The sequence below is a fragment of the Nitrincola sp. genome (assembly GCF_048264025.1).
Taxonomy (GTDB): Bacteria; Pseudomonadota; Gammaproteobacteria; order Pseudomonadales; family Balneatricaceae; genus Nitrincola.
This window is the reverse complement of record NZ_JBLXDN010000017.1, coordinates 1-86,015: the sequence shown is the minus strand read 5'-3', so window position 1 is coordinate 86,015 and position 86,015 is coordinate 1. Positions and strand designations below refer to the sequence as shown.

Annotated in this window: 81 protein-coding genes and 1 riboswitch; of the genes, 33 read left to right on the top strand and 48 right to left on the bottom strand. The window is 51.3% G+C overall.

Translation table 11 applies throughout. The features are described from left to right. Window positions 1-398 precede the first annotated feature (398 nt). From ACN0R1_RS13470 to ACN0R1_RS13455, 4 genes are all read left to right on the top strand, one after another. A complete protein-coding gene (locus ACN0R1_RS13470) occupies window positions 399-1,259 on the top strand; it encodes a hypothetical protein (RefSeq protein ID WP_417583691.1) in 861 nt (286 codons plus the stop codon). 17 nt (window positions 1,260-1,276) lie between these two features. Then, entirely contained in the window at window positions 1,277-2,647 is a 1,371-nt protein-coding gene (locus ACN0R1_RS13465) for a uracil-xanthine permease family protein (protein ID WP_417583689.1), read from the top strand. 27 nt (window positions 2,648-2,674) lie between these two features. Beyond that, window positions 2,675-4,036 carry an 8-oxoguanine deaminase gene (locus tag ACN0R1_RS13460; RefSeq protein ID WP_417583687.1) on the top strand — a complete coding sequence of 454 codons (1,362 nt, stop codon included), beginning with the start codon at window positions 2,675-2,677 and terminating at the stop codon, window positions 4,034-4,036. A 122-nt stretch (window positions 4,037-4,158) separates the two neighbouring features. After that, window positions 4,159-4,806, top strand: a complete 648-nt coding sequence (locus ACN0R1_RS13455) for a TetR/AcrR family transcriptional regulator (protein ID WP_417583685.1) — start codon at window positions 4,159-4,161, stop codon at window positions 4,804-4,806. A gap of 23 nt (window positions 4,807-4,829) precedes the next feature. On the opposite strand, the gene ACN0R1_RS13450 is transcribed toward ACN0R1_RS13455, so the two are convergent. From ACN0R1_RS13450 to ACN0R1_RS13415, 8 genes are all read right to left on the bottom strand, one after another. Then, the gene (locus ACN0R1_RS13450) at window positions 4,830-6,020 is read right to left on the bottom strand and encodes a urate hydroxylase PuuD (RefSeq protein ID WP_417583683.1); all 1,191 of its coding nucleotides are present in this window, start codon (window positions 6,018-6,020) and stop codon (window positions 4,830-4,832) included. Between the two features lie 3 nt (window positions 6,021-6,023). Further along, window positions 6,024-7,325, bottom strand: coding sequence for a guanine deaminase (gene guaD, locus ACN0R1_RS13445; protein ID WP_417583681.1), 1,302 nt, complete (start codon window positions 7,323-7,325; stop codon window positions 6,024-6,026). A 3-nt stretch (window positions 7,326-7,328) separates the two neighbouring features. After that, a complete protein-coding gene (uraH, locus tag ACN0R1_RS13440; protein ID WP_417583679.1) occupies window positions 7,329-7,670 on the bottom strand; it encodes a hydroxyisourate hydrolase in 342 nt (113 codons plus the stop codon). Window positions 7,671-7,690: 20 nt separating this feature from the next. Next, a complete protein-coding gene (gene uraD / locus ACN0R1_RS13435; protein ID WP_417583677.1) occupies window positions 7,691-8,197 on the bottom strand; it encodes a 2-oxo-4-hydroxy-4-carboxy-5-ureidoimidazoline decarboxylase in 507 nt (168 codons plus the stop codon). Then, window positions 8,184-9,041: a xanthine dehydrogenase accessory protein XdhC gene (xdhC, locus tag ACN0R1_RS13430; RefSeq protein WP_417583675.1), complete on the bottom strand. Its 858-nt coding sequence runs from the start codon at window positions 9,039-9,041 to the stop codon at window positions 8,184-8,186. Before xdhC ends, uraD begins: the two co-directional genes overlap by 14 nt. After that, window positions 9,041-11,383 carry a xanthine dehydrogenase molybdopterin binding subunit gene (gene xdhB, locus ACN0R1_RS13425; protein WP_417583673.1) on the bottom strand — a complete coding sequence of 781 codons (2,343 nt, stop codon included), beginning with the start codon at window positions 11,381-11,383 and terminating at the stop codon, window positions 9,041-9,043. Before xdhB ends, xdhC begins: the two co-directional genes overlap by 1 nt. After that, window positions 11,367-12,833, bottom strand: coding sequence for a xanthine dehydrogenase small subunit (gene xdhA, locus ACN0R1_RS13420; RefSeq protein ID WP_417583671.1), 1,467 nt, complete (start codon window positions 12,831-12,833; stop codon window positions 11,367-11,369). Before xdhA ends, xdhB begins: the two co-directional genes overlap by 17 nt. 325 nt (window positions 12,834-13,158) lie before the next feature. Further along, complete coding sequence (locus ACN0R1_RS13415) at window positions 13,159-14,451, bottom strand: NCS2 family permease (RefSeq protein ID WP_417583669.1); 1,293 nt, start codon at window positions 14,449-14,451, stop codon at window positions 13,159-13,161. A 263-nt stretch (window positions 14,452-14,714) separates the two neighbouring features. On the opposite strand from ACN0R1_RS13415, the gene gpt reads away from it, so the two are divergent. Next, window positions 14,715-15,224 (top strand): xanthine phosphoribosyltransferase, encoded by a 510-nt coding sequence (gene gpt / locus ACN0R1_RS13410; RefSeq protein WP_417583667.1) that lies wholly within the window; start codon window positions 14,715-14,717, stop codon window positions 15,222-15,224. Window positions 15,225-15,237: 13 nt separating this feature from the next. On the opposite strand, the gene ACN0R1_RS13405 is transcribed toward gpt, so the two are convergent. Further along, window positions 15,238-16,452 (bottom strand): phosphoribosyltransferase family protein, encoded by a 1,215-nt coding sequence (locus tag ACN0R1_RS13405; protein WP_417583665.1) that lies wholly within the window; start codon window positions 16,450-16,452, stop codon window positions 15,238-15,240. A 226-nt stretch (window positions 16,453-16,678) separates the two neighbouring features. Here ACN0R1_RS13405 and ACN0R1_RS13400 point away from each other — a divergent pair, with 226 nt between their 5' ends. Together ACN0R1_RS13400 and ACN0R1_RS13395 are read left to right on the top strand one after the other, a co-directional pair. After that, complete coding sequence (locus tag ACN0R1_RS13400) at window positions 16,679-17,668, top strand: serine/threonine protein kinase (protein ID WP_417583663.1); 990 nt, start codon at window positions 16,679-16,681, stop codon at window positions 17,666-17,668. 16 nt (window positions 17,669-17,684) lie between these two features. Then, on the top strand, window positions 17,685-18,281 hold the full coding sequence (locus tag ACN0R1_RS13395) for an IMPACT family protein (protein ID WP_417583661.1): 597 nt from the start codon (window positions 17,685-17,687) through the stop codon (window positions 18,279-18,281). Here the strand turns inward: ACN0R1_RS13395 and ACN0R1_RS13390 are convergent. Continuing rightward, the gene (locus tag ACN0R1_RS13390) at window positions 18,278-19,558 is read right to left on the bottom strand and encodes a lytic murein transglycosylase (RefSeq protein ID WP_417583659.1); all 1,281 of its coding nucleotides are present in this window, start codon (window positions 19,556-19,558) and stop codon (window positions 18,278-18,280) included. The genes ACN0R1_RS13395 and ACN0R1_RS13390 overlap by 4 nt on opposite strands. Before the next feature lie 321 nt (window positions 19,559-19,879). On the opposite strand from ACN0R1_RS13390, the gene ACN0R1_RS13385 reads away from it, so the two are divergent. Genes ACN0R1_RS13385 through puuE form a run of 4 tightly spaced genes read left to right on the top strand, consistent with a single transcriptional unit; the run spans window position 19,880 to window position 23,225 of the window. Then, window positions 19,880-20,725 (top strand): MurR/RpiR family transcriptional regulator, encoded by an 846-nt coding sequence (locus tag ACN0R1_RS13385; RefSeq protein WP_417583657.1) that lies wholly within the window; start codon window positions 19,880-19,882, stop codon window positions 20,723-20,725. Window positions 20,726-20,755: 30 nt separating this feature from the next. Next, window positions 20,756-21,760 (top strand): allantoicase, encoded by a 1,005-nt coding sequence (gene alc / locus ACN0R1_RS13380; protein ID WP_417583655.1) that lies wholly within the window; start codon window positions 20,756-20,758, stop codon window positions 21,758-21,760. Window positions 21,761-21,762: 2 nt separating this feature from the next. After that, window positions 21,763-22,269 (top strand): ureidoglycolate lyase, encoded by a 507-nt coding sequence (locus tag ACN0R1_RS13375; protein ID WP_417583653.1) that lies wholly within the window; start codon window positions 21,763-21,765, stop codon window positions 22,267-22,269. A 29-nt stretch (window positions 22,270-22,298) separates the two neighbouring features. Further along, window positions 22,299-23,225: an allantoinase PuuE gene (puuE, locus tag ACN0R1_RS13370; RefSeq protein ID WP_417583651.1), complete on the top strand. Its 927-nt coding sequence runs from the start codon at window positions 22,299-22,301 to the stop codon at window positions 23,223-23,225. On the opposite strand, the gene ACN0R1_RS13365 is transcribed toward puuE, so the two are convergent. Then, on the bottom strand, window positions 23,222-24,388 hold the full coding sequence (locus ACN0R1_RS13365; RefSeq protein WP_417583649.1) for a benzoate/H(+) symporter BenE family transporter: 1,167 nt from the start codon (window positions 24,386-24,388) through the stop codon (window positions 23,222-23,224). The genes puuE and ACN0R1_RS13365 overlap by 4 nt on opposite strands. A 118-nt stretch (window positions 24,389-24,506) precedes the next feature. Here ACN0R1_RS13365 and ACN0R1_RS13360 point away from each other — a divergent pair, with 118 nt between their 5' ends. Beyond that, a complete protein-coding gene (locus ACN0R1_RS13360; RefSeq protein ID WP_417583647.1) occupies window positions 24,507-25,058 on the top strand; it encodes a helix-turn-helix domain-containing protein in 552 nt (183 codons plus the stop codon). An 11-nt stretch (window positions 25,059-25,069) separates the two neighbouring features. Here the strand turns inward: ACN0R1_RS13360 and ACN0R1_RS13355 are convergent, their stop codons facing one another. Then, on the bottom strand, window positions 25,070-26,980 hold the full coding sequence (locus ACN0R1_RS13355; protein ID WP_417583645.1) for an alkaline phosphatase family protein: 1,911 nt from the start codon (window positions 26,978-26,980) through the stop codon (window positions 25,070-25,072). A gap of 410 nt (window positions 26,981-27,390) precedes the next feature. Next, window positions 27,391-28,305 (bottom strand): helix-turn-helix domain-containing protein, encoded by a 915-nt coding sequence (locus tag ACN0R1_RS13350; protein WP_417583643.1) that lies wholly within the window; start codon window positions 28,303-28,305, stop codon window positions 27,391-27,393. Between the two features lie 188 nt (window positions 28,306-28,493). On the opposite strand from ACN0R1_RS13350, the gene ACN0R1_RS13345 reads away from it, so the two are divergent. Beyond that, window positions 28,494-29,396, top strand: a complete 903-nt coding sequence (locus ACN0R1_RS13345; RefSeq protein ID WP_417583641.1) for a DMT family transporter — start codon at window positions 28,494-28,496, stop codon at window positions 29,394-29,396. Between the two features lie 27 nt (window positions 29,397-29,423). Here the strand turns inward: ACN0R1_RS13345 and ACN0R1_RS13340 are convergent, their stop codons facing one another. After that, entirely contained in the window at window positions 29,424-30,386 is a 963-nt protein-coding gene (locus tag ACN0R1_RS13340; RefSeq protein WP_417583639.1) for a TDT family transporter, read from the bottom strand. A 146-nt stretch (window positions 30,387-30,532) separates the two neighbouring features. On the opposite strand from ACN0R1_RS13340, the gene ACN0R1_RS13335 reads away from it, so the two are divergent. Then, window positions 30,533-31,420: a LysR substrate-binding domain-containing protein gene (locus tag ACN0R1_RS13335; RefSeq protein WP_417583637.1), complete on the top strand. Its 888-nt coding sequence runs from the start codon at window positions 30,533-30,535 to the stop codon at window positions 31,418-31,420. 92 nt (window positions 31,421-31,512) lie between these two features. Here ACN0R1_RS13335 and ACN0R1_RS13330 read toward each other — a convergent pair whose 3' ends face one another. The 9 genes from ACN0R1_RS13330 to ACN0R1_RS13290 form a co-directional block, all read right to left on the bottom strand. Continuing rightward, complete coding sequence (locus ACN0R1_RS13330; protein ID WP_417583635.1) at window positions 31,513-32,370, bottom strand: urease accessory protein UreD; 858 nt, start codon at window positions 32,368-32,370, stop codon at window positions 31,513-31,515. 15 nt (window positions 32,371-32,385) lie between these two features. Further along, window positions 32,386-33,006, bottom strand: a complete 621-nt coding sequence (gene ureG, locus ACN0R1_RS13325) for an urease accessory protein UreG (protein WP_151058013.1) — start codon at window positions 33,004-33,006, stop codon at window positions 32,386-32,388. 20 nt (window positions 33,007-33,026) lie between these two features. Continuing rightward, a complete protein-coding gene (locus ACN0R1_RS13320) occupies window positions 33,027-33,692 on the bottom strand; it encodes an urease accessory protein UreF (RefSeq protein WP_417583633.1) in 666 nt (221 codons plus the stop codon). Window positions 33,693-33,696: 4 nt separating this feature from the next. Next, window positions 33,697-34,254, bottom strand: a complete 558-nt coding sequence (locus ACN0R1_RS13315) for a HupE/UreJ family protein (protein ID WP_417583631.1) — start codon at window positions 34,252-34,254, stop codon at window positions 33,697-33,699. Window positions 34,255-34,277: 23 nt separating this feature from the next. Further along, window positions 34,278-34,754, bottom strand: coding sequence for an urease accessory protein UreE (ureE, locus tag ACN0R1_RS13310; protein ID WP_417583629.1), 477 nt, complete (start codon window positions 34,752-34,754; stop codon window positions 34,278-34,280). Window positions 34,755-34,783: 29 nt separating this feature from the next. Then, window positions 34,784-36,487, bottom strand: coding sequence for an urease subunit alpha (ureC, locus tag ACN0R1_RS13305; RefSeq protein ID WP_417583627.1), 1,704 nt, complete (start codon window positions 36,485-36,487; stop codon window positions 34,784-34,786). Window positions 36,488-36,505: 18 nt separating this feature from the next. Further along, the gene (locus ACN0R1_RS13300; protein WP_417583625.1) at window positions 36,506-36,811 is read right to left on the bottom strand and encodes an urease subunit beta; all 306 of its coding nucleotides are present in this window, start codon (window positions 36,809-36,811) and stop codon (window positions 36,506-36,508) included. Between the two features lie 10 nt (window positions 36,812-36,821). Beyond that, the gene (ureA, locus tag ACN0R1_RS13295; RefSeq protein WP_151058002.1) at window positions 36,822-37,124 is read right to left on the bottom strand and encodes an urease subunit gamma; all 303 of its coding nucleotides are present in this window, start codon (window positions 37,122-37,124) and stop codon (window positions 36,822-36,824) included. Between the two features lie 210 nt (window positions 37,125-37,334). Then, window positions 37,335-38,252, bottom strand: a complete 918-nt coding sequence (locus ACN0R1_RS13290) for a LysR substrate-binding domain-containing protein (RefSeq protein WP_417583623.1) — start codon at window positions 38,250-38,252, stop codon at window positions 37,335-37,337. Between the two features lie 117 nt (window positions 38,253-38,369). Here ACN0R1_RS13290 and maiA point away from each other — a divergent pair, with 117 nt between their 5' ends. From maiA to ACN0R1_RS13255, 7 genes are read left to right on the top strand one after another with little or no spacing between them, the layout of a single operon-like run. After that, window positions 38,370-39,011, top strand: a complete 642-nt coding sequence (maiA, locus tag ACN0R1_RS13285; protein WP_417583693.1) for a maleylacetoacetate isomerase — start codon at window positions 38,370-38,372, stop codon at window positions 39,009-39,011. Between the two features lie 48 nt (window positions 39,012-39,059). Continuing rightward, entirely contained in the window at window positions 39,060-40,268 is a 1,209-nt protein-coding gene (locus ACN0R1_RS13280; protein ID WP_417583621.1) for a 3-hydroxybenzoate 6-monooxygenase, read from the top strand. A 42-nt stretch (window positions 40,269-40,310) separates the two neighbouring features. Further along, window positions 40,311-41,342 carry a cupin domain-containing protein gene (locus tag ACN0R1_RS13275; protein WP_417583619.1) on the top strand — a complete coding sequence of 344 codons (1,032 nt, stop codon included), beginning with the start codon at window positions 40,311-40,313 and terminating at the stop codon, window positions 41,340-41,342. Window positions 41,343-41,360: 18 nt separating this feature from the next. Beyond that, window positions 41,361-42,062, top strand: coding sequence for a fumarylacetoacetate hydrolase family protein (locus tag ACN0R1_RS13270; RefSeq protein ID WP_417583617.1), 702 nt, complete (start codon window positions 41,361-41,363; stop codon window positions 42,060-42,062). A gap of 44 nt (window positions 42,063-42,106) precedes the next feature. Then, window positions 42,107-43,078, top strand: coding sequence for a TRAP transporter substrate-binding protein (locus tag ACN0R1_RS13265; protein ID WP_417583615.1), 972 nt, complete (start codon window positions 42,107-42,109; stop codon window positions 43,076-43,078). A 42-nt stretch (window positions 43,079-43,120) separates the two neighbouring features. Next, complete coding sequence (locus tag ACN0R1_RS13260) at window positions 43,121-43,618, top strand: TRAP transporter small permease (RefSeq protein ID WP_417583613.1); 498 nt, start codon at window positions 43,121-43,123, stop codon at window positions 43,616-43,618. Then, window positions 43,615-44,889: a TRAP transporter large permease gene (locus ACN0R1_RS13255; protein WP_417583611.1), complete on the top strand. Its 1,275-nt coding sequence runs from the start codon at window positions 43,615-43,617 to the stop codon at window positions 44,887-44,889. Before ACN0R1_RS13260 ends, ACN0R1_RS13255 begins: the two co-directional genes overlap by 4 nt. A gap of 104 nt (window positions 44,890-44,993) precedes the next feature. Here ACN0R1_RS13255 and dinD read toward each other — a convergent pair whose 3' ends face one another. From dinD to ACN0R1_RS13200, 11 genes are all read right to left on the bottom strand, one after another. Beyond that, a complete protein-coding gene (dinD, locus tag ACN0R1_RS13250) occupies window positions 44,994-45,839 on the bottom strand; it encodes a DNA damage-inducible protein D (RefSeq protein ID WP_417583609.1) in 846 nt (281 codons plus the stop codon). 247 nt (window positions 45,840-46,086) lie between these two features. Further along, window positions 46,087-46,674, bottom strand: a complete 588-nt coding sequence (locus tag ACN0R1_RS13245) for a hypothetical protein (protein ID WP_417583607.1) — start codon at window positions 46,672-46,674, stop codon at window positions 46,087-46,089. Continuing rightward, a complete protein-coding gene (locus ACN0R1_RS13240) occupies window positions 46,674-47,687 on the bottom strand; it encodes a hypothetical protein (protein ID WP_417583605.1) in 1,014 nt (337 codons plus the stop codon). The genes ACN0R1_RS13245 and ACN0R1_RS13240 overlap by 1 nt, the downstream gene beginning before the upstream one ends. 284 nt (window positions 47,688-47,971) lie before the next feature. Then, the gene (gene urtE, locus ACN0R1_RS13235) at window positions 47,972-48,673 is read right to left on the bottom strand and encodes an urea ABC transporter ATP-binding subunit UrtE (RefSeq protein ID WP_151057981.1); all 702 of its coding nucleotides are present in this window, start codon (window positions 48,671-48,673) and stop codon (window positions 47,972-47,974) included. 2 nt (window positions 48,674-48,675) lie between these two features. Next, window positions 48,676-49,515, bottom strand: a complete 840-nt coding sequence (urtD, locus tag ACN0R1_RS13230) for an urea ABC transporter ATP-binding protein UrtD (RefSeq protein WP_417583603.1) — start codon at window positions 49,513-49,515, stop codon at window positions 48,676-48,678. Further along, a complete protein-coding gene (urtC, locus tag ACN0R1_RS13225; RefSeq protein ID WP_417583601.1) occupies window positions 49,512-50,594 on the bottom strand; it encodes an urea ABC transporter permease subunit UrtC in 1,083 nt (360 codons plus the stop codon). Before urtC ends, urtD begins: the two co-directional genes overlap by 4 nt. 3 nt (window positions 50,595-50,597) lie before the next feature. Next, window positions 50,598-52,223 (bottom strand): urea ABC transporter permease subunit UrtB, encoded by a 1,626-nt coding sequence (urtB, locus tag ACN0R1_RS13220; RefSeq protein WP_417583599.1) that lies wholly within the window; start codon window positions 52,221-52,223, stop codon window positions 50,598-50,600. Between the two features lie 77 nt (window positions 52,224-52,300). After that, window positions 52,301-53,593, bottom strand: a complete 1,293-nt coding sequence (urtA, locus tag ACN0R1_RS13215) for an urea ABC transporter substrate-binding protein (RefSeq protein WP_417583597.1) — start codon at window positions 53,591-53,593, stop codon at window positions 52,301-52,303. A gap of 203 nt (window positions 53,594-53,796) precedes the next feature. Beyond that, window positions 53,797-54,231 (bottom strand): DUF192 domain-containing protein, encoded by a 435-nt coding sequence (locus ACN0R1_RS13210; protein ID WP_417583595.1) that lies wholly within the window; start codon window positions 54,229-54,231, stop codon window positions 53,797-53,799. Window positions 54,232-54,233: 2 nt separating this feature from the next. Further along, window positions 54,234-55,214: a rhodanese-related sulfurtransferase gene (locus ACN0R1_RS13205; RefSeq protein WP_417583593.1), complete on the bottom strand. Its 981-nt coding sequence runs from the start codon at window positions 55,212-55,214 to the stop codon at window positions 54,234-54,236. A 60-nt stretch (window positions 55,215-55,274) separates the two neighbouring features. After that, window positions 55,275-56,039, bottom strand: a complete 765-nt coding sequence (locus tag ACN0R1_RS13200) for a phosphotransferase (protein ID WP_417583591.1) — start codon at window positions 56,037-56,039, stop codon at window positions 55,275-55,277. Between the two features lie 11 nt (window positions 56,040-56,050). Further along, window positions 56,051-56,140: riboswitch (TPP riboswitch) on the top strand. 45 nt (window positions 56,141-56,185) lie between these two features. Between ACN0R1_RS13200 and thiB the strand changes: the two genes are divergently transcribed. The 3 genes from thiB to ACN0R1_RS13185 are packed head-to-tail and all read left to right on the top strand — an operon-like array spanning window position 56,186 to window position 59,412. Continuing rightward, the gene (thiB, locus tag ACN0R1_RS13195; RefSeq protein WP_417583589.1) at window positions 56,186-57,184 is read left to right on the top strand and encodes a thiamine ABC transporter substrate binding subunit; all 999 of its coding nucleotides are present in this window, start codon (window positions 56,186-56,188) and stop codon (window positions 57,182-57,184) included. After that, window positions 57,114-58,763 carry a thiamine/thiamine pyrophosphate ABC transporter permease ThiP gene (locus ACN0R1_RS13190; RefSeq protein WP_417583587.1) on the top strand — a complete coding sequence of 550 codons (1,650 nt, stop codon included), beginning with the start codon at window positions 57,114-57,116 and terminating at the stop codon, window positions 58,761-58,763. Before thiB ends, ACN0R1_RS13190 begins: the two co-directional genes overlap by 71 nt. Then, window positions 58,756-59,412, top strand: coding sequence for an ATP-binding cassette domain-containing protein (locus ACN0R1_RS13185; RefSeq protein WP_417583585.1), 657 nt, complete (start codon window positions 58,756-58,758; stop codon window positions 59,410-59,412). Before ACN0R1_RS13190 ends, ACN0R1_RS13185 begins: the two co-directional genes overlap by 8 nt. A 25-nt stretch (window positions 59,413-59,437) precedes the next feature. On the opposite strand, the gene ACN0R1_RS13180 is transcribed toward ACN0R1_RS13185, so the two are convergent. The 6 genes from ACN0R1_RS13180 to ACN0R1_RS13155 all read right to left on the bottom strand — a co-directional run bounded on the left by ACN0R1_RS13180 (window position 59,438) and on the right by ACN0R1_RS13155 (window position 65,269). Continuing rightward, on the bottom strand, window positions 59,438-61,138 hold the full coding sequence (locus tag ACN0R1_RS13180; protein WP_417583583.1) for a hypothetical protein: 1,701 nt from the start codon (window positions 61,136-61,138) through the stop codon (window positions 59,438-59,440). 97 nt (window positions 61,139-61,235) lie between these two features. Continuing rightward, window positions 61,236-61,850 (bottom strand): YitT family protein, encoded by a 615-nt coding sequence (locus tag ACN0R1_RS13175; RefSeq protein ID WP_417583581.1) that lies wholly within the window; start codon window positions 61,848-61,850, stop codon window positions 61,236-61,238. A gap of 13 nt (window positions 61,851-61,863) precedes the next feature. Further along, window positions 61,864-63,096, bottom strand: coding sequence for an NAD(P)/FAD-dependent oxidoreductase (locus tag ACN0R1_RS13170; protein ID WP_417583579.1), 1,233 nt, complete (start codon window positions 63,094-63,096; stop codon window positions 61,864-61,866). Window positions 63,097-63,145: 49 nt separating this feature from the next. Continuing rightward, window positions 63,146-63,490, bottom strand: a complete 345-nt coding sequence (locus ACN0R1_RS13165; protein ID WP_417583575.1) for a RidA family protein — start codon at window positions 63,488-63,490, stop codon at window positions 63,146-63,148. Window positions 63,491-63,499: 9 nt separating this feature from the next. Next, a complete protein-coding gene (locus tag ACN0R1_RS13160) occupies window positions 63,500-64,243 on the bottom strand; it encodes a TetR/AcrR family transcriptional regulator (protein ID WP_417583573.1) in 744 nt (247 codons plus the stop codon). A gap of 123 nt (window positions 64,244-64,366) precedes the next feature. Further along, window positions 64,367-65,269: a LysR family transcriptional regulator gene (locus ACN0R1_RS13155; protein WP_417583571.1), complete on the bottom strand. Its 903-nt coding sequence runs from the start codon at window positions 65,267-65,269 to the stop codon at window positions 64,367-64,369. Between the two features lie 186 nt (window positions 65,270-65,455). On the opposite strand from ACN0R1_RS13155, the gene ACN0R1_RS13150 reads away from it, so the two are divergent. The 9 genes from ACN0R1_RS13150 (at window position 65,456) to ACN0R1_RS13110 (ending at window position 75,876) form a co-directional block, all read left to right on the top strand. Beyond that, a complete protein-coding gene (locus ACN0R1_RS13150; protein WP_417583569.1) occupies window positions 65,456-67,060 on the top strand; it encodes an ABC transporter substrate-binding protein in 1,605 nt (534 codons plus the stop codon). 69 nt (window positions 67,061-67,129) lie between these two features. Then, complete coding sequence (locus ACN0R1_RS13145; protein WP_417583567.1) at window positions 67,130-68,071, top strand: ABC transporter permease; 942 nt, start codon at window positions 67,130-67,132, stop codon at window positions 68,069-68,071. Beyond that, entirely contained in the window at window positions 68,071-68,958 is an 888-nt protein-coding gene (locus tag ACN0R1_RS13140; protein ID WP_417583565.1) for an ABC transporter permease, read from the top strand. The genes ACN0R1_RS13145 and ACN0R1_RS13140 overlap by 1 nt, the downstream gene beginning before the upstream one ends. Beyond that, window positions 68,958-70,607: an ABC transporter ATP-binding protein gene (locus ACN0R1_RS13135; protein WP_417583563.1), complete on the top strand. Its 1,650-nt coding sequence runs from the start codon at window positions 68,958-68,960 to the stop codon at window positions 70,605-70,607. The genes ACN0R1_RS13140 and ACN0R1_RS13135 overlap by 1 nt, the downstream gene beginning before the upstream one ends. Before the next feature lie 26 nt (window positions 70,608-70,633). Beyond that, entirely contained in the window at window positions 70,634-72,124 is a 1,491-nt protein-coding gene (locus ACN0R1_RS13130; protein WP_417583561.1) for an amidase, read from the top strand. A 70-nt stretch (window positions 72,125-72,194) separates the two neighbouring features. Then, window positions 72,195-72,980 (top strand): sulfite exporter TauE/SafE family protein, encoded by a 786-nt coding sequence (locus ACN0R1_RS13125; protein WP_417583559.1) that lies wholly within the window; start codon window positions 72,195-72,197, stop codon window positions 72,978-72,980. Between the two features lie 33 nt (window positions 72,981-73,013). Next, on the top strand, window positions 73,014-74,375 hold the full coding sequence (locus tag ACN0R1_RS13120; protein WP_417583557.1) for a D-serine ammonia-lyase: 1,362 nt from the start codon (window positions 73,014-73,016) through the stop codon (window positions 74,373-74,375). A 113-nt stretch (window positions 74,376-74,488) separates the two neighbouring features. Continuing rightward, entirely contained in the window at window positions 74,489-75,094 is a 606-nt protein-coding gene (locus tag ACN0R1_RS13115) for a MarC family protein (RefSeq protein WP_417583555.1), read from the top strand. Between the two features lie 14 nt (window positions 75,095-75,108). Further along, complete coding sequence (locus ACN0R1_RS13110) at window positions 75,109-75,876, top strand: pyrroline-5-carboxylate reductase family protein (RefSeq protein ID WP_417583553.1); 768 nt, start codon at window positions 75,109-75,111, stop codon at window positions 75,874-75,876. A gap of 71 nt (window positions 75,877-75,947) precedes the next feature. Here the strand turns inward: ACN0R1_RS13110 and ACN0R1_RS13105 are convergent, their stop codons facing one another. The 8 genes from ACN0R1_RS13105 to ACN0R1_RS13070 form a co-directional block, all read right to left on the bottom strand. Continuing rightward, a complete protein-coding gene (locus ACN0R1_RS13105; protein WP_417583551.1) occupies window positions 75,948-76,607 on the bottom strand; it encodes an anthranilate synthase component II in 660 nt (219 codons plus the stop codon). Further along, complete coding sequence (locus tag ACN0R1_RS13100) at window positions 76,604-78,004, bottom strand: anthranilate synthase component I family protein (protein ID WP_417583549.1); 1,401 nt, start codon at window positions 78,002-78,004, stop codon at window positions 76,604-76,606. Before ACN0R1_RS13100 ends, ACN0R1_RS13105 begins: the two co-directional genes overlap by 4 nt. Before the next feature lie 9 nt (window positions 78,005-78,013). After that, window positions 78,014-78,259: a Trp family transcriptional regulator gene (locus tag ACN0R1_RS13095; RefSeq protein WP_417583547.1), complete on the bottom strand. Its 246-nt coding sequence runs from the start codon at window positions 78,257-78,259 to the stop codon at window positions 78,014-78,016. Window positions 78,260-78,313: 54 nt separating this feature from the next. After that, window positions 78,314-78,739, bottom strand: coding sequence for a VOC family protein (locus tag ACN0R1_RS13090; protein WP_417583545.1), 426 nt, complete (start codon window positions 78,737-78,739; stop codon window positions 78,314-78,316). Window positions 78,740-78,782: 43 nt separating this feature from the next. After that, a complete protein-coding gene (locus tag ACN0R1_RS13085; protein ID WP_417583543.1) occupies window positions 78,783-79,514 on the bottom strand; it encodes a lytic transglycosylase domain-containing protein in 732 nt (243 codons plus the stop codon). Between the two features lie 52 nt (window positions 79,515-79,566). Further along, complete coding sequence (amt, locus tag ACN0R1_RS13080) at window positions 79,567-82,992, bottom strand: ammonium transporter (protein WP_417583541.1); 3,426 nt, start codon at window positions 82,990-82,992, stop codon at window positions 79,567-79,569. 413 nt (window positions 82,993-83,405) lie between these two features. Then, a complete protein-coding gene (locus tag ACN0R1_RS13075) occupies window positions 83,406-85,100 on the bottom strand; it encodes a DUF4153 domain-containing protein (RefSeq protein ID WP_417583539.1) in 1,695 nt (564 codons plus the stop codon). Window positions 85,101-85,158: 58 nt separating this feature from the next. After that, complete coding sequence (locus tag ACN0R1_RS13070) at window positions 85,159-85,743, bottom strand: hypothetical protein (protein WP_417583537.1); 585 nt, start codon at window positions 85,741-85,743, stop codon at window positions 85,159-85,161. Window positions 85,744-86,015 lie beyond the last annotated feature (272 nt).

Below are 86,015 nucleotides of genomic sequence, written 5' to 3'. Positions count from 1 at the left end.
ATTCAACCAGACGTAATTTTTAAAGAGCAATTGCGACAGAATATAAGCGGGTGTTGCAGTTAATAGTTGAATTCAGGGTTAATAAAGCATCGAGCTGATTAATGTAATGATCTCGGTGCTTTATTTGCACACACTTAGAACAAACCATCCCCATTATGGTGCTAAACACCAAGCATTTTCTCTCCTGAACGCTTTTCATTATCGATTTTGTCAATAATGAATGATGTTTTAATATTCTATTGTATTTCAAATTGTTATTAGGTTTTATCACTCATCTTCACATGCTTTTTACGGGGTTTTTATTAGATCTGCTGTTCGAATTTAGAGTTTGGCATGATTTCTGCTACTGAAAACCTGACTAGGTAGTCAACTTTCATAATGGGCAGAGAGACAATTAAATGAAAAAAGCAAAAAAACTCTTAGCTGTTTCAGTCATGACTTTAACGGCAGGCGTAATAAGTGGGCAAGCACAAGCTTTTAACTGGTCGGATACCTTTATTGGCTATCGCTATGGTTCAGAGTTTACGGAACCTGGAAATACGAATGATATAAGAAAAAATGTGCTGACCTTGGGTCATGCCAGTGGCTACGATTATGGTCAGAATTTCTTTAATCTGGATATGCTGCAATCTGATAAAAAAGATGCTGCTTCAGGTAGTGATAATGGTGCTACAGAGTTCTATCTGACCTACCGTCATCAATTGTATATAAGCAAACTTCTTGATGCAGATTTTAGTTTCGGACCGGTTAAGGATGTAAGTTTAACAGCTGGATTTGATTTAAATACCAAAAATACCGCCTTTGCTCCCAGGAAACGTATGTTTGTTGTCGGGCCAACTTTTAAAATGGATGTTCCCGGTTTTATGGATGTGAGTTTTCTCGCAGCTTATGAGACCAATCACTGTGGGCTATCTGCCTGTGGAGCTCCAGGAAACACCAACGACATAGACTTTGATCCCTATTATTTGATGAGTATTGCCTGGGGGATTCCCTTCGAAATAAAGGGAGCACCTTTACGCTTTCAGGGCTTTGCGAACTTTATTAGCAGTAAGGGTGATAACAACTTCGGTAATGAAACCAAACCCGAGACATTAATTCGACCTGCATTGATGCTGGATGTTGGACGTTATGTGCTGGGCCGTGACAATACACTGCGTGTCGGTGTGGGCTACGAGTACTGGCGTAACAAATTTGGTAATCCTAGTGGCCCTGGCATAGATACAGATGCCTGGACACTTAATGCCCAGTGGCACTTTTAAACTAGAGGATGCTGATGATGAAAAGTGACTTAATCTACCCACTTGACTCACGGCCTGGAGTCAAAGCGTCAACCTTTGCGGCCATACAGCACGTGCTTGCCAGCTTTGTTGGTATTATCACACCCACATTAATTATTGGTGGGGTGCTGGGCCTGGGTGAGCATCTGCCTTACCTCATCAGCATGGCACTGTTTGTCTCTGGTGTTGGCACCTTTATTCAGGCACGTCGTGCCTGGGGAATAGGTGCCGGGATGATTTGTGTTCAAGGCACCAGTTTTGCGTTTTTGAGCGCCATACTGGCGGCTGGATTTATTGCAAAAAGTAAGGGGGGTGGTCCAGAGGATATTTTGGCACTGATTACCGGGGTGTGTTTTTTGGGTGCCTTTATTGAAATATTTATCAGTCAGATTTTGCACAAACTCAAACGCATCCTGACACCACTGGTAACCGGTATTGTCATTACCATTATTGGCATCAGCCTGATTCGTGTGGGTATGACTGACCTTGCCGGCGGTGTTAATGCGCCAGATTTTGGTAGTATTTCTAATCTGGCACTGGGGGGATTTGTTCTCATCACCATCATTCTGCTGAACCGCTCAGCAAATCCCTGGGTGAGACTGTCCTCCATCGTATTGGGTCTGGTGGCCGGATATGTGATAGCCGCCGTTATGGGACAGATCAGCTTTAGTCACCTGTCCAGTGTAAGTTTGTTGACTATCCCTATACCGTTTCAGTACGGTTTTGCATTTGATTTTAGTGCGTTCTTTCCCGTTGCGTTAATCTATCTGGTGACTGCCATCGAAACCAGTGGCGATATTACCGCCAACTGCATTATCTCCAAACAGCCGATTAAGGGTGATGAATATATAAAACGTATTCGTGGCGGGGTGTTGGCTGATGGGATTAACTCAATGATTGCGTCAGTATTTCATACCTTCCCCAATACAACCTTCAGCCAAAACAATGGTGTGATCCAGCTAACCGGCGTGGCCAGTCGCTATATTGGCTACTATGTTGCTGTGATTTTGATGATTCTGGGGCTTTTCCCCATCATTGGAGCCATACTGCAACAGATCCCCAAGCCAGTGTTAGGTGGCGCCACTCTGGTAATGTTTGGTACCGTGGCGGCGGCTGGCGTGAAAATTCTGGCAAATGAAACCCTGGATCGCCGCAATCTGTTGATTATGGCAGCTTCTTTCGGGATAGGGCTGGGTGTTTCCATGACCCCGGATTTATTGGCTGAGATGCCAGACCTGGTACGCAATATTTTCGGATCGGCCGTAACCTCGGGTGGTTTAACAGCCATATTGTTGAGCGTAATTCTGCCTGAAGAAACGTCAACTACTGAAATGGAGGTTGAATCAAAACTAGAGCAGTCTCCGACCTGAAATGGCTATTAGCGTGAGAGTTACTGAATGACCAGAAGCTTGTGGATTAAACAGCCGTTGGCGATGCATACCAACACATGTGCAGACAGTGAAGGCGGACTGGTTATTGATACGGATCAGGGAGTGATCCGGGAGGTAGTGGCTAGGGGGGCGTTGCCAAGTACTCCCTGTGATGCAGTGTTTGATGCCAGGCAACACGTGGTGTTGCCTGGCCTGATTAACACTCATCATCACTTTTATCAGACGCTGACACGTGCATTGCCGGCGGCATTGAATAAGCCCCTGTTTCCCTGGTTACAAACACTGTATCCGATTTGGGCCAGCTTGGATGAAAACATGCTGTTCAGTGCCACGGAACTGGCGTTATCTGAACTGCTGTTATCTGGGTGTACTACTGCGGCTGATCATCACTATGTATTTCCTGACCAATTAACCCAGGCCATTGATATACAGATGGATGCCGCCGAAAGTACCGGTATGAGGGTGACGCTGACACGTGGTTCCATGAGTCTTGGCGCCGCTGACGGAGGTTTGCCACCACAAAGCGTGGTGCAACAGGAAAGCCAAATTCTGGATGATAGTCTGCGATTGATCAAACGCTTTCATGACCCTGCAGTGGGCTCGAAGAGGCAGGTTGCGCTTGCGCCTTGTTCCCCATTTTCGGTAACCAGCGAGTTGATGAGTGAGTCAGCTAAATTGGCTGCAGAGTATACGATTCGTTTGCACACGCATCTTGCGGAAACACTGGATGAAGAGGCTTTTTGTCTGAAGCGATTCGGGATGCGTACTGTGGATTATCTTGAACATGTCGGATGGTTATCCGAACAGACCTGGTTGGCCCACGGTATACATTTCAATCAGGATGAGATTCAGCGTTTAGGAGCCGCTGGAACCGGTATTTGTCACTGTCCTTCCTCTAATATGATGTTGGCGTCCGGTATCTGTCCGGTGCTGGACCTGGAGCAAGCAGGTGCGCCGGTAGGTCTGGGGGTGGATGGTTCAGCATCGAATGATTGCTCCAATCTGATCACCGAAGCTCGACAGGCGATGTACCTTCAGCGCCTTAAGTATGGTGCCGAAGCGGTGTCTCATCTGGATGCTTTGCGCTGGGTGACTCAGGGCTCGGCCAGTTTGCTAGGACGACAGGATTTGGGGGTGCTAACGGAGGGGATGCAGGCTGATTTGGCGTTGTTTCGTCTGGATGAGCTGAGATTTTCTGGTAGTCATGATCCGCTGGCGGCGTTGTTATTATGTGGTGCGCACCGCGCCGATCGAGTGATGGTGGCTGGAAAGTGGCTGGTTGAAGAGGGCCGGCTGATACATAAGGATGAAGCCCGACTGCGTAGAGAACATCAGCAGCAGGCCGAATGCTTGGTAAACAAACTGTAATAGCCGTGTCATCAAGGCTGCTGGGTCCAACATCTATCCTGAGCTGAAGTTCAATATTAGCGTCAGGTGTATTATACTGCTGGCCCTATAGAGACACACCAGCCCTCGCGGAGAGCAGCCTTTTGCTATTCAATATTGAATCCCATCAACATGATAAGCCTGTCGGTAGAATCCGCAAGCAAAATGAAACGCTGATTATCCGTGCAGCTGAGGTGGAGTTCGCCGAGAAAGGGTTTGTTGGCGCCAGTATGAATGCCATTGCGCAACGAGCCGGCTTGCCGAAGGCTAATATCCACTATTATTTTAAAAATAAAATGGGTCTTTATATTGCTGTCTTGAGTAATATCATCGATATCTGGGACTCAAGCTTGAGTGACTTTACTGAAGATGATGATCCCGCTGAGGTTTTGCCTGAGTATATTCGTCAAAAAATTGCTTTTGCTCGAGAGTATAATTTGGCCTCGCGTATCTTTGCGGCTGAAATAATCAGCGGCGCAAATAATATGAAAACCTATTTTAGCGATAACTATCATGTCTGGTTTGAAGGTCGTGTTGCTGTGTTCAGGAAATGGATAGAGCAAGGCAAAATTGATGCCATAACGCCAGAACATTTGTTGTTTATGATCTGGTCCACTACCCAGCACTATGCTGATTTTTCTGTTCAAATTGCTGCCGCATTAAATAAAAAAGAGCCTGATGAACAGGACTATTCGGCTGCAACAGAAACCTTGATTCATGTTATCTTGAAGGGCTGTGGCGTTTTTAAGTAAAACACCACAGCGTCTTCGGAAATTCAGTTTTTTGTCCGTTTGATCCAATCAGCCAATAAGGCTCTTTCTTCCAGGCTCATCTCAGTTTTATTCAAAAAGGGCATGTCGTGTGTCAGAATACTTCTAGCTTCGATTCTGTCTAGTAACCGCATAATATCAGCGCCAGTTTCCAGATAAATGCCGCCTGGTGATACCCTGAATATGTCGTCGGTCGGGCTGCGGCTATGGCAGGTTGCGCAGCGTTCCATAACAATCCCAAAGGCCTGATTATCTGAGAGCTGCTGGTCACCTGCCTCCAGTTGTTGGATAGGCTGTGGGCGTGCTATAAGCACCAGCACTATGAAGGCCAGCACGGCAGTGATCAGGATAGAGGGTTTGACGATTCCCTTGTGGCGCAGGTTGAAAAAGTGCCTGGCCCAGGCACCGATCACTATCAGAGCAGTCAAAATAGCCCAGCTGTGCTCATGGCCGTAAGTCATTGGCGAGTGATTGCTGAGCATTATGAACAGTACCGGGATGGTTGCATAGTTGTTATGGGTGGAGCGACGCTTGGCGTTTAGACCGTAGATGGGATCTGGCGACTCTCCCTTTTCAATAGCTCCAATAAGTGCTTTTTGTGATGGAATGATGGTGGTGAACACATTGGCTGCCATACAGGTGCCAATCAATGCGCCGATGTGGATATAGGCCGCACGGTCTCCAATAAACTGGCCCAGAAACCAGGCGAGGGCCGCAATCACACCCAGCAAAATCAGACCAAATAGCAGTTCCTTATTGACCAGCGGTGTACGACACAGGAGTTCATAAATCGTCAGCCCTATAGCGATGCTCCCCAGTCCCAGACTTATGGCCTGCCAGGGAGCCAGATCGGCTTTGGAAGGATCAATCATGTAACTGGAAGCTCCGACATAGTAAATCAGCGTCAGCAGCAGCATGCCGGTAATCCAGGTGGAATAGGCCTCCCATTTGAACCAGTGCAGGTGCTTGGGCATTTTTTCCGGACTGAGCTGGTATTTAGCGACTTCATAGATGCCACCACCATGGATAGACCATAGATCCCCTTTAATGCCCTTGTCCTTTTTCCACTCTGGTGGTTCTTCCAGCGAGTTATCCAGCCAGATAAAGTAAAAGGATGCCCCTATCCAGGCAATGGCCGTGACAACGTGTAATAGGCGCACTACTAGGTTTAGCCAGTCATATAAATAGGGATCCATGAATTAATGCTCCTGAAGGTAAGCTAAGTTGCCAAGAATATAGGTGGCATGAATTAATCGGTCATCACCGAGGGTAGTTAAGGCGAAGAGCATCTCGGTCAAACTCTCACATTGAGCTGTTCTGAAACTGAGCAATGGGGTTGACTGGGGATCAATCACAATGAAGTCCGCTTCTTTGCCGGGTAGAAAGTTACCGATCAGATGATCCATTGATAAGGCCCGTGCACCGCCCAGGGTGGCCAGGTACAAGGACTGGTGCGGGTGTAAGGAGTGTTGTTGCAACTGTTGAATTTTGTAGGCATCGCCCAGGGTTCGAAACATGGAAAAACTGGTACCCGCTCCGACATCTGTGCCGATAGCGTAGCGAACACCCTGTTTGCTGAGGCGGTTCATCTCAAATAAACCTGAACCTAAAAACAGGTTTGAGGTGGGACAATGCGCCAGTACTGTGCCTGATTGGGCCAGGCGATCACAGGCTGAATCACTCAGGTGGATACCATGAGCATAGACACAGTGGGGACCCAGTAGACCTGCCTGCTCATAGGCATCTAAATAGTCTCGTGCCTTGGGGAACAGCTCGGCAACCCAGGCAAGTTCATCGCGGTTTTCAGCCAGGTGGCTTTGCAGATAGACTCCCGGGTAGGCTTGTAACAACTGACCGGCACTCTGGAGTTGCTCCGGCGTGCTGGTGGGGGCGAAGCGGGGTGTCACGGCATAGGATAAGCGCTGTTTGCCATGCCATTTTTCAATCAATTCAGCGGATTCGGTATAACCTGTATCAACTGTGTCACATAAAGTAGCGGGTGCGTTGCGATCCATCAGGACTTTGCCTGCGATCATGCGTAGGTTCTGAGCCGCTGCGACTTCGAAAAACGCCTCAGCCGATGCCTTATGTACAGTCGCAAACACCATGGCTGTGGTAGTGCCATTGCGCAGCAGTTCATCAATAAACAGTTCGGCAATGGATTTTGCATAGGCCGCGTCAGCAAATTTGCTTTCAGTCGGAAAGGTATAATTGTTCAGCCAGTCGAGCAGTTGTCTGCCATAGGATGCAATCATTTCCGTTTGTGGATAATGGGTATGCAGGTCAATAAAACCTGGCATGAGTATTTTGCCCGAGTAGTCTATGACCTTTAGCGCCGGGTCCAGCGTAGGGATCAGTTCAGCATAAGGTGCGAGTGCCTTGATCTTGCCATCTTCAACTAATAATAGGGCGTCATCGATGAACTCGCTGGCCTGTTCAGCGTGAGTAGCTGGATCTTCCAGGTAGTGCAGAACCGATCCACGAAAAGCATGCAGGGTCATGTATCAGGAACCTCGGTAGGTGGTATAGCCAAAGGGGCTGATCAACAGGGGGATGTGGTAATGATCGCCAGCACCGCTCAAGTTACACTCTATATCGACCTGAGGATAAAAGCTGGGCTGGTCTTGTGAGCTGAAATAATTCTCCAGCATAAAGCGCATACGGTAACGGCCTGCGGCTAAAATGACGTCACTCGCCAGCAGGTCGGCAATTCTGCCGTCTTGATTAGTGACCCCCTGGCTGATTTCAATCCAGTTGCCCTTATCCAGATGGTAAAGACTGATGGGAATGCCCGCGGCTGGCAAGCCTGTGGCAGTATCCAGTACATGGGTTGTTATTTGGCTCATACTTGTCCTGCTTGTCTATATCAATTTTGAAGTAATTTTTGTAAGCGGATCTGAGTGATTTTATTTTGCTCTGAAGCCGCCAGGTGAATTTCTGTTTGCGCATCGTTGTGTAATCGCTCTGTCAGCAGTGCCAGCATCTCCTCAGCTGACTTGCCTGTAGCGCAGACAATAAAAATATAGCCAAAGCGTGCTTCATACTGCTGATTACCTTTAGCCAGTGCGTTGATTGTCGCTTCATTGGCACTATCCACAGAGGATTGTTCGCCTGCTGCCAGCGCTTTGGTATCGGCATATTTGGCTCGCAGAGAACCCACATCGCCAATTTTGGGGTGGCCTTCAAAGGCTTGCAGATAGTCACTTTTTTCGAGTCCCGCCCAGATGCGTGATGCTTCTGCGAGCAGTGCCGCTTCACTGCTGAAAGGCCGCTCCTGTAACATACCCTGAATCCAGGCTTCGCTGACACAGCATTGGCGGAAGCAGGTCGCAGCCACCTGCGGATCGAGTTGATTGAGCTCATTCAGTGTCATGGTGCGTCTCTTGTAATAGCCTATTCAGTTCGGTCAGTTCTGCTCTTGAAAGCCCTTGGTGTATACCCTCGTCGGATAGTTGGCTGCGGTAGTGCTGAATGACACGTGCGGCAATGGAAACTGCGACCTCCATGGGGCGCTTCCCTCCTATACCAATCACTCCGACCGGGCACTCGATACGATTAACGTCTTCGGCGGTGAATCCCGCATGCCTGAGACGATGGCGAAAGCGAGCGGCTTTGGTATCAGAACCTATTAAACCAATAAATCCCTGATGCTGTTGTGTTAAGGCCGCTTCACACAGGTGGTAATCCAGATCATGCGAGTGGGTCATGATCAGCAGAGAGTCGTTGGGCCTCATCTGATTAAACACATCGGTGGGCGCTTCTGGGTGATGATGGATAATATCAGCCGCTAAATCGACTGGAAATTGCGCTGGGCGATTATCAACCCAGTGAAGCCTGAGCGGCAGGTCTTGCAATATTTTGCTCAGGGCATGTCCGACATGACCGGCACCAAACAGCCACAGTGAGTGGCTGACGTGACAAAAGCACTCAAACAGCAGCGTGGCATGGCCGCCGCAACACTGCCCCAGCGCCGCTGCCAGTGGAAATTTCTGCAGGCGTTGAGCGTTTTTTCCTTCAGCCAAGAGTTGGCGCGCGTATTCCAGCGCATGCCACTCCAGATTGCCACCACCAAGGGTATCTATCAGACTGTCTTCAGTCACCAGCATTTTGCTGCCGGGGTTGCGCGGTACGGACCCCTCAGTACTGATGACACTGACCAACACATGCGATTGGCCACTGCGCTGACATTCAGCCAGGGCATCGCTCCAACGGATCATCAGCAGGCCTCCTGTTGTTTTTTTAATGCTTCAATGGCACCCAGCACCCGCTCCGGTGTGGCAGGGGTATCCAGGTCCGGACTGATGCGGTAGTTGCTGAGGCTGCTGATGGCATCGCGCAGCGCTGACCAGACCGAGATCGCCAGCATCAACGGCGGTTCACCCACGGCTTTGGAGTGGTAAAGGGTATCTTCGGCATTGGCTTGATCAAACAGCCTGACATTAAATACTGGCGGGGTGTCACTGATCGCCGGAATTTTATAGGTGGCGGGGGAGTTGCTCAGTAACTGACCGTCTTGATTCCAGACCAATTCCTCGGTGGTCAGCCAGCCCATGCCCTGGATAAAGCCGCCTTCTATCTGGCCAATATCAATACCAGGATTCAGACTCTTGCCGACATCATGAAGGATATCGGCTCGTAGCAGCCGGTATTCACCGGTCAATGTGTCCACCAGCACCTCAGAAACGGAGGCACCGGTAGCGAAGTAGAAGAAGGGGCGGCCTTGGGCTTTTTCCCGGTCATACCATATTTTCGGAGTGCGGTAATAACCGGTAGCCGAGAGGGAGATTCTGGCCAGATAGGCCTGTTGCACCAGCTCGGCAAAAGTCACTGACTGATTATCATCCCACCAGACCTGATTGTCAGAAAAACGTATCTGCGACAGCGGTACAGCCTGTTGTTCGGCCAGAAATTCACTCAGTCGCTGCTTGAGTGTCAGGGCGGCCTGTTCGGCGGCTTTGCCATTCAGATCAGAACCACTGGAGGCGGCGGTGGGTGAGGTATTGGGGACCTTGTCCGTGCGTGTGGCGGTAATGCGTATCTGCTGCAGATCCACCCCCAGCGTACTGGCCACCACCTGGGCTACCTTGGTGTGTAGCCCCTGACCCATTTCCGTGCCACCGTGGTTAAGCTGGATACTGCCATCGGTGTAAATGTGTAGCAAAGCCCCCGCCTGATTCAGGTGCTGCAAGGTAAAGGAGATACCAAACTTAACCGGCGTCAGCGCCAATCCGCGCTTGAGAATCACGCTGCTGTTATTCCACTGGGTAATCGCTTCGCGCCGCGCCCAGTAATCACTGCTCTGTTCCAGCTCGGCCACCAACCGCTGCAGCGTCGCAAACTCCACCTGCTGATGATAAGGGGTCAGATCCCTTTTTTCAGCGTAGAGATTACGCTTGCGGATATCCAACGGGTCACAACTCAGGTGTCGGGCAATATCATCCATGGCACGTTCAATAATCAACATGCCTTGCGGACCGCCGAAACCGCGAAATGCTGTATGCGAGACAGTATCGGTTGCAACCCGGTGACCGCGAATATCGGCATTGGGCAGGAAGTAGGCGTTATCGGCATGAAACATGGCGCGATCGACGATGGCATCAGTCAGATCGGGTGAGTGACCACCGTTTCCGATCACTTCAATATCCGCGGCCAGTAGCCGGCCCTGCTCGTCACAGCCGATATGGTAACGGTTTACAAACGGATGACGCTTACCGGTCATGACCATATCGTCTTTGCGCGGCAGACGCAGTTTGACGGCCTGTCCGGTTTTAGCCGCCATCAGTGCGGCCAGACAGGCCCAGGGCGCCGCTTGGGTTTCCTTGCCGCCAAAGCCACCGCCCATGCGACGCATATCCACAGTGACCTTATGCAAAGGTTGGTTTAATACCTCGGCCACCAGCTTTTGTACCTCACTGGGATGTTGGCTGGAGGTGTAGATCAACATGTCGCCGTCTTCACCCGGCACCGCCAGGCTGACCTGGCCTTCCAGGTATAGATGTTCTTGCCCTCCAACCTGCATCTTGGCGCTCAGTTGGATAGGGGCCTGCGGCAAGACGGTTGCGCAATCACCCAGTTGCATACGGTGGCTGGGCCTTAATAGCTGCTGGTTAGCCAGCGCGGTTTCAGCATCCAGTTGTGGTGTCAGGGCGTCGTAGTCAATCTGAGCCAGCAATACGGCCTGACGGGCGGCTTTTTCACTAATGGCAGCCACCAGTGCGATAGGCTGGCCAGCATAGCGAATGTCGCTCTGGGTCAAAACAGGGTCGCCGGGAAATACCGGGCCAATATCGGTATGGCCGGGCACATCATCCAGTGTCAGTAGCGCAACGACCCCTGGGGCTGTCGCAACAGCGGTCAGGTCGAGTGAGCGGATACGCCCTTTGGCGATCCGGCTGCCGATGACAGCGGCATAGAGGGTGCCCTGGGGTTCGGCGATATCATCCACATAACGTGCGGTTCCCATCACATGCTGCCGGGCACTGTCATGCGGTACGACTGTCCCTGCCCCGCCGGGTGGTTGATCAGTCAGTTTTGGGTGGGTTTCAGCCAGCGTGCGCATGATGACTCACCTCCAGAGATGTCTGGCCCTGATATTCCAGAGCGGCTCGCAGCAATAAATTGCTGGCGCTACGTAAACGGTATTCGGCACTGGCGCGTACATCGGAGAGCGGGGTAAAGTCAGTGGCTAAAGCCGCCTGAGCCGCACGGACTCCTTCAGGAGTGAAGGGCTGGCCAAGCAAGGCGGCTTCTGCCTGATACGCACGTGCCGGTGTGGCCGCCATGCCACCAAAACCCAGTCGAGCAGTAACGATACGGTCCTGATCAAGCTGCAAGTGCATCGCCAGGCACACCGCCGAGATATCATCATCCAGGCGCTTGGATATTTTGTAGATGCGCAAGAAACTGTCTGATTGCAGGCGAGGCAGAATCAACGCTTCAATAAAACCGCCAGGGGGTAAGCGGGTTTGTCGATAACCCGTGAAAAACTCATGGATCGGCATGTCGATCACACCCCCGGCATCCCGAATACGCAACTGAGCGTCCAGCGCCAGCAGTACCGGCGGCATATCACCAATCGGAGAAGCATTGGCAATATTACCGCCCAAGGTTCCCTGGTTGCGTACTTGCAGAGAGCCCAGACGATGTATGAGGCCAGCCAGCGCTGGAAAGATCGCGGCCAATATCGACTCGGCTTCGCTGTAGGTGACCGCCGCGCCAATTACCAAGGCCTCAGGCTGTTCACAGATCTGGCGCATTTCGGCCACGCGACCAGTGTAAATTAATTGTGGCAGACTGCGCAGTTGCTGTGTGGTTTCCAGTGCCAGATCGGTACCTCCCGCGACCAATCGCGCTTGGGGATAGCGCGCTAAGCAATCCAATAATGCGGCACTGCTGCGTGGACTGGCAAAGACGCTGCTTTCACCGTCCTTAAGCGTCACCGAGCTGTCATCAGTTGTTGCCCAATCACTGAGTTGATGGTGAACTTCTTGTTCCTGCTCGTCGAAAGCATCAGTCAGCGGGGCAGACAGTAAGCTTTTGGCGGCATCGATGATGGGGCGGTAACCTGTGCAACGGCACAGATTGCCGCCGAGCGCCTGATGAATCTGCTCGATAGCTGTGGTACTTCGTGGCTCATGCGGTTGATGTGTGAGGGCGAATAGTGACATCACAAACCCCGGCGTACAAAAACCGCATTGTGAGGCATGTTGATCCACCATGGCCTGTTGCACCGGATGCAAGTGTTCAGGCTGGCTACTTAAGCCTTCAACTGTTATCACCTGACAGCCATCCACGGCTCCCAGGTAAGTAATGCAACTGTTGATGGCTCGGTAGCTTAGACCTTCTCCAGCTGGTTCAGCCAAAACCACGGTACAGGCACCGCAATCACCCGATGCACAGCCTTCTTTGGTGCCTCGTTGCACCAGATGTGTGCGAAGATACTCCAGCAGGGTGGTATCTGGTGCACACTCATCCAGTTGGATTTGTGTCTGATTCAGCATAAATTGCATAATAATGCTTCCTAAATGCGCGTTTTCTGGTCTTAATTAACTGATTAACAATGGATTTGTGTGAATCAAATGTTAGTAGTCCTTCCTGACCAAGGAAAAGTCCAAGTGCTTTAATCAACTATAGATCAAATAAAACCTGACTGTACAGTCAAGAAATGCAGGAAGCTTGCCAAGTTTGCTATTTCAGCCATTAAGCGTTCAAGATATTTCGATAAATTGAATTGGATTGTAGGCACTGAAACGAGCGAGAGATGTTTCAGAAGCATTAAAAATAAGTGAGGACATGAAGGCTGCAGTCAGGAGAGTGTGACTGCAGCCGTAGATCTTAAGGGAAGAAAATAAACTTGATCACAAAGAAAGCGGCCAGTGCATAGACGCTGATGCTGACCTGTTTACCCTGGCCGGAGAAGAGCTTGATGGCCGCATAACTGATAAACGCCAGTGCAATACCATGGGCAATGGAGAAGGTCAGCGGCATGGTCAGTGCGGCAATCAGTACCGGGGCGGCTTCAGACACGTCGTCCCAGTCGACTTTAGACAGGCTGCCTGTCATCAGTACAGCTACATACAGCAGCGCACCCGCTGTGGCGTAAGCTGGAATGGAGCCTGCTAGGGGGGCAAAAAATAAGCTCACCAAAAACAGTACGGCAACGACGACGGCGGTCAGACCGGTACGTCCACCGGCGGCAACACCAGCGGCACTTTCAATGTAGCTGGTGGTCGATGATGTACCCAGTGAAGCGCCAACAACAGTGGCGGTTGAGTCAGCCAGCAGGGCTTTTTTGATGCGCGGCAGTTTGCCATCCTTATCCAGTAATTTGCCGCGCTCGCCCACACCGATCAGTGTGCCAGCGGTATCAAACAGATCGACAAACAGGAACGCAAAAATCACACTGATCATACCTACTTCAAAAGCACCGGCAATATCCATGGCTAAAAAAGTCGGCGCAATGGACGGTGGCATGGAGACAAGTCCGCCAAATTCACTGTGCCCTAAAATGATGGCAAGCACCGTGATGCTCAAAATACCGATCATGACGGCACCGGTTACCCTCAGATAAGCCAGGGCTGCTATCACAAAAAAGCCGAGAAGGCCGTAGATGGCAGGGGGGGTCGATAGATCACCGAGAGTCACTAACGTGGCCGGATGCTCAACGACAATGCCGGCGTTCTTTAGGGCGATGATCGCCAGGAACAAACCGATACCTGCGGCAATGCCGAGTTTCAATGAAGAGGGAATGGAGTTAATGATCCATTCACGAATCTTGAAGATGCTGATCAGGACAAATATCACACCAGAAAGGAAGATCGCACCCAGTGCCACTTCCCAGGAATACCCCATGCCGAGTACTACACCATAGGTGAAAAAGGCATTTAAGCCCATTCCTGGTGCAAGAGCGATGGGATAGTTCGCATAAAGCCCCATTATTAAGCAACCTATAGCGGCGGCAAGGCAGGTGGCTACAAAGACGGCTCCCTGATCCATACCGGCCTGCGCCAGCATCGCCGGGTTGACGAATATAATATACGCCATGGTCAAAAAAGTGGTTACGCCACCGATTATCTCGTTTCGAACCGAGGTATTGTGGGCTTCAAGTTGGAAAAGACGTTCAAGCATAAGGGTTACCTTTTCATGTTTAGCCAGCATAATTCATGTCAGAGACAGCGATTGTTCCTGACGTCTGAATAGAGTGTCACGGTACTATCACGAGACTTAGTGGCAAGTCTTGTGCCAAAAAATTGATCAATCGGTCAACTTAATGGTTTCTGTGCTGTTAGTATAATATAAAATAATAAATAATTGATTTGCTGATCGTCTTTGTCAAAATCGATCAATCCTTGTAACCAAAGTCGTCACTATCACGACTCGGAGAACGCACCATGACTGAACACCACTACCGGATGGACTTTCCTGTTGGCTGGGAAGAACTGCACCGTAACGCCCGCGCACTGGCCTGGCGGCTGCTGGACAAGGGCCAATGGAACGGCATTATTGCGATTACTCGCGGTGGCCTGGTGCCCGCGGCGATATTGGCACGCGAAATGGACATACGGCTGATTGATACCATCTGTGTAGTGAGCTATCAGAAAAGTGATACTTCCGGTACGGCCGCCGCCCAGGGAGATCTCACGGTTCTGAAGAGTGTTGCGGGCGATGGTGAAGGGATGATTCTGATTGATGACCTGGTGGATACCGGCAAAACGGCTCGCCATGTACGCGAAATGTTGCCGAAAGCACACTTTGCCACCATTTATGCCAAACCTGCCGGAAAACCGTTGGTGGATACCTTTATTACTGAGGTTAGCCAGGATACCTGGATACGTTTTCCCTGGGATATGGAACATACTTTCTCGACACCTTTGGCCGAGCGCCCTAAAAAGCCTGGGTAAGGGGTATGGCCCTTTACTTCAACTCAGAGAGCTCTTCGCTGAACGAGATTTTGCGCTTAAAACGAGGGTTTTTAGATGACATGTCAATTTTATAGGGGTTAGCTTCCTGTTGTTGAGCTTGGGGTAAGTTGAGAAGCGTAAGCAGCTCTTGCGCTAACCACTTTTCTACTTTTAGAACCACCATTTTTTTACGTAACCGCCCTTGTTCATCACGGTTCAAAATTGTTGGTAATGTATTCAGCGTTAAAATTTCATCAATAGTTGGATGGGCCATGCGTTCGCGTCCTTCGTCGCTGGCATAAAAATGAGTGACAGCAAACACCATACGTTGCGGCTTTATTTGCTGTAGAAATTGGCACGACTTTACTACTGTAGATCCTGTACGCACCATGTCATCAAATAATATGATACTGGAGCCCTCTAAGCCGTCGAAGGTGTGTTCACTCTCTTTATGCAAAGTGATGTCTACCTTTCGCTCAGCGGTACGCTCTTTGTCGAGCATGATGAATTTAGCTTTGCTTAAACCCAGAGACCTAAACATTTCTTTTACAAATTCACGAGCACCCTTGTCCGGCGCGCAAAGCACCAGCCCTTCACCGTCTTTGCCGTAGGTCAGTATGTTTGAATTTAGCAAATAGTGGGCATAGATTTGATAAGGGATTAAGTTATGAAAATCACCTTCAAACACGTCTGAAAATATTTTTTGCACTGATTCGGAATGGTTGTGAATGGTCATGACTGTATCTACGCCAGACAGCTTTAGCAGTTGCGCGTATAGCTTCGCGGTAAAGGGTTGGCCGTCGAATTTTTTTACGTCATGGATATCTCGTTCAAGATGGGTTTGACCTGAATCCTGATAGGGGCCTCGGTCCTGAGCACTGTAGAACAAGTCCGGCTCAACCAAAATCACGCGTTCCGCGCCATTTTCTTTGGCGGCCCTCGCGATAATTAAGTTTGCCATGGCCAATTCCTGCCGGCTTTTTATATGGCTCCCAGTACTGACAATGATGACACTCTTCCCCTTGAGGGTACGACCAATATGATCGAAATCCGCTTCGTCAGAAATAAATCGAGGGCAAAACTCAGTATTCATGAATTGCTTCATGCTGATCAGATCAGCAATGTCTTCGCGTTGATTCATGGCATAAGCAACATCAATAGCAAAGGGGTTATCTGACGAGTTGCTTACAACGATGACTTGCGTTGACTGTGCGGTCGGCAAATTCATGGACGATCCTTAATCAAGGGGTGAGTAGCTATAGATTTTAATACATCAATGAACATTTCCCGAGCGTTCGTTACAGCTTAGTGGATTTTTTACCTAAATTCATACCAAACCCGCCTGAACCCTTGGGCTGAGGCCTAAAAAATTCTCTTGTCGAATATTGCTCACTGTCAGTTGTGCTGGCTTTAGGCTACTCTGGGCGTTTATCAGACATAATGCGGAGTTTTCAGTGAGTTTATCACCCCATCCTTTCGAAACCCTGACCCCGGACTTTATTCTGGATGCCATCGATGCACAGGGTTTTATTACGGATGGACGCATCCTGGCGTTAAACAGCTATGAGAATCGGGTGTATCAGGTCGGTATTGAGGAACAAACACCGCTGATCGCCAAATTTTACCGCCCCGGACGCTGGTCGGATACGCAGATTCTGGAAGAGCATCAGTTTTGCTATGAGTTGGAAGAGCAGGAACTCTCTGTAGTGACACCATTGAAAAACGGCCAGGGTGAGAGTCTTCTTCATTATCAGGACTTTCGCTTGGCACTGTTTCCACGCCGAGGCGGGCGTGCTCCGGATCTGGATAACCCGGACCACCTGTTTCAGTTAGGCCATACCTTGGGGCGGATGCATATGGTCGGTGCGGCTCGTCCCTTTATTGAACGCCCGGTGCTGGATCTGGCTTCGTTTGGTTATAACAGTATTGAACTGATCGCCCGGGATTTCATGCCTGCCTCCCTGCGTGAAGCCTATCTGTCGCTGACCCGGGATCTGATGCAGAAAATCGAAACGGCTTTTGCGCTGTTTGATGATATAACCTTTATCCGTGTGCACGGCGACTGCCATGGCGGAAATCTGCTGTGGCGTGATGATGTTGCACATTTTGTTGATTTTGATGATGCCCGTATGGCGCCGGCGATGCAGGATCTGTGGATGTTGTTGAGTGAAAATGACCGCCACGAGCGTGAATTGCAACTGGCCGAGGTGCTGGCAGGTTATCAGGAATTTGCTGATTTTGATCCGCGCGAGTTGCACCTGGTCGAGCCTTTGCGCACCCTGCGTATGTTACATTACAGTGCCTGGCTGGCGCGTCGCTGGCAGGACCCGGCGTTTCCACTGAGCTTTCCCTGGTTTAACACTGAACGTTACTGGGGGGAACATATATTACAACTGCGCGAACAGCTTTCGGCCCTGCAGGAGCCGGTATTACGCGTGCTGTAACCAGAGTGATGAGATTATGTCATTCAGTAAAACTCTTGAGCATCCGGTAGAAAGCGATTTTGAAATTAAGAAATCGCGTTTTATCGGACGCATAGAAAGTATCCACAGCCAGGAAGAGGGCCTTGCCAAAGTGGCGGCCCTTTGGCAACAGCATCCGGAAGCCAGGCATGTCTGCTATGCCATGCTGGTAAACGGTCAGGTGCGCCAGTCAGACGATGGTGAGCCCTCCGGCACGGCTGCACGCCCCATGCTCAATGTATTACAGCACAAGGGGCTGGATAATGTGCTGGCTACCGTAGTGCGCTATTTTGGCGGCATTAAACTGGGGGCTGGCGGGCTGGTAAGGGCATACAGTCAGGCGATCAGTGATCCATTAAATACCGCCGAGTTGATTGAGGTGCGGCCTCAATCAACAGTGGTTATCCACTTCCAGTATGAACATGAATCGCTTGTCAGGCATTTAGCCGATCAATATGGTGTAAATCTGGATGTGCAGCATGGCCAGAGAGTCACTGCTCAAGTCTCTGGTGAAACAGAGGTTCTTGAGCAGTTCCTGGAGATGACCAACAGTCAGTTACGCGGTGAGCTGATGAATGATGCGGGTTTGCCTTAACGCCGCCTTATCCGCTCCAGCACCGCCTGGTTAGCAAAGCCGTCTGGAATTAACCCCTGGTCCCGTTGGAAGGCTGCCAAACCCTTACGCGTATTTGGCCCCAGAATGCCATCGGCCTCGCCGACGTTGTAACCCAGCGCATTCAGTCTTTGCTGAAGCTCATGCACATCGGCGCGGGTTAGCGGTAGTTGATCACGAGGCCAGGGTTGCTGAATGCCTGTCCGCCCGGCTATCGCATCACTCAACGTGGCTACGGCCAAGGCATAGCTGGTAGCGTTGTTATAGCGCAGGATGGCGCGGAAATTGGCTCCGACCATAAATGCTGGCCCCTGAGCACCTGCCGGGACGATCACGGCGGCACTGTCAAAGATCGGCAGGGGGCCGTTCAAAGCCTGTACCCCTTGAACAGCCCATTCGGCACTGCTGCGGCGCTCGGTCTGGGCATAATCAAAGCCTGCCGGTAGCTTGACCTCTACCCCCCAAGGCTCTCCTGTCTGCCAGCCGGAACGGGCCAGATAGTTGGCAGTCGACGCCATCACATCGGCAATGCTGCCCCAGATATCACGGCGGCCATCACCATCGCCATCCTGGGCATAGGTTTCAAAACTGGAAGGAATAAACTGGGTGTGTCCCATGGCACCTGCCCAGGAGCCAATCATCTCTTCTGCAGCAATTTCACCGCTGTCAATGATCCGCAGTGCGGCGAGTAACTCGCCACGGGCAAAGGCAGCACGCCGACCGTCGTAGGCCAGAGTTGCAAATGCGCTCAGTGCCGAAAAGTTGCCGAAATTGCCGCCATAATTACTTTCAATACCCCAGATAGCGACAATGATTTCGGCAGGTACGCCATAGCGCTGCTCCATTTGCAACGCGGTTTGACGGTGTTCTGCCAGCTTGTCCCGGCCGTTGCTGATCCGTGTGGATGATACGGCACTATCTAAATACTCCCAGATAGGACGCACAAATTCTGGCTGGAAACGGTCGAGTTCAATCACGCGCTCCAGGTAGCGCACCTTATCCAGTGCCGATAGCGCCCGTGGACTAATCCCTTGGGCTGCCGCATCACGACGTAATGCTTCAAGCCAGGCATCAAAACTTTCCCGCTGGTTGATCTGTTCCACCGCCTGTGGAGCTTCCTGGCTGGTGTTAGATGGCATAATCGGTGTTGACTCTGATTGCGTCGAAGCGCAGGCCGTCAGTAGGGTTAGAGGCAGCAACAAGCTCGTGCCCAGCAGCAGTGAACGGCAGAAACGCAGTACATTTGGATAAGGTGTCATACTAAATTCCTTTGAGAAGTCCATGTCATTCTACTCTCCTGACGCTGCTGTTTGAATGCTGATTATCGCAGATCCACAGGCATGAAGCGCTGGTAACGTGAAAAGCGCTCATTCAATCTGATCATTACACTCGCCAGGATACAAATTCTTCAGTTGGACAGAAACGAGTTGGTGACGTTCCTTGCGAATAGGAACCTTATGGCTGTAACTTTAGTTACTGCTTTGTTTGTTTGTGAATCAAAAGTTGCAATTAAGATCATTTCAGCTGAGAATGTTGCTGACGTTTCAACTTACCTAGAACCTGTTTACCCAGAGAGCCGCATGCGCCGAATTTCAGAGCAAATACGCCAGGAATATGACCAGCTGTCGCCAACAGAAAAGCGTGTAGCCAGTTTTATTCTGGATCATCTTGATGATTTGGCGACCTACAATTCGGTAGAGCTCAGTCGTCAGTGTGATACCTCGAAAGCGACCATCAGTCGATTGTTTCGTCGTTTGGGTTATTCCAGTTTTAAAGAAGCCAGAGAGGAGCAGCGCCGGTTACGTCAATCCGGTGTGCCCTTACCTGGTCCCAGGCAGACTTCTGAAGCGAGTATGATCGACCGGCACCTGGCCAGTGAGATGAGGAACCTGAAACAGGTCAATGCGCTCGCGCAATCCCCCTTGTTAGCTGAAATCACCGGGCAGTTGGATGCAGCCAGGCGTATCGCGGTGATTGGCTTTCGCAACAGCTATCCGGTTGCATTGCACCTGCGCCAGCAGCTCATTCAAATCCGCACGGCGGTACAACTGCTCCCGCAACCCGGTCAGACCCTGTCAGAAGAAATTGCAGACTTAGCACCGCAGGATCTAGTGGTGTTATTGGCATTTCATCGTCGACCTGCTGGTTTCACTGCATTACTTAATACCTTACAACAACAAGGTGTTCCAGTGCTGCTGATCAGCGAAGAACAGAGCGGGCTTGGCAAAGCAAAACCTGACTGGCTGATTGAGCTTCCTTTAACTACCGTCTCTGCCTTTGACAGCTATGCGCTACCCATGAGCCTGGTCAGTTTGATCAGTAACCTGTTACTTCATCACCAGCTGGGTAAGGGCCGAGCCCGTATTGAGCAGATTAACCAGTTATATGATTTAACCAAAGAATTGGATATGAACCTGTCTCTTTAAGACAATCCCTAAGATAACCGAGAGTCCATCATGCAAGTTACAGACAATAATCCCTATAAACGCAGTATTAACCTGGCCGATGCCCGTTTGGGTACCCGGGCTGTTTTTGTCACCGATGACTGGTTTGCCGATGTGAACCGGATGTTGCAGCCCGAGCCACCTGTGTGGAAAGAGGGGGTATTTGATGATAATGGCAAGTGGATGGATGGCTGGGAGAGTCGCCGTAAGCGTTTTGAAGGCTATGACTATGCGGTCATTCGCCTGGGCGTACCTGGGTATGTTCAGGGCGTGGATATCGATACCACCTACTTCACCGGAAATTATCCACCCTCGGCCTCACTGGAGGCCTGTTTCTGTGAAAGCGGTGATCCCGATGAGCAAACGCGCTGGACCCAGATTCTAGCCTCTGTTGATCTTCAGGGTAACAGTCATCATCTGCATGCCACCACGCTTAACGATCAAGCCTGGACCCATCTGCGCCTGAATATCTATCCGGATGGTGGTATCGCACGCCTGCGGGTGTATGGCATTCCGTATCGAGACTGGTCCGCCGTTAGCGAAACCGAGCAGTTGGATCTGGTGTCGGTATTGAATGGTGGTCGCGCTCTGGCCTGTTCTGATGAGCACTACGGTAGTATCAGTAACCTGATTAACCCAGGTCGTGGTATTAATATGGGTGATGGCTGGGAAACCGCGCGCCGACGCACCCCGGGCTATGATTGGGTGATCCTGTCGCTGGGGCATCCGGGTGTAGTGGAAAAGCTGATCGTCGATACGCTACATTTTAAGGGTAACTATCCGGATAGCTGTTCGATTCAGGCCGCTTATGTCAAAGGGGGCACTGAAAGCCAGATTGAGACGCAGAGCCTGTACTGGAAAGAGCTGCTGCCCTCACACAAGCTGGAAATGCATCAGGAGCATTTTTTTGAGGCAGAATTACAGGATCTCGGGCCCATCACCCATGTACGCTTGAACATCTTTCCTGATGGTGGTGTCAGCCGATTACGCCTGTTAGGGCATATAGTGAGGCGATAAGTATGGCGATTCAACTGCAACCGACACCTTTGACGGTTGAAAACTTTGCCCCCTTTGGGCAGGTGATTGATCGCACCCAGCACAGCCATTTTCTGATCAATGGCGGTAGCACCGAACGCTATCACCAAATGGCACAGGTCGAAACGGGGCCAGCGGATGGCCAGGCGATTATCAGTGTATTTCGCAAGCCTCTGGCCGATCAGCTCCCTCTAACGATTCGCATGCTGGAACGCCACCCGCTGGGATCTCAGGCATTTATCCCGCTTAAGGGCCATCCGTTTCTGATCGTAGTGGCACTGCCGGGTGATCAACCTGATCCACAGCAGATGCACCTGTTTATCAGTGACGGCTCTCAGGGCGTCAACTATGCGGCCGGTGTCTGGCATCATCCATTGATTGCCTGTGTGGATGGCGATGAATTGTTGGTAGTGGATCGCAGTGGGCAGCTCGCCAATTGTGACGAATATACCTTTGCGGCCGACCAGCTCCACTGGGTTGATTTGCCTTGAAACTGGACAGGATAGGATAGGACAGAAGTATGCAACATAATGCCAAGTATCCCCGCGACCTGATTGGCTACGGCGCTAATCCCCCCGATCCGCGCTGGCCAGGTAATGCCCGGCTGGCACTGAATTTTGTCCTCAACTATGAGGAAGGTGGCGAAATGTCGGTGCTGCATGGCGATGCCCATGCGGAAACCTTCTTGTCTGAGATTGCCGGTGCTGCACCTTACCCTGATCGGCATCTGAGCATGGAATCCATCTATGAATACGGATCACGGGCGGGTGTCTGGCGGATACTGCGTGAGTTTGAGCGCCGTGAGCTGCCCATGACTATTTTTGGGGTTGCTATGGCATTGGTACGTCATCCCGATCTGTGTGATGAGTTCCAGCGGCTGGGGCATGATATCTGCTGTCATGGTTTGCGTTGGATACATTATCAGGAGATGCCAGAAGCCAAAGAGCGTGCCCATCTTCAGGAAGCGATCCAGCTATTCAAGTCCCTGACCGGTAAGGCACCATTGGGTTGGTACACAGGTCGTGATTCACCCAATACCCGGCGACTGGTGGTGGAGCAGGGAGGTTTTTTGTACGACTCTGATTATTACGGCGATGACTTGCCTTTCTGGACTCAGGTGGACACAGCCGAAGGGGAAAGCAAGTCACACCTGGTGATCCCTTATACGCTGGACTGTAACGATATGCGTTTTTCATCACCTACAGGTTTTGCTGATGGCGATGATTTCTTCACGTATCTGCGTGACAGCTTTGATGTGCTCTACGCTGAAGGCGCTGACGCACCGAAAATGATGTCGGTGGGTTTACACTGTCGTTTAATCGGTCGTCCCGGCCGCTTCCGCGCTTTGCAGCGTTTTCTCGATTATGTGCAGCAACATGACGATGTGTGGATTACCCGGCGAGAAGATATTGCCCGTCACTGGATAGCTGAACACCCCGCGCCTTAAGACGCTGGCCTGCGCATCAAATGCCAGGCCAGCATGCCGGCCAGCAGACCCCAGAAAGCACTGCCAATACCAAATAACGTCATCCCCGATGCGGTGGCCAGAAAAGTAATTAAAGCCGCTTCTCGGCCCTCTGTGTTCCCTAACGCGACAGCCAGGCTATTACCGATGGTTGATAACAGTGCCAATCCTGCCAGTGTCAGCACCAGTGCTTGCGGAAAGGCAAACATTAAGGTGGCCACTGAGGCCGCCAGCAAGCCGCTTAAAATATAGAAAATACTGGCGGCTACGGCCGCGGTGTAACGGCGCTGCTTATCAGCATGAGCTTCTTCACTCATACAAATAGCCGCCGTGATCGCGGCTAAATTGAGGGCAAATGCACCCAGTGGAGCCAGTAACAGGGTGGTGATACCTGTCCAGGTGATGATGGGTGATAAAGGTGGGTTGTAACCTGAGGCCTTAATCACTGCAATGCCGGGCATATTTTGAGAGGCCATGGTAACGATAAATAGTGGAATCCCGACACCGATGAGCGCGGCAAATGAAAATGACGGCGCGGTAAAAACAGGGATGGCAAACTGAAAAGCCAGTGTGTCCAGATTAAATCCCCCCATCCAGGACACCATCGCCACCGCCCCCATTAAGACGATTAAGATCGCATAACGGGGCAAAAACCGTTTACCGATTAAATACAGAAGGAACATGCTGATAACTAAGATCAAGTGAGTCTCGGCGGACTTAAATGCAGCTAATCCAAACTGCAATAGCACACCTGCCAGCATCGCAGTTGCCAGTTCCTGGGGTAAAAACTTCATCAAACGTTCAAACCAGCCAGTAATACCGGCAAGCGTGATCAAAGCACCGCAAAATATAAATGCACCTATCGCTTCTGCCATCGACAGTCCAGGTAAACTGGTCACTAACAGTGCAGCGCCAGGCGTAGACCAGGCTGTTAAGATCGGGGTTTTATAATAAAGCGATAACCCTAGCGTCGATACGCCCATCCCGATACCCAGGGCGAAAAACCAGGAGGTCACTTCGGCCTGGGATGCGCCTGCTGCTGCGGCAGCTTGGAAGATAATCACGGCCGAGCTGGTGTAACCGACCAGCACGGCTACAAAGCCTGCCGTAAGGGAAGATAGCGAAAAGTCTTTCATTAGTACCATGGTCTGATCCTGATAACTCTGGTTATGAGTTCTGGTTGTGCGTTATAGCGCATTATTTGGCGAGCATAGCATTGTGCGTTATAGTGCACAAATCATATTCTTGATAGCAGGCGGGTGGATGGAAAAGGTAACTGTGGCATTAGGTAAACGTCTGCGCGAATTGAGACGGTCGCTGGGCTGGAGTCTGGATCACGCGGCAGCACAAACGGGTGTCAGCAAGGCCATGCTGGGACAGATAGAACGCGGTGAATCCAGTCCGACCATTGCCACCCTGTGGAAGGTTGCCACCGGTTTTCAGGTCTCTTTCACTCGCCTGGTAGCTGGGTTATCTTTAAATTCGCTAGCCCTGGCCGACGGTGAGCATTTACATGCGCTTGAGTCTGACCCGGGTATTGAGGTGACGGTACGCTTTGCCTTTGATCCCAGTGTTAATTTTGAGTGGGTGGAGCTACGACTGGCACCTGGCAGTGAATCACACTCGGATGCACATCAGGCAGGGGTTACGGAGCGTATACTGGTGCTGGAAGGTGAGTTGGAATTGTGGCTAGCGGGTGAGTGGCAGCGTTACCAGGCCGGAGCGACTGTGTGTTTTGATGCCGACCAGCCTCATGGCTATCGCAATTCCGGGATGGATGTTTTGGTGTTTCAGGATGTGATTCATTATGCGTGACGAGGGTCGAGTTAATCCCAGCGAGCATCACTTTCCGAAAGCTTAAAGTACACATCCCGGCCGTCTGCACATAGCTGAGTGACAGCCTTCGGCGAGCCATCATCATTGAGCGATACTAATCCCACGCCGGATGCGTTAAGCAGCCTTTCACCTTTATCGGCATGATCCGGTTTATGCGGTATGACGCGCATACGGCGACGTCGGGTGAACCAGTTCAGTGGCGATTTTGGTGAGTATAGCCAGCGATTTAAGCGATCAAACACATCTAACAGGCGTTTGGGAAATTCGTTTTTGATACCGCTGCTGGTAATTTGCCAAACATCAGGCCGGCAGTTGATACCGCGTAATTGTACTTTATAAACAAATGAATAATGCACATCACCGGATAATATAATGAAATGTTTGGGTGTTTTGGCATGTCGAAACATATTCAATAATGTAGATGCAGCCCCCGGATGAGCCATCCAGTTTTCCGCATCAACCAGCAAGGGTTTTCCAAACCAGGTGAAAACGCGTTGAATATTCTCGATTAACTTAACGCCAAACATTGGTGCCGGAGAGACTAGCACAACGGCATCCAGGTTCATCAGGTGTTGTTGTAAGTCTGTTAATGCTTCCCAGTCCATCAGGCCAGACGGTTTAGCCAGGGACTCTTCCGAGCGCCAGCGATGGGTACGGGTATCGAGAACCAATAGCGTAGGGCTTGTTGGCCAAAGGTAATGCCATTGCGAAAATTTTAATAATTCCTGTAACACTTGGTCATGTTGCTCTGATCCGGGTTTTTGCAGGGCATGCTGTACGCGATCCATTAACTCATCAGAGAAGTGTTCTGGAGCGTTACCCCAGCCCTGACAGAGTAGATAGCCTAAAAGAGCATTACCTATAATGCGCGCTGAAAATGGGTGGCCATAGGCGGTCTGTTCCCATTCAGCGGTTAGATTCCAGTCATCAGTGACATCATGATCATCGAAAATCATGGCGACCGGCAGATGGGCCATGGCACGTCGAATCTGAGGTAAAGAGCGAATAAAACCCTCTAGCACTCGCCGTTCTCGACGAAATTGCTCTTCTTCAGTTGCACTTAAGCCATTCGGAAGTGCTTTTTGTGTGTCATTATTTAGTTTTTTCCAGCCTTCCGGCGACCACACCAGTAGATACATCGCAAGAATTTCTGCTATGGATATCAAGTGGTTATGTGCAGAAGCAGAGGTGAAAACTGGCTTGCGAGCACCGCCAAAAACTTGCGATAACATTTTTTGGCTGGCTTCGGTATTTGGCAGTAATGATTCTCGATAATAATAGCAAGGGGTATCATTGTGCAGACGTGAGGCTTGTTTAACGTCTACACAAGGTAAGGTTTCATCATGCATTCCCAAATGTGGGATTAAATGATGTATAGCCCAGAGCATGGGTCCGGCAACATCATCGGCATAGATTTGATCACCGTTCATGATCAGTAAACTCGGCCATTCTTCGGTGGGCGTGGATGCTAACAGAGTGTCTACACGCACTAATCCATCACCAGAGTCATGGTGGGGTTTTCGACAAGAACCATGCAAGATATGGCTCAGTTTTGGCTTTATCACAAAGAATGGTTTTTTATGGCCGGGATAAACCAGATCTTCTGCCCAGTGATTCCAGCCTAAACCATTCAGACGCAAGTCATACTCAATTTCTTTGTCAGTTGGTAATTCGCGAGCCGGCGTGACTTTCAATAAATGAATATACAGGGAGTCACCGGCTTGCATTTGTTGATGCGCTAGAGTGCAGTCAACAGCTATTGCCGTGTTCGAATCAGGTGTCAGAGGAATAAGATTTAGGCTGGGCTCGGCTGGCGCATCTGTGACCCACCAGAATACCACCTCTGATGGTGTCGTGCGCCTTAGAATTGGCCCAGCTAATAGAGTAATAGCCTCGTGCACTCGTATCAAACTCCTGTGTTTCTTTTAATTATTGAGAACATCCTAGACAAAGAAGTTCCATTTCTATTGGTTTTTATAGCTTGCGGTGTTTTACGCATCTACTCTATCTTACAGTGCTTTTTGGAGCACATTTGAACAATACAAATGATGATTGATTCCTATAGCAAAATCTTTGGCAACTCTCTAAAAAGAGTATTCAGGTTATCTTAGCCTCTGATGTGCTGAATACCGAAGACAACAACGTGTTTCGTTTTCATGGCGAGAAACTCTGGCCCTACCAGCTAGGGTATTCGCAAAGACCCGCTGGGTATCTTTATTTTGGAGAGAGCCTGGCCCGAGCAGTTAATCACACTCAGATGCGCACCAGATGGTGTTACTGAGCGTCTGCTGATGTTGAAGGATGTAATTCATTACAAAGGCCTCTGGTCAGGAACTAGTTTTGTATCGTTATTCTCAGTTGCCTGGCGTAGCTGAGAAGGGGGCATACCTCTTGATTGACGAAAGCGGTTTGAGAAGTGGCTGGATGAACTGAAACCACATTGCTGGGCTATCTCGGTCAACGAAAGCGGGCTGTTCTGCAATAACTGTTCGGCACGCCGTAAGCGACGTTGTAAAACATATTGATGGGGTGCAATGCCGAGGCTTTGGCTGAACATTCTGGAAAAATGGTATTCACTCAGGCATGCCTGCTCAGCCAGATCGCGCAACAGCAGGGGTTGATCCAGATAGGTTTCGATATATTCCTGAATGCGTTTCAGCAGGCTGGGTGCCAGGCCGCCCGTTACGCGTGGCAAGTGCCATTGGCACTGGGAAAAGCTCCGGAGCAGGTGTATCAGCAACAGGTTACTGGCGCTGCTAAGTGCTAACTGGTGACTGCGTTCTTGCCAGTCAAGGCTAAGCAGAAACTGCTGATAGAGTGCGGTAATGCTGGCATCTTCAGCAAAGTACTGCTCATTCAACTGCAGACTGGCGGGTGATCTATCCCATATCTGCTCCGCCAGACTGAGTAGATGCTGATCGGTAAAGTACAGATGCACAAACTCCAGCGGTCCCCGTACATCCCAGGCACTCTCCAAACCTTTGGGCATCAGGCAGAAGCGTCCCGGAGCTCCGCCATTCTTCCAGCCATTTTGGGTGCGTCGATAACACTCCAGCCCTTCGGCAACGTAGAGGCTCAGGGTGTGGTGACTAGGACAGTCCAGTTCGATCAGATCGTGACTGTTGTACCAGCGAGCCAACCCCATGTCATTGCTCAGGCTGCCAGTGGCCCTGAGGTTTGCTTTATGCATAAGCATTTGTTCAACGACTTGATAATGAGATGACATGCCGACTCCTGATAGGTATCTCTATGGATAGTAAGCAGCAATGCGGTTCTTGCCAAGCTGTGCAGACGCTGCCGTGATAAAAAAGCGCAAGAATGTGCAAGTGTTAACAGCTATTCTGCAAGCCGTTGAGTCGCTATCTGGACAAAATGATTGCATGAACCTGCTAGCTTAGCGCTCGGAGAGCCTTGATGAATGCCATACTCTATATCACCACTGTACTGATTTGGGGCACTACCTGGATTGCCATCGCCTTTCAACTGGGCGAGGTTCCTGTAGCCTTGTCGGTTTTCTACCGTTTTGCACTGGCTGGTGCGACATTGCTAATCTGTCTGGTGCTATCAGGGAGGCTGCGACGCATTGGCGCCAGGGATCACCTGTTTTGCGTGCTGCAGGGTATGTGTGTATTTTGCTTTAACTTTCTATTGTTTTACACCGCCACTCAGTACATCACCTCGGGCCTGAACTCGGTGGTGTTTTCCATGGCGGTGCTGTTTAACGCGGTCAACAGTGCGATGTTCTTTCGGGTAGCAATTACCCCACGTATCTACCTGGCCAATGGCCTGGGCCTGTCAGGTATGTTGCTGTTGTTCTGGCCAGACCTCAGTGGTGAGCAACTGAACCTGGAGGTGCTTTTCGGCATGGGATGCGCCTTGTTGGGTACCTATGGTTTTTCGCTGGGCAATATGATCAGTTTGCGTCACCAGCGCAAAGGTCTGGATCTGCTATCCACCAATGCCTACGCCATGAGTTATGGTGCTCTAACCTTACTGTGCATCTTGTTGGTCAGCGGTACGCCCTTCGTGTTGGATACTCGTGTGAGTTATCTGGGTGCGTTATTTTATCTGGCGATTTTTGGCTCGGTCATTGGTTTTGGTGCCTACTTTGCTTTGGTTGGGCGCATAGGGGCTGGACCAGCCGCCTATACCACCTTGCTGTTTCCGTTGGTCGCCCTCGGTATTTCAACCTTTTATGAAGGATATGTCTGGACCCTCTCAGCCTTGGCCGGTCTGGTCATGATTTTGATCGGCAATGCGGTGATGTTTATTAAAAGAACCGCGTCGAGAAACACCGCAAAAGCAGCTGTTGTTTGATGGCTTATATAGGGGGTATATCGCCTTTCATGCCAACTCACGCTGTAACGTAATGGCGTAGTAATAGCCGTAGCGGGTGATGACATACGCCACAACAAGTGTCGCAATGACCAGCTCTACACTCGCGATAATCCCTAAAAAATGAATCACAGAGGTATCCATTCCCCACTCAATATACTGTGCCTGAACTTTAAATATGGCCGTAGCACCAATCGCTAGAGGAAAGGTAAAAGCGGCGTAACCGGGGCTAAAAGGCAGTCTTAATAAGCGAAGTGCAAAGCGATAAATAGTCGCCGTTTTCAGTAGTGACATTGCTAATAGAACCATCACAAACCATTTAGAGGGAGTATCTACAACGGTTAAATACCCTGTCAAACATACGCTGGCAGGTGCCGCCATAATGACAAAAGTCGGCTTGGCGTTATCAGGTAATTCCCCACAGTAAGTCAAGCGATACAGCATCAATGGCAAAAGCACCAAATAGCAAACAATGCCAAACCAAAGAATGCTTTCTGCCAAGGGTTGAAACAAAGACTCTGGATAACTAATCGTTGCGACTATGATGCCCACAGGTGGCACAAACCAGCTCGGCACCATATCGGCCAGCAAGAATCCTCGAGATCTGTGATAAACAAAGGTCACCAGAAACACCAGGTGTATCGCAATGGCAAGCAACCACAAAGCTACAGCCAATGTCGGCATAAAATGATGAAGCGACATGGTAATCACCATTAATGCCATGGCGAATGTTGGCACCACGCTTCCCACCACGGGATGCTGTAAATCCTGTATCAATAATCCTGGCTGCAGGGCAAATTTTCCTACCAATAACATCAGTAAGAAAGCGCTAATCGTGGCGGCTAAGTAGGGTAAAAAAGACGATCCCTGGACAACAAAGTGCCAACTGAAACCTAAGCTGGCAATGCCCAGCGCGAGACCCGCCATGGGCGTTGGCGCAAAAGACAAACCATAACCTAGTTTTCTAAGCATACCCTGACTCCACATTATCAGTTAGGAATAAGGTTATGGTAAAAAGAAATGGATGATTATAAAATCTAAATATATTTAACAAATTGTTTGGTTAAACTAAACATTAACTCAATAACTAAACATCGGCCTAACCTAAGATGTAAAGCATGAAAATCACACTACAACAACTCCGAGTATTCTCGGCCGTGGCTCGCCAAGGCAACTTAACCGCTGCCGCAGACACGCTTTGTCTTAGTAAAGGCGCGGTTTCTCAATCGCTTCAACAACTTGAAAGCCATTTGGATACGCCTTTGTTTGATCGTGTTCACCCAAGACTTCAGCTTAATCAACAGGGAAAACGCTTGCTGCCGATGGCGGACGAGTTGATCGAGCGGGCTGGTGATATTGAACATAGCTTTGGCAAACATGCCGACAATCTAGGCGCCCTTCATATCGGGGCCAGCCAAACGATCGGTAATTATTTACTGCCGCATTTACTGGCAGAGCAAGACAGCAAGCAGCGCCAAGAAACCAAAGTCACCATCACCAATAGCCAAACCTTATGCCAGATGCTGCTGAACTTTGAGTTAGACATGGCACTGATCGAAGGTCAACACGGCCATCAAGAACTCGTCACGACACCCTGGATTCAAGATGCCATGGTACTGATTTGCTCTATTGATCACTCTTTAGCGCAGGGTAAATCACTGACTTTTGCTGAACTAAACCATCAGGATTGGGTATTGCGGGAAACAGCTTCTGGCAGCCGACAACAGTTTGAACGACGTATCCGCCCTGAATTAAGTGACATCACTTCTGTGTTGGAATTGAGCAGCTTAGAGTCGGTATTATTGGCGGTAGAACGTGGATTGGGAATCAGCTTTATCTCCAACCTGGCTGCGAAAGACAAACTGGCAATGGGGCGAGTTCATGTAGTAAAAATCGATCGCACCTTTCCTCGCCAATTACATCTTGTCTGGCATAAACAGAAGTACTTAACCGGGCGATTGCAGCATTTTAGTCAATTTCTTAAAGACTGGGGTGAGCGCCATTAATTACCGCAACAACCAGTGCGTTGCTGAGGTTTTGCTGTAATCGACCCTACCGGCACCTCTGTCCTGCCGGGCTTAAGCGCGTAAGTCACAACTCAGGTTGCCCAGATCCTTGGCAGACAAGCCGGACGGCCCATAACGCTGGGTCGTACCGCCTGCCAGATAGCTATCATCTGCTTTAATAACGGTTCAGTTTGATGGCCCAGCAGGCGCACCACGATCAGGCTGTCGAGTCGGGTGGCACCGGCCAGAATAGTGGTGTCGACTGACTGAGCTAGTACGGTCCTGACCTGTTCCAGTAATGCGTCATCAGCGGGATGGATCAGCAGGGTGGCTTGCATGGGGTAGCCTCTGAGGCCTGCGGACGCCTGCTGCAACTGGTCGGCTTCAGCGTTGAAGTGTTCAATCAGCAGCGGCTTTGCATCGATACTGAGCTTTAGCGATGAACGTATCTGCCCTCGATCAAAGCGTTCGTTGATCACCGGACGTCCCAGGCATTGAATCTCCCAGCCGATAAAGCGTGACTCGCTGTGCAGCTCGATGTGCGTCTGCATTGCCAGTCGGCTGTCCGGGAAAAAGATATTCTCCTGAGGCAGCCATTCAAGTGCGGCCTGTTCGGCGACCTGAAAATGCTGGCGATATTGTGCCAGACGTCCCCCGGAACGATAAAACTTGGTCGCACCGGGGGTGGTGATCAGTGTATGGGCTTCGGGCTGTACATGCACCGCCACTTCCAGCCGGTCACCGCCGACAACACCACCGGGTGGGTGCAGCAGATAGCTGTGACAAACCGGCCCTTCCGGATAGAACGCCCGCTGCACAGATAACGGCCCGATGCGCTGGCAGTGGATCAGCCGGGTACGCTCACGACGAGGACTGTAGGCCAGTGCAATGCGTGCGCGCCAGCCATCATGGGTATCCGGTTCTATACCGGGCAGGCTCAGGTCGGTCATACAGGCGTATCCATATCAGGCCGCATCCAGCATGCCCTGTTTGATCACAAAATCGATAATCACATCCAGACCGATGCCTTCCTTAAGGTTGGTAAACACATAAGGGCGGTTCGGACGCATGCGCTGGGTATCGGCTTCCATCACTTCAAGACTGGCACCGACATAGGGTGCCAGGTCGATCTTGTTGATCACCAGCAGGTCGGATTTAGTGATGCCGGGGCCACCTTTGCGCGGGATTTTTTCACCCTCGGCGACATCGATGACATAGATGGTCAGGTCGGCCAGTTCCGGACTGAAGGTAGCGCTGAGGTTATCGCCGCCACTTTCGACAAACACCACATCCAGGTCTTTGTGCAGTCTGGCGAGCTCTTCAACGGCCGCCAGATTCATGGAGGCATCTTCACGAATCGCGGTATGTGGGCAGCCGCCGGTTTCAACCCCGACGATGCGATCCGCTGGCAGTGCTTCTGCGCGGGTCAGAATCTTGGCATCTTCCTGGGTATAGATATCATTGGTCACCACAGCGATGCTGTATTGGTCGCGGATTGCCTTGCACAGTACTTCTAACAGTGCGGTTTTACCGGAACCTACCGGGCCACCGACACCGATACGTAAAGGAGATTTGTAGTCACTCATGATGTGGTCCTGTTAACAGATTAGGAGCGAAATAAACGCGTATATTGTGTTTCATGGCAGGCGCTGGCGATGGCCAGTGCCGGGGTGCAACCGGCTATGGACTCATCGGTAATAGCCAGTGCTTGCTGTTGTAATTCGGGCAGGGTTTCAGACAGGCTGAGCAGCAGTTGCTGGCCACTGGTTTGCCCCAGTGGCACCAGTTTGACCCCCGCCATCACGCTGTTTTCCAGCCAGCTCCATAAATAGCCACTGCAGAGCTCATCCAGAGGGATCTGCCAATGCTGTGCGGCCAGTGCCATACCCGCCAGCTGTGTCGACTTGACGGCATCGATACTGGATGGCGGAATTTCTATGCCCAGCGAAGGCAGTAATACCGCTAACGCCTTACCGCGCTGTGACTCTTCGGCACGCAGTTCGGCTGTTTCCCGGCTGGCACAGAGGTACTGGCACCAGTAATCGATCTGCTGACTATCGGCCTGTGCAAATCCCTGATATAGCCGGATTAATACCGGTAATTCCAGGGTGCCGACACTGTGCTTGAGTACACTTTCCAGCCAGGCATACAGGCTTGGCTGATCTGTGACCCAGCCCGCCTCTATGGCCCACTCCAGGCCTTGCGAATAGGTGAATGCACCGATAGGCAAGGAGGGGCTGATGAGCTGATAGAGGCGCAGGCTGGGTAGCATGAGGTTAGCCCAGTAGCGTAATCAAAAGTGCGGCCGCACCACTGCCAGCGCCCAGCCATTTTGGCTGAAAGGTTTTGCCGAGTGCATAGCCTGCCGCCAGGATCAGCGCGGCCATGATCAGCATGCCAGGCATAAAGGTGAAGACTCCGCCAGCGGGCATTTCCAGACCATGGGCCCAACCGTGGAACATCACCAGTGTCAGTGCGGCGATCATCGGCAGCAGGCCTCGGGCGGCAAAGAACAGTGCAACAGCAATCAAGAACATGGAGGCTACAATCATCACTTCAATTCCGGTGCCAACACCTGTCAGCAGCCCCAGCATCGCACCGGCAAACAGGATGCCTAACGTGCCGGTATACAACTGGGTACATTGCTTTACCGACTGCCAGGCACCCAATGCGCCTATCCCCAGCAGCATGGCCAGGTGGTCAAGACCGGTGAGCGGATGCAGCAGGCCGGAAATAAAGCTGCTGTGGCTGTGATCATGACCGGAATGTGCCAGCAGCATGGGCGAGGCTAACATCAGAGCGGCCGTGATAGCGAGGGTGTAGGTGGTTTTCATGGGACGTTCCTTTATCAGTCAGATTAATGCGTATGCGAGTGGTCATGATCATGGCTGTGACCATGATGCGGGCCGCTCTCACTACTATAAGCACCGGCTTCGGGTTCAAAGGGTTGTTGTTCGCAGATCACATTCACGCCCAGGCCCTCGACCATGGCATCCAGCACATGGTCATGCTGGTAGCGCACAAATCCAGGTGCTATCTGCAGGGGGACATGGCGGTTACCCAGGTGATAGCTCACGCGAGTTAACAGTAAAGTGTCATCACAACGCACGGTTGAAACGGTTTCTGGTGAGGCTTTCACTAGCACTATGAGCCCACATTCGCTACGTAAGCAGTCTCCACCTCGCAGAATCAGACCGCGTGGCAGAAACAGTCCGGCATCACGGCCATCATCCAGCTGCACCTTGAGGCGGCTGCGGATACGCTGATCGATGCTCAGGCTCAGGCTGACATCAGTCGGTTGCGGGCTATCCAGTTTTTCAGTGAGTCGAATCATGTTCTGTCCGTTGAGTTGCTGTGGTGCAATTAAAAAAGGAAATAGCGCTGTGCCATCGGTAGCTCCGTGGCGGGCTCACAGGTTAGCAGTTGCCCGTCAGCCAATACCTCATAGGTTTGTGGGTCGACACTGATCACCGGCTGATAGCTGTTGTGAATCATCTTGTCCTTGGTGGCGGTTCGGCAATCGCGCACTTCACCTATCAGGCTTTTCAGCCCCAGCTGCTGAGGCACCCCAGCGCCAATGGCCGCTTTGGACAGAAACAGCATGGAGGTCTGCTGGCAGGTTTTGCCGTAGCTACCAAACATAGGCCGGTAATGCACAGGCTGCGGTGTCGGGATGGAGGCATTGGGATCACCCATCGGGGCCATGGCGATAAAGCCGCCTTTGAGGATCAGGCTGGGTTTGGTGCCGAAAAAGGCAGGTCTCCACAGCACCAGATCGGCGAGTTTACCCGCCTCAATCGAGCCGACTTCATGGCTGATGCCATGGGTGATAGCCGGGTTGATGGTGTATTTAGCGATATAGCGCTTAATGCGGAAGTTGTCGTTTTCGCCAGTATCTTCAGGCAGTGCCCCACGTTGCACTCTCATTTTGTGGGCAGTTTGCCAGGTGCGCATAATCACTTCACCGACTCGGCCCATGGCTTGAGAATCGGAGGAGATCATCGAAAAAGCGCCCAGATCATGCAGGATATCTTCAGAAGCGATGGTTTCACGACGGATGCGAGATTCAGCAAAGGCAACATCTTCAGCAATGGAGGGATCCAGATGGTGGCAGACCATCAGCATATCCAGATGCTCGTCTACGGTATTCACCGTATAAGGACGGGTGGGGTTGGTAGAGGAGGGCAGTACATTGCTTTCGCCACAGGCCTTGATGATATCGGGCGCATGGCCACCCCCGGCCCCTTCGGTGTGATAGGTGTGAATCACCCGACCGTTGATCGCGGCGAGGGTCGACTCAACAAAACCGGATTCATTCAGGGTGTCGGTATGAATGGCGACCTGAATATCCATTTCATCAGCCACGCTAAGGCAGCAGTCTATGGCTGCAGGTGTGGTACCCCAGTCTTCATGCAGTTTAAGCCCCATGGCACCGGCCAGAATCTGCTCACGCAACCCTTCCGGTAAGCTGGCATTACCCTTGCCCATAAACCCGAGGTTCATCGGAAATTCATCGGCTGCTTCGAGCATGCGATGAATATTCCAGGGGCCGGGTGTGCATGTTGTGGCATTGGTGCCGGTAGCAGGACCGGTTCCACCACCGAGCATGGTGGTAACACCGGAGCAGAGCGCTTCTTCGATCTGTTGCGGGCAAATAAAATGAATATGTGCGTCGATACCACCGGCGGTGAGAATCTGACCTTCGCCGGCAATGACCTCAGTGCCTGGACCAATGACGATATCCACCCCGGGCTGAGTGTCAGGGTTGCCAGCTTTACCGATATGCAGAATACGACCTTCTTTAATACCCACATCGGCTTTAATAATGCCCCAGTGATCGACTATCAGTGCATTGGTAATCACCAGATCAGCGGTTTTGGCGCTGGGACACTGAGCCTGACCCATACCATCACGGATCACCTTGCCGCCACCAAACTTAACTTCATCACCGTAGATCGTCAGGTCGTCTTCAACTTCCAGCCAGAGTTCGGTATCGGCCAGGCGTAGGCGGTCCCCCTTGGTGGGACCAAACATTTCGGCGTAGGCCTGTCGTGAAATCGTTGCCATGTGCTGCTCCTGACTTGGTTATAGATCGCCCTGGATTTTACCCTGAAAGCCGAACACTCTTCGCTGACCGGCATAAGCCACCAGTTCCACGGTACGGCTCTGTCCCGGCTCAAAACGAACCGCTGTGCCAGCGGCGATATTGAGTCGAAAACCACGTGTACTTTCGCGATCAAATACCAAGGCGTTATTGGCTTCATAAAAGTGATAGTGTGAGCCAATTTGAACAGGTCGATCACCTGTATTAGCTACGCTTACCTTGCGCGTCTCGCGGCCCGCATTTAGCTCAATATCACCTTCAGCAACTTTCATTTCTCCAGGAATCATGTCATCTCCTTTAAACGATGGGGTCGTGAATGGTGACCAGCTTGGTGCCATCCGGAAAGGTTGCTTCAATCTGCACTTCTGGCAGCATATCGGGAATGCCATCCATTACGTCATCACTGGTTAGCAGGGTTCGACCGAAGTCCATCAGTTCAGCGACAGTACGCCCATCCCGTGCACCTTCCATAATGGCGGCACTGATATAGGCAACAGACTCGGGGTAGTTGAGCTTTACACCGCGTTCTTTACGTCGCTCGGCGACCAGCGCGGCGGTAAACAGTAAAAGCTTATCTTTTTCGCGGGGTGACAGTTCCATAATCAGCACTCTCTTGTTGGAGTGGCGTCTAACTCGTTGGCGCCAATAAATGCAAGTGTTTGACTTGTTTTGTCTGGGTTTTGCAAAGAGTGTGCCACGGTGAAGAGAACCGCAGTTGGGAGGTGTTTCTGAGGGCTTTGCCCGGTTGCCGTGCGTGGGCGTGTATTTATTTGGTGCGCAAGATGGTTTTATGCGCAAGTATGGTGCGTATCAGACCTGCTTCACGGCTTGACGAAAACAGGCAAGCAGGTCAGACATGGCATCGTCGAGCGGCACCTCATCACGCCAGCACATACCCACAGAGCCTTGTTCACCTTGTAACTCTATATCCAGTGCTGTAATCAGACCACGCTCATGGAAATGCCTGGCTACACGCTCAGAGACTATCGATAACATATCACTGAACTGCAGTAACCACAGGTTACCGACCTGGGAGGTGGATTCGATACGATAAGGGGGCGGTTTTTGTCCAGCCGTAGTTAAGGAAATGTCCAGCTTGCTACGAATGGGTGTACCACTTGGCCAGACTATCCAGTCATAGTTATAGAGATCTGCCCAGCTTAGGGCGGGTTTTCCAGCCAGTGGATGATCAATTCGTGCAACGATACTGAGTGATTCTTTATAGAGCATTTCACTGAACAGGGTTGAGCGTGGTTGATAGTTATCCATTCGCCCTACAACGAGGTCAAGTTTACCCGTTTCCAGCTTTTCCAGCAGGATATTCATTGTGCCTTCCTGGATTTCAATACGGGATTCCGGATGCTTTTCTATAAACTGAATGATCGCTGCTGGCACAAAGGTGGGTGCTGTAGCGGGTGATGTGCCTATTGCCAGGGTTCTGGAACTACCTTCTTTGAGGGATGCAAGATTGATTTCTGCACGATCCATCTCATTGATGACTCGCTCAGCATGTGCAATCAGTAAGCGACCCATTGCTGTTGGCTGCAAGCCACGTGAGTGCCGGTCAAACAGTTCAGCACCTATATCGTCTTCCAGCTCCTTTAGCCATTTAGAAAGCCCAGGCTGCGTGGTGAACAGCTGTTTGGCTGTCTCACTGAGGCTGCCGGTTTCAGACAAGCTAATCAGCAACTGCAGATGGTGAATACGTAAACGGCGAGTCCAGCTCATTATTGGTATACCTAAAATAATATATCAGTATGGAATAATATCATTATTCGATATGGGTAGATTAGTCAATAATGCGCCATATGCAAAGTGCAGATAAAAGCGCAGGAGCGAAAAATGATACAACTCTACAGTTTTTTTAACAGCTCCACCTCCTACCGTGTCCGTATCGCGCTGGCACTCAAAGGGGTTGAGTATCGTTATACCGGAGTCAACATACGTGTCGGTGAACAATCATCAGACAGCTATCGTGAATTGAACCCGTCAAAGGGTGTGCCTTATTTTATTGATGAAGATGGCAATCGCTTCAGCCAGTCGTTAGCGATCATTCAGTATCTGGATGAGCGCTACCCACAGTCCCCTTTGTTACCTAAGGATAAAGTGGAAAAGGCACGCGTAATGGAATTGTCGGCAGCTATTGCCTGCGATATGCATCCCGTCAATAACCTGCGTGTACTGGGCTATTTGAGTAAGAACTTTGGCGTGAACGACCAGCAAAAATCCCAGTGGTACACACATTGGATCAATGAGGGATTTACGGCGGTAGAAACACTTTTGCAACGCTACGGATCAGGCGATTATTGCTTTGGTAATGCCCCGAGCCTGGCGGATTGCTGCCTGGTACCTCAGGTTGCCAATGCCGAGAGAATGGGCTGTGACCTCAGTGCCTATCCAAGGGTGTTGGCTGTGTACAACCACTGCCAGCAGCAGCCGGCTTTTCAACAGGCGGCGCCAAAATCACAACCGGACTTTATTGGCTAACCCTTCACCATCCGGTGTTATCAAACATTTAACAATAAGAGGTTAACAATGAACTCAACTGCAAAAAAACAAAAAGTCATTGTTGTCGGAGGCGGTATCGGTGGTCTGGCTGCAGCGATGGCGTTGACGTCTCAGGGCATCGAAGTTGAACTGCTTGAGCAGGCTGAACAGATTGCAGAAATAGGTGCAGGAATCCAGTTGGGCCCGAATGCCTATGCTGCGCTAGACGCTTTAGGTGTCGGTGAAGCGGCCCGTAATCGCTCTGTATTTACCGACCATATGACTATGATGGATGCGGTAGATGCCAAAGAAATTGGTCGCATCGATGTCGGCCCTGCGTTTCGGGAACGCTTTGGTAACCCTTATGGTGTTATCCACCGTGCTGATATTCACCTTTCGATCCTTGAGGCGGTTGAAAAACATCCGTTGATTAAGTTCCGCACGTCGACCCGTATTGGACGTTATGAAACAACCGACTCAGGTGTGGTGGTGACGGATACCCAGGGTAATCAATTTACCGCTGATGCTTTGTTGGGTGCCGATGGTGTGCGTTCTGTCGTACGTGAAACCCTGATCGGTGATGAGGCGCGAGTCACGGGCCATGTTGTCTACCGCGCCGTCGTTGATGCCTCTGAAATTCCTGAAGATATGCATGCCAATGCCCCGGTGCTTTGGGCTGGCCCACGTTGCCACCTGGTGCAGTATCCGCTGCGTGGTGGCAAGGAGTACAACATCGTTGTGACCTTCCACAGCCGCAATAAGGAAGAATGGAGCGTCACCGAGGGCAGTAAAGAAGAGGTGTTGTCCTATTTTGAAGGCATACATTCTACCCCTCGTCGTCTGCTTGATTTGCCAAAATCCTGGCGTCGCTGGGCAACGGCGGATCGCGAACCGGTCGAACACTGGGGTGAGGGTGTTGTCACCCTGTTGGGAGATGCCGCTCACCCCATGACACAGTATCTGGCACAGGGTGCGTGTATGGCACTGGAAGATGCCGTGACTCTGGGTAAGGCGATTGAAAGCTGTGATCAGGATCTGGCCAGTGCCTTCCGCCTGTATGAATCCATCCGTATCCCACGTACCGCCCGTGTGGTCTGGAGTGCCCGGGAAATGGGACGTTTGTATCATGCCAAAGGCGTTGAACGTCAGGTTCGCAATTCACTTTGGGCTGGTCGTTCACAGCAGCGTTTTTATGATGCGGTTGAGTGGCTGTACAGCTGGAATGTGGATAACTGTCTGAATCAGCCGGGTCAATAAGCGATACGTTACAGTTGCTGAAGTTTATAAGAGGATAAAAACATGCATCAGTTAGGCACACTTGAAGACTTGCCCCAGGAATACAGAGATCAACTGACTCAGAAGAACCTGGTGCCCCTCTGGCCGAATATGCGCGCGGTATTGCCACCCAGGGTTCCTACTAGAAAAACCGGTACGCTGTGTTGGGACTATCAAACTATACGTCCGCTCTTGCTGGAAGCCGGTCAACTGACTCCCATGGAAAAAGCCGAACGCCGGGTGTTGGTATTGGCTAATCCCGGCCATGGTCTCAGTAATATGCAGGCGACGCCGAGTATCTACATGGGACTGCAATTGATACTGCCCGGTGAAACAGCACCCAACCATCGTCATACCCCGAATGCGGTACGCATTATAGTAGAGGGTGAGGGCGCTTTTACCACCGTTGATGGAGAGCCTTGTCGCATGGAGCGAGGTGACCTGATTCTGACCCCCGCCGGTAAGTGGCATGAACATCACCATGAGGGAGAAGGTCCGATTGTCTGGCTGGATGTGCTGGACCTGCCATTGATCTATCAGCTGGAAGGCTCCTGGGCGATGGAAGGGCAACCACAGGTCCCCAGCCTGGCACGCGACAAGTCTTTTGCTGATTACAGTGCCGCGGGTGTGGTTCCGAACATCAACTTTGAGCGGGATACCCAAACCGCTCCGATGCTGCGCTATCCCTGGCAGAAAACCCGCGCCTGTCTGGTAGAAATGGCCACGCATTACGCCGAAGGGTTGCTGCGTATCAGTTATGTCAATCCGGAAAATGGCAAGAGCCTGTTCCCGAGTATTGGCTTTGGCGCCATCATGCTCCGGCCTGGTGAAGTGATCAGTCTGCCCAGGCGCACCACACCCTGTATTTTTCATGTGGTTGAAGGCCAGGGAAGCCTGAGTGTAGATCAGGGTACTGCACTGCAGTGGGTTGAAAAAGACACCCTCTCGGCGCCGGGTTACAGCGATATTACCTTCAGTAATACCAATAGTGAGGCCCCGGCCTTTCTGATTACTGCCGATGAATCCCCGTTGCACCAGTATCTGGGCATCTATTAATTCAAAGAGAGAGATGAGATGACTGCAAAATTATTATTTCCCGCTGCCGAGCCTGTACTGGCTGATATTCAGGGCCGTGAAGAAAAGTACCCGGTGAAGCGAATTTTCTGTGTGGGGCGTAACTACCTTGCCCATGCGGCAGAGATGGGTGTGAGTGTAGACAAGACCAAACAGGAGCCGTTTTATTTCACCAAGCACCCGAGTGCTCTGGTGGCATCAGGCAGTGCCATAGACTACCCACCGCAAACGGCTAACTACCATTACGAGATGGAGTTTGTTGTGGCGATAGGTAAAGCCGGCTTTGAAGTGTCAGAAGAGGATGCCAACGAGCTGATTTATGGTTATGCCTGTGGCCTGGATATGACTCGCCGTGACCTGCAGCTTAAGGCGCGTGAAACCGGACGACCCTGGGATCTGGGTAAAGACTTTGAAGAGTCCGCTATCTTGTCAGCGATTGTACCCAAAAGTGAATCCGGTCTGATCACCTCTGGGGTGATTGAGTTGGAGGTGAATGGTGAAACGAAGCAACAGTCAGACCTGGATATGCTGATCTGGAATGTGCAGGAGATCATTGCTCATCTGTCAAAGTTTTATCACCTGCAACCCGGTGACCTGATCTATACCGGTACGCCGGAGGGTGTAGGCCCGGTTGTCGCTGGCGATACAATCACCGGACGCATTGCCGGACTGGGTGATATTGCATTGACGATACTGAAATAAATACAACTTACTGATTAAAATAATAAATCTCAGGAGTACAGACTATGTTGTCAGTTAAAAAATCCTTTGCAGTGGCGGCATTAACGGCACTGGTTACTCTCAGCTCCAGTGTGCAGGCTGAACGTCTGCGCCTGGGGCATGTGACCCCTCCAACCCATATCTGGCATCAGGTGTCAGAGCGATTTAATGAGAACCTGCAGCGTGAATCAGCAGGCGAGCATTCGATCAATATATTTCCCCTCTCGCAGTTAGGGGGTGATGATCAGATGATTGCCCTGCTGCAGTCGGGTGGGATACAGCTGGCCGTGTTGACGGCGGGCAGCCTGGCGAATCGTTCCGAAGCGATGAATGCCTGGTTCCTGCCGGGTATATTTGAAGATGTTGAGGCGGCCGCTGTGGCAACGGAGTCGCCGATCGCACAAAAGCTGCTCGATGATCTGCAGGATCAGCGCCTGGTTGGACTGGGTTATACGCTGGCCGGTATGCGCCATGTCCTGTCGACCCGACCCATGAACAGTGTTGAGGATTTTCATAATAAAAAAATCCGCTCTTTCCCTAACAAGCTCTATAACGACTGGTGGAGTGCGCTGGGGGCTGCACCGACAGCCCTGGCCATTGGTGATGTATCTTCAGCCTTAACCACCAATCTGCTGGATGCGGTGGATGTTGATCTGGATATAGTAGTGGGGTTGAGAATGTATCAGCAGGCACCTCATCTGACATTAACTAACCATATGGCTTTTCCGGGTGTAGTGGTGGCTTCGAAGCGCTGGTGGGATTCGCTGGATGATGATTACCGCGCTATGGTGATGCGCTCGTTTAAAGAAGCGGAAGCCTGGGGCTTTAAGCAGCAGGCAGAAGCCGAGTTGTCAAACCTGGCCTTTCTGCAGGAGCAGGGCGTCAATATAGCTGAATTTGATGTGACTGAACTTGAACCGGTGATCAAACAGATTACAGAGACTTACACTACCGGGAACGCAGATATTCAAATGTTCTACGATCAACAGGCCCGTTGAGCCTGAGCGTGATGGGGTCCTGGTGGCCCCTTTGAGGTATATATGCGCACACTAATTAGAAAAGTAGATGCATCTGTAGCCAGGCTTGAATACCTGATATTGATGCTGTTAATGGCAGCCCTCACTTTGATACTGACTGCACAGGTGATTTTACGCTACTTCTTCAGTAGCCCACTCTTCTGGGCCGAGGAGGTTTCCGTACAGATCCTGATAGCGACCACTTTTATTGGCGCCAGTTATTTGCTCTATAGCGCAAAACTGGTACGAGTGGATTTTATTCTGTTACATCTGAACACAAAGCTTTACTGGTTAGTGGAACGGATACTGCAGCTGATTACGTTGCTGGTGCTGGGTGTGATCTGTTACTTCGCTACAGAGTGGATTCTGGATCCGATGACGCGAATCGATGTTTCACCAACCACGCAATTACCGCGCTGGTATAACTACGCGCTGTTGGTTGCTTCTTTCTACTGCATGGTATTTCATCAGTTGGTCAAGCTGCTGCTACCGATTGAAAAAGGGCAGGAGTTTACATCATGATTACCTTGATTGTTTTTCTGGTCACGCTACTGGTTGGCTTACCTATTTTTATTACCCTGCTTCTGGGTACTCTGGTGTTTTTGGATCAGGCGGATCTGGTCATACTGCTTAGCTCCCTGCCAATACAGCTCTATGGTTCACTCAATCAGAATGGTTTACTGGCGATACCTCTATTTATGCTGGTCGGTGAACTAATGAATAAAGGCGGCTTAACGACTCGGCTGATGAGTGCAGCCGATGTATTTGTGGGTGGTTTTCGTGGTGGACTGGCCTATGTCAACCTGATGACCAACGCGATGGCAGCATCCATTCTGGGGTCGGCAACTGCACAGATTTCGGTAATGAGCCGGTTGATGATCCCAACCATGGTAGAGAAAGGCTATAAAAAAGAGTTTGCGGCGGCAGTGACTATGTCCGGAGGCCTGCTGGGGCCCATTATTCCACCGTCTATGCTGATGATCATTTATGGTGTGGTAGCTTATCAGCCTATTTCAGCGCTGTTTATTGCCGGGATTTTGCCAGGCATTCTGATTATTTCCGGCTTTGCACTGGTCATTTTCCTGACCGGACTTGTTAAGGGCTTACCGGCAGGTGAGCACCTGGAACATAAAAATGTGCGTAAAGAACTGATCAATGGTTTATTACCCGGCAGTATCCCAATCACCATTATTGTATGTATTATTCTGGGCATTATGACGCCGACAGAAGCCGGTGCCATTGCCTCCATTATGTCGTTCATTATCGGTGCTGTTATTTACAAAAGCATTAAGTTAAGCGATTTACCGGGCATTTTTGGCTCTGTTGCCGTGAATACAGCAACCATTACCGGTTTGATTGCGGTCGCTTCAGTGTTTGGTTGGGCGCTCTCTTTTGAAGGGGTGCCTGATATGCTGGTAGGACATATCTCGAATGTGACCAGTTCACCGCTGTTGTTTCTGTTGCTGGTGTATTTGCTGGTAATTCTGCTGGGCATGTTCCTGGAAAGTATCAGCGTGATGATCGTTATCGTACCGATTATCCTCCCCGCTGCCTTGACCTATGGGATAGATCCAATCCACTTTGGTGTGGTCATCAGCCTGGCAACACTCATCGGTTTAGTCACACCGCCAGTCGGACCGGGTCTGTATATCGCCATGACAGCAGCGAACCTGCCGATGGGAACCCTGTTCAAAGCCATGATTCCTTTTCTGTTCTCGATGTTCCTGTGCATGTTCCTGATCGCAGTGTTTCCAGCATTATCACTCTACTTGCCCAGCTTGATGTCAAAGTAAAGTCAATCCGAACAGGAGATTAATACACTCCTGTTCGGTGAGTGCTTATTCACACATTTCAATAGTTAGGAAGTTTCAGCAGGTGACTAAAGCTCTATTTTTGTTCATTGCTCCTCCAGCCCGTCTGGATTTTTAATCGCTTGTTTTTCTGTCGATGCTAGGCGGCGCTCTACCTTTTTAACATCTTCACCGGGAGGCAGGCTTTCTGGACGAATGCCGCGACTCAGTAATGTCTGGCGCACGGCTTGGTTGTTAGTGACATGCTCTTGTGATATTTGCGGCTCACTTTGCATTGTCTGTTCACGGGCGTTGTGTATGGTGATCTCGGTGGCAAAGTCTTTAGCTTTAAGAATGATTGTGGGGGCAAAATCTGCTAAAGGACGTTTATCTGGTACTTGCCACTGAGCTTTCATTGCTTGGGTACTTTTGCCAAACAGAGCAGCATCGCCTTTGCTGCGTATCAGGGCAAAGTTTTGGTTGCCACCTGTCTGTTCATAAATTATGTCTGAAAGCTCTGACTCGGATGCAGACAGCTTTTTACGAGCTGAAACCCTTTCTGCTTCCAGAATATGTTGCTCTATTAACTCTGCTTTCCGGGTCTGCATTGCAAAATAGGTTTGAGCGAAAGCTATTTCCTGCTTTCTGGAATCACCATTTTGTGCAATCAGATAGCAGGCGTAACGAGTTAGCATGATGTCATTGATTTCGCGTTGACTGCCAGAGCCGAGTTCAACCATTTTGTTGACGTCAACAAAATGGTTTCCGACATCTTGTTCAGAGATTTCGCAGGCCGTTTTTGCCTTGGTTATTGCAGACAAAAAATTACGCCACTCACTATAGCCAAGCAGGTGTTGCACATCCCTTGCTAGCCAAAACTCTACGCCATTTTCCGTCTGTTGGGCGTGGCTTTCAAAGCTCTCTGTCAGTGTATAAACCAGTTCATTTTTCATGTCGCACTCATTGCATGCTATTCATAGGTCACCCACCATGAAATTTTTCTCCAGCGTTTCCTTGTTTCGGATGCCATAGTGGTAGGTGCTTACCACTATGTTCATTATTTTACAGTTTTAATGATCCATGACCATGCCCTTATCTTTAAGCTGGTACAAGGATGTGGCGGGGTGGTGGAATCTCTTTGAAGTGACCGTCAGCCGAGTTATCGATACCATCCAACAGGATGCGTAGATTAAATAGTTACTAACCCTGCTCTGCTTGTGTTTTTTGCTTTTCCCGCAAATACCGATGGGCCTCTTCAAGGATTAGCTGATTATTTTTGCCGTATTGCAACATGATTCGTTGTAGATGGTCGTCATAGCAATCTACCTCTTCTAGCACGAAGGCACCACGGAAACGATCTTTGAGTCTTAGGCTGCCGCAGTAGTAATAGCCTTTTTGTGTTATTTGATATTTGGTAAGAAAATGACCCCCAATTGTTATTGGGGCCATTAAAAAAAAAGCGGCTATAAAGCAAGCTACTAATATTTTTTCAGTTTTAACATGGAGAGCCATTTTATTACATTCAAAAACTTTCCATAGTGTAGAGTTAAGTAGTATTGAGGCTAATATAAAAATACCAAATGCACCAATTAAAAAACCATGAGTGGTTGTGTGTGTGATTAATAAAGGTTCAAGAGAGTTTGCTGCTTCATAATACCTATTGGTGTCATTGATATAGATGTTAAAACCCCACGAAGCCGTTAGAAAAAAAATTAGGGATGAGCATAGTCCTATTAAAAGAAAGTTAATAATTGACTTACCATTGATTAATCGAGGCTCTTTTGTCATTAATAGAACCTGTGAATTGGGTTAATATATGGACGAATAGCACGATTAATATTATCCTGTATAATGATATCTATTCTTTCAATTGCGGCGTCAGTAGAGCAAATTAAAATATCTTTGGCTCGTTCGCCTGTTTCTGTTATTACACCTACTGGATTTGAGATAGCACCATAAACCTGAACATAGGTTTGTGCTATATCTTGAGCCATTTGAGAAGACGCTTCTTGAATGCTTTCATTTGAAACCCTTCCAGCGCCATAACCTGCAACGAACCCAATGAATAAACCAGCACCTTTTGCTAAAATTATCCTGGAGGTGTTTATTTTAACAACATACATTGTGGCCACCCCAGCCAGCACCGCCAAGGCCGCCTTCATCAAATCAATTGAAATATTCGAAATAAAGTGCGTCCAGATATAGGTCTCATCAAAGATCCACTTGAATCCATTGCCGCTGCCAGAAATAATTAGCGTGATGTAAGCATTGTTTTTTGCAGCGCCTTTAAGCATTTCTGCTGGCGAGGCAATACCCAGTTGAATCATCAGGGGGTTGCTGACTAAATAACGGGTCCCTTTTACCAGGGTTCGGAGTTTGTGATTGCCTTTAAAAATGACATGGTAGCGTCCATTGCCTTGTGTAATACGATAATCACCCAATAGATTACCTGAGCGTCTGAAGTCTTCAATCATGACTCTCAGTACACGGCTGTCCATAGCCGTGCTTATCAAAGTTCCCAGATTGTCCTGAACCAGCTTATAGCCAGATGATTCAAAGATCAGCTGTGGTAAGGATGGATTGTTGGACTCTAATTGGGCGAAGGCTTCTGAGATTTGATCATTACTAAGCCCTGTTTGACGCTTGGATTCAACCCATACTGAAAGCATATGAGGCAGGTTCAGCACAATCAAGGTACTGGCATTCAGGCGAAATTCTTCAAAGAGTTGACGTTCTAGCCGTTGCTGAATCGAGCGATGAAGTTGGCGTGACTGAGTACAGCTAGCAATTGTATTAGGCATGGGTGTCAAACTCCTTATGACGACTTTGAAGGCCCAAATTCATCCTGCATGGACCTGATTACGTGATTGCCAAACGATCTTAGCGTAGAAAAAAACTATACGTCAATAGCTATCTGGCCCTTTCCACGACCGTATAGTTTATATTTAAGCTGGCACAAAGCTATGGGCGGGGTGGTGGTATCGCTTTGGAGTGACCGTCTGCCGCCCGGATGGCGGCAGTCGAGCGTGTCAGGGATGACGAATAGCGTGTCACACCAAAGCGATACCACTACCCCGCACGGCACTTATACCGTCAGATACTGCTTGATCAGCGTATCATCCAGTCCATCCATCGCCCCCTCCGCCACCTTACGCCCACGATCCAGAATGCAGAAGCGATCCCCCACCTTGCGTGCAAAGGGCAGCTTTTGTTCAACCAGTAACACCGTCAGGCCCATCTCCCGATTCAGTTTGCGAATGATGTCGCCGATCTCCTGCACCACATTGGGCTGAATCCCTTCGGTGGGTTCATCCAGAATAAGCAGCTTCGGATCAACCACCAGGGCGCGTCCGATTGCCAGCTGTTGCTGCTGGCCTCCGGACAGGTCACCGCCGCGACGGTGCATCATATCGGCCAGCACCGGGAAGAGCTCGAAGATATAGTCGGGTATTTTTCGCTGTCCGCGGGGCAGTACCGGCAAGCCGATCTGCAGGTTTTCTTCCACCGTAAGCAGTGGAAAAATTTGCCGGCCCTGAGGCACATAACCCACGCCGAGGCGAGGGCGTTGTTCCACCGAGGTTTTCACCAGATCCTTGTTAACCGGATTCAACTGAATACTGCCGGAGGCCACTTTCTGGTGCCCCATAATGCATTGCAGCAGGGTGGTTTTGCCTACACCATTACGGCCCATTAATACCGTGCATTGTCCTTCTGGTATCTGCATATCGATATCCCAGAGGGTGTGGCTTTCGCCATAGAACTGATTGAGTCCCTGTATACTGATCATGCTTATTCTCCCAGATAGACTTCAATCACTTTGCGGTTATTCTGCACCTGATCCATGCTGCCTTCAGCCAGTACACTGCCCTGATGCAGCACGGTGACGGTTCTGTCCTTGCCAGCCAGTTGGCGGACAAAGTCCATATCATGCTCAACCACCACCACAGAGTGACTCCCCGACAGAGAAATCAGCAGTTCGGCGGTGCGATCCATTTCCTGGTGGGTCATGCCTGCGACTGGCTCATCGACCAGCAGTAATCGCGGTTTCTGCATCAGCAGCATACCGATCTCCAGCCACTGTTTCTGACCATGTGACAGACTGCCTGCGCGAATCAGTGCCTGTTCTTTTAGCCCGACCTGAATCAGTACCTCCTCAATACGATCACGCTGCTCACCGTTGAGTTTGGCCAGTAACAGGCTGATCACGCTGCGCTCATCCGGCATGGCCAGAATCAGGTTTTCCTCCACGCTGAGAAACTCAAATACTGTCGGCTTCTGGAACTTGCGCCCGATGCCTGCCTGAGCGATGGCAGGTTCATCCAGCTCCAGCAGGTTAATGGTCTGGCCGAACCAGGCGGAACCGCTGTCAGGTTGGGTTTTACCAGTGATGATGTCCATCATGGTGGTCTTGCCTGCGCCATTGGGACCGATAATGCAGCGCAGTTCGCCGTCACGGATATACAGGTTCAGGTCATTGATGGCTTTAAAGCCATCAAAACTGACCGATAGCCCTTCCAGATAGAGCAGAATCTGCTTGTCCACATTCAGTGCAGGTGAGGCTTGAGATTGCATAAAAGAAAACACATGGTTTTTATCTTTTATTTCGGCCAGTAAAGATGCCTGACTCATGCGTTACCCTCCCGACGACGCAGCAGACCTGCCAATCCTTTGGGCAGGAACACCGTAACCAGAATAAAGATCGCCCCCAGTGCAAATAGCCAGACATCCGGCAGCTCAGTGGTAAACCAGGTTTTGGCATAGTTGATAAATATGGCGCCAGCCACAGCACCATAAAGCGTAGCGCGTCCGCCTACGGCAACCCAGACTACGATCTCGATGGAGTTGAGTGGTGAGAATTCATTGGGGTTGATGATGCCCACCTGAGGTACATAGAGAGCACCGGCAACACCGGCGATCATGGCCGACAGGGTAAACACCCAGAGCTTAACGTTTTCCACCCGATAGCCGAGAAAACGGGAGCGAGACTCGGCATCACGAACGGCGACACAGACCTTGCCCAGCCGACTTTGAGTGATATAACGACACAGTAGATAACCCAGTGCCAAGGCGACTGCCGAGGCAATGAACAGCCCGACACGCGTCTGCCGTGATTGCAGGTTAAAGCCGAGGATGTCCTTGAAATCGGTTAAACCATTGTTGCCACCAAATCCCATCTCATTGCGGAAGAATGCCAGCATCAGTGCAAAGGTCAGTGCCTGGGTAATAATGGATAGATAGACACCGGACACCCGCGAACGAAACGCCAGGGCGCCAAAGATATACGCCAGTAAGCCAGGTACCAGCAGAATCAGGATGGCGGCAAACCAGAACTGATCCAGTCCGCTCCAATACCAGGGCAGGCTGTCCCAATTAAGAAATACCATAAAGTCAGGCAGTTCAGGATGACCATACACACCGCGATCACCGATCTGGCGCATCAGGTACATGCCCATGACATAGCCACCCAGGGCAAAGAAGGCACCGTGCCCGAGGGTTAAAATACCCAGATACCCCCACACCAGATCGACCGACAATGCCAGCAGGGCCAGAGTCAGGTATTTACCCATGACCGCCACCATATAGGTGGGCAGGTGCAGCGGGTGGTCCGTGGGCAGGCCGTTGAGAAGGGGTACCAGAATGATTGCCAGAACCAGCAGTGCCAGCAGCACTTGTCCGCCACGGTCTTGTTTAATCAGATTCCATAACATGGCTTAATCCTCAGCGGCACGGCCACGCTGTGGGAAGAGTCCACGGGGCCTTTTCTGAATAAAGAGAATGATGAACACCAGTACCAGAATTTTTGCCAGTACGGCACCTGTCATGGGCTCAACCAGTTTGGTTGCCACACCGAGTGTCATGCCTGCTACCAGGGTACCCCAGATATTCCCGACACCGCCAAATACCACCACCATGAACGAATCGATGATGTAGGCTTGACCCAGGTTAGGCCCTACATTGGTGATCTGCGACAGTGCAACACCGGCTATGCCCGCGACACCTGAGCCGAGGCCAAAGGTCATCATGTCCACCCGTTCAGAGCGCACCCCCATGGCTCTGGCCATGGCGCGGTTCTGGGAAACGGCGCGCACCTGCAAACCCAGCGCTGTGCGCTTGAGGATCAGCAGTAACGCAAAGAATACGATGAAGCAGAATAAGATGATGTAGAGTCGATTCAGGGTGATGGCAAACACCGGGTTAAACTCCAGCATGCCGCTCATCCAGGAGGGGGTTTCAACACTGCGGTTCAGTGGCGAGAAAATCGAGCGTACTGCTTGCTGCAGCACCAGGCTGATACCGAAAGTAGCCAGTAGTGTCTCTAACGGACGACCATACAGGAAGCGGATTACCCCGCGTTCAATTGCAATACCGACCAGACCTGATACCACAAAGGCAGCTGGAATGGCCACCAGAATCGACAGGCCGATATGCTCAGGCATGAGTTGTTGTATGACAAAGGTGGTGTAGGCGCCGATCATGATCAGCTCACCGTGGGCCATATTAATCACGCCCATCACACCAAAAGTGATGGCCAGGCCTATAGCTGCCAGTACCAGCACCGACCCCAGGCTGAGTCCAAAATAGAGCGTCTCCAGTCCCTTATAGAATTTTATCTTCTGATCAATCTTGACCAGTGCGGTATCGGCCTGAGCTTTCAGATTGTCATCATCAGTTGCATCACTGAACTGCATCAGCGCATTACGGGCGCGCGGTTCCAGTGAACCACTGAGGGTATCAATCGCATCACTCAGCGCGGTAACATCGTTACGGGACAGAGTGTCGATTGCCAGTGCCACGGCCATTAATTCGCGGACTTTCGGGTGTGTCTCTTCAGGGTAGGCATTGCGAATCAGGGTTAAGGTATCTTCATCAAAATCCCGCATCAGCTGTTTGACAGCGCCTAGACGTTTTGCAGATAGCTCAGACGATAAGCCGGTCAGCGCCATCACTTGGCGGATTTGTGAGCGCTGAGCGTTGTTAACTGTGACTCGGCGAAAGTCTCTGCGGCTCTCGATGATTCGGGTTTCATCACCTAACAGGCGCTCGGCCGGTTGACCTTCTTCGTGCTGCTTAAGCTGATAGAGTCGGTCATCACTGCGGTTTCGATAGAGGTTGCCGTCAAGCAACAGTGCCAGCAATGTAAGTTGTTCTGGGTGCTCCGAACCTGCGAGCAGCTCAATGGCTCTGGCGGTATCGTTTCTGTCTGAAGAAACCAGCAGGGCTTCAAATTCGAGTAATAACGGCTCTTCATCGAAAGCCGCTGCTGTTTGCACAGCACTTAAGAGTAACAGGGTTATCAGCCCCATGATGCGTAACTTACGCACTATCCGGCTTGTCATGTTGGAGTTCCTGACGCTTGGCTGGGAGGGGCCGGTCCGGATACTAAGTCCAGACCGGCATTTGCAGCGGAAAGCTGTTACTCGAAGTTTTGACCTGAACAGGTCTTGGTGACTACGTTGTAGTTACCGCACTCCAGCGGCTTGCGCCAATCTGAGATGATATCTTTGGAGCCTTCCAGAAAGTCTGACCAGGCATCACCGGCCACCGTACTTGGAGTCTGCCAAACTACGTCAAACTGGCCATCGTCCTGGATTTCACCGATCAATACCGGTTTAGTAATGTGATGGTTAGGCATCATCGCCGCATAGCCACCTGTCAGGTTAGGTACAGTAACACCGATAATGGCTTCCTGAACGGCTGAGGGATCAGTTGTCCCGGCTTTGTTAACAGCCTCAACCCACATGTTAAAGCCGATGTAATGGGCTTCCATCGGGTCGTTGGTTACGCGATCGGTATCACCGATAAAATCATGCCATTTTTCGATAAAGTCATCGTTAACTTCGCTATCAACGCTCATGAAGTAGTTCCAGGCAGCCAGATGGCCGACCAATGGCGTGGTATCAATGCCGGATAGCTCCTCTTCACCTACCGAAAAGGCTATGACTGGAATATCTTCAGCTGAAATGCCTTGTGAGCCCAGTTCGCTATAGAAAGGTACGTTGGCATCGCCATTGATGGTGGAGACAACCGCGGTTTTCTTGCCGGCTGAGCCGAAGGTGCGGATATCAGATACGATGGTCTGCCAGTCAGAGTGACCGAAAGGCGTGTAGTTGATCATGATATCGGCTTCAGCGACGCCTTTTTGTTTCAGGTAGGCTTCCAGAATGCGATTGGTGGTACGTGGGTAGACATAGTCTGTGCCTGCCAGCACCCAGCGTTCAATGCCCAGTTCATTCATCAGGTAATCCACCGCGGGGATGGCCTGCTGGTTAGGTGCGGCACCGGTATAGAAGACGTTTTTGGATGATTCTTCACCTTCGTACTGAACCGGATAGAACATCAGGCCATTGAGTTCTTCAACTACCGGCAAAACAGATTTACGTGAAACAGAGGTCCAGGCACCAAAAATAGCGGCCACCTGATCCCGCTCCAGCAATTCGCGTGCACGCTCTGCAAATAGTGGCCAGTCAGATGCCGGGTCAACTACAACCGCTTCCAACTGTTTGCCCAACAGGCCGCCTTTGGCGTTCTGCTCTTCGATCAACATCAGCATGGTGTCTTTCAGTGTGGTCTCACTGATGGCCATGGTACCGGACAGTGAATGCAACACACCCACTTTAATGGTTTCTGATGCCTGAGCGGTAATGGCGGCTATAGACAGAGCCAGGGCACAGGATGCGGTAGCGAGCTTTGTTTTAATCTGTTTCATCGGTCTGATCCTATTTGGTTTATACGTCGAACCAGTCAGGAGCAGAATTTATGCCAACTTATAAAAACAGCTGTTTTATCATAGAGTAATTCATGTCGCCCAGACTTTCGCAGGGGTCGTTTTTAGCCGTTATGTGTTGTGTGTGCGTGATATGAGTGCGTAGAAAAATAGTTGAGACTGTCTGAGTGCACTCTATTGGTGCTTTAGGGGAGGCGCGGTTGTAGTTGCTGCCCAATCTCGATCTCATGTTGCTCAAACCAGCCTTGATTGACTTCCAATGCAAAGCTGGAGGCTTGGTCAGCACAGTGGAGTTCTTCTGATAGGGGCTGCATATCACTCAACTGTAGCAGGGTGAAATTTTCATCCAGAAAGGCCAGTGTCAGCGGAATATAGGTATTACGCATCCAGAAGCATTGGCGTGGCTGGGGGTCGAGAATAAACAGCATGCCCGCATCGGCTGACAGCTCCTGACGGTGCATCAACCCCCGAGAGCGCTGTTCTGGACTGAGCGCGACTTCAACTACAAGTTGCTGTTCCTGAATATCAAACAGCAGATATTCAACGCCTGTATCAGCCAGAAGCTGGATGGGAAGGCAGAGCAGGCAGGTCATTATCCAATGCTGAAACAGGGTGCGCATGGTTAATTTTTCCGTTTTTCAGCCACTTTGCGTGCGTGTTTTTCGGCTCGGTGCTGTTCAGCCGCTTTGACGGCATCTGTGCCCAGGTGTGCTTCGCCACGCTCACGTGCCAGTTTGATCTGCTGCTGTCTGGCCGCATAGCGCTGACGCTGCTCTGGTGTTTGAGTGTCGTAACAATGATGGCAGCTAACCCCTTCTTCATACTGAGGGTGCTGCTTGTCAGCGTCAGACAAGGGCATACGACACCCGGCGCAGAGTGAATAATGGCCTGGCTGCAGGTCATGGTCAACGGTGACGCGATTGTCGAATACAAAGCACTCTCCTTGCCAGAGTGACTCGGTTTCAGGCACTTCTTCAAGGTATTTAAGAATACCGCCATGCAGGTGGTAGACGTCTTCAAAACCTTGCTCTTTCAAATAGGCGGTGCTCTTTTCACAACGTATGCCGCCGGTACAAAACATGGCGACTTTCTTGTGCTTCTGGCTGTCCAGTTGGCTTTTGACGTAAGCTGGAAATTCGCGAAAGCTGTCGGTTTTCGGGTTGATAGCACCTTTAAAGGTGCCTAGACCGATTTCATAATCATTGCGGGTATCCACCAGCAGCACATCCGGGTCACTGATCAGGGCATTCCAGTCAGCTGGCTCAATATAGGTTCCGACAACCTGTTTCGGATCTATGCCTTCAACGCCCAGCGTAACGATCTCTTTTTTCAGTTTCACCTTGGTCCGGTAGAAGGGCTGCTCGTCAGCCAGCGATTCCTTGTAATCTATGCCCTGAAAGCGCGTATCGGCGGCAAACCAGTCTTTTAGCGTGTCTATCGCCTGACGGCTGCCGGCCAGGGTACCGTTAACGCCTTCTTGTGCCAGTAGCAGGGTGCCCCGAATCTGTGCATTTTCCAGCAGCGCCTGCAACTCTGGTCGCAGCTGCTTATAGTCGTTCAGGGTTACAAACTTATACAGGGCACAAACAACAATCGTGGACATGGAGCTACCGCCGGGTTAACGACCTGGAAGGTCAAAATAGTTGATTAAATTGATCTGGAATTATACCACGCTTTGCGCTTTTTGCGCGGCTTGCCAAAGGCTGTCCAGCTGCGTCAGCCAGTGGCCCATGACCTGCCAGGGATCATTGCATCCCAGGTCGGGTAGCCGGGTTTCTAATAGCTGGCGTTCAGCTGGACTCAATCCCAGCATACGCTGCAGTGCCACAGCATCGATCCAGGGATTACCGCGTACAGCGTATTCCCAGTCGATCAATTGAATGCCTTGATCTGTGATTAACAGGTTGCCGGGGTGCAGGTCCTGATGAATCAGACAAAAATCCTTAGTATTCCAGTGGCAACAAATAGCCAGCAGCTGCTCGGCCAAAGCGTCGTAGGACGGTCCCGCCAGCACTGCATAGTCGTGAATCAACTGCACATAGTCATTTGGTGCCACATCAAAGGGGTGCTGCCAAAGCGTTACAACGGCGTGTAACAGTTGCTGCCGCTGATGCGGGTTTAGCGTGTCCTGCATAGGTTCGGCATTGGCGTCTGCCACAAACAACACGCCTTCTGGCAGGCAAAGCTCCAGTCGGGGTACCCAGGGTTTGGGTTGCAGAGTTTCTAGTACCTTCAATTCCAGTTGTCGGTTTGCTCCCGGTGGTGTCACACCAAACTCACGCCATATATACACCTGCTCCGCAGTATGCAGCCGCCAGTGCCGGTTACGGCTGCCCTGACCCAAAAATTGCATCGATTGAATAGGGGGAAGGTGGTCCCGCACTGCCTGGGGCAGTATGGCTGAAAGGTGGTGCCTTAAGTCGGTCATGATATACTCAGTTTATCTCATCGGGGTGCCAATAGGCTGAGAGTTTACCCGCTGAACCTGATCCAGTTAATACTGGCGTAGGAATTGAGATATCAGCCTGTTGCTGATTCCTTTCTGAGCCGGTATCGAATCTCCGGAGTCCAGCTGTGAAAATCCGTACCAATACCTGCAAACTGATGGCCGTCGCGTTGCTGTTGCTGATAACGGTGAACGTGCAAGCGCGTGTACTAAATGTCTATACCTACAGTAGTTTTACCACTAGCTGGGGACCGGGTCCGGCGCTGAAAGAGCTGTTTGAAGCCCAGTGTGATTGCGAGGTGAACTTCACCAGCAGTGATGATGGGGTATCGCTGTTAAATCGGTTGCGGCTGGAAGGCGACAGCACCCGTGCCGATGTTATTGTCGGGCTGGATGATCTGCTGATGCCGCAGGCGCGTCGATTAGCCCTGGTGCAGCCGCATGGTTTTACGCTTTCAGACTGGCCGTTACGTGAATCACTGGATTGGCAGGATAGTCATTTTATCCCCTTTGATTTTGGCTACTTCGCCTTTATTTACGATAGCCGCAAGGTGAGCGAACCTGCGACGTCTTTATCTGCGCTGATTAACAGTGATGCCAGTATTATCTATCAGGACCCGCGTACCAGTACGCCAGGTCAGGGCCTGATGCACTGGATGCAGGCTGTCTATAAGGATGACGCCGCACAGGCCTGGCAGCAGCTTGCCGAGAATACTGTAACGGTTACCAAAGGCTGGTCGGAGGCCTATGGCATGTTCCTGCAGGGCGAGGCCGATTATGTACTCAGTTATTCTACCTCACCGGCCTATCACCAACTGGCAGAAGATATGGATGCCTACCAGGCGACCCGGTTTGAAGAGGGACACACGGCGCAGGTGGAAGTGGCGGCGCTATCAGCTTATAGCCGTGAGCCTGAACTGGGACGGGCGTTCTTGGCCTTCCTGCTGAGTAAAGAGGCACAGACATTGTTGCCCGAGACCAACTGGATGCTACCGGTGCGTAGTGATATCGACTTGCCAGCCGCTTTTGCAGATGCGGAGCGTGAGGTTATCGGCTTTGGCTCAGATGAAGTCGATGCGCAGCGGCGCGAATGGATTAATATCTGGCGCAATGCTGTTAGTCGTTAATATGGCCGTCACACACTTTTCATCCGCCAGACCGCTATCATTGGCTCAATTACCTGGCTGGTTGGCACTGTGCCTGATAGTTGGGATCAGCCTGCTGGCATTTTTGGCTCTGGCAGGCTGGGGTCAGGCTGAACCTTATGGTTACCTGTTACAGGAGCGCTGGTTCTGGGAGTTGCTGCGTTTTTCACTCTGGCAGGCACTGCTGAGTGCGGCTCTGTCGACCCTGCTGGCTCTACCCTTGGCGCGTAGCCTGGCCTTAGATCCCAAACTGCCGGGTAAACCCTGGTTTCTGAGCTGGTGTTTGCTGTGTTTTGTCATGCCCTCCCTGATATTGATTACCGGGCTGGTGGCCCTCTTCGGTCGATCAGGTTGGCTGACCCCTTGGTTGGGAGAAAGCTGGCGGTTGTATGGGCTCAATGGCATTTTGCTGGCACATGTGTTTCTCAATCTGCCTTTTGCTATCCGTGTCTTAACCTTTCAATGGCAAAGTGTTCCGGCGAACACCTGGAAGCTCTCGGCACAACTGGGTATGACCGGGTGGCAGCGTTTCAGAGTGATTGAGTGGCCGGTGATCAGAGGTGTCCTGCCAGCGGTCAGCGGGTTTATTTTTCTGCTGTGTTTTAACAGCTTTGCTGTCGTGTTGGCACTGGGCGGCGGGCCCTCGGCGAGCACCCTGGAAGTGGCGATTTTTCAGGCGCTGAAATATGATTTCAATCCATCAGAAGCACTGTTTCTGGCCTGGACACAGCTACTGGTAGCGGGCGGTATTTTTATGGTCTTCAGTCGCATGGGGCGTTTTCAATGGCTGGCACCCGCGCAGGCGGGGCCCGTCTGGTTGCCTAGGCTGAGCCTTATGTTCCGCTGGTCCGGGCGGTTGGGGTATCTGCTCTGTGTGTTGTTTCTTACATTGCCGATTCTGGTGTTGCTGCCGCTGGCCTGGCAGACTGATTGGGCCTTTTTGCAGCAAACCCAGCTAATACCAGTGATAATGCGCTCACTGGTATTAGCTGTGGCCGCGGCGCTGCTGGCGGTCTGTCTGGCATTGGCGCTGCTGTCACTCTGGCGTACTGGACGGCGAGAGGGCTTCCGCCAGTGGGTTGCAGCTGTGGCACTCTATCCTCTGGTTGTGCCAGCGATGGTGGTGTCGGTGGGATTATATATTCTGCTGATGCCCTGGGTTGATTGGCAAGCTTATGGCTGGATTGCGGTTATTTTGATGAACGCTGTGATTGCCTTGCCCTTTGCGTTTCAGCAGTTGCGTCCTGCTGTGTCTGACTATGATGCCAGTTACGCCCGACTCCTGGCTGACTTGAATCTGACGCGTTTTACCCACTGGCGCTATGTCTATCTGCCTTATCTGAAACCTCTGTTGCGGCGGGTACTGGCGATCAGTTTTGTCCTCGCGCTGGGCGATATGTCGGTGTTTGCTATTTTTGGTAGTGATGACTGGCGTACCCTACCTTGGTTAATCTATACCCTGGCCGGTGGTTATCGGCTGGCCGAGGCGGCATTGGTGTCTGTTTTGTTACTTGTTCTGGCGCTGGCGGCGCTAAGATTGTTGGAAAAATCCTATGACTGATAGTACTTCCGGACTGTGTACAGTAGGGCTGCGATCAGCCGGGCTGCAGGTGGATAGCTTGCAGTTGTCGCGCGGACAGACATCCTGGTCGCATCATTTCTCTGTTAAGCCGGGAGAGTTGCTGGTATTGATGGGTGAAAGTGGTGCGGGTAAAAGCTCTTTGCTGGAGTGTCTTGGGGGATTTCTGCCAGCTGACACTGGCGAGATATGGCTGGATAACCAGCGTATTGATCAACTGGATGCTGCACAGCGACCGGTTTCATCTCTGTTTCAGCAATACAACCTGTTTGAGCATATCAGTGTTGCAGAGAATCTGCGTTTGGGATTTTACCGTGCGCAGCCAAATGCAGTGCAGTGGCAACAGGTTCTGCAGGCTTGTGAGCAGTTGGGGGTGGCTGATTTACTGCAACGCCTGCCAGGTGATCTGTCCGGTGGTCAGCGTCAGCGTATTGCGTTGATTCGCACGGTGTTACGTGACAAGCCACTGCTGTTGCTGGATGAGCCGTTCAGTGCGCTGGATGCAGCCACTCGTCAGATTGCTGGTGACTGGATTCGTACCGAGCTGAGTAAAACCAAAAAACTGGCCATACTGGTGACTCACCAGCAATCAGACAGCGATTGCTGGGCCGATCAGACCTTGATGATCTGATCGGCTGTAAGGAGGTACTTGAGGATTACTTGAGTTCAATACCCATGCCAAGTTCAATACCACCGGCATCAATGCCGAGCCAGAACTCGGTATTTTCATACACCTCAGCCAGTCGCTTTAACTCCTCGGCATCGGGAGCCTGACTACTGGGTAGTTGGCTGCCAATATCGGCCAGGGTAGCATACAGCTCACTACGAACGTGGCCATAGCCCACCAGTGAACGTGAATCCGTATCGACTGATAGCTCGGATTTCAGCTCCTTGGGCTTATCCAGGCCTATGCCAAGCAGAATGGCGTCCTGCGACATGGCCGCATGCACAGCAGGCATATCCGGAGGGAGGAGGTCCTGCTGAATTTTCTTAACTTCACCATTGGCCTGCAGATTCAGGCTGGCAATCTGTGGAATAAACATGCTGGCGGCTGATAACAGACCCTGTGCATTGGGTGATGCTATGGCAATCAGACCAGAACCCGTTGGCTCATACTGATCCATTTGCAGGCTGTCGATACGCAGGTTAACACCACTGATTACCGGCGCAAGCATCATCGTCATAGGATTGTTGGTCAGTGAACCAGATTCAGCCCAAAGTTCATTGATGCCCTGCAGTTCCGGGCAGGTAAAGGGTGTTGTATGCACTTGGCTGGCGTATTTCTGCAGCAGGCGAGTAACCGCCTGAACATCCAAAGCAATACCCAGACTGGCAATACCCTTGCCGCTACCAAGACCGGGTACAGTCGAAGCAAGGCTGCCCATATCATCAGCCAGTTCAGAGCCGGTAGCCAGACGCATGCTAAATGAGATGCGTTGGGTATCAAACTCATGCAGTCCCATAACCAAGGCCGGGAACAGGCTGGTTAGACGGTTAATATCAGCTCGGCAGGCTTCAATGTCCATCGGGCTGGTCTCATCCAGTTGCAACAGCGCCTGACTGGCCGGGTGCTGGGGTGAAATGAACTCATTGACCAAGCCGTTAGTGGAGATGCGACCACTGGCATAAGGGCTGTAGTTGTAGCGCTGTTCCAGTTGCAGCAGTTCGCCACTTTCAAGCAGGCTGATCAGCGGAGGTGTAATACCGAATAGCTGCTCAATGACAGCGTCATCCACCGTGGACGGAAGCATGCCGATAATCACCTGTTCATCACGAATGGCGATCAGGGTTTGCAGCATCTCTTCAGTCGAGGTGTGCCAATAATCAGTATCGCCCAGTTTGGCCTGGTGTAGCTCAACATTCATGTCACTGATCAGGCCTTCAAAGAAGGCGCGAAACAGCGCTTCATCGTGCAATTCCATACGAGCTGCGGGTAATAGGCCGAGACCATAAACAGCCGAGCGCGCATTCGGCATCAGACCAACCTGGTGATAATCCTCCAGTGTTTCTATGCCTTCAAAGGCTTTCAACACGGTGACCATTATTCTTAGGAATTCCTGCATGCCTGGATCGTCGGTGGTGGCTTGCAGCTGTTCTAATTCAGCTAGTTGGCTTTCAAGCTCTTCCGCCGTACCTAGTTTTTCAACCAGCGCCATCGAGTCTTCTTCAGACATGCGTTCGCGGCTAGCGAAAAAGTAAGGTGTTTCAGCCGGTATCTGGCTTAACATTTTATCCTGTTCGACGGAGGGTGCAGTATCCGTCTGCTGTACGCTATCTGGTTCATCACTGCCACAGCCACTGAGAAGTGTGGCACTGAGCAGCAAGGTGGCGGCAAAAGTGGTTAGTTTTATGTTCATATTTGAGGTCTTCCTATGATCCCTGTCCGTCGATTCAATATAAGGCGAGTAGTAAACCACCTCAGGGTGCATCTGGCAATTACAGCACTGAAATTTTTCAGGATTCATGTGATTTCAGTGGGTCTGGCACCGGGGGTTGCAGACGGAAATTCCAAGCGATCAGCAGATTGACGATAATGGCACAGACCAGTGAATAGAAGGCGGCATAAATATCAATGGTAAAGAAAGCGGCTGTAAAGATAGTGGCATCAAATAACATTTGTGACCAGCCGGATTTAAAACCGCTACGTGCTTCAATATACAATGCCAGCACACCAAAGCCGCCGGCGCTGGCATTGTGTCTGAACAGCGCAATAAGCCCTACACCAATACAGCAGCCTGCCAGTAGTGCTCCCAATAAAGGAGGCATCTGCTCGATAGTGATGGCGTTAGTCATATATGACGTCATCAGTGAGATGCCCAGCACAGCTACGGCGGTACGCAGGGTGAAGGCTTTACCTTTTTTGTACCAGGCGAGCACGCAAAACGGCAGGCTGACCAGACTGTAAATGAGTCCAAACCCAAGAGGGGTTGTCAGCGCTAGCAGCATGCTGAGTCCGGCTAGTTGCCCGGTAACAAATCCACAGGCTTGCAGGATAACGACACCCAGACTACTCATGGTGATACCAAAAGCGAGGCCTTGAATATCATAAAGGGGGGTAGTTGGCGTCATTATGAGTACTCGCTTATAAGCGCCTGGCGGGTGCCAGACGATGAATCAGGTCGGAGGTCTGTCCCGAGATCGCATCAGCCAGCAGTGCCGCTGTTGTCGGACCTAGCGTGAAACCCTGGTGCCCATGCCCGAAGTTAAACCATAACCCTTTATGGCGCGGCGCCGCGCCTACCAAAGGTAACATATCTGGCATACAGGGCCGGGTACCAAACCACTGAGGTTCCTGGAGTGGTTGGCCCAGCTCAATCAGATCACCAAGCGCTTGGACTCCCCGTTTTAGTTGTACCGCCGCGGCGGGTGATTGCAATTTGACCAGTGCCGCACCGGAGGTGACTCGCAGTCCCTGTTGCATGGCGGCGACAACCACGCCGTTAGCCGCATCAAGAAATGGGCGTTTAGGCACTATTGGTGCATTAAAATGGGCGTGGTATCCGCGTTTGTAAATCATGGGAATACGGTAGCCGAACCTGGCTAACAGGGTGGGAGACCAGGGCCCCAGAGCAATGACCACCTGCGAAGCTTCAATGCTGCCGTCCTGGCTGGAAATACGCCAGCCAGTGGCTGTTTGGCTGAGACTGTTGGCATCTCCCTGCTGTCTGCATCCGCCCCTCTGTATAAATAGCTGTGAATAGGCATCAGTCAGCGCGCCGGGATTGCTACAGCTCCAGCTCTGATTCCAGTGAATTACACCGGCTGGTGTGATTTTCAGCGCAGGCTCCTGAGCACGGTAAGCCGCACCGTCCAATACTTGTGATGTGACGCCATAGCTGGAATACATGCGTTCAACCTGCTGAGTAGCCTGATCAAATGGTTGGGCATCCCGGTAGAGGATCGATAAACCCGACTTGGATATCAGTGCTTCAGCATTTGCGGCCGTGATCAGGGGGGTGTGATCCTGTGTGGCGCGCCCGGTCAATTGCGAATAGAGGCTGGAAGTGTCCCTATGGCGCACGGTCGAAGATGCCCGAAAGTATCGCCAGAGGGCCGGTGCCATTTGCAGCAACGCCTGGGGATGCCACAGCACATCATTGCTCAAACCCAGCGCATACTTGCACAGTGTTGGCAGATCACGTGGCAGGGCATAGGGCTCGGCTGCTTCGGCCTGGATAATGCCTGCATTTCCATAGCTGGTCTCCCGGCACTGGAGAGTGCTGTCCAGTAAGGTCACATGATGCCCCTGGGCTTGCAATGCTAGCGCGGTGGATACGCCGACCATACCAGCGCCTGCAACGAGTATTTCAGACATCTGTGACTCCTTGGCTCAGTTGAAGCCGATGTAGGGATGGTGTGCTGGTTTAACGTGCCGCGATAACGGTGATTTCAACCCGGGCATCAATCATCAAACCACTCTCAACTGTGGTACGAACAGGCAGAGGGCTGTTGAAGTATTCCGCATACACTTGATTAAACTGGGCAAAATCAGCCTTGTCTGTCAGGTAGCAGGTGCAGGACACCACATTTGATAATGCCAGCCCTTCGCCTTCGAGGGTGGTTTTGATTCGGTTCAGGCAGTTGCGTGTCTGTGCTTCTATTCCAGCCGGGATCGAGCTGTCTTCGGCAAAACCTAGCTCGCCGGATAAATAGAGCGTGTTTCCGACTTGGCGAGTTTTAGAAAAAGGTAGGGCAGGTTGTGTAGACATGTTGAATCCTCATTCAGGTGGGTTGTTGAGTTGCTGGGCACGTTGCGCCAATCCGTCAATGATAATATTCAGCAGCAGTTCAAAGCTGCTGTCATATGAAACGTCAATACCGTTCTGCCAGCGCAGTACAAAAATCCGGTTGCTGATCATTGGCAATACGGCATGGGTATAGGGGAAATGCAGCGGGTCTATGTCGGCGACGCGTTTGGCGAAACCCTGTTGCCAGTCATTCGAGTCATCGGCTGGTGGGGGTGCCAATTCCATGGTAACAAAACCTGCCAGGCCGCCAATCAACGCGTTGAAAGCATCGCGTAATGCTTCACCCTGAAAGCCAGCTTGCGTCAGGGCAGATAACACCGTTTCAACCCAGGCCAGGTTTGCCACGCCGTTGGATTTCATTTGTGCACCCAGCAAAGGGGCTACTCTGGGGTGCTGATGCACCAGTTGCCGGTACCGCATAAACACCGACCGTAAACGGACTTTCCAGTCGGCTCCAGAGGTGGTGTCATCAGTCAGGTTAGCGGTGATAACCGCAGAAATTTCTGCGAACAGGTCTTCCTGTAAACCGCCAACATGCCAGTAGATGACGGCGGGAGATACTTTCAGTGTCCGCGCCAACTCGCGCATCGAAAATGCGGCCAGACCTCGCTGGTCGATTTGTTGAATAGCGGCTGCCACGATCTGTTGTTTATCCAGACCGACTCTGGCAGCCCGACCTCGTAGACCGCTTTTGGCTTTTAGTTGTTCTGACACTGTGTTGATCTCTGTTGTTAGTCAGACTGTTTAGCTAAGTCTGGTTACCCATAGTTCAACATATAATAGAACACTGTTCAATTAATTTATAGTTCAGTGTTCTATAAGCTGAGAAGCTAGGTGTTATGACATTTCCTGGCAAAGTGTTTCCAGAAAAGCCGCCACCCCCCTGGGTAAGGTCCGTCCGGCCAGGGTCTGCACATCAATGGTTCTGGCACTCATTTCACGGTCTTTGATTGGCAGCGCCTTGATCTGGGCACCATTATTGAGGTGTCGTACCGAGACTTCCCCAAACAGGGTGATACCACCCTGGCATTCAGCAAAATGCACCAGCGCATTCAAGTGGTTGCTGATCAGTACCGGTTCAATCAGCAGACCTTGCCGACTACAACTAACATCAAACAATTGGCGGATGGTGGTGTTGTCGGTTGCTAGAGCCAGGGGGTAATGGCTCAGTTGAGAGAGGCTTACCTGTGATTTGGACGCCAAGGGATGAGCAATACTCATCACGGCGAAGATAGGTGCCATGATGCGCTTTTCGATCTTGATGTGCTTTTCTGGCGGTGGTGAGATGGTCAGGCCGATATCTGACAACCCCTCGCGTACCCGTTGCGTTACTTCACTGGAAGAGCATACGATCAGTTCAAAGTGAATGGCGCTGTATTTCTCCCGAAACTGCCCGATGACATGGGGTAGGAGATAACTAGCCAAGCCTTCAATACTGGCGATTCGCACCGTGCCTTTTTGAATGCCCTCCAGACCGGTGATTTCGTCAATGACTCGTGTGGCTTCCAGGCGTGCTTTGCGGGCATAGGTGGCTAACAACTCTCCTGAAGGGCTGAGCTTCATTCCGGATATATGGCGTTCAAACAACTGGCATCCCAGTTCAGCTTCCAGCCGGGAAATTTGGCGGCTGACAGCTGAGGGTGCTACGTGGAGTTGCTGTGATGCCTTGTTAATTGAGCCCTGGCGTACGACTTCAATGAAGTAACGCAACGCTGAGTCGATCAAAATCCGTTCGTTCATGCCTTCACCAGTTGAGGTTTTTATTGAGTATTGCCGAATAGGCAATACCATATTCGAAAAATACCGTTAACGCCATGCTGTTGGAGAGCGCTAGTATTCTTGTCATCAAAGGCCGCCTGTAATCTGAAAACTGTGTTGGCCTGGTAACCCTTGCTGTATCCCGCGATTACCCAATGGAGTATCGATATGCACAAACCCACAATTTCCCGTCTGGCCAAGCGGCTAGGCTTGTTGACCGGCCTCGGGCTGGCAGCCACCTTCTCCTTCGCCGCACAGGTCCAGGCTGACAACACTGTGCGTGCTGTGATGCACTCAGCCTTGCGCGTTATGGACCCAGTAGCTAGCAGTGCCACCATTACCCGTAATCATGGATACATGATTTATGACACCTTGGTCGGATTGGACGAGGACTACAAGCCCCAGCCACAGATGGCTGACTGGACGGTTTCCGATGATGGCCTGATCTATACCTTTACATTGCGCGATGGCTTGACCTGGCATGATGGTAGCGCCGTTACCTCAAAGGATTGCATCGCATCCTTACAGCGTTGGGGTGTTTTTGATGCCGGTGGCAAGTTGCTGATGAACTATGTTGAATCCCTGACGGCCTTGGATGATCAGCGCTTTGAGCTTAAGCTCTCCAGCCCTTTTGGTGATGTGATGGGGCTGCTGTCTAAACCCTCCGCCGTGGCCGCCTTCATGATGCCGGAAAGCGTCGCTTCAATCGAGCCAGGACAACCCTTGCCTAACCAGATAGGGTCGGGTCCTTTCCGCTTTGTTCCCGAAGCATTTCAGCCAGGCGTGCAGGTTGTCTATGAGCGTTTTGATAGTTATGTCCCGCGTACTGAAACGCCGTCTGGCACGGCTGGAAGCAAGGAAGTGTTTGTCGACCGCGTCGAGTGGATTCACATGCCAGATGTGCAGACCACTATCAATGCGATAAACAGTGGCGATATCGATTATATCGAGCGGGCCCCCTACGACTTGTTACCGCTGCTGGAAATCAATCCAGAAGTGACCACGGATGTGATAGATCCCTTGGGCATGATGACACTGGCGCGGATGAACTTTTTGCACCCTCCTTTTGATGATGTCCGTGTGCGCCGTGCGGCCATGCTGGCGATCAGCCAGCAGGATGTATTGGCCGCTTTAGTGGGTGACTCGCGTTATTACCAGACCTGTGCGTCGGTATTTGGTTGTGATACACCCCTGTCAACAGAGCTGGGTGGTGAGTCCTTGAAGGGTGACGGCAACCTGGATGAAGCCCGCCAGTTATTGGCTGACTCAGGGTATGACCAGACACCGGTAGTGATCCTGCGGCCTTCTGATGTAGCCACCCTGTCACCTCAGCCGGTGGTTGTGGCTCAGGCTCTGCGTCGCGTGGGCTTTAATGTTGAGCTGAAGCAGATGGACTGGCAAACCCTGGTGAGTCAGCGCGCCAATCAAAATACCCCCAGTGAGGGTGGCTGGAACATGATCTTTACCAATATTGGTGTCGACGGTATCTGGACGCCGACGATCAATCCCTTGTTGATTGCGTCGGGGACGGACGGCAGTTGGTTTGGCTGGCCGGACGATGCTGAAATGGAGGCATTACGGGCTGACTACTCGACTGAAGCCGATGAAGCGCAGCGCATCACCTTGGCCGAAGCGGTGCAGCAGCAAGCGATGGAGCAGGTCACCTTTATTCCACTGGGCCAGTTCCATAATGTCACGGCCTGGCGTCAAGAGTTGACCGATGTGATCAAAGCACCGGTGCCAGCTTTCTGGGGGCTACGCAAGGCTGACTAACACTAGACTACCCGGCTTGCCACTGGGCTGGCCGGGTCTTTCTGGATTGACTGAATTAGGGGAAACGCCATGTTTGGCTATTTTGTTCGCCGACTTTTGGCCGCTGTGCCGGTGATGTTGGTGGTAGCACTTTCTGTCTTCCTGCTGTTGCGGTTGTCACCGGGTGATCCGGCAACCATCATTGCGGGTGACATGGCAGATGCCGAGCAGGTGGCCAATATTCGTGCCGCGCTTGGATTGGATCAGCCAATTCATACACAGTTTTTCATCTGGATGGGCAACCTGTTGCAAGGGGACTTTGGTACCTCACTGATTTCTCAGACCCCAGTGATGACCATGATTACCCAGCGCCTTGAGCCAACCATCAGTTTAGCCTTAGCGGCAATCCTGTTTACGGTGCTGATTTCCGTACCCTTGGGTGTTATTGCCGCCTGGCGTCAAGGTAGTTGGATCGACAACCTGGTGATGTCGGCGTCAGTAGTCGGTTTTTCAGTGCCTGTTTTCGTTATTGGCTATTTGGTGATTTATGTATTTGCCATCCAACTGCAATGGTTGCCGGTACAGGGCTACAGCAGTCTGGATAAAGGGTTGGGCGAGTTTGCCCGGCGCCTGGTTTTGCCAGCATTGACGCTGTCGTCAGTGTATATCGCACTCATCGCCCGGATGACACGTGCAAGTATGCTGGAAGTGTTGCAGGAAGATTATATACGTACAGCGCGCGCCAAGGGGCTTAGTTCACATCTGGTGTTATTTCGCCATGCCTTGCGCAATGCCGGGGTTCCGATTCTGACCGTCATAGGTACAGGTTTTGCGTTGATGGTCTCTGGTGTGGTGGTGACTGAAAGTGTGTTCAATATCCCCGGCCTGGGACGTCTGATCGTTGACGCGGTTCTGGCACGTGATTATCCAGTGATTCAGGCGCTGATCCTACTGACAGCCGGTTTGTACGTGATCATCAATCTGCTGATCGATCTTTCCTATGCCCTCACCGATCCGAGGATACGTTACTGATGCAAGCAACTTATTCACACAAGGTTCCTGCCAGCATGAGGCTTCATCGTTTGATAACGCGGCTGTTAGGCGTGCGGCCGAAAACCACCACGCTTATCGCCGCCTGTGTATTGGGTTTGATGGTGCTTATCGCACTTTTTGCACCGCTGCTTGCAACGCATAATCCGACCGAACTGGCACCGTCCAGTCGTTTACAGCCCATGAGTGCTGAGCATTGGCTGGGTACGGATGCTTTTGGCCGTGACCTGTTTTCTCGCGTTGTTCATGGCGCGCGGGTTTCTTTAACCGTGGGTCTGGGGGTGGCGTTCCTCACGGTGCTAATCGGATTACCTCTCGGGTTATTAACCGGCTATTTTCGTGCGCTGGATGCCGTGTTAATGCGCTTTATGGACGGATTAATGGCCATTCCAGGTATTTTGGCAGCCATCGCTATCGTCTCACTGACGTCGGCAAATCTGTGGACCCTGATGATTGCCATCATGGTGCCGGAAATACCGCAAGTGGTGCGTTTGGTACGATCACAAGTGCTGGCAACGCGTGAAGAAGCCTTTGTGGAGGCGGCCACCCTGATGGGTACACCAACCTACGCCATTTTGCTGCGTCATCTGATGCCCAATACCTTCGCCCCACTGATTGTACAGTGTACTTATATCTGTGCGGCAGCGATTCTGACCGAAGCCACCCTGTCGTTTCTCGGTGTGGGCATCAATTCTGAAGTACCCAGTTGGGGCAACATCATGTCGGATGGGCGGATCTATTTCCAACTCAAGCCCTCGTTGATTTTCTGGGCTGGCTTATTGTTATCCCTGTGCATTCTGTCGATTAATCTGTTGGGTGATGCCGCGCGTGATGCGCTGGATCCAAAAATGAAACGGAGGGAAAGCTAATGAGTGGCTCCTGTCCTGTTTTACAAGTCAATTCATTGGTGGTTGAAGCCCTCGGACGAGAACGAAAACCTATCTTAAAAGGGGTGTCGTTTGAGATACATCCTGGTGAGACCCTCTGTCTGGTGGGTGAAAGTGGTTCCGGAAAATCAGTGTCTTCCTTAACAACGATGGGGTTGTTGCCCGCTGGAAGTCTGGTGGCTTCCAGCGGATCAGTATTGCTTGATGGTGAAGATCTACTCAAAGCAACATCCAAACGGATGAATGAACTGCGCGGCAGTCGAATGGCCATGATTTTTCAAGAGCCGATGACTGCACTCAATCCAGTACTTACAGTTGGGTTGCAGTTGGATGAGGTGCTGGCGTGTCACACCAAAGAAAATGCGGCACAGCGTCGTGTCAAAGTACTGGATGCCTTGGAGCAGGTGCACCTGCCAGACATTCAGCGCATCTATAGCAGTTATCCACATCAGCTATCCGGTGGCCAACGCCAGCGTATTATGATTGCAATGGCGTTGTTGCTAAAGCCGCGCCTGTTGATTGCCGATGAGCCGACTACGGCGCTGGATGTCACCACACAGCACCAGATCTTGAAACTGATTCGTGAGTTGCAGCAGAAATACGCTACCGCCGTGCTGTTTATTACCCATGATATGGGCGTGGTGGCAGATATTGCCGATCGGGTATGTGTTATGCATCACGGTGTCATTGTGGAACAAGGGCCGGTGCAACAGATATTGGGTGCGCCACAGCAAGACTATACCCGCCAACTGTTAGCCGCTGTGCCCAGCTTGTTGCCACGGGCACCGCGACCGGAGCGAGGCTCTCGCCGGGTGCTGGATGTCGCTGAACTACACAAAACCTATGCGGCTCCTGCCAGAAGCCTGCTCAGTTGGTTACGTCCAAAGCGCCAGGGTACTCTGGCGGTGAATAATGTCAGCTTTCAGCTGTTGGAAGGACGGACGCTTGGCATAGTCGGTGAATCTGGTTCTGGCAAGTCGACTTTGGCGCGTTGTGTCATGCGTCTGATAGACCCAACGGCTGGTGCCATTCGTGTGGAAGGCCAGGATATCTCTGACCTGACCCGGCGCAGCTTGAAACCGCATCGTGGGCGTATCCAGATGATTTTTCAGGACCCCTATCGTTCACTGAATCCACGCATGACTATAGGCCAGAGTCTCATTGAGGGGCCGATGAACTATGGTAAAACCCGTGAAATGGCCTTGCAGCAAGCGGCTGATTTACTGCAGCTGGTGGGTTTGCCAGTTGATGCGATTGAGCGTTTTCCGCATCAGTTTTCTGGTGGGCAGCGTCAGCGCATTGCCATCGCCCGAGCCCTGGCGATGGAGCCTGCGGTTATCGTCGCCGATGAGGCGGTGTCGGCACTGGATGTGTCGGTACAGGCTCAGGTGCTGGCGCTGCTGGATGAGATTCAGCAGCGGCTGGGGGTGGCGGTCCTATTTATTACCCATGATCTGCGGGTAGCTGCACAGATCTGTGATGATGTTCTGGTGATGCAGCGTGGCCAGGTGGTTGAGTATGGCCCTGCACAGCAAGTGCTTGGCAACCCTCAGGCCGACTATACCCGTCAACTGATCGAGGTTGCACCAGGTCGATCCTGGGATTTTGCAACCTGTTCACCCGTCCATTGATTGCTTTGCAAAAATGAGAGATATCTATGAACCCATGTGATTTAAGTGCGATGGAAGCCCGTCGACTGATGGCCTCTAAAAAACTGTCGGCAGTGGAGTTGGCAGAGAGCTGTATTGCCCGTGCTGAGGCTGTTAATCCTGCGGTCAATGCACTGGTGGCGCAGGATTTTACCGCCATGCGTACAGCCGCTGTAGCAGCACAGAAAGCGATTGACCGTGGTGATAAGCTCGGTATTTTGCATGGTTTGCCTCTGTGTGTGAAGGATATGGTGGATGTTACCGGTTTGCCAACCACCTTCGGCAGTGAAATCTATGCTGACAATATTGCCAAGAGTGATGACTCGATGGTGGCACAACTGCGGACCGAAGGTGCATTGGTGATGGGTAAAGCCAATAATCCAGAGTGGAGTGCGGGGGGGAATACCCGTAATGCGGTGTATGGTGTCACCGCTAATCCGTTTGATCTGACCCGCTCGGCGGCCGGATCGTCTGGTGGTTCAGCCGTTGCGGTGGCCTGCGGCATGACCCCATTGGCTACAGGCTCAGACACTGGTGGTAGTCTGCGAAGCCCTGCTGCCTTCTGCGGTGTGGTTGGCTTTCGTACCACCCCTGGCGTGGTACCAGGGCATAGCCGTCCGCTGGGTTGGATGCCTATGTCACTGAATGGGCCAATGGCGCGCACAGTGGATGATGTGTCGTTGATGTTGTCAGCTATGATCCGACCCGATCGGCGCGATCCTTGGGTAACGGTTATTAATGATCAAGCGGTACTGGATCCTGGACCTTTCCGGCATCTGCCAGGTTATGATCTCTGTCGTGCGCGTGTCGCTTTTACGCATGACTTTGGCTTTGCGATGACCGAGCGCATGATAGCTGAAAGTTTCCACAACAAGCTCAGCCGCTTTGGGCATGTTTTCGGCCAGTTTGATGAGGCACATCCGGACTGTTTGGAAGCTGATGATACCTTCGCGGTGATTCGTGCACTGGCGTTTTCAGGCCATCACCGAGAGTTGCTGCAACAATACCCGGACAAAGTGGGTCCCAACGTCAGGGAAAACGTCAAGGAAGGGGAGGGCTACTCCGCACTGGACGTGGTGCGTGCGCTGACCAACCAGACTCGCCTCTACCGTCAATGGCAGCTGTTCTTTGAGCAGTACGATTTTGTGCTTGCGCCGACGACGACCATCAGTCCCCGCAACTGGCATGAGCTCTATCCCTCAGAAATTGATGGAGAGCCGACCCAAAGCTACTACCATTGGTTGTCAATGGCCTATGCCTCGACCCTGGCAGGTCATCCATCTGTCACCCTGCCGACTGGACGTGACGCCAACGGCATGCCGTTTGGACTGCAAATTATTGGTCGCCGTGGCAGTGATTTGCAGACACTGGCGTTTGCGCGTGAACTGGAAACCCTGTTTGCCGGTGATGTTGAATTACAGCGTCCGAAGGTGGACCTTGATTACCTGAGCCGTGCCAGACCCTTATCTGAAGCTGAAGGCTTTCTGGGGTTTGCCTGAGCGTTGAGCATGCCGCCCCGGTGAGTTGAGTCACCGGGATTGATTAGCAGGTTAGTGGAGTCATTGAAACGTGGTTCTGATCGTCTTTTTACTACTCGGCATGGCGGCGGGTGTGTTGTCCGGTTTATTTGGCATAGGTGGTGGGCTGATCATCGTACCGATCCTGGTCTATGTGTTTACGCTGCAGGGTGTCTCAGTGGATGTGCTCACGCATCTGGCTGTGGGGACTTCACTGGCTACTATCGTATTTACGTCGATCAACTCTGTGTTGGCCCACCATCGTTTAGGTGCGGTGCAGTGGCGTACTGTGCTGTGGCTAAGCTTTGGTATCCTCTTTGGCAGTGCCTTGGGGGGCTACACGGCCTCTTTCATGAGCGGTGCATTACTGCAAAAGGTCATAGGTGTGTTTGCCATCCTGATGGCGATACAAATGTTTTTCCAGTTGCAACCGAAACACCAGGCGGGATCGGATCCTGGGCGTGGATTTCTTGGTGTGTCGGGTGTCTTGATTGGTTGGGCCTCGGCCATATTCGGTATAGGTGGCGGCTCACTGACGGTACCCCTCTTAAGTTGGAAAGGCGTTCCGATGCGGTTGGCTGTAGGCACTTCGGCGGCTTGTGGATTACCCATAGCCCTGTCCGGTTCCCTGTCGTTCATCTGGTTTGGTTTACAGGCTGAAGCCTTGCCGGAATGGAGCCTCGGCTATGTCTACTTGCCTGCTTTGCTGGGGATAGCCGTCACCAGCATGGTATTTGCGCGTTTTGGTGCGCAGTTGGCCCATTGGCTAGATCCGCTATTGTTGAAGCGGCTGTTTGCATTGCTGTTATTTCTGGTGGGGCTGAGCTTCCTGTATTGATCGCTGCTCCAATACTTGCTGTAAGGACATACTATGAACAGGTTAACACTGTCAGATTGGCTGGGAGTAGCTCAGACAGGACAGGATCCGATGATCAATGATTTGATGCAGGCTCGTGAAACGCTGTGGATCAATCCCGGGCGGGTTCCCTTCGAGCAGGTACGCGATCAACTGCCGCTTAAGCTCGATGATATTGAGGAGGCGGCGGCACGTTTGCAGCGTTTTGCAGCCTACCTTGCGCAGATGTTTCCGGAGACGGCAGAGCAGGGCGGCATCATTGAATCGCCGCTGCTGGTTGCCGACAAAGCCCCCCAGGCACTGGCCGAGTGGCTGACAGCTGATGTGCCAGGTAAATTGCTGATTAAGTGCGACAGTCACCTGGCGATTTCTGGTTCGATTAAGGCCCGTGGTGGGATCTATGAAATACTGCTCTATGCCGAAAAGTTGGCCTTGGAACAGGGGTTGTTACCACCTGGGTGTGATGATTATGCCTGCTTTGCATCGGAGCCTTTTCGTGCCCTGTTCGCACAACATACCGTGGTGGTTGGTTCAACGGGCAACCTTGGATTGAGTATTGGCATTATCAGCGCTCAACTGGGCTTTCAGGTCATAGTGCATATGTCCGCCGATGCCCGGGCGTGGAAAAAAGCCTTGTTGCGGCAAAAAGGGGTACAGGTCATTGAACATAGTTCAGATTACAGTGTAGCTGTCGCACAGGGCCGCGCAGAAGCCTTGCGCTTGGCGCGTTGTCATTTTGTTGATGATGAGGATTCTACGGCCTTGTTTCTGGGCTATGCCGTTGCGGCTTTGCGCTTGAAGCAACAGCTGCTGCAAGAGGCTATTAGGGTGGATGCACAACATCCATTAATTGTTTACCTACCCTGTGGCGTGGGTGGTGGGCCGGGTGGCATTGCGTTTGGTTTGAAGCAGGTATTTGGCGATCTGGTGCATTGCTTTTTTGCCGAGCCGACTCATTCGCCCTGCATGTTACTGGGTATGTACACGGGGCTGCATCAGGGTATTTCCGTGCAGGATATTGGGTTGGACAATCTCACCTGTGCGGACGGCCTGGCGGTCGGGCGTGCCTCAGTATTCGTGGGGAAGATGATGGAGCCCTTACTGGACGGCATTTATACCGTCGCTGATGAACAGCTCTACGCGTTGGTGGCGCTAATTCACGACAGTGAGGGTCTCGACCTTGAGCCCTCGGCCGTGGCTGGAATGCCTGGGTTTGCCAAATTGTTTACAGCCGCGGCTGCCGGGATAGCAACAGCCGACTTGCCAGCCTATCTGGATCAAGCGACACATGTGGTTTGGGCAACTGGCGGTAAAATGGTGCCGGCATTGGAGATGCAAGGCTATTATTGTCAGGGGAAGGCGGTGATGTCAGGCTAACGCGGCTCCTTTTACGTTTCCGGGTAGTAATGTCACCCGGTGACCGCGGCTGGACAAGAGAGGGTCATTCAAGGATTATGCAGGCTGTTTCTTTTCAGTAACGGCGTGGTGTCATGGCAATCTTGCTTTCTATCAGCTTTAAATTCGTTTTCTTGTTTGCCCCCTTCTTTGTGGTGTCGATGTTTTTGTCCCTGACACGTACCGACACGCGCAAAACACGACAGTCGATAGCTAATCGGGCTGTGTTTGCTGCCTTGTGCATCAGTTTGATTTTGTTCTTTTTTGGTGCCCAGCTGTTTGCTGTGCTGGGGATTACGCTGGACTCGTTTCGTATCGGCGCCGGTGTTTTGTTGTTTCTGTCTGGTGTTAGTTTGGTCCGTGATGGTGTGCGGGCTAATGCCGAGGTACCAGAGGAGCAGCGCGATGATATCTCCGTGGTACCCTTAGCTATCCCAACTATTATTGGACCCGCCTCTATCGGGGCGATTCTGGTATATGGCGCTGAACTGGAAGGGATCGATCTGGTCTTTGGGGTGATCGGACTAGTGCTGGCGTTGTTGTTTTTGCTGGCGTGTCTTCATCTGGCTTCGTGGCTGGAAAAAATACTGGGCCGTACCGGATTGAATGTATTGAGTAAGGTGACAGGACTGGTACTTGCAGCTATGGCATCACAGATTATTCTGACTGGTGTACATGGATTTATGGCCAGTATGAATTGATAGGAAACCCTGAAATGAAAATCGGTGTGTTGGGCGTAGGGGCGTTGACTGAAGCGCTTATCCGTGGGGTGCAGCGGTCATCCACACCCTTTGAATGGTGTGTGTCACCACGCTCCGCTGAGCGTGTTGCCAGTTTGCAGGATCTTGCTGGCGTGACGGTTGCTACTGATAATCAAGCGGTGGTGGATCATTGTCAGACGCTAGTGATCGGTGTGCGTCCTGAGCAGTTGGATGACCTGATGGCCTCCGTGAAATTGACCGCCGCACATCATCTGATCAGTTTGGTGGCGGGGGTGAAAACGTCTGATCTAGCCCATCGGTGCCATCCGGCACAGGTCACCCGAATGATGGCCAGTATTGCGGTGGCGTATCCGGGTGCCAGTGTGTTTCTCTATCCGCAGAACAATGCCTTATCCACCCTGTTTAAGGGAGCGGGGTATGGTGTGCAGAGCTTTGCCACGGAAGACCAGTTCGAAGCCTCGATGTTGAGTGTCTGCGTCAATGCCTGGTGGTTGGAGCAGATCCAGGCCTTGGCAGAAACTTTGGTGGCAAAAACAGGTATGGCCCTGCCCGAAGCGGTGGCGCTGCTGGCACGAGCCCAGCAGGAATCGGCTGTTTTGTTGCAGCAACGACCTGATTCAACACCGGCCGCTCTGGCCCGGGAGATCGGCACCCCCGGCACCTTTACAGCCAGAGGCTTAAAGCATTTAAAAGCAAACCAAGCCGAGCAGCCCTGGGTTGAAATACTCAGCCAGCTACTAGCTGAACTAAAGCGCCCCTAAAAGGCGAGAAAAGGGGTCAGTACCCTTTATTTTTTATAATAAAGGGTACTGACCCCTTTTTTCTTTTAGGTTTAGTTGAACAGGAAGTTGCTGATGAGTTCTTTGCCGCCTTCGGTGGCGAAGGATTCCGGGTGGAACTGGATGCCCTGGATTGGGTAGTTTTTGTGGCGTACGCCCATGATTTCGAAATCACCGCCCTGGTGGATCTGAGCGTGATCTTTGAAGGCGGAAACCGGCAGCTTGCCGACGCTGGCAGTAACTTCCAGACAGCTGGGCAGGCTTTGGGGTTCAGCAATCAAGGAATGGTAACGCATGATCTCCAGTTGGTCGGGAATCTGACGGAACATGTCTTCACCATTGTGATTGATCGGGCTGATTTTGCCGTGCATCGGCAGGGCGGCTTTGACCACCTTGCCACCGAAGACATGCACAATTCCCTGCATGCCGAGGCACACACCGAGTAGCGGAGTGGTCGTTCCGAGTTCACGAATAACAGCGGCACAAATACCGAAGTAGTGTTCATCATCCGGTGAGCCAGGTCCTGGGGAGATAATGATCCGATCAGGGCTGAGCTCGCGCACCTGTTCCAGGGTGATTTGGTCGTTGCGTTTGACCTGTATGTCAAAGCTGTCCAGTTGGCCGTGAATCTGTGCTGTGGACAGAATTTCACCTATGTACTGATACAGGTTGTAGGTGAAAGAGTCGTAGTTATCGATAATTAAAATTTTCATGCCTGCGACTCCTTTTCGCTGACCAGGAAGGGCTCCAGCGCCTTGCGCGTACCGGCAAACTTGCGCCGTATCTCCTCATACTCGTCATCCGGATTAGAGTCATAGACATTGCCGCCGCAGGTCTGCACATAGGCCTGATCGCCCTTGGCAAACACCGTGCGAATCGGGATGGCGAAAGTGCAGTCACCATTGAAGGAGAAGTTACCTACAGCACCGCCATAGGGACCACGACCATCCGTTTCCAGCGCATCGATAATTTTCATCGCTTCAATCTTAGGTGCGCCGGTAAGTGTACCTGCCGGGAAGTTGCTCGCCAACGCTGAGAACATATCTTCTTTTTCGGAGATGATGCCCACGATTTCACTGGAGATGTGCTGTACATGACTGAAGCGTTTGATATCCATCAGGCTGCGGACCTTGACTGTACCGAAACGTGCCACCCGGCCAATATCATTGCGATGCAGGTCAACAATCATATTGTGTTCAGCGATCTCTTTGGGGTCATTCAACAACACGCGTGCCAGTTGGGTATCTTCCTGGGAGTCCTTGCCGCGTCGGGTCGTACCGGCCAACGGAAAGGTCTCCATCTCGCCCTGACGCAGACGGAACAGCAGTTCCGGGCTGGCACCAATCAGTTTCTGATCGGAAAATTTCAGATAGTACATTTGCGGTGAGGGATTCACTTCACGCAATTGCTGATAGATGTTTAAGGTGTCGCCTTTCAGGCCAAGGTACTTTTTGAAGCCGACCTCACACTGAAAGATCTTGCCGTCGATGATGTCCTGTTTCACTTTCATCACCGCATCGGCATGCGCTTCGCGGGACATGGTTTCACCTGTGTAGGTGATCTCTAGTGATCCATTGTCCGGGCGGGGGGCATTGATCAGTTCTGTGACCAGGTCCATGCGGTTTTCAGCATAGTAAAAGTAGATGATTTCACCGGTCATCTTGTCCAGGATCAGGCCATCTTTGTACAGGCCGAAACGAAAGGCATCAAACCAGTCGCTGGTTTTTAGCTTCAGTGTCGGTTCGAAATAGCTCATGGCATCGTAGCCGAGGTAGCCGGTCAGTCCGCCTGCGTATTTTCGTGAAATGATGTTCTGCGGCATGATTTCGCGCAGCAAATAATAGGGGTTATCACTTTCGTAATGCTCACACTGACCGTCACGTGATTCGATGGTGAGCTGTCGGCCATTGGCATAGATCAACTGTTCAGGGTCAAAACCGATGATGGAATAGCGGGAGATATGACTGTCTTCACCCAGTGACTCCAGCATAAAGCACACATCAAAGCGCTTTTCGATTTTGCGGAACAGCTCAAAAAAGTCACAGTCGGCGGCCAGGATGACATAATGCGGTTTGCGCGGCAGCTCTATTTTTTCAGGTCTACGGGTCATGGTGAACTCTTAAAGGTCGCGTTTTAGCGCGCGTGCGCCGCGGGATACAGTGGCGATACCCACACCCAGGTCTTCGGCAATCCGACGTTGTGGTTCGCCCGCCTGCAAGCGTTTGAGAATTTGCAGACGTTTGGGGATTTCACTCAACTCGGCTGGTGTCAGCAGGCTTTGCAACAGTTGCAACAGCGCCTCGCGATCTTCAGCGGCCAGCAGGGAGTCGAGCAGTTCTTGAGTGTAGGGGTCGAGTGTATTCATGTACTAGTACGGTATCACGTCTGGCGTTGATGTCAACCCCTCTACTGAGCGCGTTTATTTGGCGAATACTTCGCTCATGTCCTTAAAGGCTTTGAACTCCAGCGCGTTGCCACAGGGATCGAGTAGGAACATCGTGGCTTGTTCACCCACCTGTCCTTTAAAGCGGATATAAGGCTCTATCACAAATTGGATACCATGGGATTTCAGTCGCTCAGCCAGGGCTTCCCATTGTGACCATTCCAGGATGATACCAAAGTGCGGTACTGGGACGTCATGGCCATCAACTGGGTTGGTATGAGCGTCTGTTTGCGCCGCTGTTCTGGGGTGTTCATGGATCACTAATTGATGACCATAGAAGTTGAAATCAACCCACTGTTCGCTGGAGCGGCCTTCTTCGAGACCAAAAACGTCTCCGTAAAAACGCCGTGCGGCGGGTAAATCATACACAGGAATTGCCAAATGAAAGGGTGATAAGCTCATCGTTACACTCCGGTTGATCTGTTAGGTAAAGATTCAATCAACTTCAGTATAACTGACGATAACGCTGATGCAGAATGGCGACGCGTTCAGTATAGGCCTGGGTTTCAGCAAAGGGGGGGATGCCGCCGTATTGTTGTACCGCACCGGGGCCTGCATTGTAGGCGGCGGTAGCCAAGCGGGTGTCGCCATTGAAACGTTCCAGCATCCAGGACAGGTATTTTACACCGCCATAAATGTTCTGGCTGACATCCATGGCGTTGGTGACGCCCAGATCAGCGGCTGTGGGTGGCATAAGCTGCATTAACCCTTGAGCACCTTTGGGTGAGCGGGCTTGGGGGTTGAAGGCTGATTCTGCATGAATGACGGCTCGTACCAGTGCCGGGTCGACATTGAAGCGTTGAGCCTCGCGTTCAATTTCATCTTTGTATTGGCTGGCAAAAAGGCGGGTATTATGCCAGTTAATTGTGGAACCAGGCTTGCAGGCATAACAGTCAAAGCGCAGGGTGTCATAACGGATGCCCTCAGCCGGACGCTGGTCGGAGAACGCCATCGTACCGCCAGGAGTTCGATAACTATAGATAGTTTGACTCGGCGTGGTCGTGGCTGCAGTGTTGGCCGGAGCACTACCCACATTAGTGAACTCCACTCGGCCGTCCGGATGGACTATACGACGAATACCCGAGTCGGCCTGGCTCAGGCTAGTTAGCAAAAGGCTGGTAATCAAACCAACCACAAGCAGGGAAAACAGTGCTCGCATAGGGTTCTGCCAAGGCATCAAATTGCCTCTATTATGGCACAGCTTTGTCTAGACCGAAAAACCCTTTCATTTACCGCGGCATTACCCTGACGCTGTTAAGTGATTCCAGCGGCTCTGGCCGTGACAGGTAAAAGCCCTGGACATAATCCACACCTATCTGACGCAGGATATTCAACGTGGCGGCATCTTCAACAAATTCAGCAATGGTCTTCAGTCCCATAATGTGGCCAATGTTGTTAATCGAGGCCACCATGGCTTGGTCAATGCGGTTATTGGCTAGCTCTTGAATAAAGATGCCGTCTATTTTCAAGTAGTCGACCGGCAACTGTTTCAGATAGCCAAATGAAGACAAGCCGCTACCAAAATCATCCAGGGCAAACTGGCAGCCTAAGCGTTTCAGTTCGGCAATAAAACGACCGGCATTGGCTGGATCTGCGATGGCTGCAGTTTCTGTGATTTCAAAACAAATGTTATGTGCTGGCACCTGGTGTTTTTCGAGTTGCTCCCGTATTAACTTGAGGCAGTCTTCACGACCGATCGAGGCACCCGACAGGTTTATAGAGCAAAACACCGGCTGTTTGTTCTGGCGAAGTTGATCTCCCATCCAGGCCAGGGTGTTACTGATCACCCATTTGTCTATCTTGGGCATCAGCCCAAAACGTTCTGCCGCCGGGATAAAGGCGCCGGGGGGAATGAGCTCCCCTTGTTCGCTGATCATCCGCGCCAGAATTTCATAATGAGGCATTAGGTTGTTGCTGTTTTCCAGCGGGACAATGGTTTGAAAATAGAGTCGGAAAAGGTCTTTGTCGAGTGCCTCCTGCAAGCGGCTGGCCCACTGAATTTGCCCTTGGCGTTCCTGTGCCTGTTTGTCATCTGGCTGAAACAGGCATACCCGGTTGCGCCCCAGGTCCTTGGCGGTATAGCAGGCGGCATCGGCATGGCTGAGCACTTCATCCAGACTGCCGCAGTCCTCTGTTATGCTGACCAAACCTATACTGACGCCGACAGAGAATACCTGGCCTTCCCAGGAAAAACGAAATGCCGTCACAGTTTTACGCAGTGCTTCGGCAATTTCCAGGCCTTTTTCAATTGGGCAGTGACTGAGCAGTACGCCGAATTCATCGCCACCTAACCGTGCCAGGGTATCACTCTGGCGTAGCACCGGTTTTAGCAGGTTTGAGAGTTGTTTTAACAAGATATCACCGGCTCTATGACCACAGGTATCATTCACTAATTTGAACTGGTCCAGATCCAGGTAACATAGTAGATGATCAGCTTTGTCCTGGTGGGCTTCATAGATCAACGATTCCAGTCGCTTTTCAAATTCGCGACGGTTGACCAGGCCGGTCAGAGTGTCGTGTACCGCCTGAAAGGTCAGCATTTGCTGGAGTCGGCTGTTCTGAGTAATATCCTGTAATGCAATTACCCAGCCCATACTTTGCCGGTTGGTATCCAGCAAAGGAGCACAGTTCAGTTGTACTTCAAACTCATCGCCTTGCTTGTTTTTGAGGTGGAACAGTCGCTTCTGGTTATTAAGGTCCCTTCTTTCTGATTGCTCCAGACAAAGTGTTGATACTTTAATTTGACCTGTGTCAGAGTCTTCGATCAGAATGATGTCATCGATGGGGACCCCGAATACCTGTTCAGCCGTGTGTCCCAGAAGCTCGCTGGCCATAGGGTTAAGGTAGACAGTGTTATAGGCTGCATCACAGGTGACGACCGCTTCAGTAATCGCCTCCAGGGTGACCTGAGCCAACTCGGAGTGACGGTGCAGTCGGGCCTCCATTTTTTTTCGCTCACTGATATCTCTGAGCATGGCGCTGTATTGTACCCCTTCATCCGTCGGACTGGCGGTAGTGGTGACCTCTAGGGTGAAGGCGCTACCCTGACTGTCTTTGGCAATGATTTCATAGGGCCCTGGCTGTTGGCTGCTAGCCAGGGTGACAAATAAACGTTCCGGTGGAGTGGCTGAAAAGGTTTGCTGATTTTTTTCGTGAAGTAGCATGTCCGTTGGCTGACCTACCAGTTGGTGAGTAGGGCAGTTGAACAGAATTTCAGTCCCTGGGTTGGCGCTGGTGATAATGCCCTGATCGGAGAAGGTGATAACCCCGTCACGCATATCACGCACAATTAACCTAGTGCGTGTAACCATGCGATTAAGGTTAGCAATAACCCGATTGTACTGTAATGCAATCTGGCCGACTTCAGTAAAGGGTTCAACCGGTACCCGCTGTTTCAGATCACCGCTACGCTCCTGGGTTTGCATAGCGGATAGTAGATCTCCCAGTTCTGTTTTGGCACCATGTTCAGAGACATTAAGTCCCAGATGCTCGGCTTCAGCACTGACTCGCAAAGGTATGAAACGGTTCAGCAGAACCAGTAATGTCAGTGACAGTGGGAAAATAAACAGGGCACAGGCAAATATGCCAAGTAGCTGTATTTGCAATTGCTCTGGGCGGCTTAAGCCAGTATCAATCAGTTGAAGATCACCGAATAAGGCCACGGCCAGTGTGCCCCAGATGCCTGCGGCCAGGTGTACGGGCACGGCCGAAATAGCATCATCCAGTTGCAGTCGGTGCATCTGTTTTTCAGCCAGAAACATACATAGCGCGCCCAGACCACCAATTATTGCGGCTTGCGGTGTTGAGACGACATGGCAACCGGCTGTGATAGCGACTAGTCCGGCCAGGGTGCAGTTAATGGTTAGCGAAGTGGTTTGGCTGTTATCCTGTTGAGTCAGCGATAGCAGGATGGCGGTGATACCCCCGGCCGCGGCCGCGATGATGGTATTGACGATGATGCCAGCAATAGCCGTGGTAAAGGCCAGTGTACTGCCACCGTTAAAGCCGATCCAGCCAATCATAAAGAACAGCATACCGAGAATAGCCAGCGGTAGATTGCTGCCAGGAATAGATTGTACTTTGCCCCGATAGAAGCGCCCGGCACGGGGCCCAATCACGATCACCGCGGCCAATGCGACCCATCCGCCGACACTGTGTACTACGGTGCTGCCTGCAAAGTCAGTGAATCCCATGGCTTCCAACCAGCCAGGCTGAACATTAACGGCACTGCTCCAGGCCCAGTGGCCAAACACTGGATAGAGTAGCAGGCTGATCATGGCGGTGATGATAATGTAAACCAAAAAACGGCTGCGTTCAGCGATGGCACCAGAAACAATAGTGGCGGCGGTTGCGCAAAAGGTCAGTTGAAAGAAGAAAAAACTGGCATGCCAGAATTCATCCCTGGAAAAATCTGCAATAAACCAGTGAGTGTCGAGTTGCAGGCCTTCATGGGCACCGAACATGATGCCGAAACCGAATAGCCAGTAGAGTAGTGCTGCAACGATCAGGTCGAACGCATTCTTGAGCGCTACATTAATGGCATTTTTACTGCGGGTCAGGCCGGATTCCAGGCAAAGGAATCCACCCTGCATAATCAGGACTAGCATGGCGGCTATTAAAATCCACAATGCATCCAGCGCACTTATATCTGGCATTTGCAGTCTCCGGTAATGAAGTCTGCACTCTATCGGTGCGAAAGCTGTGCTATTGCTGGTTAATATAGCGCCAACTCACGTCATGCAGAGTGTAGCTTATTCATAGCCAGCAGAAACTGTGCCAGTTCAGTTAAGGATAATTAAAACAAAAGTTTAGATGAGCTAAAATTGTCATAACTCATGCGCAAATAGAGTGTATATAAGTTGAAGGTTGGCTTTAAACGATGAAGGTGACTAGTGGTTTTGAACGCCCTGTCATAGTTCAATTGACCGGGAACCTGAATACGCACTCATTGCCGTTCGAGTTCAACGTGGGTTTCACTCAATCGACATCACTTAACTTTGTAATTGCATGCCGTTCAATTCGGCTCAGCTTCATGATGTTTAGTTGACGCCGAACTTCACAGGCTCGCCTAATCTCCCAGGCCCACCCTGAATCGCTGGCCACCTATCACAAGATCATTCCAGCGTGCGGGCACAACCTCAATATCTCCGGTTAATGATTCCTGGTCAACGCTTTGAGAGGTCCCAATATACAGTGGCTTCCATTGCTCATCTTGCTGGAAAAAAAGTTGTATGTCTGTGTGTTCTTGTCGTTTTTTAATCCATAAATACTCCTGGTTGCCATCCAGGTCGAGATCCAGCGCGCGTAAAAAATATTGCCGGGTATGCTGAATGCTCCAGAAATTGTTTACTTCCTGGTTATAAATCGCTGTCAGAAGTGCCTCGGGTGGGTTGTCAGATAGCAGGGTGATTGCGGCAATAAATTCATCCCGAGTAGAGACAGCTTGTTCTTGGGTTCTGTCGTTGTACAGAGCATTGATTCTAACCACTAAGCCTGGGTGGGATTCAGCATATTGCACTTTGAGCGTTTGTAATCCGTCATACCCGGGCCGAGCCAGGTGGCGGCGAAAATAGTTGAGATCAAAGTCATCAACCTTGACCTTGTTGTCGGCCAGACGTTGCAGTTGGTCTGCCACGACCATTTTTCTGAAGTCCAACACGGGTGAGTTGACGATAAGCATCGCTCCCAGTACCACTAAGCCTATGGCAAGGTTGGTGCGTCCGAGTTGGTGTGTCCAGCGATCCCGGTATTTAGCGATGCCCCACCAGTAGCCCAGCGGAAACAGTGCCAGTAAAAACCAGATTAGAAAGGCCCAGTAACGACTGAGACTCCAGCCATACTGGTCGATACGCAGGCTCAGCCCGTAGTAGCTGATCAGGCTGTATATAGGCAGTACGGCAACGCCGATATAAATAAAACGGTGCAACCACAAGGGGTAGGGGCACTTGTCCGACTCATGCTGGTAAACAGCATTGACGAAAAACAGCATCAGTGCCTGCATCCATAGAATCAGACTGCTGCCTCCGCTTTCCCACAAGGGGCCTAAGCCGGTAAAAGGCAGGGCGCTGAGAAATAGCAGCGATACCAGCGTTAGCACCGCCAACAGAAATTTCATCAATGCCTGCTGTAGCCGGGTAATGGTATCAATAATGCGGGTCAGGTTGCGGAAGATGATAATGCCAAAACCGTTGGCTAGGGCGATGGCGGGATAATAAAACCAGCGTTCTTCAAACAGATCACTGAAAAAGTCGATATTAATGGCTTCAAACAGAGCGCCCCACAACATCAGCACCAGCCAGAAGCTACCGGCAAACAGCAGTGCCAAGGACAGGGTAAGGAAGTTGCGCCAGGACCAGATAAACAAGGCGCTGTAGGTGAGTTTTTCACCACTCGCCCACTGTTGGCTGTACATCAGGGCTTTAAACGTGGCGATGGTCATGGTAAACACAAAGCTGTACAGCAGTGCATTAAAACGTATGTGTTCGAGTGGGATGACCTGATGGCCGACATAGTAGCCAAGCAGCCCGCTCAGTAGTGCAAAAGGCAGTGTGAGCTTTACTATGGCACGGCCATTATTGTGATCCAGACCGAGTAACAGCATCGTCGGCCAGATAAACACCAGGCTATAGAATGCAAATAACCATTGTGGCTGCTGGTGTGGCCAGTAGTGTAGTTCGATGGCCTGATGCAGGTAGAGTAAACCTAGGCCCTGTAATAGTGAGATTAGAGCCATCAGTTTGGCTGGTAGTTGCTGTCCACTCATAGGTTTCTCACAATAAATATTATAGAGCCGTCGGATTACCCTACTGGATGAGCTGCAGCTAGTCGCTCTGTGGAAGTGTTTGTAAGGCGGCGGGTCTTGGGAACCCTGTCCAGTCCATTAGTACATTTTCAGTCGTCGAGCCGTTGGCTTGCAACCATGCGCCAATCGTATTTGCCGCCTCTTCACCGTAAGCACGCCGCGAATACACAAGGATCACGCCTAGATCATCGATGAGCATTATTCGCGCAAAAGCGGTCTCTATGACCCCCGGTGCACCCAAAATTGCGACGATCAAGTGTTCGGCTGGCTTCTCGTTAGTACGTGGTTTTGAATCGGCCCGAATTATCTCTCCTGAGCGCTGATAATTGCTGAGTACCGCATTGGCCAAGGCCGCTAACTGGTCGCCATCCTTAACGTTGGGATGAACATTAACAGAGATCATTTGCTGCCATTGGGTAAGGTCTGGTTGGTCTTCAGGAGTGAACTCATTCAGATTATCTTTCGACCAGCGGTGAATAAAAGACTGGCCTGCAAAATTAATCGCTACTGGCTGGGTATTTGTCGAAGCCTGGGCTGATAGGGGGGCGCTAAGGGCACCTAGCATCAAAACACACATGAGGACGGAAAAAGGTAGTTTAAACATGTTCTCTCCTTGATAAACATGATTAGCGACAATCAGTCCAGCGTTGGTATCTGCATGGAATTAAGGCCGCCGGTGCATAAGCTTAGCATTTATTAACCACGGCAGGCAGATGGAAGAAAGTGTTTTTCCAGATCTGTTCTGTTGTCCCCGATAGCTTCCATTCCTGTTACTGGCTCATCATAGCCACATAGCCAAGCCTGAATTCAGATAATAACCGCAACACTCATGTGATGGGCCAGGTCGGAGAGAGGCCAGCTACCGAAATGTGGTAG

What these genes read in the sequence shown, in the direction of transcription:
- ACN0R1_RS13470 (WP_417583691.1), top strand. Translation starts at nt 399, where the DNA reads ATGAAAAAAGCAAAAAAACTCTTAGCTGTTTCAGTCATGACTTTAACG.
- ACN0R1_RS13465 (WP_417583689.1), top strand. Translation starts at nt 1,277, where the DNA reads ATGAAAAGTGACTTAATCTACCCACTTGACTCACGGCCTGGAGTCAAA.
- ACN0R1_RS13460 (WP_417583687.1), top strand. Translation starts at nt 2,675, where the DNA reads ATGACCAGAAGCTTGTGGATTAAACAGCCGTTGGCGATGCATACCAAC.
- ACN0R1_RS13450 (WP_417583683.1), bottom strand. Translation starts at nt 6,020, where the DNA reads ATGGATCCCTATTTATATGACTGGCTAAACCTAGTAGTGCGCCTATTA.
- guaD (WP_417583681.1), bottom strand. Translation starts at nt 7,325, where the DNA reads ATGACCCTGCATGCTTTTCGTGGATCGGTTCTGCACTACCTGGAAGAT.
- uraH (WP_417583679.1), bottom strand. Translation starts at nt 7,670, where the DNA reads ATGAGCCAAATAACAACCCATGTACTGGATACTGCCACAGGCTTGCCA.
- uraD (WP_417583677.1), bottom strand. Translation starts at nt 8,197, where the DNA reads ATGACACTGAATGAGCTCAATCAACTCGATCCGCAGGTGGCTGCGACC.
- xdhC (WP_417583675.1), bottom strand. Translation starts at nt 9,041, where the DNA reads ATGATCCGTTGGAGCGATGCCCTGGCTGAATGTCAGCGCAGTGGCCAA.
- xdhB (WP_417583673.1), bottom strand. Translation starts at nt 11,383, where the DNA reads ATGCGCACGCTGGCTGAAACCCACCCAAAACTGACTGATCAACCACCC.
- xdhA (WP_417583671.1), bottom strand. Translation starts at nt 12,833, where the DNA reads ATGCAATTTATGCTGAATCAGACACAAATCCAACTGGATGAGTGTGCA.
- ACN0R1_RS13415 (WP_417583669.1), bottom strand. Translation starts at nt 14,451, where the DNA reads ATGCTTGAACGTCTTTTCCAACTTGAAGCCCACAATACCTCGGTTCGA.
- gpt (WP_417583667.1), top strand. Translation starts at nt 14,715, where the DNA reads ATGACTGAACACCACTACCGGATGGACTTTCCTGTTGGCTGGGAAGAA.
- ACN0R1_RS13405 (WP_417583665.1), bottom strand. Translation starts at nt 16,452, where the DNA reads ATGAATTTGCCGACCGCACAGTCAACGCAAGTCATCGTTGTAAGCAAC.
- ACN0R1_RS13395 (WP_417583661.1), top strand. Translation starts at nt 17,685, where the DNA reads ATGTCATTCAGTAAAACTCTTGAGCATCCGGTAGAAAGCGATTTTGAA.
- ACN0R1_RS13390 (WP_417583659.1), bottom strand. Translation starts at nt 19,558, where the DNA reads ATGACACCTTATCCAAATGTACTGCGTTTCTGCCGTTCACTGCTGCTG.
- ACN0R1_RS13385 (WP_417583657.1), top strand. Translation starts at nt 19,880, where the DNA reads ATGCGCCGAATTTCAGAGCAAATACGCCAGGAATATGACCAGCTGTCG.
- alc (WP_417583655.1), top strand. Translation starts at nt 20,756, where the DNA reads ATGCAAGTTACAGACAATAATCCCTATAAACGCAGTATTAACCTGGCC.
- ACN0R1_RS13375 (WP_417583653.1), top strand. Translation starts at nt 21,763, where the DNA reads ATGGCGATTCAACTGCAACCGACACCTTTGACGGTTGAAAACTTTGCC.
- puuE (WP_417583651.1), top strand. Translation starts at nt 22,299, where the DNA reads ATGCAACATAATGCCAAGTATCCCCGCGACCTGATTGGCTACGGCGCT.
- ACN0R1_RS13365 (WP_417583649.1), bottom strand. Translation starts at nt 24,388, where the DNA reads ATGGTACTAATGAAAGACTTTTCGCTATCTTCCCTTACGGCAGGCTTT.
- ACN0R1_RS13360 (WP_417583647.1), top strand. Translation starts at nt 24,507, where the DNA reads ATGGAAAAGGTAACTGTGGCATTAGGTAAACGTCTGCGCGAATTGAGA.
- ACN0R1_RS13350 (WP_417583643.1), bottom strand. Translation starts at nt 28,305, where the DNA reads ATGTCATCTCATTATCAAGTCGTTGAACAAATGCTTATGCATAAAGCA.
- ACN0R1_RS13345 (WP_417583641.1), top strand. Translation starts at nt 28,494, where the DNA reads ATGAATGCCATACTCTATATCACCACTGTACTGATTTGGGGCACTACC.
- ACN0R1_RS13340 (WP_417583639.1), bottom strand. Translation starts at nt 30,386, where the DNA reads ATGCTTAGAAAACTAGGTTATGGTTTGTCTTTTGCGCCAACGCCCATG.
- ACN0R1_RS13335 (WP_417583637.1), top strand. Translation starts at nt 30,533, where the DNA reads ATGAAAATCACACTACAACAACTCCGAGTATTCTCGGCCGTGGCTCGC.
- ACN0R1_RS13330 (WP_417583635.1), bottom strand. Translation starts at nt 32,370, where the DNA reads ATGACCGACCTGAGCCTGCCCGGTATAGAACCGGATACCCATGATGGC.
- ureG (WP_151058013.1), bottom strand. Translation starts at nt 33,006, where the DNA reads ATGAGTGACTACAAATCTCCTTTACGTATCGGTGTCGGTGGCCCGGTA.
- ACN0R1_RS13320 (WP_417583633.1), bottom strand. Translation starts at nt 33,692, where the DNA reads ATGCTACCCAGCCTGCGCCTCTATCAGCTCATCAGCCCCTCCTTGCCT.
- ACN0R1_RS13315 (WP_417583631.1), bottom strand. Translation starts at nt 34,254, where the DNA reads ATGAAAACCACCTACACCCTCGCTATCACGGCCGCTCTGATGTTAGCC.
- ureE (WP_417583629.1), bottom strand. Translation starts at nt 34,754, where the DNA reads ATGATTCGACTCACTGAAAAACTGGATAGCCCGCAACCGACTGATGTC.
- ureC (WP_417583627.1), bottom strand. Translation starts at nt 36,487, where the DNA reads ATGGCAACGATTTCACGACAGGCCTACGCCGAAATGTTTGGTCCCACC.
- ACN0R1_RS13300 (WP_417583625.1), bottom strand. Translation starts at nt 36,811, where the DNA reads ATGATTCCTGGAGAAATGAAAGTTGCTGAAGGTGATATTGAGCTAAAT.
- ureA (WP_151058002.1), bottom strand. Translation starts at nt 37,124, where the DNA reads ATGGAACTGTCACCCCGCGAAAAAGATAAGCTTTTACTGTTTACCGCC.
- ACN0R1_RS13290 (WP_417583623.1), bottom strand. Translation starts at nt 38,252, where the DNA reads ATGAGCTGGACTCGCCGTTTACGTATTCACCATCTGCAGTTGCTGATT.
- ACN0R1_RS13280 (WP_417583621.1), top strand. Translation starts at nt 39,060, where the DNA reads ATGAACTCAACTGCAAAAAAACAAAAAGTCATTGTTGTCGGAGGCGGT.
- ACN0R1_RS13275 (WP_417583619.1), top strand. Translation starts at nt 40,311, where the DNA reads ATGCATCAGTTAGGCACACTTGAAGACTTGCCCCAGGAATACAGAGAT.
- ACN0R1_RS13270 (WP_417583617.1), top strand. Translation starts at nt 41,361, where the DNA reads ATGACTGCAAAATTATTATTTCCCGCTGCCGAGCCTGTACTGGCTGAT.
- ACN0R1_RS13265 (WP_417583615.1), top strand. Translation starts at nt 42,107, where the DNA reads ATGTTGTCAGTTAAAAAATCCTTTGCAGTGGCGGCATTAACGGCACTG.
- ACN0R1_RS13260 (WP_417583613.1), top strand. Translation starts at nt 43,121, where the DNA reads ATGCGCACACTAATTAGAAAAGTAGATGCATCTGTAGCCAGGCTTGAA.
- ACN0R1_RS13255 (WP_417583611.1), top strand. Translation starts at nt 43,615, where the DNA reads ATGATTACCTTGATTGTTTTTCTGGTCACGCTACTGGTTGGCTTACCT.
- dinD (WP_417583609.1), bottom strand. Translation starts at nt 45,839, where the DNA reads ATGAAAAATGAACTGGTTTATACACTGACAGAGAGCTTTGAAAGCCAC.
- ACN0R1_RS13245 (WP_417583607.1), bottom strand. Translation starts at nt 46,674, where the DNA reads ATGACAAAAGAGCCTCGATTAATCAATGGTAAGTCAATTATTAACTTT.
- ACN0R1_RS13240 (WP_417583605.1), bottom strand. Translation starts at nt 47,687, where the DNA reads ATGCCTAATACAATTGCTAGCTGTACTCAGTCACGCCAACTTCATCGC.
- urtE (WP_151057981.1), bottom strand. Translation starts at nt 48,673, where the DNA reads ATGATCAGTATACAGGGACTCAATCAGTTCTATGGCGAAAGCCACACC.
- urtD (WP_417583603.1), bottom strand. Translation starts at nt 49,515, where the DNA reads ATGAGTCAGGCATCTTTACTGGCCGAAATAAAAGATAAAAACCATGTG.
- urtC (WP_417583601.1), bottom strand. Translation starts at nt 50,594, where the DNA reads ATGTTATGGAATCTGATTAAACAAGACCGTGGCGGACAAGTGCTGCTG.
- urtB (WP_417583599.1), bottom strand. Translation starts at nt 52,223, where the DNA reads ATGACAAGCCGGATAGTGCGTAAGTTACGCATCATGGGGCTGATAACC.
- urtA (WP_417583597.1), bottom strand. Translation starts at nt 53,593, where the DNA reads ATGAAACAGATTAAAACAAAGCTCGCTACCGCATCCTGTGCCCTGGCT.
- ACN0R1_RS13210 (WP_417583595.1), bottom strand. Translation starts at nt 54,231, where the DNA reads ATGCGCACCCTGTTTCAGCATTGGATAATGACCTGCCTGCTCTGCCTT.
- ACN0R1_RS13205 (WP_417583593.1), bottom strand. Translation starts at nt 55,214, where the DNA reads ATGTCCACGATTGTTGTTTGTGCCCTGTATAAGTTTGTAACCCTGAAC.
- ACN0R1_RS13200 (WP_417583591.1), bottom strand. Translation starts at nt 56,039, where the DNA reads ATGACCGACTTAAGGCACCACCTTTCAGCCATACTGCCCCAGGCAGTG.
- ACN0R1_RS13185 (WP_417583585.1), top strand. Translation starts at nt 58,756, where the DNA reads ATGACTGATAGTACTTCCGGACTGTGTACAGTAGGGCTGCGATCAGCC.
- ACN0R1_RS13180 (WP_417583583.1), bottom strand. Translation starts at nt 61,138, where the DNA reads ATGAACATAAAACTAACCACTTTTGCCGCCACCTTGCTGCTCAGTGCC.
- ACN0R1_RS13175 (WP_417583581.1), bottom strand. Translation starts at nt 61,850, where the DNA reads ATGACGCCAACTACCCCCCTTTATGATATTCAAGGCCTCGCTTTTGGT.
- ACN0R1_RS13170 (WP_417583579.1), bottom strand. Translation starts at nt 63,096, where the DNA reads ATGTCTGAAATACTCGTTGCAGGCGCTGGTATGGTCGGCGTATCCACC.
- ACN0R1_RS13165 (WP_417583575.1), bottom strand. Translation starts at nt 63,490, where the DNA reads ATGTCTACACAACCTGCCCTACCTTTTTCTAAAACTCGCCAAGTCGGA.
- ACN0R1_RS13155 (WP_417583571.1), bottom strand. Translation starts at nt 65,269, where the DNA reads ATGAACGAACGGATTTTGATCGACTCAGCGTTGCGTTACTTCATTGAA.
- ACN0R1_RS13150 (WP_417583569.1), top strand. Translation starts at nt 65,456, where the DNA reads ATGCACAAACCCACAATTTCCCGTCTGGCCAAGCGGCTAGGCTTGTTG.
- ACN0R1_RS13145 (WP_417583567.1), top strand. Translation starts at nt 67,130, where the DNA reads ATGTTTGGCTATTTTGTTCGCCGACTTTTGGCCGCTGTGCCGGTGATG.
- ACN0R1_RS13140 (WP_417583565.1), top strand. Translation starts at nt 68,071, where the DNA reads ATGCAAGCAACTTATTCACACAAGGTTCCTGCCAGCATGAGGCTTCAT.
- ACN0R1_RS13135 (WP_417583563.1), top strand. Translation starts at nt 68,958, where the DNA reads ATGAGTGGCTCCTGTCCTGTTTTACAAGTCAATTCATTGGTGGTTGAA.
- ACN0R1_RS13130 (WP_417583561.1), top strand. Translation starts at nt 70,634, where the DNA reads ATGAACCCATGTGATTTAAGTGCGATGGAAGCCCGTCGACTGATGGCC.
- ACN0R1_RS13120 (WP_417583557.1), top strand. Translation starts at nt 73,014, where the DNA reads ATGAACAGGTTAACACTGTCAGATTGGCTGGGAGTAGCTCAGACAGGA.
- ACN0R1_RS13115 (WP_417583555.1), top strand. Translation starts at nt 74,489, where the DNA reads ATGGCAATCTTGCTTTCTATCAGCTTTAAATTCGTTTTCTTGTTTGCC.
- ACN0R1_RS13110 (WP_417583553.1), top strand. Translation starts at nt 75,109, where the DNA reads ATGAAAATCGGTGTGTTGGGCGTAGGGGCGTTGACTGAAGCGCTTATC.
- ACN0R1_RS13105 (WP_417583551.1), bottom strand. Translation starts at nt 76,607, where the DNA reads ATGAAAATTTTAATTATCGATAACTACGACTCTTTCACCTACAACCTG.
- ACN0R1_RS13100 (WP_417583549.1), bottom strand. Translation starts at nt 78,004, where the DNA reads ATGACCCGTAGACCTGAAAAAATAGAGCTGCCGCGCAAACCGCATTAT.
- ACN0R1_RS13095 (WP_417583547.1), bottom strand. Translation starts at nt 78,259, where the DNA reads ATGAATACACTCGACCCCTACACTCAAGAACTGCTCGACTCCCTGCTG.
- ACN0R1_RS13090 (WP_417583545.1), bottom strand. Translation starts at nt 78,739, where the DNA reads ATGAGCTTATCACCCTTTCATTTGGCAATTCCTGTGTATGATTTACCC.
- ACN0R1_RS13085 (WP_417583543.1), bottom strand. Translation starts at nt 79,514, where the DNA reads ATGCCTTGGCAGAACCCTATGCGAGCACTGTTTTCCCTGCTTGTGGTT.
- amt (WP_417583541.1), bottom strand. Translation starts at nt 82,992, where the DNA reads ATGCCAGATATAAGTGCGCTGGATGCATTGTGGATTTTAATAGCCGCC.
- ACN0R1_RS13075 (WP_417583539.1), bottom strand. Translation starts at nt 85,100, where the DNA reads ATGAGTGGACAGCAACTACCAGCCAAACTGATGGCTCTAATCTCACTA.
- ACN0R1_RS13070 (WP_417583537.1), bottom strand. Translation starts at nt 85,743, where the DNA reads ATGTTTAAACTACCTTTTTCCGTCCTCATGTGTGTTTTGATGCTAGGT.